This window comes from Terribacillus sp. AE2B 122 (assembly GCF_902497585.1).
In the GTDB taxonomy this organism is placed as follows: domain Bacteria; phylum Bacillota; class Bacilli; order Bacillales; family Amphibacillaceae; genus Terribacillus; species Terribacillus saccharophilus_A.
On the sequence record NZ_LR700942.1, the window covers coordinates 926,145 to 1,015,523 of the forward strand.

The following is an 89,379-nucleotide window of genomic DNA, read 5'->3' on the forward strand; positions in this document are numbered from 1 at the left end:
TTCAGAAAGACTCTTTGATGTAAAGGGTCTTTCTTATAATGTTATATTAATAAAAGGAAAATTAATATTGAAGGTGTCGCACCAAGCTCTAACCTCTAATATCACCTAAAGCATCTATACTCATATTTTCCTGATTTACCTCTTACCAACTAGATGCATTCCGTTCCCCTATTAGAATATAATGGGGGTTTTTATATATGTACATCAATGTTATTGCCAAAGCAGATGAAGCGTTTTCAGATGCCGAGTATCTAAGTGAATTGATATATGATGGTATACGATTAACCTTTCCAAATGGAATGGAATCGTCAAATATTATACACGCCATAATAATGAAGTAACCAGTCGTTTTAAAGAATTGTTAGATATAGATATCCCAGACGCTGCGGTTTTATCAAGACTAAAATTAGAATAAAATAGATTTATCAAAGGTTGTTACATATTATATATGGCCAATATGTAATGACCTCTAATTCAACAAAAGCCCCCAATAGTTTAAGTGTATTTCTTCATTAACTATAAGTATCAGCAGACCATTCATAACTGGAATAGCCTTGTTAGTGTCAAAAAAAAAGCATTGAACCTTTCTGGAACAATGCTCAAAGTAATAAAGTTTTCTATTTTAATATTTGTTGTGCTTTTTATAAGTTAGTGCCAAATAATAAAACTATATCAACTTAAGAATGTTTTTGCCATTTCGACAAAATCGTCTGGATATTGAAATAAGGAACCGTGTCCTGCATGGTCAAATATTTCCAACTTACTATCAGCAATTCTATTTGCCAAATCATTTGAGTTTTCTGTAGGAACCATGCGATCATGATCTCCATTTATTATTAGTGTTGGCTGAACAATTTTAGATAGATCCGCAGGTCTATCTTTGCCCCACTTATTGATTGCATCTAATTGTGATCTATACGCTCTCAAACTGATTGTTTTATCTCGATGGTTTTTCCTTTTCTTTATTTGAATTAGAAATTCTTTAGCCTTTTTCTTGCCATTCTTTGTGTTTGGGAAAAAGAGATAGGTCTTTACGTCTTTGAAAGTCAATATTGCACGGACAAATTCTAGATTAGTAACACGTGTGACATTGGAAATACCTTTTCCTCCTCGAGGGCCCGTACCAACTAATACCAGCTTTCTAACCAAGCTTGGTTCCTTTAAGATTAGCTCTTGAGCAATCATTCCTCCCATTGACAGACCTATCAAATCTATCTTTGAAAATCCTAGTAGTTTGATAAATGTGATGGCGTCGTTTGCCATTTGAGAAATGTTGTTTGGTACTTTCCCATTGGATAGTCCTACTCCAGTGTTATCGAATGCGATGACCCAACGACTTTTAGCAAGACCATTAATAATCCTTGGATCCCAATTATCAAGATTAGCTGAAAGATGAGTCAATAATATAATCGGTGTTCCTTTTTTTTCTCCTAATTCTCTATAAGCATACCGTTTACCATTCTGGTGCTGAATAAATAAGTTAGGTGCGTCAATATAAGAATAATGAATCGACATTGACATTGCTACTTCTACTCCTACTCATCTTCAAAATTTAATAACTACTTTTCCTTTTGTCTTTCCTTTTGCTACTAAATGTAATGCATCATTAATATCATCAATTGTAAAATTGGTAGGATCAATGGCTGGAACAATATTGTTTTCTTCAATGATTTTTGTGATTTTTTCCAATTGTGTTCCGTCAGCTCTTACGAAAATGAAGCGATATTGAACACCTTTTTTTTGTGCTTTCTTATCAAATTTCGAGCCAACTAATCCAAAAATAAGTTGTTTCCATTTAGGCAGACCTTTATCTATTGCAAACTGTTTATTTGGTGCAGTACGAAGACTTAGTAACCGACCACCTGGTTTGATAATGGATAACTCGCGTTCGAATTCATCAGCACCTAAAGTATCGATTACAAAATCAACTTCGTCTAATATTTCCCCGTAATTTTCCTTTGTATAATCAATATATTGATCTGCACCAGCATTCAACGTTCTCTCTTTAGCGGAAGGACTACCAGATACAATCACCTTTAATCCCATTGCTTTAGCTATAGGAACAGCCATTTGTCCAAAACTTCCTGATCCTCCTGGTATAAACACTGTTTGTCCCTTCTTTGCTTCTAACTCTTCAACTAAGCCTTGATATGCCGTCAAACCAGTCAAAGGTGCAGCAGCTCCAGTAACGAAATCTAAATTTTTCGGCAAATGCCATATGGATTTAGCATCAACTGCAACATATTCTGCAAATGCCCCGATTTTTTCAATAGGGAGTCTTGTATAAATAGGATCTCCAATCTTAAACCCATAGTCTTGTTTACCCACTTTTTCAACAATTCCTGTTAGTTCATTTCCTATTATAAGAGGCATATCATAGTCTTGTATTAATTTTACACTTCCTGTGATATTTAATATTTCAAGTGGATTTACTGCAGCAACTTTTACCTTTATCAGTACTTCATTATCTTTAATACTTGGTATAGGGATATCAACAATTTGTGCTTCAATGTTTTTTGAGTATTTTGTGATTTGAGCAGCTTTCATATACTTAATCTCCTTTTAAAAAACCATCAACTCTTACATTGATGGTTTTTCTCATTCGTTTATCTCGTCATTCATAGTCTAGCCTGTTTTATTCTTTTAAGAACGGATAATCTGTATACCCTTCCGCTCCTCCTGCATAAATGGTATTTCTATCAGGCGTATTTAGTGGGGCATCCAATTTCAATCGCTCGTCAAAATCCGGGTTGGCTATCATCCAAGTCCCTACAGTTATAACGTCTGCAAGTTCATTATCCAAGTCTACTGTAAGTTGGTCTAAAGTACGTCCTGCTCGGTTAACAAGAAGTGCTTGTGACCAAAGTTGACGTATATCTTGTAATAATGATTCGTTTCCGAAGTGCATGATGTGTAGATATGCAAGGTTGAGCTTATCTAACTCGCTGATTAAATAACGATACATCTCACTACTTGTTTCGCCCTCTTCTATACCATTTAGTGTTCCTTGAGGAGAGAAGCGTATGCCCGTTCGTTCTGGACCAATCTCATCCACAACTGCTTTTGCTATTTCAATGGCAAATCGCGAGCGATTTTCAATCGTTCCACCGTACGCATCCTGACGGTGATTTGCATTTTCACTTAAGAACTGTTGAATAATGTAACCATTTGCTCCGTGGATCTCAACCCCATCTGCACCAGCTTCTACCGCTGCTCGTGCTGCTAAGCGAAACTCATTTATAACATCCTTTATTTCTTCTTCACTCAACGCTCTAGGTGTAGGAATCTCCTTCATCCCTTGTGCTGTAAATATTTCTGTATTAGGCGCAATAGCAGAAGGCGCCACAGCTTGACGGTGATGAGGCGTATTGTCGGGATGTGATACACGGCCTACATGCATAAGTTGAATAAAGATTCGTCCTCCTTCGTTGTGCACTTTTGATGTTACCTTTTTCCATCCCTCAATGTGTGATTCTGTATAAATACCAGGTGTATTAGAATATCCCTGACCATCATCTGAGGGTTGAGTGCCTTCACTTATTATTAAACCAACAGATGCACGTTGGCCGTAATACTCTGCTGCCAAATCACTTGTTGTGCCATCTGGAAGTGCTCTACTCCTTGTCATTGGTGCCATACCCAAACGGTTTTTTAGTTCTATGTTTCCAATTTTGACTGATTCAAATAACTTGCTCATATAACTTCCTCCTTGTTCATAGGTATATTGATATTAGTGGAATGGTTGCACAAGAATTGGCTAAGAAAAAAGGAATTTGCTTTTTTGATTGATAATCCTTTGTAAAGATGCCATTTCCGCAGATTTATTTGTTTCAGTTGAACGGTAGAAGAAAAACACGAAGTTCTCCAAAGCAATCTCTGCATTCCAACCGTGTCGATTCATTCTTTCACCTTTCAAATAAAAAACTACATAAATTAACCTTCTATTATTGGATAAATTTGATTTCTTATCTTGAATTCATAATTTTGATCTACAATACCCACGGCCGCATTACTATCATATATTTCCATCATAAATCCAGCTACTTGCTTAGCTGTGTGGTACATAGGTAAATTTTCTTTATAATTGAAACTATCCAAATCAGTTGCATTTTTAGCGAATTCTGTTTCCGTCATTGCTGGTGCTAACACTTTTGCTTTTAATTTTGCACCTTTTAATTCTAGTTCTTTTGCAAGACCTTCAGTGAATGCACTAACATAATATTTAGACGCAGAATAAGTGACAGTTCCAACAGCAATTGCATATCCAAGTGCTGATGATACGTTAATTAACTGCGTTCCCTCTTTCTCTGCATAATCTCGAACAAATAATGTCGAAAGGATTGTTAAAGATTCTATGTTAAGCCGTAACATCGTTTCAACTTTATTTAAGTTATGTTCCGCTACAAATGCGGAGTCACCAAGACCAGCATTATTAATCCAAGTCTCAATTTCATATCCTTTTAAATTGTTATACAGGTTATATGCCTGTTCTGTGACAGACAAGTCAGCTGTGCGAATGATAACATCTAATTGAGGATTTATATTATGAATTGCGGTTTTTAGTTCTTCTAATTTATCTAATCTTCTTGCAACTATAATTAAATTTTTCCCCCGAACAGCAAATTCTAACGCTGTCTCATACCCTATACCTGAGCTTGCTCCTGTAATAACTGTGTATTTCATATTAACTCTCCTTAAATTTAAATAATTTAAATCATCATTTATTCATTATTTGTTTATTAAAAAGATATCAAGGCAAACTTTTGCTTGAACAAGTTATGTTCAGCTAGATTGATCATCAAAACCTTTTGGGAATGAACGTTCTCGAAAGAGCAAAAAAAATTAATCTAATACCGAGAGCGTAATATCAATTACGTTATTTAATTTATCTATGTCATCGGTAGTTTTGGTCATAACGCGTAGCCCTACTAAGGAATTATGAAGAAATTCCGATGTTTTTTTTGCATCAAGATGGTTAGATATTTCTCCAGATTGTTGACCTCTTAGCACTAGCTTGTTTAGCAGTAATTCAGTCTCAGAAAAGCTCTCCAGTACCTTTTCTGCTGCTTGATCATCATGTAAAGACAACTCAACTGCTGTGTTTACCGTCAAGCAACCAATAATTTGTTGTTTATCTCTGACAATTACCATTTCAAATAATTGCCTGATTGCTTCCTTTACCGATTCCAGTTGGTTTACTTTATTCTCTGTTCTACTTCTTATTGTTTCATTATAGTGCTCTAACGCTTTTATAAATAAAGTATGTTTGTCCCCAAACGTGTCATATAAGCTACGACGATGGATACCCATATTCTTCACTAAATCTTGCATGGAGGTTTTTTCATAGCCCTGTATCCAAAAAAGTTCCATAGCTTTTCGTAATACTTCATTTTCATCAAACTCTTTATTTCTAGCCATACTATCATTTCCTTTGAGTTAATCTTAGAGTAACCAGAAAATAAATAACATTTGACTTTCTCGTCCTCTCGCCAATAATATCATTTTGAGAATGAACAGTAAAGTTAGGTTTGGAGAGATGAACATGAATCATTTAGTTATTAGCTTCACCTCCATTTATAATTGCAAAGCAACATTTTGAGAATGATCATTCTAATTTAATCAAAGTAATACATATTCGTCTTACACATTCATAGTATCATTTCGAGAACGATTGGTAAAGAATTAGTTTTATGCTCAGTTTGTGATACAGGACGGGTTACCAAGCGCTTGAAGAAATTGTCTTGAAGTAGTTTGATTCTGTATATTAGCCAGCACAAGATCTCCTAACAGGTTAAAAGTGATAATTTATCGATTAGAAGAGGTTTATTTTACAGGACTTGGAAAAGATAAATTGGGGCTCCTGATTAGAATATTACTAGAGTTAGTAATGAACGTGAAAAGGTTGCACCCATTGGTACAACACTTTTATATCTATATTAAGGGTTATATATGTTATCTAATTTATTTAAGAGTTGATTAAGTTCTTGTCTCAAGCGAACTACCTCCTGGACGCTCTAGCGTTCGGGTGTATATATATATGAGCTAAAAGTCGTCCATACTTATCGTAAGGGTGGCCGGATCTAACTTTAATAGAACCTGGTTAACACTTAGAGCAGCTGCTACCAAGTCCCCTGCGTCTTTTCCGTATTTCTGCCTTTCTTTTGTACACGCTGGGGTGTCAAAGGCTAGGAACCTTACTGAATATTCTTTATTAGCATCTATGAGATATGGTTAAGACTTTCTTTATTGAGTAAGGATAAAAAAAATCCGAACCTATAATGGTCCGGATTTTTTCCTTCAATAAAATTGTATCCAAATCAATAACAATATCAAGGAAATCAAACTAATTACTAATGAACGGACTGCTGATCGGCAACAATATGAATATCAATATTGTACGTCTGCCGCATAATCGTATTTACTATAGATCCTTTCCAAACCTCTTCCCAACGTGTCCTGGCTGACTGCCCTAGTAAGATTTGGGTGATAAAGTGCTTCTTTGCTTCTAATACGATGGCATTTGCCACTCGCTTTTTCGATTTATGCAACAGGAAATGGGCATAGAATGTGGTGCAAAGCTGCCGAATGTAATCTACCTTCTCCTTGTCAGTAAACTCGTCACGAATCACATGTAAAATATAAAGCTCCGCATTCAGGCGATTTGCCATGCGATAACCTCGGCGTATCAGCCTTTCTGCCGTATCAACATGCTGCACACAAATGAGTATCTTTTCATGTACACCCAAAGGTCCTCGATAATCTGCTCCATTTTGGCGCTCTAGTTTCTCGTCCACCTCATCCGCAATCTCCCGAAGTGCCAGTTCACGCAGAGCAGCGAGATTGGTGAGTTGAAAATAATTCTGTAAGCTCTTTTGAATCCTATGCGAGGGATAGATTCTCCCTTCTCTTAATCGCTTTTGCAAGGTTTCAGGTGTTGCATCAATCAGCTGTATTTCATCTGCCTGCTGAACAAACAAGTCTGGCACACGCTCATTCACTCGAACTCCCGTAATCGTCTGAACGATATCATGCACACTTTCTAAATGTTGAATATTGACGGCCGAAAGCACATCAATCCCTACATCCAGCAGTTCCATGACGTCTTGGTACCGTTTTACGTGCTTGGAGCCAGGTATATTTGTATGCGCCAATTCATCCACTACAACCACTTTCGGTGCCCGCTGCAAAATTCCTTCTACATTGAGCTCGTGAAATGGACGATCTTTATAGTTGATTTCCAGCAGAGGAACTTGTTCCAAGTTTCCGATCTGCGCCGCTGTTTCCGACCTCCCATGCGTTTCAATTACACCGATAACAACGTCTATATCTTCTTTTTTCATCTGTTGTGCATCCGTCAGCATCTTATAAGTTTTACCTACACCAGGAGCAGCGCCAATATATAGCTTCAGACGCCCTCTTCCGTTTGAAGCTGCAGCTGCTAAAAATGCAGCTGCTTTACCGTTTGTTTCCATTACCTCAACGCCTGCAAATCAACGTTCATCTTTAAAACATTTACCGCAGGGGCCCCGAGCATTTCTTCAAGGTGAGAAGTTCGATGTCTTTCAATTAGATTATATAGCTCCTCTTCCGGTATGCCTCTGACTTCAGCTATTCTTGGTACCTGAAATTCTGCTGCTTCGACCGAAATGTGTGGATCAAGACCAGAACCGGAATTCGTCACTAAATCCAGGGGAACAGGACCTCCATCCGGGTTAGCCAATTGCTGGGCTTCTATTGCATCTTTTGTCCTTGAAATCAATTCAGGATTGGAAGGCGCATAGTTTGGTGTTCCGGAACCAGCTGCATCGTTTTCTATACTTGAAACCCTGCCCTGGAAGAGCGCTGGATCAGTAAATGTCTGTCCTATCAGCTCTGAACCAATCACATTATCGTTCTCATCTTCTGTTAGACTTCCATTAGCCTGATAAGAGAAAAATAATTGACCAATCCCTGTTACAGCCAATGGATACATCACACTGCATAAAACCAAGCATACTAGTCCCAGTCGAAGCGCCGGAATTAAATTAGATTCTTGCTTATTCATGCTATTTTCCCTCCTATAGAAACAGACTTAGCAGCATATCGATGATTTTTATTCCGATAAACGGGACGATAACTCCGCCCAGCCCATAGACGAATAGATTTTTCCGCAACAGTTTATCAGCTGAAACAGGCTTATACGTAACACCCTTCACTGCCAGTGGTACTAGTGCAGGGATGATTAACCCATTGAATAGAAGTGCTGACAGGATTGCAGTTGTTGGTGACTCCAGTCCCATAATGTTCAGGACATTCATCTCCGGGATACCAAGCATGAACAATGCCGGGATAATCGCAAAGTATTTGGCTACATCATTGGCAATGCTGAAAGTCGTCAGTGCGCCTCTTGTCATTAGCAGTTGTTTACCGATTGCTACAACCTCAATGATCTTCGTTGGATCAGAATCCAAGTCGATCATATTGGCAGCTTCCTTGGCTGCCGTTGTGCCGCTATTCATCGCAAGCCCGACGTCTGCTTGTGCCAGTGCAGGGGCGTCGTTTGTCCCATCACCTGTCATCGCCACGAGTTTACCTTGCGCTTGCTCCCGTTTGATAACTTCAATCTTATCCTCCGGTGTACTTTCTGCAATAAAATCATCAACACCGGCTTCTTTCGCAATGGTCGCGGCTGTAAGAGGGTTATCACCAGTACACATAATCGTTTTTATCCCCATCTTCCGCAACTCGTCAAAACGTTCCCGCATACCTGGTTTGACAGTATCTTTTAAATAAATCAACCCGAGTAATTCCTTATCTACCGAGACAGCTAGAGGTGTGCCCCCCATCTTCGCAATTTCCTCAGCTTTTTCCTGGATATCAGCCGGGACCTTCCCGCCACGTTCCAGCACCCAGGCTTTAACTGCTTCCACTGCACCTTTCCGATAGCTGCCTCCGTCTGCCAAGTCCATGCCGCTCATTCTTGTCTGTGCCTGAAATGGTACAAATGTTGCTTCCTCCCATCTGTCCTGTTCCATTACAATACCTTGATCCTTAGCCAAGCTGAGGACAGAACGTCCTTCTGGCGTCTCGTCCTTCCAGGATGTAATGAGCGCGGCCTGCATCAAAGTAGTCTTAGAGGCAGTTTCAACTGGTATGAAATCGGCGGCCATCCGATTTCCGAAAGTAATGGTCCCGGTTTTATCCAAGATGATTGTATCAATGTCACCTGCTGCCTCAACGGCCCGACCAGACATTGCCAAAACATTGAATCGTGTAACCCGGTCCATGCCAGCGATACCGATTGCACTGAGCAGACCGCCAATCGTAGTAGGAATCAGACAGACAAGCAGTGCAACAAGCATTCCTGTATCGAGCGAGAAGCCGATATAATTTGTAAAAAAAGGTAATGTGATCACTACAAGCATAAAAATAATCGTTAAACTAATAAGCATAGTGTTCAGTGCTATTTCATTCGGTGTTTTCTTGCGGTCTGCACCTTCTACGAGCGCAATCATTCGATCTAGGAAGCTTTCTCCTGGTTGACTGGTAATTTCAATGGTAAGCTCATCACTAACAACAGTTGTACCGCCCGTTACCGAGCTAAAATCTCCTCCTGCTTCCTTTAACACAGGAGCTGATTCCCCAGTGATTGCTGATTCATCCACACTTGCCATACCAGAAATGATCGTTCCGTCACCAGGGATGACTTCTCCTTCCTTAACGAGGATAATGTCACCTTTACGCAATTCAGCCGAGGATATTTTTTCTTCTTTTCCCCGGCGGAGACGTCTGGCAGCGGTATCCTGCTTGGTTTGTTTCAGCGTATTCGCCTGGGCCTTCCCTCTTCCTTCGGCCACCGCCTCCGCCATATTCGCGCAAAGAACTGTCAGCAGCAGTATCACTGAAACGCTCCAGTAAAATCCGCTCCCCATTGTCCGGGAATGGGCGCCAGGAAAAACCGCGAGCAAAAATGTGACCAAAAATCCGAGTTCAACAATGAATAGAATCGGATTCCGGACCATATACACTGGATGTAGTTTTACAACTGCATTCACACAAGCATCTTTTAAGATCTTTTTTGTGAATAATCTAGTGGATGAAACTTCTTCTTTCCCTACGGAATGTGTCACCATAACAAATCACTCTCCTATAAAGTTACATATTCTGCAATCGGGCCTAATACTAAGGCAGGCAAGAAGGTCAATGCCCCTACCAGGAAGAATGTACCTACTAATAAACTTGCAAATAACGGACTATCTATCCGGAGGCTTCCTTTACTCTCCTGAACTGCCGTTTTCCTTGCCAATGAAGCTGCCACAGCAATCAATGTGATAATAGAAATATAGCGTCCTAGAAACATGATGATACCAGTCAGGATATTCCAAAAGACTGTCGCATCCCCAAGCCCCTCAAACCCTGATCCATTATTAGCTGCCGATGAAGTGATTTCGTATAATACTTGAGTCAAACCATGGTAGCCTGGATTTGATATCGCTCCATTGCCTGCAGGAATATACATGGCAATAGCTGTGCCAACTAGGATGAGAATTGGCTGAACGAGCAGTGTGAATGCCAGTAGCTTCATTTCTGTCCCCTCGAGCTTTTTACCAAGGAATGCTGGTGTTCTTCCAACCATCAAGCCAGCTATAAAGACAGCAATCATTACGTAAAGCATCACGTTCATGAATCCAGCCCCTACACCACCGAAAACGGTATTCAGCAGCATATTTCCAAGTGCTAGCATTCCTGTTAGCGGACTGAGTGTATCGTGCATCGTATTGACCGCTCCAGTTTCTGTGGCGGTTGTCACAATGGCATAGAAAACACTACCGATGACACCAAAGCGGGTTTCCTTTCCTTCCATCATGGTACCTTGCAGTACTGGATTACCTTGTACTTCTGCAGCAACACCAGCCACAAGCATGACAAGGAATACAACAACCATTGCACCGAAAAGCATAAGACCCTGTTTTGGTTTCCCTATTATTTTTCCGTACGCAAACGGTAAGGATGCTGGAAGTAAAAACATAAGCCATAGTTGTAACACATTCGTATAAGCGTTCGGATTTTCAAAAGGATGGGCAGAGTTGACCCCAAAGAATCCTCCCCCGTTATTACCTAGCTCCTTTATTGCCAAGAACGATCCAACTGGACCTCGCAGAATAGTTTGCTCCAAACCTGATAACGTTGTCACATGTGCTACAGCTGAAAATGTTTGCGGTACACCAAGGGCAATGAATACAATTGCCATTACCAATGAAACAGGAAGTAAGATGCGTACAATGGAACGAACAAATGTTTCAAAGAAATTACCTAATGGTTTGCTGCCAAGCAACCGAATGAATCCAATCGCAGCTGCCAGTGCAGTACCAGGGGCTACAAACATCATGAATAAAATTGCAGCCGTCTGCGAGAACAGTGTCAAGCCAGATTCTCCGCTGTAATGTTGCAGATTCGTATTGGTCATGAAGCTGACTGCAGTGTTAAATGCCAGAGCTGGATCCATTCCCGTTATATGTAAAGGATTCAGCGGCAGAACACCTTGCAGACGAAAAATCAAGTACACAAAGAGCAAGATAACCATATTGAAAAGCAGCATAGAAATTAAAAATTGCTTCCAAGTTTGTTGTTGTCTCTTAATTCCAGCCAAACGATATACTATATTTTCAATTGGAAAGAATGCACGATCCAAACGTGATTCTGAAAATACAGCGGCCATGTATAAGCCCATCGGCTTTAAAGATAACCCAATTAAAACAAGAATCAGAACCATGGCAATAAGTGAAATCAACATCCTGAGAACCCTCTTTCCTTAAAATTTTTCCGGATTAAATAAGGCGTAGACAAGATAGCCAATGATGCCCGTACCTAGTAAAAGTAAAAGAACCTGCATTATCATCGTGTTTCCTCCTTCTCAACCATCCCAGTTACAGCAGACAGTACGGCTGCAGAACCGCCAAACAATATAAGAATCAATCCAATGTAAATAAATTCCATGTCTTTACCCCTTCTTCTTAACTTTATTTACACCCTAAAAAAGTGCATAAAAAAGAAGCCACAGAAGAGGGCCCTCTTCTGTGACTTCTGGGCATAACGAAATAAACGTGCGCCTATCACATTTTTTGGCTTCCTCTCGAACGCTTACGAAGTTAGCTGACGGATTCGGGCCAGAGAGTAGCCCTACTCTTTTCAGAGATTCACCCCATGTAACAATAGTTACGGTTGGTTCCCCCGCTTCCTGAATCAGGAATTAAGCGATTACGAATTATATGCTATTTTGTTTGGTTACACTTGGAAGATGAACCTTATTCTACGCTCGTTATCACAGATAGTAAAACAACTAAAAAACTGAATATGCACTATTTCCATATCAAAATCGGCCAAACAATCTAAAAAACATGATTAAATTGTATGTTATCTTCTAAATTCGTTTATTTTCTTATGATTACATCGTTTATCTCTTTGTAATTAAAGTTTTAATATTCAGTATATTTTTTTCTGGAAGTATTATATTCCTTCATAACAAATGACATCTATGCTTTCAATTCTTGGATACTTCAGCGTTAGAGAAGTGTTCGGTTAACTTTCTTGCTAAGAAGTTCTGATGTGCCTAAGTACTATCTACAAAAGTGTACTTAAATGAACGTAATCACAAGGTATATAACATATAGCTTATCTCAAGAAGTCAGAAATTCTTCCAACACTTTTTTGCAATTATAGTAACTATATAAATTAGAATTGAGGACGGTCTAACTAAAAAAGACTGATATCATGATCGATATCAGTCAAATTAATGCGAAGTTACCTTTTTTCAGTAATGACCAACAAAACTCCAGCTAGAATTAGTGCTGATCCAATCCAAAATGTTACTCCTATACGTTCACCAAGTAATAGCCATCCCAGAAAAGCACCTACCATTGGTTGAAAGAAAAAGAATAACCCTCCCCCAGATGCATTGAGAAGCTGCAGCCCTCTACTCCAAAGGTAGAAAGCCCCTGCAGTTGAGATAATCCCTAAATATAACAACCCTCCCCATATTGTAGGATGTGAGAGTTCCGCAATATTTAACTCATTCAATCTAGGGAGAACGAAAGGGGTTAAGATAATAACAGCTATTACACTAGCGTACGTTGTCACTGCTATTTGAGAATAGCTGTCTGGCAATAGTTTTATAAGCACAGACATAAGTGCCCATGTTAAAGCTGCAATCAAAAGTGAGATGCCGCCTAGTTTACTATTAAAATCCAAGTTTCCTACACCTATAATCAGGAGAACACCTATTGTTGCTAATATTATTATTATCTTCTTCGGTCAAGGTAATGTACTGGCAATACTAGATCGAAGCGATCGAGAAACGCGCGCAAGCAATGGCGAAGCACCAAGATGTCATCCTAAGAGAGAAACTAATCGACATCATGCCGGATTATGCAAGAGCCATCAGTCAGTCATTCAGCAATGTCGAGTCCATCCGTATTTTGGATAATGGCTCAGGCGGTGGAATCAATTCCCTTCCCAACACCGTGACAAACACAATGGCAAACTTGCAAGAAAGTCTTGGCCAAATGACAGGTTTCGATTTGGAAGGTTTCTTGCAAAATATCAGCATAGCAAAAACAACTAATGATGAGGAAGGAGATACCGAAAAATCAGGTCTTCAGCAAATCAGAGTGAATGACTCTATTAAACAACTTGAAGACGAAAACACAAATCAATAAGAAAAACCAAGACACCTGTGCTAAAGTACGAGTGTCTTGGTTTTTTATTGTCGTTTAATTAAAGCAGTAAAGAAAAAGAACACGCAAGGCGAATTTTTGATTCACTTACAATGAAGCCCCGCCATTCTCATCCAGAAACTATAACTCTATCTCACCAATCTTCAGCCATCCGTTGTCTTCCTGCTCCTCATTAGCGAAATGGAATTTCTTGGCGTTAGAGTTTATTTCCGATAGAGGATTAACAACTCTGACTAACATATCATAACTGCCTTCACTTAGTTCAGAAGTGTCAGTGGACCATTCCAAAAGAGCCCCTTTATTATCTTCTGTTTCTTCGTCATCTGGTAAGACGTTTGATACATCCCAATCGGTTGCCCATTCTTTTATGTTGCCGTTCTTATCTCTTGCTGCGATTTCGACTTTCCAATCATAGTAAAAAGGAGCCACACTTGTATTCTGAATTTCAATCGCCGCTTGTAAACGGCCGTTGGCAGCATGCACATAGCCAGTCGGTACAAAATACTCATACCCTAAACTGCGTGAACCTTCACGTGCTCGTTTCAAGGCCTCTCCTTCAAGAGACGTTTGGAAGACTTCTTGTATTTTCAGCCAAGATGCGTGAGTTAATTCCAGGCTCTTGTAGTAGTCTTCGCCTTGCGCTCCTTCTATTGGTTCTCCTATATACTGGGGCGGATCGTTATCCCACATATCTATTTGAATTTCGGGACGCATTTCTCCTCCAATCGGTTCAACTTTCCATTTATCCATCACTTGGTTGTCTTGCAGACGGCCGACAAAATGCCAGTCCTCTCCGCCCAAACTAGCAGGCAAAGTCTGAAAAGCAAAAGAATCATCGTGATAACCGATATTCAAATCACGATTAAATTCGGACGGATAGCGTGCAAGTATTTTTGTTTCATCAAACGAATCGTCGAATTCTTGAACAATAGCTGCTTGGTTGGCCAAGTTTGGCATCCAATCTGTTGCACGACCGTCTTCTTGTTCCGCCAATTTACCATCCCAATCTCCAGCTGGAGTCGATCCATCCTGCGGATAAGTATGCCATTCACCCCAAAATCCTACTAATCCAGCTTGAATAAAACCAATTCTTGGGTCGCCGTCGTACCTATCTCCAAGAGCTTCAATAAATTGATGTAATGCTGTATTTAGATTTTCATCATCATAGTCGGGTGAAACACTCGTTCCTTCAGGTCCCCCGTTGCTATTATAGGAGTAATCTTTCGTTTCCAATCCCAGATCCAGCAGAAACTGCGGAATTCCGGATGACCTATTTGGATAATCGAGATACACTCTAAAAATGGCCTGATTCCCTCTTGAAGCTACATCATCTATATTAGATTCCAGCTTGCTCCAGTCAAATTCGTTAAAATTTGTCATAATTTCATTTAGAGGGATATAGAAGTACTCCATACTATATGGCATCTGATTATCTATACGCCATTCTGCCGATTCACTGAAGGGTAAAAATCCTTTTAACGGATTATCGATTGGTGCTGCTGTATAATTAAGATTAAATGTGTTAGAAGGAGTTGCCCACTCAGGAGCCAAAGTTCCTAACTCAGTGTCTTCCGAAACACCCCATAGACTGATAGAATCTATAAAAATTTCATTCGTCGAATTTTCTTGGGGATTATAGCCAAATTCGAACCCATCTACTAAGGTTAGATCAAGATCATTGTCACAGCCTTGCGGACATTGCCATGCCTTCTCTGTAAATTGATTCCAAGCAATACGGATATGGCCAGTAAAATCCGCTGGAACAGTCAGCATGCTTTCAAAAGAATTCTCTTCCCATAAAGAACTGCCATCCTCTTTCAATGATGCCGTAAAAGTTCCTTCTTGGCCAAACGCTTTTGATTCAGATTTAATATCAAAGTTAAATTCTAACGGTTCATCTGCATCGTTATGTATCCAAAATGAAATGCCAGCAGAATTTGTCCAGTCACGCAAAGAAGAATTGTGAGATACGGATACCCAAGAATCTAGGGGCTCATTCGGAACGATCTGCATAGAATTTTCACCGTCATTAGTGTGCTCTTGACTTAAGGACCAATCTACACCATTCCCATCAGATGACCAAAGCTCATATGCACTTTTCATTTGATCATCTGAGGTATAGTTTTCAAAGTCATCAATCATAGTAATAGTTTCTGAGGACGCTGCATCAGCTTTTAGATTTGTAGGTGTGACTGCTAAAGTTGTAATTAAAACTAAAACGAAGAAGTATTGTACAAATTTAGTTTTTTGTTTCATATTAACCTCCATTTAGTATTATTCAACATACATATTAAAAGTCTCATCTCATGTGAAATCAGGCATATAAATACCAGAATACTGCTGACTTTTGTTTAGAACTTCATAATCCTCCCTTCGCAAACCTCCTTGCTTATGACAGTTACCTTGTGCTTCTACTTACATTTCACAAGAAACTAGCCTTTCTTATTTTATCGGGTATTTTTTAACTTTAATAAGGACTGTTCTATCTTTTTGCGTAATAAGAGCCCATCAGAGGTTACTCTGATGGGCTCTTAAATGATTAAGATTATAATTTATGATACGATTCGGCCTCTACACCTAAAAAAACGCATCTCAACATCCTTTTACAATGTATTACGCCAGTCCAATAGTTCTTGTTTCTCCTGAGAAGTTATCGTCTCTTTCTCTACAAGAATATCAACTAAAGAATCAAAATTTGTCAGCGTCTCAAATGGAACATCAATAGCTGCAAAGTTATCATCCGCTTTTTTCAGATTGTAGCTGAAGATTGCCAGTACCTTTGTCACAATCGCTCCTGCTTCCTGCAGTGCTTGGACTGTGTTAATAACCGAGCCGCCAGTTGAAATGAGATCTTCGATGACAACCACATGTTTACCAGATACGTCGGCCCCTTCGATTTGGTTGCCTTTTCCGTGTCCTTTTTTGCTGGATCTGACATAGATCATAGGCAGATCTGCTTTATCGGCGAGCCATGCTGCATGTGGGATGCCTCCGGTAGCACAGCCTGCGATGATGTCCGTTTCCGGCAACTCGGCTAACTTCTTCTGAAACTGCCGTGCTATAGCCGTACGCACTTCGGGATGACCAAGCGTGAGGCGATTATCACAGTAAATCGGCGAGTGGATGCCAGATGCCCATACAAAAGATTTTGCTGGATCAATCTGTATCGCATCGATTGAAAGCAATGCTTCGGCTATATTAGTTGTAGTTGTCATAGTTTTTCCACTCCTCGATTACTTGTTCGTATGCTTGTTTTGGATTGGATGCTGCTGTGACACTTCTGCCAATCACAAGATAGTCCGCCTGCATTCTTCTAGCACCAGCAGGTGTTGCGATACGTTGTTGATCATTTCGGTCGGATCCTGCCAGCCGTATTCCTGGTGTGACAGTAAGAAAGTCTGATCCGCAAGCTGCTTTGATACTAGATGCCTCATGAGGAGAACAAACTACCCCATCAGCACCTGCTGTTTTGGACAATTCTGCCAGATGCAATGCATATGCAGCAAGCTCCATCGGCTGTTTGAGATCGGTCTGGACCGTGTCTTCATCCATTGATGTCAGCATGGTAACAGCTATCAGTTTAGGAACAGCATTTCTGGCGCCTTGCAGGACACCCTCTTTTGCTGCATCGATCATTTTTGCTCCGCCTAGCGCGTGAACATTCAATATATCTACATCAAGCCCAGCTAGATTACGCATAGCGCTTTTGACTGTATTCGGAATGTCATGCAGCTTAAGGTCGAGGAATATTGGATGGTTATTCTCTTTCAGCTGGTGGATGATTGACGGTCCTTCTCGGTAAAATAGCTCCATTCCGACTTTTACTGGAATCTCGGTAAGCTCATGCTGATCGAGGAAATGCAGCGCTTCTTCCCCGGTCGGGAAATCAAGCGCGAGATAGATTGGTGTCTGCATGTTCATGCCCCTTTCCGATTGCGTCCTCGACACTGGAGAAACCATATTTACTCAGAACATCAGGTAGATTCTGTATGATTTCAGAGCAGACGAATGGATGCTGGAAATTAGCGGTACCTACCGCTACAGCTGATGCACCGGCCAGAAGGAATTCCAGCACATCCTCAGCTGTTGTTACGCCTCCCATGCCGATGATTGGCAAGTTAGTCATCTGGCGTATTTGGTAAACCATGCGAATCGCTACCGGTTTTACAGCAGGACCAGATAAGCCGCCTATTTTGTTGGCAAGCAACGGTTTTCTTCCCGCTAAGTTAATTTGCATACCTGTTAGTGTATTGATTAAAGACAAACCATCTGCCCCGCCTTCTTCGACTGCGCGGGCGATGACTGTGATATCGGTGACGTTCGGCGAGAGTTTTACATAGACTGGTACATCGCTTACTTCTTTCACGGCAGCTGTAACCATTTTAGCAAGTTCCGGATCGGTGCCAAATTGGACACCGCCTTCTTTCACATTCGGACAAGAGATGTTCAGCTCTATCGCTTTTATTACTGGGTGCTTGCTTATTTTCCGTGCTACTTCTACATACTCTTCGACAGTGCTGCCTGCTACATTGGCGATAATCGGCGTGTCATAACCCGCTAAAAACGGGAGCTCATTCTCTATTATCTGATCAACACCTGGGTTTTGTAAGCCGATTGCATTGAGCATACCCGCAGAGGTTTCGGCAACGCGCGGCGTAGCATTGCCATAGCGTGCGGAACCAGTTGCCGCTTTGATCGTAATCGCTCCGAGAAGGTTCAAGTCATAGAGCTCTGCATATTCCTTGCCGAATCCGAAACAGCCGGAAGCTGGTAAAATAGGATTCTTCATATCCAAGCCTGGAAGTTTGATGTTTAAGTTCATGCCAATACAACCTCCTTCGCTCGAAAGACAGGTCCGTCTTTGCATATTTTCTTATAGCCGCTTTCACTGTCGGGCGCTGGTACGACACATGCGAAGCAGGCACCAATGCCGCAGCCCATTCGCTGTTCTATTGAAATAAAACCTTCCTCATCTTCAAGCTGGTTGGATACGGCTTTGAGCATGCCAGTAGGACCGCAGGTGAAAAACTGATCAAAATCGAAACCTTCCTTTTTGATAATATCAGTCACAAACCCTTTTTCCCCAGCACTTCCATCATCTGTTGCCAGATAATAGTCTCCCAGGCTGCGAAATGCTCCTTCATAGAAAACTTGCTCTTTGTTTTGGAATCCTGCTACCATCGTTACCTGGATGCCTTTTTCATGCAGTCGCTGTGCCAGATAATAAAGTGGAGGTACGCCGATTCCGCCGCCTACTAGCAATGCATGCTCCATTTGGAGTTCATCGACTGGATAACCTTGTCCGCACGGTCCAAGTGCATCAAGCTGATCTCCTGGCTCTGCTTTGGCCAGTGTGTTTGTTCCTTCTCCAAGCAGCTTGAAGATGATCGTGATCGTGGACTTCTGTTTATCCACACCAGCGATACTGATAGGACGGCGCAGCATATGATGGCTGCCTTCTCCTACAAGTAAATGGAGGAATTGACCGGGCAGGATGTTCTCCTGCGCCATCTTTCCCTTGAAGGTCATTTCCACTGTATCCTTAGCAATTGTTTCCCTGCTGATAATCTCGAGATGTTCATGAATCAAGATGGCATACCTCCTGCGACTACAGGCTTTGCAGTGAATGTCATAGATTCAATGATGGTTGCAATCGCTTTGGCTGTATCTAGACTAGTCAGGCAGGCGATACCATGCTCCACTGCTTCACGACGGATAAGGAAGCCGTCTGATCTAGGCTGTTTGCCGGAAGTTAATGTGTTCACAACGAATTGTACTTCACCATTTTCAATGATGCTGATCACATTCTGTTCAGAAGCTCCGACTTTTCCTACTGTTGTAACCGGAAGTCCTGCTTCCTCTACTGCTGCACTCGTTCCTTCGGTAGCGTATAGCTGGAAGCCAAGCGCATAAAACAGTTTAGCGATCTCCATCGCTTCTTCTTTATCCTTATCAGCTACTGTGAGCAGAATCGCGCCTTCCTGCGGTACAGATAGACCAGAAGCAAGCAGTCCTTTGTACAGTGCTTTTTCAAGTGTGCGATCATGTCCGATTGCTTCGCCTGTCGATTTCATTTCTGGTCCGAGCAACGTATCGACACTGCGCAGCTTCTCAAAGCTAAATACCGGTACTTTGACATACACGTCTTCTGGTTCCGGCAGGAGGCCGGAAACATACCCCATGTCAGCAAGCTTTTCACCTAATATTGCTTTTGTAGCGATATTTGCCATCGTTACATGTGTGATTTTGGACAGGAACGGAATGGTACGGCTGGCACGCGGGTTCACTTCCAACACATAAGCTTTGTTTTGGTGGATGACGAATTGGATGTTGATCAAGCCTTTAACTCCAAGAGCCTTCGCGATTTGCATTGTCGCATCGATGCATTGCTGGCGGCAATCCTCGGTTATCGTCTGTGTCGGATACACTGCAATTGAATCTCCGGAATGGACGCCGGCGCGTTCGATATGCTCCATGATTCCCGGGATGATTGTTGTTTCTCCATCACTAATGGCATCCACTTCCACCTCGATACCAGTCAAGTATTGATCGATCAAAACTGGATGATCATGTCTGACATGCACCCGTTTCTCCATGTAAGTCTCTAATTCCTCATCATTGTAGACGATCTCCATATTACTTCCGCCAATCACATAGGAAGGACGGACTAGTACAGGATAACCGATCTTTTCTGCTGTTGCTGCTGCATCCGCAAGTTTCGTGATGGAAGCCCCGTCTGGTTTCGCAATCTTCAATTCATCAAGCAGCCTTTCGAATTTATCCCGGTCTTCAGCTGCATCAATAGCCTGTAAAGAAGTTCCGAGAACCTTCACACCGCGGCGTTCCAATCCTTCTGCCAGGTTGATAGCAGTCTGACCGCCAAATTGTACGATCACACCTAGCGGATTTTCCAGGTTGACGACATGCATCACATCTTCAAGTGTTAGCGGTTCGAAATAAAGCTTATCGGATACACTGAAATCCGTCGAAACTGTTTCTGGATTGCTGTTGATGATGATTGCTTCATAGCCTGCTTCCCGTATAGCTAGAACGCTATGGACTGTTGCATAGTCGAATTCAATTCCCTGTCCAATACGGATCGGTCCGGAACCGAGCACAATCACTTTTTCTTTATCAGACGCTATTGATTCATTTTCTTCTTCATAGGTGCTGTAGAAATAAGGTGTTTGCGATTCGAATTCTGCTGCGCATGTATCTACCATCTTATATACAGGTACGAGGTTGTTTTCTGTACGGAACTCGTATACTTTATCCTCAGTTGTGTTCCACCAATGAGCTATTTCCCGGTCAGAGAATCCTTTTTGTTTCACTTCCTCTAACAATTCCAGTTCCCAAGGCTGTTCTTGCAAAGCTGTTTCCATTTTGATCAAAGCTTCAATTTTCCAAAGGAAGAACCGATCGATCATAGTTAGTTCATGCAGCTGTTCAATAGTGTACCCGCGGCGAAAAGCCTCAGCCAGGACAAACAGACGTTCATCATCTGCTTTGATAAGTCGATGTTCCATCTCCTCATCGCTCATTGCATCAAGACTGATGGATGCAAGACCGTTCGCTTTATTATCAAGGGAGCGTACTCCTTTCAGTAAAGCTTCCTCCACATTGCGGCCGATGGCCATTACTTCTCCAGTAGCTTTCATTTGCGTACCTAGTTTGCGGTTGCCGCTGACAAATTTATCAAACGGGAATCGTGGTAGCTTGGCAACAACGTAGTCTAGTGCTGGTTCAAAGTAAGCATACGTTGTACCTGTTACAGGATTTTTAATTTCATCCAGTGTCAAACCTACTGCAATTTTAGCTGCCATCTTGGCGATTGGATAACCTGTTGCCTTGGAAGCAAGTGCGCTTGATCGGCTGACACGAGGGTTCACCTCAATGATGTAATAGTTGAAGCTGTGCGCATCCAAAGCCAGCTGTACATTACAGCCTCCTTCGATCTGCAGTGCTTTGATGATTTTTATGGAAGCGTTGCGCAGCAGCTGGTATTCCCGGTCACTTAGTGTCTGGGACGGTGCTACGACAATGCTGTCACCTGTATGGATGCCGACTGGATCGACGTTTTCCATATTACAGACGACGATTGCCTGATCATTTTTATCTCGCATTACTTCATATTCGATTTCTTTGAATCCGGCAATATTCCGTTCAATTAGACATTGTGTTACTGGGGAGAGCGCTAATCCATTCTTTGTGATTTGTTTTAGCTCCTCCAAGTTATAGCACATTCCACCGCCCGTTCCGCCAAGCGTGTAAGCTGGACGTACGATAAGGGGGAAACCGATCTCTTCTGAAAAAGCTACTGCTCCTTCTACTGTTGTGACAATCTGACTCTCTGGAACTGGTTCTCCAAGACGATGCATCAAATCTCGGAACTGCTCTCGGTCCTCTGCCTGCTGGATTGCTTCAAGGGATGTGCCAAGCAGCTCAACACCGAATTCCTTTAAAATACCTGAGTTGTCTAGCGCCACAGCCAAGTTCAAACCAGTCTGACCGCCAAGTGTCGGCAGCAAGGCATCCGGCTGTTCTTTACGGATAATCTTGCTCAGGAATTCCACCGTGAGCGGCTCCATGTAAACAGTATCCGCAACGGTGTGATCCGTCATGATTGTAGCAGGATTTGAGTTGGCAAGAATGACGGTGTATCCTTCTTCACGCAAAGCCTGGCATGCCTGTGTGCCGGAATAATCGAATTCTGCCGCTTGGCCGATTACAATCGGGCCGGAGCCGATGACAAGTATTTTTTGGATATCAGTGCGTTTAGGCATAAGTTGCTTCCCCCTTGGATGAATGCTTGCTTTGTGCTGTCATGTTTAAGAAGTTATCGAATAGATGACGGGTATCTTCCGGACCAGGTGCTGCTTCCGGATGGTATTGGACACACATGACCGGATATTGACGGTGTTTAAGCCCTTCAACAGTTCCGTCATTCAAAGCTACCTGCGTCAGAATGAGATCTGTTGCAGCCAATGATTCCTTGGTGACCGTATAGCCATGATTTTGTGAAGTTAGGTAGGTTTTTCCCGTCTCCAAGTCTTTGACAGGGTGATTGGAGCCCCGATGTCCGAATTTCAGTTTTTCTGTATTTGCACCTGCTGCCAGTGCAATCAGCTGGTGACCGAGACAGATACCGAAAATAGGTACTTGGCTTATAAGCTCACGAATGGTCTGTATGGCTGGGTCCACGTCTTTCGGATCTCCAGGTCCATTCGTCAGCATGATACCATCAGGGTTTAAATGGAGGATTTGTTCGGCTGTGTAATGCCAAGGTACAACTGTAATATGACAGTCACGGGCTGCCAATTCACGAAGGATGCCGTGCTTCATGCCAAAATCCATGACGACGATGCGTTTACCGCGTCCCGGTACGACATAAGGTTTGGCTGTACTCATACGTTGTACTTGATCGTTCGGAAGTGTGATAGATTCCCAAGAAGCATGTTTTTCAAGTGTATCGACTGCTTCTGTTAATCTAGCTTTCATTGCTCCTTGTTTCCGGATGATTTTTGTCAGTTTACGAGTATCGATACCTTCAATGCCAGGAATCTGATGAAACTTAAGGAAAGCATCAATTGTATACTGTTTCCGGAAGTTAGAAGGTGCTGCAGCAGCTTCTTTCACAACTAGCGCTTGAATGGATGGCTGGATGCTTTCGAAGTCATCGCTGTTAATACCATAGTTGCCGATCAGCGGATACGTCAGTGTAACGATCTGACCGCAGTAGGAAGGGTCAGATATAATCTCTTGATAGCCTGTCATTCCAGTGTTGAAGACGATCTCTCCAGTTGTTGCAGCATCGCTGCCAAACGCTTTGCCAGTAAATACTGTACCGTCTTCTAGGATAAGTTGTCGTTTCTTCATTTTACCGCTTCCTTTCTGTAGACGATTTCTCCGCCAAAGATTGTCATCGTCGGCTCTCCTTTATAGCGCCAGCCGATAAATGGTGTGTTTGTTCCTTTTGATTGGAACTGAGCTGGATTTACTTCTCCATCAGCATCGAGGTCCAATACAGCTATGTCTGCTGCTGCACCGATTTCGAAGCGGCCAAATGGAAGTCCAAATGCCTGTGATGGCTTGATCGTAAGCCAATCAATCAACTGATTGAGCGCAAAGATATCTGTCTCAACAAAGTGTGTATAAAGCAGGCTGAAAGCAGTTTCTGATCCGACGATACCGAATGAAGCATCCAGCATGCTGACGTTCTTCTCTTCTGCTGTATGTGGTGCATGATCCGTCGCGATCATATCTATCGTTCCATCAAGCAGTCCTTCAATTAGCGCCTGACGATCAGCTTCAGATCTGAGCGGCGGATTCATCTTGAAGTTTCCATCATCTGTTTTGATATCTTCATCAACAAGAAGCAAGTGATGTGGTGTTACTTCTGCAGTCACACGAATACCGGCGCGTTTTGCATCTCGGATTACCCGGACTGATTCCTTTGTGCTCACATGGCAGATATGATAATGACAGCCAGCAGCTTCGGCCAGCAGAATATCGCGCGCTATATGTACCGACTCGGAAACACTATTGATGCCTGGCAGACCTAGCCGCTCACTAGCTGTACCTTCGTGCATGACTCCTCCTGGAACAAGGCTGTCATCTTCGCAGTGTGCCACAACAGGAATTCCGAGCTTAGCTGCTCGCTGCATCGTTTCCAGCATCATTCCGGCTGACTGGATGCCAAGACCATCATCGGTGAAGGCAAAAGCTTCTTGCATGTTTTCCATGTCCACTATTTCACGGCCTAATTGCTTTTTAGTGATAGCAGCATACTGCAGTACGCGGATTACGCCGCTTTCTTCGTTGCGAGCCATGATGGATTGGAGCGTTTCTGGACAGTCTGGTGCAGGTCGGAGATTTGGCATAGCAGCTACTGTCGTGAACCCGCCTCGAGCAGCTGCTTTTGTACCTGTTTCAATCGTTTCCTTCTTTTCTGCTCCCGGTTCACGCAAATGCACATGCACATCCACAAAACCAGCTGTGACAAGCTGACCTTCCAAATCTTCCACATGGTCTTCGGCTGTAATTTCGATTTGATTAGCAATATCTGTGATAATGCCATCCTCGATTTTCACCATTACTTCTTCTAGTTTCTGATCAGCTGTTAACTGTTTCGCGTTTGCTAAGATTGTAGCCATGCTTGATTCCCCATCCTTCCAATAGTGTAATGATAACTGCCATTCGTGCTGCTACGCCGTTTTCCATCTGACGAAAGATCCTCGAGCGTGGTGCTTCAACGAGACTGTCGTCGATTTCGATGCCTCTATTGACCGGTGCCGGGTGCACAATGATCGCATGCTGCTGCATCCTTTGTTCCCTTGCTTTAGTCAGACCGTATTGTTCCAAATAACCTGCTTCTTCCTCTTTTGTTTCATGACGCTCAAACTGGATGCGAAGCAGCATCATGACATCACATTGTTCCACTGCATCATCCATACTCAACACCGGGATACCAAGTGTCTCATCCATCCATTCCGGCTTGCCCGCCGCAAAGACTTGCGCCCCCAATTTGCGCAGTGCCATTGCATTGCTTCTGGCAACCCGGCTGTGACGTATATCACCGGCAATAACGATTTTCAGTCCTTCGAAACGTCCATACTCCTGGTAAATCGTCATTAAATCAAGCAAGCATTGTGTCGGGTGCTCTCCTTTTCCGTCACCGGCATTAATAACCGGAATATCCAGCCTCTCAGCAAGCCTTGCAGCTGTATGTTCCTCTGGATGACGGATAACGAGGACCGAAGCGCCGATCGATTGAAGGGTCTTTGCGGTGTCATAGACGGTCTCGCCTTTTGTCACACTGGATGCCTCTGCGGCGAAGTCCAGTACCTCCAGGCCGAGTTTTCGTTCTGCTACGGTAAAGCTCATCTTCGTCCGTGTGCTCGGCTCGAAGAAAAGATTGGCTGCGAACAGCTGCTCCCTGTATCCTGATACCCCCTGTACCTGTATGTCTGTAGCGAGCTGTACGAGCTGTAGCAGTTCCCCTGCGGTAAGATGCTTCATCGATACGAAATGCTTCATGTCCTTCTCCTCCTTATTTGGATGCTGTTTGTTTCTGATCCTCGACTGTGAACAGACTGCCATTTCCAAGGCCGGATTCTTTGCCCGGCAATACAAGGTTCAAGACGACACCAACTAGCGCTGCTAATGCCATGCTGTTGATCTCCAAGTCTAAATCGGCGATCTGGAAGCGAAGGAAAGCTCCGCCAATTCCGATGACCAAGATAATCGAGCTGATGATTAAGTTACGTTTGTCCCCAAGATCAAGCTGGCTGTCTATCATCGTTCGAAGACCGCTTGCAGCGATTATCCCAAAGAGCATGATGCTCACCCCACCCATGACTGCGGATGGTACTGAGCTGATCAAGGCCGTGATCAACCCGGTAAACCCGAACAGAATAGCAAGTACTGCTGTACCTCCGATGACGAATACACTGAACACTCTTGTGATCGCCAACACCCCGATGTTTTCCCCGTAAGTCGTGTTTGGTGGTCCGCCAAGCATGGATGCGATTATTGTCGCGACTCCATCACCTGCCAAGGAAGTATGCAGCCCTGGCTTGACGAGCATGTTTTGATCGACAATTTTGGATAGTGCCAGCTGGTGTCCGATATGTTCGGATACTGTTACCACAGCGATAGGCACCATCGTGAAGAACAGCTGCCAGCTGAATACATCGGCGACGTTATAATCGACAAACGGTATGGTAAAGTTCGGTACAGTGAAGATTCCGCTAAAGAAAGCACCAATGCTATCTGCTGTAACGATCTGGTTCCAAGCCGCCTGTACGCCGCTTGTGTCAACAATTCCTTGTGTGAGGGCGAAGACGTACCCACCGATGATTCCGATCAAGACCGGAATCAATCCAAGGAACCCTTTGAGAAAGATGGACGCCACTACTGTTATTGCTAATGTGACCAGTGCGATTGTGAAGTATTTTGTACTGTATTCCCCAGTATCAGGTGCATTCATTGCCATATCCACCGCAGTCGGTGCCAGTGCCAGACCGATGACGATGATGACTGGCCCAACAACAATCGGCGGAAGCAGTTTGATAATACTTTTCATTCCGCCGAGACGGATGGCGATTGCTACTATGCCGTAGGCAAGACCTGCGAAAAAGCTGCCAATCATGGCTCCTCCGATTCCAGCAGCTTCAATCGATTGCGTTATCGGATAGATGAAGGCGAAACTCGAGCCTAGATAAGCTGGTACTGACCCTCTTGTTATCAAGATGAATGCGAGTGTGCCGACGCCGCTTGAAACAAGCGCTACAGCTGGATCAAGTCCGGTTAGCGCCGGCACCAGGATAGTGGCACCGAACATTGCGAATAAATGCTGTAAGCTGAATATGATCCATTGATTCCATTTTGGGATGTCGTGTATGTTTAGTGCTGGCTTCATCTGTTTCTCTCCTCTTTTTCCTTATAAAAAAAGCCTCTTCGCGATTATGGTCGCAAAGAGGCACACGTCTGCCACTTCCGTGACGACGTTGTAGCTTGCGACCTTGTAAGCCTCTCTGGACTTCCATTAAAGGTCCTTATTCATTTTCGTAAATATCGACGCTCTCGTAATCATCTGTCTCTTCCAACTCGACGACAATAACTTCCGATTGCGAGGTCGGGATGTTCTTCCCGATATAATCGGCCCGAATCGGTAGTTCCCGATGTCCTCTGTCGATCAAAACTGCTAGTTGGATCTGCGCTGGACGTCCCGCGTCCATGATCGCATCCATTGCAGCTCTCACCGTTCTTCCTGTGTATAATACATCATCAATCAAGATGACATTCTTATTCGTTAAATCAGTTCCGAGCTTTACTGGCTGCACCATCGGCTCCTGATTATCAGAGGCATGTGCCAAATCGTCTCGGTATAACGTGATATCCACTTCTTCAAGCGGTACAGTCACTTGTTCGATTCCTTCTATCTTCTGCTGCAGGCGTTTCGCGATGGGAACACCTCTGGTCTGGATACCGACAAGAACCAAATCTTCCGGTCCTTTATTACGTTCTAGGATTTCATGTGCAATCCGTGTGAGCGCACGTCCAATTGCAGCCTGATCCAGCAGGGTTGCTTTCTTATTCATTTTCTTCCCACCTTCCTTTGAAGCTATGAAAAAACCCCTTATCACCATGAGGTAATAAGGGGCTTGGATACATACGTATCCCGTTCATCTCCGCTTCCTTATCAGCCTCTCTGGACTGTCTTAAAGGTTCTTATTCAACTTTATTCAGTATCGCATGTCAGGGAATGACTGTCAAGCATTGAACTTCAACTTGTCCAATTCCTCTTGGAACACGTCTGGAACTGGTGCTTCGAATTGCATCCATTCACCTGAAATTGGATGATTGAAGCCAAGAACTGCAGCATGCAGCGCTTGACCATCGATATCCAACGTTCTGCGCGGACCGTATTTCGGATCTCCAGCAAGCGGATAGCCGATATATTGCATATGCACACGAATCTGGTGTGTTCTGCCTGTCTCAAGCTTACATTCTATATACGTGAATTCTTCAAAGCGCTCCAGCACTTCGAAATGCGTCACAGCAGGCTTTCCGTTTTCAACGACTGCCATTTTCTGACGGTCATTCGTATCACGTCCAATTGGTGCTTCAATTGTACCAAATTCATGGTCAATCACACCATGGACAATTGCCCGGTACTTCCGTTCAATGTCATGTTCCTTCAGCATATCAGTCAATTTTTGATGCGCCTTATCATGCTTAGCGACTACTAAAAGGCCGCTTGTATCCTTATCGATACGGTGTACAATCCCAGGACGCATTGTACCATTGATACCAGAAAGATCTTTTAGATGGTAAAGCAGCGCGTGAACCATTGTACCAGACTGATGACCGTTGGATGGATGTACTACCATTCCGCGCGGCTTGTTCACTACTGCGATATCAGCATCTTCATAGATGATCTCAAGCGGGATATTCTCCGCTTCAATTTTCATTTCCTCAGGTTCCGGAATCGACCACTCGATCACGTCTCCCTCTTGCACAGTATACTTATTCTTAACCTTGGTGCCGTTCACAGTAACTAGATCTTCTTTGATCCAGCTCTGAGCCTGACTCCGGGAAACATCCTCCTGGATATCAGATAACAGCTTATCGATGCGCAAGCCCGCCTGCTCGGCTGCGACTGTATGTTCCAACTTACTCATGCTTCTTTTCTTCCTTTCTTTCGTTCATCAAGCAGCATAGCAATAATGATGAGGATTACACCTACAACTAGACATGAATCCGCCACGTTGAAGATTGGATAATGATAGTCACCGAATCGTGTATCGACAAAGTCGACAACTTCCTTGCGAAACAGCCTATCAATAAAGTTACCAATAGCTCCTCCAAGTACAAGCGAAAGTCCGGTACCCATCAATTTGCTTTCCTTGCTATATTTCACAATATAATAGCTGACTATGACAATAACAATCGCTGTTACAAGATAAAAGAACCAAAAATGACCTTCCAATATCCCCCACGCTGCTCCTCTGTTCCGATGGGAAGACAGGTACAAGAAATTATCGATGACCGGAATTGATTCTCCTTCTGTCATATTTTTCACTACTGCCAATTTCGTTAGCTGATCAATGATGATCAGAATGATCGCGATCACAAAATACATGGACTCCATTTCCTCCGTTCAATACAATCTATCTTGCATTTTACCATAGATACGATGAAAAAGATTGTCCAGATAAAAAGAAAGCTCCGCTTAAAAGCGAAGCTTTCTCTTCTTACGCGTGATAGTGTGCTTCTACGATGCTTGCGCAGCGTGAACATAGTTCAGGATGCAACTCATCCTGCCCTACTGTGTCGGAAGCAACCCAGCAGCGTTCGCATCGGTCTGCCGGATGTTTTTCGACACGGACAGCCACATGCTCATAATCAGCAGCATCAGCATCTGAATCCACCACGTTAGCTTCAGATACAATAAGCAATTGATGCAAATTATCAATTCCTTGAAGAAGCTGTTTCGTTTCATCATCTTTGGCAACAATCGTAAGTTTGGATTCTAATGACTTACCAATGACTTTCTCACTGCGGGCAATTTCCAATGCTTTCAGAACATCATCACGTACTTTGATGAAATGATCCCATTTTGTTAGCAGTTCCTCATGATCTGAAATTGCTACAGCTTCTGGGAAGTCTGACAGCTGGATGCTCTCTGCTTTCTCACCAGGGACGTAACTCCATGCTTCCTCCGTTGTATGAGCAAGAATCGGTGCAAGCATTTGCAGAAGCGATTTTACAATTTCGTAATACGCAGTCTGAATGCTGCGGCGTGCTGGATGATCAGCAGCCTCGATATAAAGGATATCTTTACCGAAATCAAGGTAGAACGCACTAAGTTCTACAGAACAGAAGCTTAGGATTGCAGAATATACATCCGCAAATTCGTAATTGTCATAGCTCTCGCGTACGTGCTTAGTCAAATCAGAAAGCTTCGCAAGCATATAACGATCTACTTCGACCATGTCTGCATGCGCTACGCTGTCCTTAGCAGGATCGAAATCATGCAAGTTAGCTAGCAAGAAGCGGAAAGTATTTCGGATTTTGCGGTAGCCCTCGGATGTCTGTTTGATGATCTCATCGGAGATACGCACATCGGATTGATAATCAACAGAAGCAACCCATAGACGAAGAATATCCGCACCATACTGCTTCATGATTTTCGCTGGAACAACGATGTTGCCAAGCGATTTACTCATCTTTTTACCTTTACCGTCTAATGCGAATCCGTGGCTGAGGACTGCTTTGTACGGTGCTTTGCCTGTTACAGCGACAGCAGTTGTCAAAGAAGAGTTGAACCAGCCGCGATACTGGTCAGAGCCTTCCAAGTAAAGGTCAGCTGGACGCTGCAATTCCGGTCGGTTTACTAACACACCTTGGTGAGAAGAACCAGAATCGAACCATACGTCCATGATATCTGTTTCTTTCGTGAAGATGCCGTTCGGGCTATGCTCGGAAGTGAAGCCTTCCGGTAATAGATCTTTCGCTTCTCTTTCGAACCAGATATTTGAGCCATGCTCAAGGAACAGGTCAGAAACATGCTGGATCGTTTCTTCTGTAATGATTGGTTCTCCATTTTCCCCATAAAATACAGGAATCGGAACACCCCATGCACGCTGACGGGAAATACACCAGTCTTCGCGATCACGGAACATGTTATAAAGACGTGTTTCGCCCCATTTCGGGAACCATTCCACTTCTTTGATTTGTTCGATGATTTGCTCGCGGAATGCTTTGATGGAAGCAAACCATTGAGCCGTTGCACGATAGATAACTGGCTTCTTCGTACGCCAGTCATGCGGGTAAGAATGCGTGAAGAATTCAAGTTTTAGTAATGCACCTTTTTCTTCAAGCAGTTCTGTGATCTCTTTATTCGCCTTATCATAGAATACACCTTCAAAACCAGGAGCTTCACTAGTGAAGACACCTTTGTCATCCAAAGGACTAATGATCGGCAATTTGTATTTCTGGCTGGCAAAGAAATCTTCTTCCCCGTGTCCTGGAGCTGTGTGTACACAGCCTGTACCGCTGTCTGTTGTAACGTGTTCACCAAGGATGATCAAAGATTCACGGTCATAGAAAGGATGCTGTGTTGTTACATACTCCGCTTCTTTTCCTTTGAATGTTTTCAGTACTTCAGGACTGCTCCATTCAAGTGTTTCTGTAACGTTGCCAAGCAAATCTTCTGCTACGACATATTTCTCGCTGCCAACTTGTGCTACCACATATGTCACTTCTGGATGAAGCGAGATTGCGACGTTCGCAGGCAATGTCCAAGGAGTTGTCGTCCAGATGATGAATTTCTCGTCACCTTGGAACAAGTTTTTACCGTCTTTCACTTGGAACGCTACATAAATGGATGCAGAACGTTTGTCTTGGTACTCGATTTCCGCTTCTGCCAAAGCAGATTCAGAAGATGGAGACCAGTATACCGGCTTCATACCTTTGTAGATGTAGCCGCGTTCTGCCATTTCACCGAACACTTTAATCTGTGCTGCTTCATAATCCTTTGTCAACGTAATATAAGGATTATCCCAATCACCACGAACACCTAGCTGCTTGAACTGGGTACGCTGGTTGTCGATTTGCTGCATTGCGTATTCCGCGCAAAGTCGGCGGAATTCTGCAACCGTCATTTTCTTGCGGTCAACCTTTTTCTTCGTTAGGGCTTGTTCAATCGGTAGTCCGTGTGTATCCCAGCCTGGAACATAGGGTGCATGGAAGCCGGACATTGATTTATAGCGAACGATAAAGTCCTTCAGTACTTTGTTAAGTGCATGGCCCATATGAAGGTCACCATTGGCATATGGAGGTCCGTCATGCAAGACGAAGAGCGGACGCCCTTCCGTTCTTTCCTGCACTTTTTTGTAGATGTTTTGTTCTTCCCATTCCTGCTGCATTTTCGGTTCTTTGTTCGGCAGGTTGCCGCGCATCGGGAAAGCCGTTTCCGGCATCAGCAATGTTTCTTTGTAATCCAATGTATTTTCCTCCTTATATGACCGATAATTTTGGGCAAAAAAAGGAGTCTCTCATCATCCCAGAAGGGACGAGAGAGACTCGCGGTACCACCCTTATAGACAGACTAGTATCATCTATCCACTCGAATTCGTAACGTGAATGAGACGTCCATTTCTACTGCTTGCGGTTCGAATGGAAACTAGCGGGTGATGTTCGAAAGAAATACCGTACCAGGCTCTCACCTTCCCTGGCTCGCTTTGAAAGCGGTATGGACTTCCTACTGTCCCGATCACAGTCTTTATATCCTGGTCATGTTGTTAACTAATTAATAGTAAAATTATATGTAAGTTTGCGAAAAACGTCAAGCGGACTTTATTCCGCCGTCTCTTCCTCTGGCTCATACGCTACTTCTGTTGCGAATAAACCATCCCAATCGTCCGTTTCAATCATCTCGAGCTGCGCTTCTACAAGCATTTTCAATCGTGTACGGAATACTTTTGCTTGTTTTTTAAGATCCTCGACTTCCAATGCAATCTGGCGTGACTTCGTGAGGGACTCATTGATGATACGGTCTGCATTCTTTTCAGCTTCCTTGATGATCAGCTTGGACTCTTTCATTGCATTGCCTTTCACTTCTTCAGCAGTTTCCTGCGCCACAAGGATTGACTTATTTAGTGTCATTTCAATATTGTTGAAATGACCAAGTCGTTCTTCGAGCTGCTGCATGCGCTCTTCCAAATCCTTCTTCTCACGAATGATAATCTCATAATCCTTGATTACCCTATCGAGGAAGTCGTTTACATCATCTTCATCATAACCGCGGAATCCGCGGGCGAACTCCTTATTGTGAATATCCAAAGGTGTTAATGGCACGACGGCCACCTCCTGTTAAAGAATCTTTAATAGCTGTTATTCGACAAAGATAGCATAAATTAACCGTTACGGCTACTTTAATTTTTCCAATGTAATGCGCCGCTTGTCTTTCTTTGTTGTACCTTTCACTTCTGCAAGCTTGCCTCTGCCCATGCCTCGCAGGGACAAGAGATCTCCCTCAGCAAGCTGAAAGCTGACATCCTCGACCGTCTTGAAATTGACTTTGACAAGTCCTTTCTGGATACGCTCAGCTGCCTGCTGGCGAGACATACGATATAGCTCCTTTATGATAGCATCCAGCCTAAGAGAGGAAACAGTTGTTTCGCTAGTAACCCATTCCACCTCTTCTGGCCTGAACCGATTTGGATCCACTGATTCCCATGTTACCTTGGCTCTTTTGACTTCAACTAAATTCGCACGTATGTAGGGAGCAATGTCTGATGTAGTGAAAAGTTGGATTACGCCTTCACCCACACTGATATCGCCCAATTTTTTACGATCAATTCCAAGGGAAAGGAAGGATCCCATTACATCACGGTGTTCAAGTGTGACAAACTTATCGGGATAAGTAGCCTCAAGCAGCTCGATACTAAAATCCTCTGGTGTAATTGAATCATAAAGCGGTGCAATGATTCCCCGATTTCTTTCCGCTTTCTCCGTTCCGCCTGACAAAGCCCACTGCAGCTCAGTTTGGCCGCCTAACAGCTGTCGGAAGATAAGCTGTTCCCGGGGATCCAGGAAATCAGTCACCCGGGGCTGATATTGACGTTCCACTTGTTCCATCCAGGAAAGAATCTGGTCGATAAAAGGACGTTCCTCTTCCCGGTAATGCTGATAGATACTCACGTTACGTTGTACTCCTCATCATTAGAAAATCATAAAGTATATAGTTCTTACTCCACTCTCCGCTAAGCGCAAAACAATGATCCCAACGATTGGGGACAAATCGATCATTCCTAGCGGCGGAATGAACCGTCGAAATACATCCAGATATGGTTCACAGATCCGACCTAGCATTTCGCCGAACGCTGATTGCCTGGCTCCCGGGAACCATGACATGAGGATATAAATGATCAATGCAAAGGAATATACTGTGAAAGCCGTACTAATTATGCTCAAAAGCATTTGCTTCTACCACCTCTTATTATAATCATCCTGCTCCTCTATCATATCGGATATGCTGCCGGCAAGTTCAATATTGTCCGGAGCACACAGGAAGGTTTGACTGCCCAGTTTCTGGATATCTCCATTAAGGGCGTAGACTGTACCGCTAAGAAAATCGACGATTCGTTTTGCCTGATGATGGTCAACACGCTGCAAATTGAGCACGACAGCTCTCCTGTTCACAACATGATCAGCGATTTCCTGCGCTTCGTTATATGTCCTTGGCTCACAAAGAACGACTTTAGAGGACGATTGTACACTTTTCAGGCTGACAACGTTCTGATTCTGATTACGCTCTCGCCCGCTCTGTGGATACGGCTCGATTTCCTCTTGTTCGTTCGACTGTTCTTCGACGTATTCATATTCTTCATCATCTACAGTAAAGAAATTTCTCATCTTATTTTTGAAACTCATTTTCTTCACCTCGCTTATTTATATGGACCTACAAGAGCAGAACCGACCCGGATATGAGTCGCTCCTTCTTCTATCGCGATTGTGTAATCATTACTCATTCCCATGGATAAGAATGTACAAGGTGCATGCAGCATACCTGCAGCTTTCACTTCATCTCGAAGCTGCCTCAAGCCGCTGAACACACTGCGAAGTACATCTTCCTTCTCTGTATTCGGTGCCATTGTCATCAAACCGACAATTTCAATTGCCGGAAATTCTGCAAGCTGCTGGATGAAAGCTAGCGTTTCATCAGGTGACACGCCTGATTTGGTAACTTCTCCGCTCACATTGATTTGTACAAAACATTTGATTTTCTTTGCTGCCCGCTTTTGAATTTCCTTCGCAAGTGACAATCTGTCTAATGCATGCAGATAGTCCACCTGATTGATGACATCTTTTACTTTCCTTGTTTGCAGGCTGCCGATGAAATGCCATACAGCTTTTTCTCCGATAACTGCCTGCTTCTCAAGGAAACCCTCGATCCGATTCTCACCCAAATCGACAATACCGGCATCGACAGCTTCTTCTGTTCGTTCAATTGTAACATATTTCGTAACGGCAAGGAGTGTTATATCCTCGGAATTTCGGCCGGTTTTAGCCGCTGCTGCATTAATATCCTGCTGGATCTGTTTCAAGTTCTCTTGTACTGTATTCATGCCTGCTCCTCTTTCATCCCGATAAAACCGATCATCCTGCCGGTTTTTCCTTGGTCTTCCCGATGTGAATAAAATTCTGGGGAATCGTATGTACAATATGCTGCTGTAAGTATATTTTCATCCAGAATGCCTGCTTGCAGCAGGTACAACCGATTAAGCATCTGCAGATCCAGATAGTATCGGTTAGTTCCGCTTGGTGCTAGCACTTTAGCCCGGAACTCCTCAGGTATCTGCTGTACAATATGATCGTCCACTTCATATCTGTTCTTCGATATACATGGTCCGATCATCGCTTGTATACTTTCCTTGTTTGCTCCATTTGCACAAAGAGCTTCAACCATTTTCCCTGCCATATTAGCGACAGTTCCGCGCCAGCCAGCGTGTGCCATTCCAATCCACTCACTTGTGCTATCGAAAAAATAAAGAGGTACGCAGTCAGCAAAGAAAGCAGCTAGAAGCATACCTTTTTCATTAGTGATAAGGCCATCCACTGATGGAAGACTGTCAGATAATTCCCGACTTCCACGACCAGCTTCACTTTTGGTGACGACTGCAATTTGCGTCCCATGGACTTGCTCACCTAATACCCATGTATCCAAAGGAAACTGAATAGCTTCGGCGAGAAGTTGACGGTTTCGGACAACATCTTCTGGCGCGTCTCCAACATGCAGCCCCATATTCAGACTATCAAAAGGTGCTTTGCTAACACCATAATATTTTGTTGTAATACCGCTAACGATGTTAGTGGGAACTGACCATCCGCCAAGCTCCATATACATCCCCTTTAGGTTGGAAGCTGTTTCTTTCATATGGTACTCACTCCTCTGATTGCTTTTATAGTACCATATTTCTGCTGTATTCTGTACAAGATTACTTGCTCGCCACTTCCGTAACAGGAGCTTGCTCAGGACTTTTGATTAGGATGACATCTGTCCCGATCGTGATGATCTGATTCCATGGAACGACTAATTCTTCTTCCTTTCCGAAGAGCCCCATCATCTTCCCGCGAAGTGTCACGATAATTGCTGATATATGACCATTTTGTTCATTGATCTCTAAATCAGACACATTCCCTACTTTTTTCCCATTCTCCATTAGAACAATATCCTTCATTTGCAATTCGGTTAGAGTCATCAATACTTGGCCCCTTTTCTTTTTTCTTCTAGTCTATGCGGCCAAGCCCCAGAAATAGCATTCAAATATAAAATAGATTGAGTAAAAAGAATTATGGCAAAACAAAAATCCGAACGGTGCAAATCTCTCAATGAATTTGCAACGTTCGGATTTTATTCAGATTAGATTATTAGTCCCGCTCCAGCACAATACTTCGCTTTCCGCGGTCCTAGGTGAGACCCCGAAGTGCGCCAGCACGGGGAGGCTCACCAGCCGCCACGGAAAGCGCAATGTATTTCCGGAGCGGCGATTTGAACTTCCAATCACGTTACTCTTAAAGCATTATTTAACTAATTAGTTATTTCCCAGACTCACTCGAACATTTGTTTATTCATCTCTTCGATTGCTGCTTTTTCCAAACGGGATACTTGTGCTTGAGATATACCGATTTCATCTGCGACTTCCATCTGTGTCTTGCCTTGGAAGAAACGCTTATTCAATATCATTTTCTCCCTTTCATTCAGACGATGCATTCCCTCTTTTAACGACAGGTTATCCAGCCAGTTAGCATCATTTTCCGACTCACTACGAAGCTGATCCAAAACGAATATCGGGTCACCACCATCGTTATATATCGGTTCGAACAAGGAAACCGGATCTTGGATGGCATCCATTGCAAATGTTATATCAGAAGGCTGCACACCAAGCTCTGCAGCGATCTCTGCTGTTGTTGGATCTTTAGAAGTTTTCGCAATTAGCTGCTCACGTACTTGCAAAGCTTTGTATGCTGTATCACGCAAGGAACGTGACACACGAATCGGATTGTTGTCTCTTAAGTAGCGGCGAATTTCTCCAATGATCATCGGCACTGCGTATGTAGAAAAACGCACATTATGCTTCAAATCGAAATTATCAATGGATTTCATTAGTCCAATACAGCCTACTTGAAAAAGATCGTCGACATATTCACCTCGGTTATTGAAGCGCTGAATAACACTGAGCACGAGGCGGAGATTTCCATTGACGAGTTCTTCACGGGCTGAAATGTCGTCTTTTTGCTGCATGCGGATGAATAGCTTTTTCATTTCCTCATTTTTGAGTACTGGCAGTTTTGAAGTATCTACTCCACATATTTCTACTTTCTGTCTCGACATGTTACTTGACCTCCCGAATGAAGATACGATGCAAGCACAGTATCTCCCCGCGGGAATTTTTTTATGCAAAGACAAAAAGTACCTGACATTGTCCGACTTAGGACAAATACAGGCACCAGTAGGGCTTAGATCATTTTATTAAATTCTTTTTGCAGTCGGCGGATAATTTTTTTCTCCAGACGCGAAATGTAGGATTGAGAGATACCAAGCATATCAGCTACATCTTTTTGCGTTTTCTCTTCCTGACCGATAAGTCCAAAGCGAAGTTCCATGATTTGCTTTTCTCTGTCATTAAGCTGTTCTAATGCTCTTTTTAATAAATTCTTATCTACATTTTTCTCGATATCCTTCGTAATGATATCATCATCTGTTCCTAAAACATCTGATAAAAGCAGTTCATTGCCATCCCAATCAATATTGAGCGGTTCATCAAAACTTATTTCTGACTTTAGTTTGCTATTACGGCGTAAATACATGAGAATTTCATTTTCGATACAGCGGGAAGCATAAGTTGCAAGCTTGATTTTTTTCTCTGGATTGAAAGTATTCACTGCTTTGATCAAACCGATTGTCCCAATACTAATCAAATCTTCAATATTGATACCTGTGTTTTCGAACTTCCTCGCGATATACACCACTAGACGAAGATTGCGCTCAATGAGCATCGCCCTTGCAGATTTATCGCCTGTAGGCAGAAGTTGGAGCAATTTGAACTCCTCTTCTTTCGATAATGGGGGAGGCAGGGCCTCGCTACCGCCGATATAGTAGATTTCCTTTTGCTTGATTTTAAGCTTGACGAGAATCTTGTACCACCATATTTTTAGCTTCCATGCTTTCATTCCCATGTTTATCTCCCTTCTCCTTAGCCCGCTTGTGTGCTGGCATCGTGTACAAGTGATGGATGAAGCAGACAATGATAACGGCGATCTGCGGTAAGATTGCCGAATTGAATTCCAATCCAGACCCGGTCTGTTTCGATCGGGCTTTGATCCATTTCAATCAGGATGCTATCCGGCTTTAAAACCAACATAAGAGCGCCTTCTCCATTCACACCCTGATACGGAACGACAGAAAATTCATATGGCCAATCCTCCGGCAGCAAACCCAAATCCAAATTGTCGTTTGCTTGAGCTAACAGCTGCCAATCTTCTTCATTGAACCAGTTTCGTAAAAAAAGCTGATCACAGATTACGACAGGCCGCTTCGTCAACGGATCAGACAGATGATTCCCGCTATCGATGAAGCCGTCTGTTTTATGTGCAATGCCATTGATGCTAACTTGAACGGTGTAAAGCTGATCGTAACGGAATTGTTCAAAGCGCTGCTTGTCCATTCTGCTTTTAGTAAAGTACAAAGCAACCGGAAACATAATGGCTACGAAAAGCCAGCTGACGTGATCTCCGTATCCTGTGCTTACAGTCAAAAAGGAAGCAGGAGTGAATGCAGCTTGAGTCTGCAGCATATAATGGATGGCGAATAGGCTGCCGCCTGCTGCAAACGTAATAAAATAAAAAAGCAGCAGCATTTTAAGAATACGGGTGACAGACCGGAAGCCGAAAGCAGTCCAGATGATTAGCATGGAGAAAAGTAACTTTCCCACTGGGTGGGCCAGAAAGCTATCCGGAAAATAGACTGTTACTGGAACAATAAGTGAAGCAACAACGGCGCCGGCAAATATACGAAGCTTTGGTACTTGCAACCTTGCAATTGCTTGCGTGCATAATAGCAGCAGCCAGTCCAAAAAAAGATTGAGTGTCCAGACTGCATCCAGATAGATTGTCACGTCAGCTATCCCCTTCTCCTTTAATAGATGAAGCTAGTATAACGGAGAGCCGATTCAAATGCTGTCAGTTTATGCACTCAGCACCGCACTATTTTTATGTATTTTCCTTGCTTTTTGTCTAACATTTCTTGGCATAAAAAAAAGGATAGCATCATAGGATGCTATCCTTTGAACTTATTTTCTGCGGTTGCGGTTGCGAAGGAATGTCGGGATATCCAATGTATCCTCTTCCTGCTTGCGCGGTTGCTGCTGCTGTGGAGATGGTGTTTCTCGACGCAGTTCTTCCCGCTCTCTTCTTCTTTCCGAAGTTGCCGGCTGTTGCGTGCTTTGTGTTTCTTTCTCTACCGGACGCGCTTTCGGACGAGGAGCATTCATAGCTTGCTGGATTTGAGCTTCATCAAAGCCTGTCGCAATAACAGTCACAACGATTTCATCTTTCAAATCTTCATTGATAACGGAACCGAAGATTACGTTCACTTCCTGGTCAGCTGCACTCGTTACGATATCAGCTGCTTCCTGCACTTCATACAGGCTTAGGTTCGTGCCGCCTGAGATATTCATAAGAACACCGTGTGCTCCGTCAATTGAAGTCTCTAGCAACGGAGAGCTGATAGCTTTCTTCGCAGCCTCAGTCGCGCGGTTTTCACCAGTTGCAATACCGATACCCATAAGTGCTGATCCTTTATCTGCCATGATCGTCTTCACGTCAGCAAAGTCGACGTTGATCAGACCTGGAACGGCAATTAATTCAGAAATACCTTGTACACCCTGACGAAGGACATTATCCGCTTCACGGAATGCCTCAAGCATCGGTGTGTTTTTATCAACGATTTCAAGCAAGCGGTCATTCGGGATAACGATAAGTGTATCTACGCTGCCCTTTAGTGCATCTGTTCCAGCTAGAGCCTGTGTCTGACGTTTACGTCCTTCAAATGAGAAAGGACGTGTAACGATTCCGACTGTTAGAGCGCCAAGCTCTTTAGCAATCTGTGCGATAACTGGTGCAGCACCTGTACCAGTTCCGCCTCCCATACCAGCTGTAACAAATACCATGTCAGCTCCTTGAAGAACTTCCTGGATCTGTTCTTTGCTTTCTTCTGCTGCTTTGCGACCTACTTCCGGGTTGGCACCAGCACCAAGACCACGAGTCAGTTTCGCACCAATTTGCATTTTGACATCTGCTTTAGATAGATTCAATGCCTGTGAATCAGTGTTCACTGCAATAAAATCCACACCTTGGACGCCATGTTCGATCATTCGGTTGACGGCGTTGCTTCCGCCTCCGCCGACGCCGATGACTTTTATTGTCGCTAATGTTTCCATATTTGTGTCAAACTCTAACATCTTAACGTCCTCCTATTTACAAACCGTCGTCTCCATCAATTGGTCTGACGTGTCTGTCTTAATCGAAAAAGTACTTGAACAGGTTGGCAATACCTGATTCTTTCTTTTTTTCTTCGCCTTTTTTCTTTTCTGATTTAGCAGGTTTCGCCGGTCTTCTTTCCGGCTCATCGAAGTCTCCCTCTGTTACAGCAGAGAAGATTTCCTTCCCTTGTATTCTCGCATTCCGATAGGCAAATTGCAAGATTCCGACGGCGCTTGTAAACTGCGGTTCCCGCACTCCTAGATAATCCGGGATCGCAAGTCTTACATTCGCTTGGAAGCAATCCTGTGCCAGTTCAAGCATACCTGGCATCATGGATGTTCCTCCGGTGAGGACATAGCCACCCGGGAGTTCCGGGAAGCCCATACGCTTAATTTCACTATCAGCGTATGCAAATATCTCCTCAACGCGGGCTTCTACGATATCCGCGACATCAAGCTGGGAGAAGTTTTGTTTCTTATTGCTGCCGATAATCGAAGCTTCGAATGTCTCTTCCTCCCTGGCATCATCGTAGAAAGCATGTCCATATCCAATTTTGATTTCTTCTGCTTGTTCAGAGGAAGTCTTCAGCCCGATAGATATATCCTTGCTAATATTCTCGCCGCCAAGAGGAACGACGCTAGTCGCCATAAGCTGGTCATTGCCGAACACAGAGACAGTTGTATTGCCTCCGCCGATGTCGATTAATCCGACACCAAGGTTCTTTTCATCCTCTGAAAGGGCGACAGCCCCTGCAGCCAATGGCTGCAGACATATATCCATCACTTCTAAGTTGGCTTTCTCGACGCATTTCAATAGATTATGTAAGACTGTGCGGGAACAGGTAATAATTGTACCTTCCATTTCTAATCGTACACCGATCATGCCACGCGGGTCATTGATACCGTCCAATCCATCTACGATGAACTGTTTTGGAATCACATCGACTATCTCACGTTCTGGCGGAATGGACACAACCTGCGCTGCGTCAAGTACACGTGCAATATCCTCATCGTCTATCTCTCTGGTTTCACTGGATACAGCCACCACACCATGACATGGATGCAGTTGAATCTGATTACCATTGACACCGACGACTACACGTTCAATTTGCATACCGACCATCCGCTCTGCTTGTTCAACAGCAGTACGAATCGATTGGACTGTTTGATCGATATCGACGATGGCGCCTTTTTTCAGGCCTTTAGATTTTGCCGTACCGACACCGATTATGTTAAGGGAATCCTGAAATACTTCCCCGATAATCACTTTAATATTTGATGTTCCTACATCTAAGCTGACTAAAATTTCACTGTTGTTCACGTAAGGCACCTCCTAATCCTAGAGACATGTCGCCCAGCATTGTTTTTACAATTTTGTTTCATAAATTAACATTTGTATTGAGACACGCATAATTATAACAAATTTCACGAGAAATTTTGCCTAAAAAGCGACATTCTGTAAGAATTTAGCCTAATATACTCGTATTTGATTCGACTATACCGCATATAGCCCGTTTATTCTACATAAACTGACAAAATACCATGAATTTCTGTTTATTGGCCTTCTTCTTGCTCGTTATCTTCTTTTTCCTTCTCGGCAGGCTCGAAATAGGTGCCCACTCCCATATGGAGTACACCATCGACGTCTGGATCAAGCTGTGCCGCAATACTAGGATACGCCTCCATGTTCGTGGCGAAAGTGCGGATTGTTCCTTGCACTTCCCTGCCGTCGTTCATGAATAGCTGAATGACGAATTGATTGTCTTCTGTCGGCTTGTAATGTATCTCAGATATGAGACCGGTTATAGAAGCTGGTAGCTGGCCAAGCTCTTCTGCCAGCTCTTTAAGATACTTATCATCAGAAAAACCATAGAGTGTCGGGGCATCCGAATTTGGCTGATCCCATTTCTTCTCGGAGATACTGCCATTGGTAAGCAGCGCGCGATAACTGTTATCCTGCTGCAGATACCCTACCCTCCCAAGCTCCGTCACTTTGATCGTGACAGTGGCAGGAAAGCCTCGGCTTATTGATACCTTTTCGACTTCTTCATTTTCTTCTATCCGTTTGATTGCTTCATCCTTATCAATACGCCACATATTATCTGAAGTAGTCAGTCCGCTGCTTTGAATAATAGTTTCTTTAGGCAGAAATTCATTCCCTTCCACTTCAAGACGGTGAATATTGCTTAATGGCGATTGCAGATACACAATGATGAAGATTAGTACGAAGAAAATAGACAAGTAGAATATAAGTCGTCTATTCGCCTTTTTCTTTCTCGCTTGTTTTAATTTCGGGATACGGTCTTCGATGGAAACAATTTTCTTTTTTTCGCTCATTTCCTCTTCTTCCTATGCTGTACAGTCAAAAAACTGCTTGTATTGTAATTATAAAATTATAACACATTCATATAGCGGAAAGAGTCAGTAACCAACAAATTGTAAATAATCCGCCTTTTAAAAAGGTTTCTTTACCTAATTACATAAGAAGCCGCCAATCTCCTTCTTCAATGGGGCAAAGAAATGAAAACTTCTATCCATTCTTTTACTCTTTAATTTCGTCTCCACTACTATTATTCTTTCCCATTCTACCATTACATTCGTTCCAACGTATGTTGTTTTGTCGGTCAAGCCTCGTTTTTTTCATGCGGAAAAACTATCCATTTCATATTTAAAAGGAGTTTAGCTATGTAAATAATCGTGTTGCAGAAAAAAGAAACCTCTTATTAAGAGGTTTCTCCCCACAAATCATCTGAAATACCAATAAGCTGGTTTGCAAGAATTTCACGAGCAAGATTGTTGGAAGGCCCCATTACAATACCCGCTCTGGCATCACGGTAAAACCTCTCCAGCTTACCGATTTTATACCCATAACCTCCGGTAATGTCCATGGCAATCTGTGCAATCTCATTTACCGTATCTGAAGCATATATTTTAAATGACAGTAAATCCTGCTGTGTAGCGATACTTAACTTTCCAGATCCATTTTTAAACTGTTGATCAATTTTGTCTCGAAGCTGATTTAACCAGGCAGTGAGCCCTTTGTGTTTAATTACTGCTTTAGCAAGCAGACTGCGGATAACCTGATAGTCTCCAAGGCTTTTTCCAACATCATGGTGATGATTCCGCTTTACGTATTCTGTAACTATATCAATAATTCCACCAGCCAGTCCTGTCCAGACAGAGCCCAGGCCAAGCAAATATGCAATACTTGTTTCCACGATTGCACGACCAGACCCTTCACTCCCGAGCAGATTTTCTTTCGGCACTTGCACGCTGTTGAGCGTGAGCGAAGAGCTATGGTTCCCTCTCACCCCGAGTGCATCCCAGCTCCCATAGCTTAAACCAGGGTTCGTTCCTTCAATGATAAAATAACTTATATCATCAGTTGTAGAAGCATCTGGTGAACCAGTTTGGACAATATAGAAATCGGCAAAACCGCTGCTTGTCGTAAAAGATTTTTCTAGATTCAGCTCATATCCATCCGGCGTGCGTTTTGCTCGGCTCGTGTTAATCCAGTATCTGCCTCCAGAAGTTCTTTCACTTGTCGAGGTTGTCCCAAAGTACCCTTCTTGTACCGGTTTCAGCCACTTCTCCTGCTGCTCCTTTGTTCCGAACCGGTAAATCGCATCGGCAGCTTCCACATGCATCGTGTAAACAAGACCAGTGGAGGGACAATGGCTCGCGATTTTTTCTGCTACTATTGAAAATGCTTTAAATCCTGCATGAAGACCGCCTAAATGTTCAGGCAGCAAAATACCGTTTAATCCTTTTACCGCCAGCTCCTGCATGTTTGCTTTAGGATATATTTTCTCCCGGTCGAGCCGATCTGCAGAGGGGGCAATTGTCTGGTCAACTATTTCATCTAGCAATGCATAAATGGTTTCTAATTTCGGTTCTGTTTTATTTATCACGTCATTACACCGTTTGCTTTCCTTGTTCCTGGACTGTTTTTCCGATCTGACGCGCTGGATGATGATCTGGCAGTCTCTTATTTCCGCTCAAATTTTCGCGGAATGTAGCACCTTCATAATTCTTTCTGATTCTGCCACGCCTCTGTAAAATCGGCACTACATAATCAGCTAGATCTTTAAACGTTCCAGGAGTCACCGCGTACGCTATATTAAACCCATCAACGCCAGTCTTTTCAACCCAATCCTCCATTGCATCAGCAACTTGTACCGGTGTGCCAGCGACTACAGGACCAATTCCTCCTATACCTACAAATTCAGCCACTTCGCGGACAGTCCATTTCTTATTCGGATCAATCTTCGTGAACGTCTCCACCGCTGAATGAATTGCCTCATTCTCAACAAAACGAAGCTCTTCGTCTGGGTCATATTCGGAAAAATCAATGCCGGTCCAGCCACCGAGTAATACCAGACCTCCTTCATAGCTTGCATGACTGCGATACTCTGCCAGTTTTTCCTGTGCAGACTCCTCTGTCTCAGCCACAATTGGAGTAAATAGACTCATCACTTTTATCTCTTCTGGATCACGCCCTTGACGTTTTGTCTCCTCGCGCAGCTTGTCTACATAGCTCTTTGTAACAGTAACCGTCGGCGTACTTATAAAGACACACTCCGCATGCTTGGCGGCAAATGCCCTGCCTTTTGAAGATGATCCCGCCTGAAATAGCACTGGTGTCCGTTGCGGAGAAGGTTCAGACAGATGCGCTCCTGGAACAGTGTAATACGTGCCATTGTGGTGAATATCATGCACCTTTTCTGGATTAGTGTAAACTTTCCTATCTGTATCTCGAACTACTGCATCGTCTTCCCAACTGCCTTCCCAAAGCTTATAGCATACTTCTACGTATTCCTCAGCAATAGTATAGCGCTCGTCATGTTTAATTTGCGTATCCAAACCTAGGTTTCTAGCTGCACTTTCTAAATAGGATGTAACAATATTCCAGCCTACACGGCCTTTCGTTAAATGATCCAACGTAGAGACGCGACGCGCAAAGCTGTATGGATGCTCATACGTAACAGACGCTGTAACACCAAAACCTAGATGCTTTGTGACTTGAGCCATCGCCGGCACAACGAGCAGCGGATCATTTACCGGCACCTGGGCTGCCTGACGGACTGCTCCCTCCCGGGAGTTCTGATAAACGTCGTATGTTCCAAGTACGTCCGCCAAAAATAATGCATCAAACTGGCCACGCTCCAATATTTGCGCAAGATCTGTCCAATACTCCAAATCTTTGTAGCGATGTGCCTGATCGTCAGGATGTGTCCATAACCCCGGTGATTGATGTCCAACGCAATTCATATCAAAAGCATTCAAATAGATCCGTTTGTTCGTCATTTAGAAAATCCTCCTTTAGTTATCTAACAGCAAGTTCTTCTGTAGCATGTACTTGTGCTTTCGAAGCAGGGGCAAGAAATGGCGTTAACAGAAAACTAAGTGCATACAAAATGGCAAATCCCCAGACCACACCAACAATTCCTAAGTAATTGTTCAGTACCCCGACAAGCACCGGACCAAGAAACTGACTGGCTCCTGCACCTAAATTAAGTACAGAGATCGCTGCCCCGCGGTTGGCAGGAGCAAGCGTCGGTAATATAGCAGACAGCGGAACAAAAGCTGCAATTGCGGCACCGAAAAGAATTGCGTTCAGTACAAGCAGCGGAATGTTTGCTCCGAATGCTGCCGGAATGTAGTAGTAAAGCAAAGAACAAACAGCTGCTCCCACACAGCCAAACCAACGGACTACCTTAACCCAGCCAATTCGGTCACCTATCATCCCAAATAACACACCAGCTGCCATATTGCTGACGGACTGAATCGCCCAAAGCTGAAGCCACTGACTCGTTGAAATATTTAGGAAACTCGTAAAAAAACCTGGCATTACAACTACGAAACCATACCATCCTGCTGTATTAATTGTACGAAGGAGACCGCCAGCAGCAACGCGCGGACTCTCCCAAAGAATCGTGATTCCTTTTAGCGCCTCCGCCCACTTATTTTCTGAAGTTTGATCTTGAATCCTGACTCCCTGGCGATCTTTGTCGTCTACTAATGCAACACCTAGAATTCCACCTAAGATAATCCAAATAAGTGAACTCCAAAGCGTTGCCATTTCACCAATGTACGGAAGCAGAATACTCGGATAATACGAGCCAAGAAAACCGATACCGCCAGCAAACATAAAGAAGAACCATCCCATTGCTGTTGCAAGCTTTTGCTTTTCTGTACGGTAAGCAATCCACACAATAAAAGCGAAAGCAAACAGCGGGTAGCCAAAACCGCGCAAACCGTACATGATCACCATCATAGAAAAGCTTTCCAAGTAAAGACCCAGATAAAGAAAGCCGATTTCAAAAACAACCCATGTCACCAGCCCGATCAGCATCGTCCTTCGCGGTCCTATGACTTCCCCAAGCACACCAGCAAGCCAAGAAGCCAGTGTGAGTACGATTCCGTAAGCACTGAACATAATTGCTGACTGATTGGTAGTGAATCCTATGTCGACAACATACTTAGACAGAAATGCCTGTTCAATGCCGTCCCCAGTCATGAACAACAAAATTGCCAGCAGCCCGCCAATGACTTGAATCGGAATACCAAATAATGTTTTCTTTGCTCCCATCACTTTCCTCCTTTACTTCACGGCACTGGCAGCATGATTACGGCGAATAGATTCAACAAGCTGATTCGCCTGCCTGTTAATTCTTACACCGGTTTCTTCGTCCGCCACTGGCTGATTTGGGTTCTCTTTATTGATATGGTGATCGCATAAATATACTCCCTGTAAAGGCTCTCCTTTTAGATTCGCGATTAGCGGCTTTAATGCATAATCTATCGCAAGCAAATGTGCCGGGCTGCCGCCTGTCATGATCGGAAGTACCGGCTTATTCTTAAACGCGTCCTGAGGCAGTAGATCAAGTAAAGCTTTTAATACGCCGGTATAAGCTGCTTTGTATACAGGTGAAGCAATAATTAATCCTTTGGCACTGCTGACGGTTTGACCTGCTTCCACAATAGCCGGACTGTCGAATCTTGCATAAATCAGATCCTCCGCAGCAAAATCGGTAACGCTGATCTCCTTCACAGAATAGCCTTGGGCTTCCGCCAGTTTCCCTGCATAATTTGCTGCCAGCTGCGATCTTGAATGTTTGGATGGACTGCCTGTTAGAATGATAATGTCTGTCATTTGTCAATTCTCCTTTTTTTGTAGTAGAGTGACTAAACGAAAAAAAGCTCTCTTTTCCGAAGAAAAGAGAGCTTGAGATAATCGCCCGCACTCTTATCTTCCAAGAAATTAATCTTGCTGGATTTAGCACCTTTCTGACATAATCAGAGGTTGCTGAAGCTTCATCGGGCCAGTCCCTCGGCTTCTCTTGATAAGAACTATATGAAATTGTTTACAATGATACGTGCGTTACTAATAAATGTCAACAGGAATTGTCTGAATTTTTTAACACAGTACTTTTTTCTTACAGATTATTTTTAACTTAAACTGTTCCGTTTGCTTCTCATGTGATCATAGTCCCTGCATGGCATACATTTCATTCTGTTTTAGCTACATATCTAGGTGAACCTCTCCAAAGCTCTGTCGGAAGTTAACTTTACTCAAGAATTCAGCATCAACGAAGCATATGTTTTCAGAGTTTACTATACCTGCTGACATTCAATAGGATACCGACAGAGCTAAGCGTAAGCGTAAGTGAAGATCCACCGTAGCTTAAAAACGGCAACGTAATACCAGTAACTGGAATCAAGCCTATAACAACACTGATATTGATCATGCACTGGATAGCAATCATACCAGTGATACCTAATGCCAGCAGACTACTGAAGCCATCAGGCGCCCGAAGCGCAACTTGTATGCCTCGCCACAGAAACAACAGGAAGAGAAGCATAACACCTGCGCCGCCGATGAACCCGAGCTCCTCTGCTAGAATGGCAAAGATGAAATCCGTCTGCGGCTCTGGCAGGTAGAAGAATTTTTGCAGACTATTGCCTAACCCCAGCCCCATTAACCCGCCAGGTCCAATCGCATATAGGGATTGGATGATCTGGAATCCTTCCCCTAACGGATCTTCCCAAGGATCCAGAAAAGCTGTGATACGCTGAATTCGATATGGCGCAGACAAGATGAGCGCCGCGAAAGCACCTAGCCCTAAAATACCTAGACCAACGAAGTGTGAGATTCTGGCTCCGCTCACTAAAATCATCACCATACAGGTAAGTACAAGTACTACACCAGTTCCCAGATCCGGCTGGAGCATGATCATACCGAAAGCTGTAAAAACGAGTAAGAGCGAGGGCAGGAATCCTTGTCTCAAGGAAGTTATATATTTCTGCTTAGCCGAAAGATAGACAGCTAAATAGATGATCAAGCCCAGCTTCGTAAATTCAGAAGGCTGGATACTGAAGGCCCCTACCCCTATCCAGCTCCTTGCACCACCACGGACCAATCCGACACCCGGAATCAAGACGGCAATGAGCAAAACAAAGCAAATCAAAAGTAAAACCTTCGCATATTTCCGCCAAATCTCATAATGCAACCTGGAAATGACCAGCATAGCTCCTAAACCAACACCGGCGAACAATAGCTGCCGCTTGGCAAAAAAGAAGCTATCGTCAAATTTATATTCCGCCCATACAGCAGAAGCACTATACACCATGATGATACCGATTGTCAGTAGGCCTCCGATAGAGAAGAGCAATAGCCAGTCCGTCTTCGGAAGATTAGATTTACGCAAAGAAAAACCCCATTTCCTTGGATTGGAATTGGGGGTCCGCATGCAGCGAAGCGGCTGAGCAGGACAAGCCCCTACTCTAAGGTATGCACCGCTTCAACAAACATGTCTCCTCTTTCTTCAAATGTACGGTACTGATCCCAGCTTGCACAAGCTGGAGACAGCATAATCACATCGCCGCTTTCAGAGATGCGATAAGCAATTTCAGCTGCCTCTTTGACATCCTTCGCATGTTCGATAAGCTCGATTCCAGCCATATAAGCAGTCTCTCGCAATTTTTCAGCTGTTTCACCAAAGACGATCAATGCTTTCACATGTTCCATGAACGGAACAAGTGTTTCAAACGTATTTCCGCGATCTAAACCGCCTGCAAGCAGAATGATCGGCTGATCGAACGATGATAATGCCTTGGAAGTTGCCAATATATTAGTAGCTTTTGAATCGTTATAGAATGCCCGGCCATTGATGTGCTTGATATACTGCAGCCGATGCTCAACGCCTGAAAAAGTCTTCAATACTTGCTGAATACCTTCATTAGTTGCTCCGGCTAGCTTAGCAGCAGCTAAGGCAGCGAGTATATTCTCCAGCTGGTGGCCACCGACAAGCAAGATATCTTTCATTTCAGCTATCGGTTCATCTTTGAAATACACATGTGTATCATCATACCATGCACCATCTTCCAGCTTTCTTGAACCAGAAAAAGGAACAAGTGTTGCTTTTGCTGCTTTGACAATGTCACGAAGGCGCTCATCTTCCGCATTATAAACAAGATAGTCGCCTGCATCTTGATTACGGAAAATATTCGCTTTCGCTTGTTCATAGTTTTCAAGAGAATGGTGATAATCCAAATGTGCTTCAAAAATGTTAAGCATAACGCTTATGTTCGGACGGAACTGATCAATACCTTGGAGCTGGAAAGATGAAAGCTCCAAAACAAGCCGGTCATCTTCTGTTGTCCTGTCGGCAACTTCGGATGCGGCTGTACCGATATTCCCAGCTACGTACGTACTTACTTGACTTTCTTTAAGCATCTCATAAGCAAGCGTTGTCGTCGTAGTCTTACCATTTGATCCGGTAATACCGATCAAAGTGCCCTTATGAAGCAATCCAGCAAGTTCAACTTCTGTCAGCACTGGAATATTTCTTTCCATTGCTGTTTGAACGATCACATTTTCATAACGAATACCTGGGTTCTTGATCAAGACATCAATATCTTCCAGGAGTTCTACTTCTTGCACACCAAGTTTCACTTGAGCACCTTTTTGCTCTAAAATTTGGACCAGTTCTTCTTGATTGGATGCATTCAGGTCACTAACCCGAACATTGCGTCCGTGGGCAAGCAATGTGCTGGCAGCAGCAAATCCACTCTTGGCCAAACCTAGTACAAGCACGTTCTGATATGGGAATTTGGTTTCAAAATCACTCATCATAATCCCACCTTCATGTAAACACCGATGACAGCGAATAATAGTCCTACAGCCCAGAATGTCGTTACAACACGCCATTCTGACCAACCGGACAGTTCATAGTGATGGTGAAGCGGGCTCATTTTGAAGACCCGTTTTCCGGTCGTTTTGAAGGAAATGACCTGTATCATTACTGAAAGTGTCTCGATAACGAAAACACCGCCGATGACAATCAGCAGGATTTCCATTTTAGTGAGGATAGCCACTGCTGCAATGGCGCCGCCGAGTCCCAGTGATCCGGTGTCTCCCATAAATACCTTTGCAGGATGCGCATTGAATACAAGGAATCCAAGCAAAGCTCCGACTACCGCCAATGAGAATACAGTAATTTGTGTCTGCTGTACATCATAGTACGCTACTACAGCGAAAGCTCCGAATGCAATCGCAGCAGTACCTGCCAAGAGACCGTCCAGTCCATCTGTCAAATTGACAGCATTGGATGCGCCGACAAGCATAACAAGAATCAAGAAGAAATAACCCCATCCGAGGTCCCACTGAATCGATGTTCCCGGAATCTGTATGTAAGTACCGAAATCATTGTATCGAAGCAGTGCATAAAAAACGATCGCAATAATGATCTGGCCGATCATTTTTTGCTTGGACGTTAATCCAAGATTACGTTTCATTGCCACTTTGATATAGTCATCCAGGAATCCTAGCAAACCGTATCCGATTAATACGAATAATAGCAGCCACGTTTCCAAGCTAATATGGATATTGCCTATTGCATGCATGATCCATGTAGATACGACAATGCTGATCATGATCATCACGCCGCCCATCGTCGGTGTACCCGACTTTTTCATATGGGATTTTGGTCCTTCCTCACGAATACTCTGACCGAATTTCAACCTGCGCAGAAATGGTATGATTATTGGAGAAATAAGGACGGTGACGATGAATGCTACTGCAATTGTCACAAGTAATAATGCCACGTTCATTGATGTTTTCCTCCTTTAAAAAGCACCCGTCCAGTGTATTACTGGCGCCAGTGGCGCCATGTTTCTAATTACCAGCTATTAATTCTCTTCCATAACAGCGATTGTGTCAAGTATGGATTCAAGCTTCATGCCGCGTGATGCTTTCAGCAGAACGATTGTATCCTGCTGCAGCAATGGCAGCACTGCCTCAGCCAAGGATTCCTTGTCGCCGAAGTGAACGGCTGTAATTGGTGTATCTTTTAATGCATCGGTAATTTCATCCGCATCCTCACCAATCGTAAATACATGCGTAGTATCCGCGGTGATAGCTTCTGCAATGTCCCGATGATAGCGTTTGGATTCGGTCCCTATTTCATAGATATCCCCAAGCACGAGAATACGTCTGGCAAACGGCAGACCCTGTACTGTCCCAATGGCTGCTTTCATGGAAGTTGGAGAAGCGTTATATGCATCATTGATAATTTTACTTCCATTCTTACCCGCAAGCTGTTCCATACGCATTCCTGTCATTGACGGAGTAAGCAATGCATGCTGGATTAGCTGCTGATCGACACCCAGCTCTTTTCCGAGCACGATTGCATAGCCTGCATTCCGTACATTATGCGCACCAAGCAAAGAAAATGTGTAATTTTCACCGTTCACTGAAAAAGCAGTCGCTGCATCAAGTGTCTGCTCAATCTTGAGCTGCTGTTTATTATGCTCTTCAAAGCCGCACGTGATTGTTGTCTCTTTTTCGTGATGGAACGCAAGCAGAGGCTCATCTCCATCAATAATCAACACGCCATCTTCAGCTAAGCCAGCTGTAATCTCACTCTTTGCTTTGGCAATGCCTTCTCTTGAACCGAGAAATTCGATATGCGACTCCCCGATATTTGTAATGATTGCATAGTCCGGCTGCGCAATTTGCGACAATAGCTCGATTTCACCGAAGTTACTCATACCCATTTCTAAAACAAGCACTTCACAGGAAGGCTGCATAGATAATACAGTGAGTGGCAAACCGATATGATTATTAAGATTACCTTTGGTCGCCAGCACTTCATATTTTTCTTTCAAAACGCTAGTAACTAGATCTTTTGTAGTCGTTTTACCGTTCGAACCGGTGATGCCGACAACAATTGGATCAATTGCTTCGCGATGGGCTTTAGCTAGTCTTTGTAATGCTTCCAGCGTATCATCTACCAAGAACAGCACAATACTCGAAGCAGCTTCTGGAATCGGTAATGTTCTGTCCCACAAGGAAGCAACTGCCCCCTGTGCTACTGCCTGTTCAATGAAAGCATGTGCATCGAATCGTTCTCCCCTGATTGGGACAAATAAACTGTCTGTGGCTTCTTTTCTGCTATCGGTATTCACTTCTGCAATGATGAATTCCTGCTGCTTCGTCGCATCTGGGAACACTTCATATAGGAAATCACTTGAAAATAGCATGGTCATTCTCCTAATCCCAATCTTTTGATGGCTTCTGCTGCGACAAGACGATCATCGAAATCAAGTACTTGATTTCCTACGATTTGATATGTCTCATGCCCTTTACCCGCTATCAAGACGATATCACCATCTCCGGCGATTTCGATGGCATGCTGAATTGCTTCCGTCCGGTCTGGGACAATTACATACTGATTGGATTCCAATCCTTGGACCATATCCTCAAGGATATCTTGCGGATCCTCAGAACGCGGATTATCTGCAGTGAAGATAGATGTATCAGAATACTGGACAGCTTTTCCTGCCATAAGCGGGCGTTTTGTCTTATCGCGGTCACCGCCACAACCTACTACAGTTATTATACTGCCCTTCACGATTGATTTTATCGTCGTTAGGACATTCTCCAACGAATCCGGTGTATGTGCATAGTCAACAATTACCCCAAATGACTGTCCAGCCATGACAGGCTCAAATCGACCCGCTACGCCAGTCGTCTCTTGTAATGTGCTGCAAATGGTCTCAAACGGAATACCGCTGCACATAGCTGCTCCTACGGCAGCAAGCATATTATATACATTAAATTTACCCATCAGCTTACTCGTAATTCTTGCTTCACCCTTTGGTGTTTGAAGTAAGAAAGTCGTACCATTGGAAGCCAACTGTATATCCTTGGCCATAATGTCTGCTTCCTTTTCAATCCCGTATGTGCAAATTGGTTGTGCAGTTGATTTAGTCAATGCTTCTGCATAACGATCATCTGAATTGATTACTGCGTATTTAGGGTGCTCTGGGTCAAAGGTATTACCTAGCTGCGAGAATAAAAGACTTTTTGCATGGAAATAATCCTCAAAGCTTTCATGATAATCAAGATGATCCTGAGAGAGATTCGTAAATACAGCGATATCAAAATCAGTGCCATGCACTCTACCCATGTCCAAAGCGTGAGAAGATACTTCAATGACAGCTGTATCGACTCCTTGATCGACCATCTTGCGGAATCCTTTTTGCAGGAACAGCGCATCCGGTGTTGTATTTTTCACTGGAAACGTCTCGTCCTTGATCTTCATTTGAATCGTACCAATCACACCAGTAGCTTCCTCGTTAGCACGGAATATACTTTCCAGCAAATACGTCATGCTCGTCTTGCCATTGGTACCAGTGATACCGATTACCCGCATATCTTTCGATGGGTAAGCATAAAAAGCATTTGCTAATGGAGCCAAAGCGCGAAGTGTGTCTTTTACTAGAATGACTGGAATAGAAACATCCAGTGGACGTTCGGCTAAAATAGCCGCTGCCCCTTGCTCCTCGGCCTGTCTGGCAAACGTATGTCCGTCGACTACGGCTCCGTCTATGCATATGAATAGATTGCCAGATTTAATTTCCCGGGAATCGATTGTTAATCCGGTAATGTCGATTTCTTTATGAGCCGCCTGCTGTTCATAGAAAGGCAGTGCGGATAAAAGTACTGCTAGTTTCAAAGTTGCCACGTCCTTCATTTATCCTTACAAAATGCAAAGTAATATTATTTTGATTGATTGAGGCGTAAAAACCTTTCCCCATTATACCAGAATTTATGTCCGCAGGAATGGTTCATCCGATTTATTCAGTCGGGTTTTCGGATAAATACAGCCGGATAGTCGATCCTGCCTCCACCTTTGTTCCAGCTTTTGGTTCCTGATCAATAATATACTCGCCATTTCCGCTCAATTCCAGATTCAGCGTTGTATAGTATTCTGTCAGTTCTCGCTTTTTCATACCGACGAAATCAGGTGCTTCTGTAGGCGGCTCTTCCGGCCAGCTGTATGATTTCTCTAAACCGTCCGTCTGCGGTTCTACTCCCATCGAACGAAGACTGTCCTCGAGAATAGTACCTACGATTGGTGCAACAACTTTACCACCGAACTGAATCGTGTTTTTAGGATTATCAATTGCAACATAGACGACGATTTCTGGGTCATTTGCAGGTGCAAATCCGACAAAGGAAAGAATATAGTTATTTTCCATATACGTTCCGTTGGCCCCCACTTTCTGGGCTGTTCCCGTTTTGCCGCCAATTCGAAATCCTTCGCGATAGGCCCCTCGACCTGTACCTTTTGCTACAACATTTTCTAGTGCATAACGGACTTGTTCTGATGTATCCTCCGACACTACTCGTCGTTTCATGACTGTCTCGGTGGCTGTCTCCGTGTCACCGGTAACTGAATCCTTCCAGGACTTTGCGATATGGGGCTGATACAGGTATCCTCCGTTGATGGCAGCTGACACACCCATTACTTGCTGAATCGGCGTCACGGAAACACCTTGTCCGAAAGCAGTAGTGGCTGTCTCCACCTGCCCAATTTTCGTGGGGTCGAAAAGAATGCCTTTCCCTTCTCCTTGCAAATCGATACCAGTTTTCTCACCGAACCCAAAATCCTTAATATATGAGAATAGACGTTCCGTTCCGAGTTTCTGTCCCAGTGACACAAAACCCGGGTTACAGGAATTCTGTACAACTTCTAAATATGTTTGATCACCATGCCCGCCGCGTTTCCAGCAATGCAGTGTGGCACCGTCCACTTTTATTGCACCGCTATCATGAAAATGATCGTTCTCAAGATCAACTACCTTCTCTTCCAATGCAGCAGCGAGTGTAATAATCTTGAAAGTACTACCTGGCTCATAGGAACTCCAAATCGGCAAGTTCCTATTATACGTATCAGGATCGGCTTCATTATAATTTTCCGGTTCAAATGACGGTCTCGAGGACATTCCCAGAATTTCACCTGTATCTGGATCTACAGCCAGTGCCATCGCACCGTCCGGATTGTATTTTGCTTCTGCATTATCCAGTTCCCGCTCTATAATTGTCTGGATATCAGAATCGATCGTCAACTGAAGGTCCAGACCATCCGTCGGCGGCGAATAGACATCAGCCATATCTTCCAAACGATGTCCTTTTGCATCAGAGAAAAACGACAGGCTGCCCGATTCTCCGCTTAGTTCTTCATCATAGTATGCCTCCAGACCCATTAATCCCTGGTTGTCTATACCACTGAAGCCAAGTACATGAGACAGATAATCCCCATTTGGATAGTGCCGTTTCGAATCTTTGGCAATATAGACGCCTTCCATGTTCAGCGCCTGGATTGCTTCTGCCTGTTCCTCAGAAATTTTTCGTCCTTCTGGGTGAATCCTTTCGATAGATGCTTTCTTCGTAACATGCTGTAATGCCTTGTCCTTTTCCATCCCTAGAATTTCAGCTAACTTCTCTGCTGTATTGTCAGGATCCTTGATCTGACGTGGGACGACCATGACAGTCGGTGCAGACACATTTTCTGCCAGCACATCCCCATTACGGTCGAGTATCTTCCCTCTTTCGGGCTCAAACGTGATATTTCTGCTCCAGGAATCCTCAGCCTTGTCCACCAAGTCCTTACCTAAGACGAACTGGACGTATGCTAATCGGATTCCGATAACCAGGAACACGATAAAAGCCAAAACAAAAACAGTGACTAACCGCTTGCGCATCGTAACATTGGATACTCTCTTCAAACAAATCTCTCCCTCGTGTACAAAGGTAGGCTTGTATCCATGTTATGACGGTTGGCAAGCTGATAGACCACTGTCCTGTTTTCTTATGTCGAGAATTCGACAGCAAGATAGTCGTTCTTATTCAGTTTCGTTCCTTTTTTGATACTTTGTGTCTTGGCATAGCCGCTGTTGATTGTTTCAACATCCAGCTGCAGGAGTTCTCCCAATTCAAGCACTTCACGCATGGACCACCCTTTAATATCAGGCATCGTTGGTTCATCCGTGACGATGATGGCGCGTTTACCCTCAAGAACGGTTTGACCGCTTTCAACACTCGTTGTAGCAACTTTATTACCTTCACCGACAACCACTACATCCATGCCAGTATCTTCTAGGGCTTTCTTTGTTGCGTTAGAAGACATACCTTCAATATCAGGTACTCGTTTTTCAGAGACTTCATTTTTATCGTCGGCTTGGTCCGGACTAATATCCATGTAATGCAGCGCGTTCTCCATTACATTTTTGAAGATGAAGGCAGATGGCTCACTGCCAGTCTCCGTTTCTTTCAATTCAGGCTGTAACACGGAAACATACATGATCAATTCTGGATCATCAGCAGGCGCCATGCCAAGGAAGGAGAATAGATAATTGTTCTTGCCCTCCATATAGCCGCCACCGTTTGGATTAGGAATTTGTGCCGTACCTGTTTTGCCAGAAACGCTATAATCATCCAATTTATACGGTTTACCAGTACCATGTTCAGAGGTCACAACCGACTCAAGGATTTTCAAAGTCTCATCTGCTGTTTCTTTCGATATTGGTTCTGCTTGTACTTTAGTCTCATTCTGTTCTACTACTTTTTTCGTGTCAGGATTGACGATTTTATCAATGATATGAGGCGTCACCATTTTACCATCATTTGCAATGGCACTCGCAGCGGTAATCATTTGGATCGGTGTTGCTGTCGTTCCTTGGCCATAAGATGCACTTATTTTCTCGGATTGATAGTTATAAAGAATGGTACCAGGTATCTCACCAGGAAGGTCGATTCCGGCCTTTTGGTCAAAGTGGAATTTCTTTAAGTAATTAAGAAACTTGTCCTCACCAATTTTATTTGCAACCAAATTTGCAACCATGACATTGGATGAACGTTGTATACCTTCGAGGTTGGTAATCGATCCCCAGCCTTCCTTCTTCCAATCATAGATTGTCGTTTCCTTATCCACTTTAAAGGATCCGGATTTATATTCCTCATCCGGATTCCATTTTCCCTCTTCAATAGCAGACGCGACTGTGAACATCTTCATAGTCGATCCTGGTTCCATCGGATTGGAAATGGCGTCATTATACCAGTTCTCCACGTTCTCCGGATCATTCGGATCATAGCTTGGCCGGTTGCTCATCGCTACAATCTCACCTGTTTTCGGATTCATGACGACTGCACTGATTTTCTTTGGATTCCACTTTTCATCCACTTGGGTGAGTGTATCCTCAAGTAAAGTCTGTATCTTCTGATCAATAGTCAGATAGACATTATCCCCATCTTGGGCTGCTTGCACTTCTTCACTTGGGTTCAGCAGTTTGTATCCATATCCATCTCTTTCATAGGATATATTACCATTTTTACCTGCAAGTTGATCATTAAGCTGCTGCTCAATACCTGTCATCCCCGTAATGAGTCCATCTTTTCGCTGGGCAAGACCGATGATCTGAGAGGCAAAAGTTCCATTTGGATAAAAGCGCTCTGCTTCTTCTGTGAACTGGATGCCCGGCAAATCGAGCTCTTCAATTTTTTTCTTTTGATCCTGTGTAAGACCTTTTCCTGCAGAGCCGAACTCCACTTGCCATAGACCTTCATCGATACCTTTTTGCAAACGTTCCTTTAAGTCGGCTGCATCAGCGTCAATGATATCCGCTATTTCTTCCGCAGTCTTGTCCACTTCCGTCACATGGATCGGATGGTCCTTATCCGCGGAGTACTTTTCACTAACAATCGCATAAATAGAATAAGTTGGCTGATCATACGCCAACTCCATTCCATTGCGATCCAGTATCTTCCCTCTCGTCGCTTCGAGCGTATACGAGTCGGTCCGCTTACTTTCCGCGAATTCTTTTAAATTGACCCCGGCAACTTCACCGGATGCCTGGATGAACAAGAAACGTCCAGCTAAGACAAGAAAGAGCAAGGCAAAGGCAGATAACAGAAACATCGCCATTCTTTGTGTCGTCTTGTTCTTTTTCATATTGACAGTACCTTTCTTATTCAGAGACTTTGTTTGCTTCTTTTACTTTAGCACTTTGTACCTTCAAACCTGCATCTCGCGCGATATCGATGATTCGCTCGGGTTTGCTTAATTCTTTCACTTCATAAGTCAGATCTTTATTTGCAACCTGCTGGTGGCTGATCTCGGAATCCAGTGCTTCCAAGTCACGATTGACGTTATACGTGGAAGCTGCGAAGGTGACGAAATAAGCTGCTGCTGCCAAGATAACTAAGCTGAATACGGCATATAGAACCTTTTCTCCCGGCGTAATCCACGTTTTCTTATTAACTTTTACTTTTACCTGTCGTTTAGGCTGCTGCTGCGGTCTTTGTGCCGGACTGCTCTGCTGCCAGCTTCTTGCACGTTCTGCGCTCAAGCTTATTCCTCCCCTGTATTAGAATTCGAATTTAGGACTCCACGGTTTTATTTTCTCTGCTACGCGGAGTTTTGCGGAACGGGATCTTCTGTTATCTTCCAGTTCCTCAACACTAGCCAATATCGGCTTTCTCGTAACAAGAGCAAACGGTGCCTTACTATCTTCCGGCAAAATCGGGATATTGCGCGGAACCGGCAGCGGTGTGCTCCATGATTTGAATGCCTGCTTACACATTCTGTCTTCCAGCGAGTGGAAGGTAATGACTGAAACTCTTCCTCCGACTGCAACTATCTCTGCTGTCTGCTGCAGGGCGTCCCGGAAAGCTTGTAATTCATCATTCACCGCAATCCGGATTGCCTGGAAAATTCGTTTAGCCGGATGGCCGCCTTTTCTTCTTGCTGGTGCAGGAATCGCTTCCTTGATCACTTCCACAAGTTCAAATGTTGTTTCAATCGGTTTCATTTCTCGTCTTTTCTCTATTTTTCTTGCAACTTGCTTGGAAAAATTCTCTTCTCCATATTGGAAGAAAATCCGTACAAGCTGCTCGTAAGACCACGTATTAACCACCTCGTAGGCAGAAAGCGCCTGGTGCTGGTTCATGCGCATATCAAGCGGCGCATCGTGCTGATAGCTGAATCCTCGTTCTGCCTGATCGAGCTGCGGTGAGGATACACCAAGGTCGAATACAACTCCATCGACTTCCGTGACACCTCTTTCCTCTAATTCGCTTTTCAGATCTCGGAAATTTGCCTGGATGTATTCGATTCGATCGCCATACTCCGCTAATCTTGCCGCTGTTGCCTCGATCGCTTGCTTGTCCTGATCAAACGCATACAGTTTACCTTTATCAGATAACTGCTTCAAAATCACTTCGGAGTGACCGCCTCCACCTAGGGTGCAATCCACATATGTACCTTCTGGCTTCACAGCGAGTCCTTCAATCGTCTCTCTGTTCAGCACACTATAATGTTCAAACAAGCTCTTACATCCTTTCGACTGCCATCAAATATCGAAATCAAGCATATTTTCAGCGATTTCAGCAAAAGATTCCTCAGATTCATCAAAATAGGAATTCCATTCGCTCTCCGCCCAGAATTCGATCCGGCCAGACACACCAATAATGGCAACGTCTTTTTCCAGCTTCGCATATTTCCGGAGCGGTGCAGGGATATTGATTCTCCCTTGCTTATCAAGCTCACATTCGACTGCTCCTGAAAAGAAGAAGCGAGTGAATGCACGGGCATCCTTCTTGGTCAATGGCAGCTTTTTTAGTTTTTCTTCTAGGAGTCTCCATTCCTCCATAGGGTATCCAAACAGACATTGGTCCAATCCACGGGTCAGTACAAAACGTTCCCCCAAGTCTTCTCGGAACTTGGCAGGTACGATAATACGTCCTTTTGTATCGACCGTATGCTGAAATTCCCCCATGAACATAGACTCCGCCCCCACTTTCCATTTTCATAGTACCACATCGCCCCACATTTCACCACCTCAATATTCACACTTTTTAATAGCATTTTCTCCCTTGCCTAGCGCTTTTTCGGAGTTTTGTGCACAAAAAAACGTGCATGGTCGTCGACCAGACACGCTTTCTGTTTCATTATAACGTTACGATATGGTGGGGGGTGGTGAAATCATAGCTTTTCTGCGCTAATTCGTGCCAAATCTCCACTCCATGCGTATTCCATAGTGAAAATATACTCCATGTCCGCTCCTGCAGTCCATTTTCTGGGTGAAGCGTACATTGGATATGGTCAAAGTGGGATAATGCCACACCATGCTGTTCTTTTATTCTAGCTTCCATTCGCTTGACCAGAAAATCAATATCCTCCTCTAAATGACGAAGATTCTTTTCTGCTAAGCTACCAAGATCATCAGCTATAGATGCGGCACTATGCCGCAATGGGGCGTGCAAATCAGCCATGGCTCGTTTCACTTGCTCGGATACAACTGCAATTGGAGGCTGCTGCTGTGCAGCAAGATAATGGATCTTTTCTGTTTCAACACCGAAAGCAATAGCTTTTTCAGGGCTAAGACGATAACGCTCGAGCAGTTTCTCTGTCTTGCTGTCCAGCATCGTGAAGGACAGACGCGGCATGACAGGCGGCATGTTAAAGCCAACTGCCTGGAAGCCTGGTTTAAGATTTGCCCAATAAGCGATTTCTCCAGGGCCGGCAATGAAACCAAGCACCGGCAGGAGATAGTCCTGCATGAGCGGACGCGTAACGACATTATTGCTGAGTCTTTCCGGCGCTGTTTCCGCTATAAGTAACAGTTCTTCTTCTGTAAAGACTGCTTCATCAGCCTTGCCTCGCCACTTGCCTTCGCTGTCACGCATAAGCAGTGTTCTTTCACCGTCAATATAACAGAACAGGTTAGCATCTTCAGATTCTGCGCCTAACACATCTGCGTAGCCCATCTGCTGAAGTTCCTGAGACGCTCCATAAACGCCTTGACTTATCTCCTGTTGCTTGCTGATCAGCTCCCGGAAAAATGGGCGTTCTATTTTCCGCAGTTGCGGATCACCGGAATCCAAAAGAACCAAACCTGTATTCTTGTATAGAAAATGTATGAATTTCGCGAAGAAATCGACGAAAGTCTCCGATTGGTCCATTATATTACTGACCGTGGAGTGAATATCCTTTGTGTATGCTGTCTCTGGCAGAGCAGCTATTACGTCCTGCAAGAAATCATGCATCAATCCGTTGTCCAGCACAATATCAGAAGCTGCTATCTTTTCAGCCTGATGCTGTTTCCACTTGAATTTCTTCAGTTTGTTACGATTTGGAAGGAAGATATGGTTAATCTCTTCGACGTCATGATCCTCACCTGCTATCCAGAAAACTGGTATGACCGTTGTGCCCAGTTTTCTACTTTGCTCGGAAGCAAGGGAAATGATGGAGGTGATCTTATGCAATGTCAATAAAGGACCCGTGAAAAGGCCTGCCTGCTGACCGCCGACAACAGCCACTGTTTTAGAATCAGCTAATTTATCGATATTATGGATTGTTGCTTGATCCGCTCCCCACTCTCTATTACATTTGTGAAGAAGTTCAACTAGCGCCTCTCTCGGGAATTTACGAGCTTCCAGCTCCTCCAGTCTAGTCGCATAGCTTTCTTGGCGGAATGGAGAAAAATTGAATTTCCCCATAATAGAAGGAAGCTCTGCCCGATAATCGGTCACCAATTTGTTCGGACTTTCCAGTCTCATTGGTTGTATTACCATATTAAGTACTCCTTTATATAACGTCTGATATGTATTACTGTCTGATAAATGTAACGATAACACCTGCCACAAGCAGCAGGATGTAAAGCGGACCGAACAAGAGGAAGCAGATACGCAGAAAGATGCGCCACACATGCTTAAAGACGATCTCACCGCGGTACTTGTAATGCATAAGCACTACCATAATGAACAATACCGCAAGGAATCCTATCATATAACCGATCACTGTATGCTGTAAAATGATTTGCAACATAATCATAACAGAAAAGATATAGAATACGGCAGTAGTTTGCACGCTATGGAGAAAAGCATTCCGTCTTTTATGGATGATCCGTCTGACGATCAAATAATAAATCCAAGTAGCAAGCGGCGGTACGGTAATTGCTGCCGCTAAAAGGTAAGCAAATAAGTGGGTCATTAATTAGTCCTCTCCTGCTGTTTGGTAAGTCCAAGTATACTATAGTAGACAAAATCCGTATAAGGAACGGCTTCTTTTGCATGATTTCGGATGTATCCGGATATAGATTCGATCTCCGTCTGTCTGCCAGCTTGTATATCTCTGTGCATAGAGGACAGATTAGCTTTCGTAGCATATATGATTCGGCGAACATTTGCCCATTGCTGTTCTTCCTCTAAACCTAGCGCATCTGCAGCTTCTTTGCATAACACCTCTGCTATCTTCTCAAAGGCAGAGTGTTCCAGCAGCTCACCATTCTTCACCTGATAAATTGCAGTCAACGGATTGATCACAGCATTCGCAATCAGTTTTGTGCCTAACATTACATGCCAATCCCGCTCAAATAAAATCGGGAAATCTGGTTTATGCAGCTGATTCACAAGTACTTCAGCGTAATTATCAGTCAGATCTGCAAGGCGAATTGCCGCTTCTCCTGTATGCTCTACGGTATGAGAGTCTATCCTTATAGCTCCATGTTCAACAGACCCGACGATAATCGGATAATCGAAATCTTCCTCCTGCAAAAAGTCAGTATGACTCATACCGTTTTGGAGGAAAACGACTGCAGCTTTAGCATGCAGCTTCAACTTTTTCCAAATTGGCGGCAAATCGTATTGTTTTACACAGACAATACATACATCCGCTTGTCCTAAAGCCCGCCAATCCGTAGAAGGCAATGTCTCCACGACTATCACTTCATCCCCGATATGAAGACCTTTCGCTGCAATCTCTTCGGACTGTTCTCGCGTTCTTGCCAAAAGCCGCACATCATGAAACCTGCCGAGTTTGGCGGCTGCAAGTAACCCGATCGCTCCTCCGCCGATCACATTGATTTTCATGTCCGTTCCCCCATTCGTACTATACCTAATTGTTTATTTTAGCAAAAGAAGAGACAGTATGGATATAAGAAATATAACGCTTGAATTTGTAAACGTTTTCATATATATTGAAAGCATAAGGCACACAGTGAAATTTTTTAATACGGAGAGGGGAATCTGTATGACATTTGCTAAAGTGGAAAAATTGCCAGTGAATTATAAGACAGCTGAGGATTTCGAACGCTTTGCCGCACAGGGGAACGCAGAGCTTTCGATGTTGGATGAGTTCCAGCTCAGTCTCATCGAAAGTGACGACGATACGCTTTTCTACGGAATTTACATGGATAAAGAACTTGCAGCGAGAATGGCGCTCACCTTTGTGAACGAACAGCGTGACAATACATTCTATCCGCCAAAAGGCTATGTGGAAATCTCCAAACTAGAAGTGCTGCCTGCATACCAAGGAAATAGACTTGGGTCATCTCTTGTTGAATTCGTGCAGTCCTTCGCCAAACCAGTTCGTACAAAAGCAAGGGTAAATTCGGAAGCTTTCTGGACCAGACTGAATTTTAAGGACAGCAGTAAAAAGGAAGATAGCTTGTCTGTTATGACATGGCAGCCGACAAAATAAAAAAAGCCCAACTGGGCTTTTTTATTTTGTTTCAGCTTCCTCGATTACCCAACGGCATAGCTTCTCCATTTCTATGCATGCATCCTGATACCGTTTAAGCTGATCCTTCAGCTTTGCATTCTCTTCTTTCAATGTCCGAAGTTCTTCCTGTGGTTCTTTTCTCGGCACTTGAAAATTCTGTTTCACTTTCTCAAGCAAGTCAATTGCTGCTTCCAAACTGATGGATTCTTTGTCATCCTTCACCGGAGCAGTTTCTTTATTTGACACTGGAAGCTGCTGTTTCCGCTGTTGCTTCGCGATTTCGATATCCGTTTGATAATATTGTCGGAGCGACGCATTCCAACGAAACCCACAAGCTGCCGCTGTACGGTTGAGCTTAACTGCGACATCACGAAAGGCATCCAGCTGCGTCTTCCCTTCCTGTATAAAATCCAGTACAGTATTTGCCAGTAAAACATCCTCTTTATCCGACCATGCATCTTGTCTCGTACTCTTCAAAACGCTTCCCCCCTCTTCTATTCTGCTATCAATGTATGCGAGAGGGAAAAATGCTAGACTAGAAAACGGACGATAGAATATAAAAAAACACCTATCGGCAATATTGCCGACAGATGTCGTCTTTGTTTCTTACGCTTCAACCACTGCTTTTCCATCGTAATGTCCGCAAGATCTGCAAACGTGGTGTGGTTTTGCAAGTTCTCCACAGTTAGAGCATTCTACCATTCCAGGTACATGCAATTTTTTGTGTGTACGGCGTTGGTTTTTTACTTTTTTAGAAGTTCTTCTTTTAGGTACTGCCACGGTCCTACACCTCCTTCAATCGTTACAATGCTTATTCGTCGTCCTTTTTCAAGAGAGCTTGCAGTTTCTCGAGCCTCGGGTCGATCTTGTCCTGCTGTGCTTTCTCACTGGCAAGCTGCCAGCCTTCTCCTTCTTTCGCAGCATTATCCAATGCCTGCGGATCGTCGGAGAAAACACGGAAAGGAACATCCAATAGGATATTTTCCTCTATATACGGTTTCAAGTCAAGCAGTTCTCCCTCAACAGGATGAATCTCTGACTCGTCATCCGCGCTTGCATATGGAGACAAAGTAAACAGTTCAGTCGTTTCAACATGGAATTCATACGGTACATCTACCAGAGTACGCGCACACGGAAGAATCATCTTACCATCTATTGCGAACTTGACAGTTATATCGTTTCCATACGATGTCGCCTGACCGCTGACCTTCACTGGATCAATCCGACGAATATCATTTTTGCCCTGGATGTCTGACACATCCACTTGCTCTGTAAATTCGAAAGGTTCAAGACCTTTAGCTTTAAGCTTTTGAACCGGAATTTTCACGTTAATTCACCTCATGGCAACAAAAGTAATTGTAAAAAAAAACAGGAGCTTTGTCAATATATTTTCTTTACACCAAGGCAATAATTAGCCTATATTCTTACTAAAGAACATTATTTCTATTATAACACGTAAGAAAAGCGGAGAAAACCGTTTAGGAGCGGAGAAGGAAACGAGAAAGCCCGGAAGGAGGCGTCCTTCCTTCTGTAGGGATTTATCGATTCCGGCGCAGCTCCTGGTTTTCGCAGCTAGACACCCTAAGAAAAGCGAAAGAAACCGTTTAGAAACGGAGCAATAAGCAAGGGAGCCCGGAGTGGGTGCTCTCCCCACGCAGGGATCAATTGCTTTTAGCGCAGTTTCTGGTTTCTGGAGCTAGACACCACCCGAAAAGAGGAAGAAACCGTTTAGAAACGTAGGAATAAGTAATTAAGCCCGTGACAGACCTAAAAAATACAGAAAGGAGTCTTCTTATGAAGGCAAATGGCCTCATCGTCGAATACAACCCTTTACATAACGGTCATGTTTATCATATACAGCAGGCACAAAAATTAACCGGGAGCGATTGCACAATTGCCGTAATGAGTGGTAATTTCACACAGCGGGGTGAACCGGCCATTTTGGATAAGTTCAGTCGTACAAGAGCGGCACTTTCTGCTGGTGTCGATTTGGTTGTCGAATTGCCCTTCCTTTATGCGGTGCAGCATGCTGATTTGTTTGCTAAAGGAGCAGTTTCCATCCTTGATGCACTGAAAGTAGAGCATCTTGTATTCGGTTCTGAAAACGGAACTATCGAATCGTTCCATGAGGCACTAAAAGAACGGATAAAGAATCAGGCAGCATTTAAGAGTATCTTGAAACAACAACTGGATAAAGGCTTATCATATCCGGAAGCAAATCGTACAGCGTATGAATTAGCTGGAATCAGCTCCACACTCGATCTTAGCAGCCCCAATAATATTTTAGGATTTGCATATCTTCAGGCAGCAGAGGCGCTTTATACACCAATGCAGGTGGATACAATCCGCCGTATACAAGCAGATTATCATGAACAGTCTATTACCGGCCCGATTGCAAGTGCCACATCAATCCGCTCTGCTTGGCAGGACGAGAAGACACAAGAAGTGAAAGCAGCAGTGCCAATAAAGACATTTGAATTATTGGAAACGGAAGAACTTCACAGCTGGGAAGCCTATTTCCCGCTTTTACGCTATCTTATCTTAACTCGACCTGCTGAAACACTGCGCCAAATTCATGGGATGGATGAGGGATTGGAATACCGCTTCAAAAAATATATTCACCAGTCGTTGAATTTCCAGCAGTTTTTATCTCTGATTAAAACAAAACGCTATACATGGACAAGGCTGCAGCGCGTTTGTGTTCACATATTATCTAATACTCAAAAGCACATAATTAACGAACATCTAAATGGAGCAGCATGCCCTTATATCCGTATTCTCGGCATGACTAAAACTGGACAGGCATTTCTCTCTTCAAGGAAAAAGCAGCTTGACGTTCCCCTATATACTCAATTGAAGGACGGCATGCATCCAGTTGCTGATTTAGAACTGCAAGCAGCAGATGCCTATTACAGTATTTTATCTCCCGAAATTGCTGCCGCTTCACGCAGACAAGAGATATCTCCGCCTATATTCGAATAATAAAAAGGATGCATCAACGCGATGCATCCTTTTTATTATTTTGCAGGCATTTCTTCTAAGTATTTTTTCGCATCATCAAAGGTATTGACTGGTACAACCTTCATATCTGTATCGATATCTTCTGCTGTTTGTTTCGCAACCTGATAATTTGAATCTTCGGCATCTTGTTCATTTGGAGCAAAGAAGACATCACAGCCTTCTTTATCCGCTGCTACAACCTTCTTGTCGATTCCACCGATACGGCCGACATTTCCTTCATAATCTACTTCGCCCGTTCCGCAAATCTGAAAGCCCTTCGTCATATCTTCCTCTTCCAGCTGATCATAAATTTCCAAGCTGAACATAAGTCCCGCACTCGGTCCGCCGATTTGTCCGCTTGAGAAGGTCACTTCAGGATCTTCCGTGACATCACGATCGGTTACGAGCGTAATACCAATACCAGGTATCTGGGTATCTGGCAGTGCTTGAAGCTTTAATTTCTTCTCCAGCTGTTTGTCATCTCGTTCTATTCTCAGGGTAATGGTATCACCCACATGTTTGGACGTGACATAACTTGTCAGATCTGTTGCTTCCTTTACTTGCTGGTCATCTACAGCCGTGATGTGATCACCTTGCTTGAGCTGGCCATCAGCTGGCAAATCTTTAACGACTGACACAACATATACACCTTTGTAATCAATTTGCAGTTCAGCACCCGCCGCCTCATAGGCAACGACGGTAGAAGCTTCTTGGGAGCTCTCCATCTGCATCAGCTGCGCTTGGGTGTATTCTTCCTCAGAAACACCCTCTGGTATAACATCTTCAAGTTTTTCGATTTGATGATATGGCAGTATTTTAGCCATCACATATTGGAATGGCGTTGCTTGTCCGCCCCGTACGGTGACGAGGTGCATATCACCTTCGCTCTTCTCACTGCCATCTACAGAGACTATTGGATCAAGAGCATCTGCTGCACCCGGCTTGTATACATAATATGGCATTCTGTAAATTCCGGAAAAACAGAAGACGATGATCAGCAGCAGAATAACGAACAAGATATAACGTGCATTCTGTTTCATCTACAAGTTCCCCTTCTGTGCCCGCTTTCTCTACTTATTCAGAAGAAGAAGCATATTTACCTTTTGAGCACGCGTATAGTTAAGATAGCCTGTACAAACTGGCTGAATTTAAGTTTACTACTTCGAATTCAAGAAGTACAGCTGTCACAAATCGGAGGGATTTTCTGTGCAAAAAATGAAATCAGTTCTGCTGGCTGGGTCTGCACTGCTACTGGCCGTAAGTTTAATAATGTATCCAGACCCATCATTACAGGCCAGTATACGTGGATTGAATATGTGGTGGGAAGTTGTTTTTCCATCCCTCCTGCCTTTCTTTATCACTGCAGAACTGCTAATTGCGTTTGGAATGGTCCGTTTTATAGGAGTTTTCTGTGAGCCGATCATGCGGCCTTTGTTCAATGTTCCGGGTGTCGGAAGTTTTGTGCTAGCAATGGGCATGGCCAGCGGATATCCATCAGGCGCTAAATTGACAAGCCGGCTGCGTCAAGAAAAACAGCTGACAAAGATTGAAGCCGAGCGTCTTGTTTCTTTTACGAATGCTAGCAACCCTCTTTTTATAGTTGGAGTGATTGCCGTAAGCTTTTTTGGGGAAGCAGAGCTTGGCATCCTATTAGCCGCAGCGCATTATGGAGGTAATATACTTGTAGGTATCTGCATGCGTTTCTACGGCCGATCCCAACCTCGCTCGTCTTACGTTAGGGAAAAAGGACTGGTCAAACGCGCCTTTAGGGAATTGCATGAAACACGTATGGCTGATAAAAGACCATTCGGAAAGATTTTTGGAGATGCCGTCGTAAATTCTATTCAGACATTACTTATGATTGGCGGATTCATTATTATGTTTTCCGTTTTTAATAAGCTATTATTCATCTTAGGCATAACGGATTCCCTGGCATATGGTTTAAAGCTGCTAACTAGTATTTTTGGTATTCCTGCTGAATTAGTTGTCCCAATGTTCTCTGGATTATTCGAAATAACAATGGGTGGTCAAATGATCGCTCAAGCATCAGGATCTAACTTTTTCTTCCCTATCATTATCGTCAGCTTCATTCTTGCATTCAATGGTTTTTCTGTCCAAGCCCAAGTAGCAAGTATTCTCGCTGAAACAGATATTCGATTTGCTCCGTACTTTTTCGCCCGCCTGCTGCATGGGTTCATTGCTGCTGGCTTAGCAGCTATTCTTTATGGACCGCTTTACGCCAAGCATCAGGAAACAAGCATTCTTACCTTCTTACAAGAAAAAACAGCTCCCGATACTTCCTTGGAGCTGCTTCGTTTTCTTTCGTCTTTCGGTCCTGCATTCACGCTCATCATGCTTGCAGTCGGCACACTAATCCTGCTAAAACGCCGATTAAATTAGAATTTTTGCTTGATGGCTTCTTGTACCGGGGGAGGCACGAGCTTACTTATGTCAGCTCTAAAACTTGCTGCCTCCTTCACGATACTGGAGCTCAAGAAATTATAAGCTGAATCTGCTGTTATGAAGATAGTTTCTATTCCTGGCTCTAGATGCCTATTAATACCGCTAATCTGCATCTCATTTTCAAAATCACTCACAGCCCGCAGTCCGCGGACCAGAACTTTCGCATCATGTTTTCTGGCAAAATCAACGGTGAGACCTTCCGATTTAACAACTGATACGTTTGAAATATGTCTTACCGATTGCCGCAAAAGCTCCATTCGCTCTTCTTCGTTGAACAGCGGCTTTTTCTTACTGTTCACTGCAACAGCCACAATTACTTTATCAAATATTGCTGCGGCTCTCTGGATAATGTCTACATGGCCATTTGTGACTGGATCGAACGAACCTGGATACATAGCAATCGTCATCACTCATCCTCCCGAGCAGCTTGATAGATGGTAATAGCGGTAGTATTTCCATAAACGTCTTGTTTTACAGCTTGCAGTCCAGCGATGAACTCTGGTAGTTCCTTCTTCGCATCGTGCTCGCAAACAATTCGTCCGTTCGCTCTCAAAATACCTGCTTCACTAATTTGCTCCAGAAGACCTTCGTATGACATCTTATGATACGGCGGATCCAGAAAAATAAGATCAAACTGTTTCTCCCTTTTTACGACTGCCTTCAGCGCACGCAGCGCATCATTCCGGTATACTTCCGAATAATCTGTCAGCCTCAAGGTTGTCAGGTTCTGTTTGATTGTCTCGACAGCTTTCCCTTGCTTATCTACAAAGATACAGTGTGTCATTCCTCTACTCAAAGCTTCTATCCCAAGTCCGCCGCTTCCTGCGAACAAATCCAGGCATTCTCCGCCTTCAAAAAAAGGTCCTAGCACCGAGAACAAGCTCTCCTTCACTTTATCCGTCGTTGGTCTTGTCAATTGGTTCGGGACAGCCTTTAACGCCCTGCCTTTATGCTCTCCAGCAATCACTCGCATTTCATTCCACTCCTTCAAAAAAACGATGTATATTCCCGCCTAAGCCGGTCCATACTGTACTATTGAAGCGGCTATCACGCTAATAGCTGCTTCATGAACACGGAGAAGACTTACGTTTCCCCATAAGTTCTTCCTCCGGTTTCTCCTCTCCCTTTGCCTGTTTGTTTTCATTGGAAACAAAAGGCGCCTGCAGGGCTCTTCCTGCAGGCTTTTTTTATATCCCAATCTTATAATCGTATTCTTTCGCTTTATCCTGTTTCGCATTCTCGAAATCGGTACGGATGAAGGGACGATAAGATAACGCCGTCTTAGAGACGAATGGCAGCTTATTCAATACTGCTTCCCTCTCTTCTGCTTCTTCCAGGTTCACGTATATCATCGCATATTTAAGCTTCTTGGATACGAAAACCAGGTGTCCGTGCCGCTTCAGCTGCTTGATATTCTTCATATGCTGGAACCATACGACGATTCCTTGCCGTTTTGTCAACATAATTGATGTTCCTCGCTTTACAGCTTTTTTCTTAGTGTAGCAAAGCCTGACCCCTTGGGGCAACACAAAAAAACCGGCAAGCCTAAGCTTACCGGAATATTGTCAGGAAGCACACCCGCAGGCGCCGCCACTTCCACAGCCGCAGCCAGAGTCTTTCAAAGCTGCACCAGAGCGCGGAGCTTTGACATTCTCGCTCACAGTTGAGGCGAGTTTGGCACTTATATCATCAAGCAGTTTTTGCAGATTACGCTCTGCTATTTTAAATGCCGCAACGTTGGCATCCATATCCATCTCACGCTTCTTGCTGCGGATTTCCTTCATGATGAAGCTGTAATCAGGGTGGTATCTGCCGAATCGCTGCACTTCTTCATACTGTTCCTTTATAGCTGTGAATGCGTCGATTTTCGCTTTCGTTTCGCTATTCTGGTAGAGTGCGGATTGCGCGGAGCTATACGCCGCCATCACTTCCGAGTCACGGATCATTACACCCAATTGCTCGGACTTCTCCAGAAGCTCAACGAATTCCGTAGTTGCAAACATAGAACCACCTCCCCTATTATCATACCAAATAATAGGGAAATGAAAAGTGTTTAATCCCGCATTGCTCTTGCCATCTGTATCAGCATGTTCACCATGCTCAGCTGATCCCCAAACTGACCAATACGCTGCGGAACAGTTTTACCGTAAAAATAATTCGCCTGCTTTTCCAAATCAGTGAATGTGCTCGGGTCACGCGCGAGTGTGCGGTACCATACCGGGTGAAGTCTGACAAAACGGAGCAGTTCTTCCCGGTGCTGCAACCTTTGATAGATTTCCTGCCGCATCACCCTACCTCCTTTTAGTCCTTATGAAAGAATGTTGGCGTCTTCTTCTTTGAAGGAAACTGCTGTTTCACACCTTGATATTGTCCAATTAATTGCTTTATATTTTCAAGCGCTCCATTCAAATGATGGATATGGCCCTGCAGTTTTTGCAAATCTAACTGATTTGCCATTCCCATCACCTTGTTAAACATTTCTTTTCCTGTCTCTTCTGATTCCTTTTCTGTTTGCTCTGCCTCTGCTTTTTCCTCTGTTTCTGCTTTTGCATTCTCTCCATTTTTATATGCTTGCCAGCTCGGATCCTCTTCACCCAGCAGCACCCACTTTTCATAGTATGGCTGCCACCCTGCCTGATTCTGCCTAACTTCTTGAATCAGCTTAGGATGCTGCTGAACGAATTGTCTGAATTCCTGAATAGAAGGATGCAAATTCGTATCGGACATTACATTCATCTCCTAACCAGATAAATACCCTCTCTGACCAATGTATGAAAGACTCCGGTAAATGACACAAAAAAAACGGGATTCCTCAGCGGAAACCCCGTTATTGTAAAAGAAAATTCTGGGTATAGTAGTAACGATACACGCCTACACCAAGCTCTTCATATGATGCGTCAAGCATTGTCTTACGATGCCCTTCACTATTCAGCCAACCAATCATTGCTGCAGGAGCATCTGTATAGCCAGCAGCGATGTTCTCTCCTGCACTTTGGAATCTGACCCGACCGTCTGCCAGCCGATCTCCAAGTTCCTCACCACTTGGCGTCACATGAGAGAAATACTGCTGCTTCTGCATGTCTTCACTATGACCAAGCGCAACAGCGGCTACCTGATCATTCCATTCGAGCGGCGGAACATCAAAATGTGAACGCATAACATTCGTTATTTCAATGACTTGCTGTTCCATTCCTCCCTGTACCTGCTGCCATTCTTCATTCGATAGCTGAGGCTGCTCAGGCAGCTGACCAGTATATGTTACGTCATAAGGACGCTCCATTACGAGCTGTTCATCAGTCAGCACTCGTACAGCAGTCAGTTCATCCTCAAATGTATCGAAATAGAACTGAGCGAACAAACCATCACCAATCTGGGCAAGGGGCTGTATCTGCTGATCCTTTTCCTTCAGCTTGAACGTATATCGATCGCTATCATATCGAAATGAAACTTCTTCTTGAAGCGGGTAATCCTGTTCTACTTCCTCCCGGCTCTCACCAAGCTTTGCTTTTGCAAGGGATGCTTCACCGACAGCAAAGGCAGTGATAACACGACCATCTTTTACACCATACTGTGCATAAGCATCACCTTTATCATATATATACCACTCATAACCATAAGAAGACTGATCAATTCGATTTGGTTCACCTTGATCCTCTTCTAATGTTTCAGGCGCTTGATTGATCCACCGCTCTATATCCCCATTCGGCTTCTGGGCAGCTTCCGCCTTTGGTGTTTGCTCTGTATCCCCCGACTTTGCATCCTGGGCAGGAGCCAGATATTCATCCTTGTTCCAAAAGAACAACACGCCTGCTCCCACTACGAGTAACAATAATACGATTCGTAAGCTCTTCATGCATCCTGCCCCCTTTCCATAAGTTGCACCTATTATAATACAAAATCCATTTCGGAGATAGTCGACTCCTTCGACAAGCTTCACATACCATCTGCAGGAAGCAGCTGTCGATAAGTTCGGAACTGAATCAATCCTTCTATCTGACCAAGCTTTTTGAAGCCGCATCTTGTCAGGACTTCTTGCTTTTCTTCCTCCTCTGGCTTACAGAATGCATGTATTGTCTCGATGCCATGCTTCAGCAGCCAATCGCAAATGCTGATTATTGCTTCATCTTCGTATCTTTTCCCCTGCATCTCCTCGCGAATATCAAAATATAACTCAGCTTGAGCAGCATCTTGAGAAGGCTGTTTAATAAAAATATCTCCGACCATATCCTTTTGATATTTTGTATGTAAGATCCATGGTCCAAAACCGTAGCTTGTCTGTCCAGTTTCAAATTCCTCCAGATATAGAGGCAGCTCTGCCTTCAAGGCATTTGTCGGCCAATCCGTCACATACGAAATTTCCTGTTCATAAAAGAAGGTAACAGGAAATCGAACGAGCTGCTTTCCCATCTCCATTGTTATAGCTTTCATAATTAAACGCGGTGTTTCCATATCCATTTACTTTCCCTCTCTCCGGTGCACATTTATGGTTCTTATTCCCGATACTTCCTACTGCATAAACACAAAAAAACACCTCCATATGGAGGTGTTTTTTATTAGAAGATCGCAGGAGTTGTGAAAACCACAAGTGCGATAAAGAAAATCATCAAGTAATTCAGGCTAAAGACGAACATCCATGTCGCCCACTTCAAATCATTTTTCATAAAGAACCCAGCGATACCGATTGCAAGCCAGCCAACGTTTAATACACTAGCGATGACAACAAATACAGTTCCCAGAGAAGTTAGGTAGAATGGAAGCGGAAGCAAACATGCTGTATAAACGACAATCTGGCGCTTCGTAATTCCAAAGCCGTATACAGAAGGCAGCATCGGGATATTAGCAGCTTTATAATCATCTGCTTTTTTCATAGCTAATGCTAAGAAATGCGGTGTCTGCCAGATAAACATGATAGCGAAAACAATCCAAGCCTCTGTGCTTAAACCGCCATCAATAGCAGCGTACCCGATTAGCGGAGGAACCGCACCAGAGAAACTTCCAATTGCTGTATTGATTGTATAACGACGCTTAGACCACATCGTATAAAGTACAACATAAGCAAACCAGCCGAAAATACCAATTGCTGCAGCTTGCCAAGTTGTCAGGAATAGAAATCCGACGCCGAGGACTGTGAATCCAATTCCCATTGTAAGAACGACAGAAAGCGGAATCGTACCTGTTACCGTCGGACGTTTTTTCGTCCGTTTCATCACGTGGTCGATATCACGATCGTAATAGTTATTGATCACACATCCGCCAGCTATGACCAATCCGCTTCCGAGCATCATGTAAATGAATGTCGGGATATGGTCGACGAATTGTTGGTTCGTCATATAAAGTGCGAGCCAGAAACCGCCGAAAGCAGTCAACAGATTTGAATTTATAATACCAGTTTTTATAAGCGCCTTGAAGTCTGTCCACAGACTAGTAGTAGAATCGGCTTGTTCAGCACCGTTCAATACTTGTGAAGAAGTTGTTTCGATCTTTTCCACACCAGCACATCCTTTCTGCTTGGTTAAACATAATTCTTGTATTCTATCACACTTTTAACATTGTAACACGTCCAGCTGCGTCAATTGAAACGTGTTTTTGACAATTTGCTGAACTAATACTTTATCTTCTCACTCCATTCATTGAAGCACGGAAAAGCACAGGTCATAAAATTGACAAGAAATGTGTCCTTCTATAAATAGATTTCATGTTACGATAGGCTTAATGTTTTTATCCTAGCTATAAGTTTGTATATAAGAGGTGTTTATACATGAAATTATTGAAAACCTTATCTGTGATCAGCACGATAGGTATGCTGTTCATCTTGCTTGGCGGCGCCCTTGTTACCAAGACGGGCTCAGCTGATGGCTGCGGACAAAGCTGGCCGTTGTGCGAAGGGGCTTTAACCAACATTACGCCCGAGCTTATTATAGAAGTCGCCCACCGATTTGTTTCTTCAACAATGGGGATCGTCATTCTGTTACTGGCAATCCTCGCTTGGCGCAAAATCGGTCATATTCGAGAAGTTAAGTTCTTGTCCATCGTGGCAGTAGCCTTTCTTGTAATACAAGCATTAATTGGAGCAGCTGCTGTTGTTTGGCAGCAATCCGATACTGTATTGGCGCTGCATTTCGGAATCTCACTTATTTCCTTCGCTTCTGTGCTTCTGCTTACTCTCATAGTATTTGAAGTGGACAAGAAGTTCGATGCACGCGCACTTGTTATCAGAAAAGGTATGCGAATTCAATTTTATCTGCATACAATTTTCATTTATTTGGTTGTTTATACCGGAGCGCTTGTACGTCATATGAATGCAAGCCTTGTTTGCGGAGATTTCCCTCTATGCTCGAATGCAGATCCAGGTCTTTTCGGATTGAGCACAGCGCAAATGGTACAGATGCTTCACCGCGGTGCAGCTATGCTAGCGCTTGTCTGGTCCTTCATCATCATGATTCAGGTGCTTCGTCGTTACAAAGGGCACGCCGTGATGACTAAAGGCTGGATCATCAGCTTTTGTCTCCTAGCCGCACAAGCAGTCGTCGGTATGCTTGTCATTTTCACTGGAATGAATCTATTCGTGGCTCTCATGCATTCGTTGATTATCAGCGTCTATTTCGGCATCATGACTTACTATATCATGCTGTCCTTCCGAAGCGCGAAATACGAAAAAGAACTATAAAAAAATCCACTGCCATCTTAGCGGCAGTGGATTTTTTTTTATTCAAATTCTACAAGCAGATCTCCAACCTGGATTGGTTCTCCATCTTTAACGTATACTTCTTTGATCGTACCATCAAATGGCGCTTGTACTGTTGTCTCCATCTTCATCGCTTCTGTAATTAGGAGCTGTTGACCCTTTTGTACTTGCGCACCGCCAGCAACTAATGATCTAATAACTGTTCCAGGCATTGTTGCACCAATATGCTTCTTGTTCTGTTTATCAGCTTTTGGTGTCGTCTTTACTGTGGCCTGAACTTGTTCATCACGCACTAGAACCTCGCGAGGCTGTCCATTAAATTCGAAGTAAATCGTCCGCATTGCATCTGAACCCGCTTCGCCAATTGCGACAAGCTTTACGATCAAGGTTTTTCCTGGTTCGATTTCTACTTCGATTTCTTCATCCAGCTTCATACCATAGAAGAATGTTGGTGTTGTCAGTACAGACAAGTCACCATAAGCTTCTTTGAAGGCTGCGTATGTTTCAAATACTTTCGGATACAGTGAGTAAGCAACAACATCCTGTTCCGTAATGTCAGCTTCCACTTTCTCGTCCAATTCACTTCGCAGCTGATCAAAATCGACAGGAGGCAACAATTCGCCAGGTCGATTCGTAATTATTTCACGATCTTTCACAATCACCTTCTGCAATTCTTTCGGGAAGCCGCCATATGGCTGCCCGAGGTAGCCTTGTGCGAATTCTATTACAGAATCCGGGAAGTCAAGAGCTGCACCTCTTTCAATGACACTAGTTTCATCCAAGTCGTTTTGAACCATGAATAACGCCATGTCACCTACAACCTTAGAAGAAGGCGTTACCTTAATGACATCTCCGAAAAGGTCGTTTACCCTTCTGTACATAACCTTCACTTCATCCCAGCGATCGCCTAACCCAACTGCATTAGCCTGCTGCAGCAGGTTGCTGTATTGTCCGCCCGGCATTTCGTGCAGATACACTTCTGCGTGCGGAGCTTTCATACCGCTCTCGAAGTCACTGTAGCGGTTGCGGACATCTTCCCAATAAGAACCGAGCTCGTCATAATTTTCGACATTAATGGATGGTCTGCGTTCCATCCCTTGCATCGCGTGATAAAAAGAGCTGGCGCTAGGCTGAGAGGTAAGACCAGCCATAGAACCTGCAGCAACATCGACGACATCGACACCAGCTTCAACAGCCTTCATGTATGTTAGAACACCGTTGCCACTCGTATCATGCGTATGCAAATGAATTGGAAGTGATACAGTATCCTTCAAAGCGCTGACCAGATCATATGCAGCCTGCGGTTTTAACAGTCCTGCCATATCCTTGATGCCAATAATGTGAGCACCTGCTGATTCAAGTTCTTTTGCCATCTTCGTATAATATGCTAGATCGTATTTCGTCCGGCTCGGATCCAGGATATCCCCGCTGTAACAAAGTGCAGCTTCTGCCACCTTATTTTGCAGTCGTACAGCCTCAATAGCGGGCTTCATATTTTCAATCCAGTTTAAGCTATCGAAGATACGGTATACGTCAATGCCAGCTTCAGCACTCTCTTTGACGAATTTTTCAACTACATTGTCCGGATAGTTTTTGTAACCGACAGCATTGCTTGCACGAAGCAGCATCTGGAATAACACATTCGGCATTTTCTCCCGTAGTTTAGTCAAGCGCTCCCAAGGATCTTCCTTTAAGAACCGATAAGCTACGTCGAAGGTAGCACCGCCCCACATCTCGACTGAAAATAGGTTAGGCAATAGTTTCGCAGTTGGCTCAGCGATTGTTAATAGATCCTTCGTTCTAACACGTGTAGCAAGAAGTGATTGGTGAGCATCACGGAAGGTTGTATCCGTTAGCAAGACTTCTTCCTGCTCTCTCAGCCAGTCGGAAAGCCCTTCAGGACCATGCGCGTCCAGAATTTGCTTTGTTCCGTTTTGATAATCAAGCCCTTTTGAAAGCTTCGGAATTCTTGGATACGGAAACTCAGGTTTTTCGACCTTTCCACTGCCATCAAATCCATTAACAGTTGTATAGCCGATATATTGGAGCATTTTTGTTCCTCTATCCTGACGTTTCGGGAAGGTAAACAATTCCGGTGTTTCATCGATAAAGCCAGTCGTATAGTCAGCAGACAAAAACTTGTCATGCAGGATGACGTTTTCCAAGAATGGGATGTTTGTCTTGATGCCTCGAATACGGAACTCTCGAAGGTTCCTTTCCATCTTATAAGCAGCTTGTTTGTAATCCGCTGCCCACGTCGATACTTTTACAAGCAAGGAATCATAGTAAGAGCTGATGACGGAACCTTGGAACGCATTCCCACCATCCAAACGAACACCAAATCCACCACTGGAACGATAAGCCATAATTTTCCCGGTATCTGGCATAAAGTTATTAAGCGGATCCTCGGTTGTCACACGTGCTTGAATCGCATAGCCGTTTGTTCTTATCTCTGACTGTGCAGGGATATGAAGGCGTTCATCTGAAAGGCTGTACCCTTGAGCAAGCAAAAGCTGTGTTTGGACGATATCCACTCCTGTAACCAGCTCGGTAATCGTATGCTCTACTTGAACACGAGGATTAACCTCGATGAAATAGAAGTTGTTATCCGCCACAAGAAATTCAACTGTTCCGGCATTCAAATAAGAAACATTTTTCATTAATTTAACAGCCGCATCACAAATAGCAATTCGAAGTGTTTCCGGCAGGCCGACACTTGGAGCTACTTCAATAACTTTTTGATGCCTTCTCTGTATGGAACAGTCACGTTCGTATAAATGTATAATGTTTCCGGCACTATCCCCAAGGATCTGTACCTCAATATGTTTTGGATTTTCAATTAGCTTCTCAACGTACACTTCATCACTGCCGAATGCAGCTTTAGCCTCTGATTTTGCTCGCTCATAAGCCTCGGCAAGTTCATCCGCCGAGCGTACGACACGCATACCTCGCCCGCCGCCGCCCAAAGAAGCTTTGATGATGATTGGATAGTTATGAGTATCGACGAAAGCTCTCACTTCGTCCAGCTCTTGGACTGGTCCATCACTTCCTGGGATAACTGGTATTTCTGCAAGCAACGCCTGCTGTCTCGCCTTCACTTTATCCCCAAACATGTCCAACTGTTCGCTGCGCGGGCCGATAAAGATGATTCCTTCTTCTTCACAGCGTCTTGCAAAGTGGATGTTCTCAGAAAGAAATCCATAGCCTGGGTGAATAGCGTCTGCACCGGAAGTTTTTGCAATTTCAAGAATATTTTCGATGTCAAGATAGGCATCAATCGGCTTTTTCCCTTCGCCGACTAAATATGCCTCATCCGCTTTGAAGCGGTGACTGGAGGATTTGTCCTCTTTTGAATAGATTGCGACTGTATGTATTCCAAGCTCGACACAAGCCCGGAATACACGTATCGCAATTTCACCTCTATTTGCTACTAGAACTTTGTTGATTCCCCTTAGTTCGTCCATCGTTCTCCTCCTCTAGTCTTTTCCCTAGTTTGTGTAGTAGTACTAGTGGTGCGGATCCTCTGTCGATTGGAGGGACGTCTTCCCCGCTTATCCTGCGTGAAGGTGCTTTCTGACACGATCAGCTCTTGCGAACGTACATGCTTGGCAATGTTATTCAATATACCCATAGAAGCGAATAGAATCATCAAGGATGTACCACCGTAACTGACAAATGGCAGTGTAACACCTGTGATTGGCAATAGACCGGTGATTGCGCCCAGGTTGATGAAGGTCTGGATCCCCACCATCGACGAAATGCCTATTGCCAATAAAGAACCGAAACTGTCTCGACATTGTCTGGCGATATAAAAACCGCGCAGCACAATGATCGCAAGCATCGCCAATACGGCAGCGACTCCGATAAATCCGAGTTCCTCCGCTATGACAGCCATAATGAAGTCTGTGTGCGGTTCCGGCAGATAACCTAACTTTTGGATGCCTTGTCCCAATCCATCTCCTAATATACCACCATTTCCGATAGCTAGATAGGATTGTACAAGCTGGAAACCTCCGTCTTGAACGTTGTCTTCACTGAATGGCTGATAAGCTCCGGTGAATCGCGAGATACGTTCTTCGTTAATCATGTGCGGCATTACAGCGAGTATAAGTCCGACACCTGCAGCAATCAGAAGGCTCAAATGCCTCAAACGTATACCTGCACTGACTATGATCGAGCAGGAAATCAGGAATACGATAGAAGCTGAACCAACATCCGGCTGAATAACGATCAAGCCAAGTATAAGCCCTAATGCAATAAGAGGCGGTAAAACACCTTTTGAGAAACTATCCAGGTATTTCTGTTTCTTCGCATAAACTGCAGATAGATAGATGATCATACCCACTTTAGCCAGCTCTGCCGGCTGCAGGCTGAAGAAACCAAGATTAAACCAAGATCTGGATCCGTTCACTTTACCAGTGAACAAAACCAATACGAGCATAACAATGATAACCAGCATGATCGGTTTAATCCATTTCTGGAACTTCTGATATGGAACAAAACAGAAAAACGCAAAGACTGGCATCGCTAAAGCGATCCAAATCAACGTTCTGATAAAGAAGGAAGTGGCTGGCTGATCAAACTTGACAACCGCTACCGTATAGCTTGCACTATAAACCATTACTGCGCCAAATGCAGTCAGCAGCAGCGGAGTAAATAGCAAAGTAAAATCGAAATTACGCAATCTTTTTTTCATCTTAAAGCTCCCATAGTATGTATTTTACAATCGTTACAAATCGCCAGATTCATAGAATAATAAAAAAACCCCGCCAAATTAAAGGGCAATGGGGTTTCATCTTTCGTATGGGATGCCCGTACAAGCAATTGCAGGCGGCCTTCAGCTGTTAAGGACGCATAGACCGCTGTGCTGCCTCATGCAGCACATTCAACTGCCTTTCCAAGTTTTCAAGAAGCTCTTTTCCATCTTCTTCTTTCACGAGATTCAATCGAATTGCAAAATCTATCTCACGTGACAAACCAAACATTTGTGTATCGAGTACTTCTTCATAAAGCGGACATTGCGGCATCGTCAAATTGTCCATCTGTACTTTAATTAGTTTAAGTATTTTATCAGCATCCGCCAAAAGAAGGGCATATGCTTTCTCTTGATTACTAACGGTGATCTCAGATATCAATATTATCCCTCCGTTAAACAGACTTCTTCTATACAATTCTAGCGGTAGTCCTGCTAAATTGCAAGACACGTCCTGGTAATATTTTTGTCGAATCGTTGTCAATTGTCACAATCTTTATGTTAAGCTATATCTATAGATACTCTGGAAAAGGAAGTGTCGCTTTATGGTAATCACCCTGACAGGCAGAGTGGATTTTCCACTCACACTTGATCCATCCGTCTGGATTTTTGACGATCGCAAAATCCTTTTTGAAAACGCTTTTAAAGAGGTTGAGACAATTCCTGCTGCGGAAGAAAAGCACTGGGATCGCTCTATTTATCAGCAAAAGATGAAGCCGCCTATTAATAAGAGTCTTACAAAGGCTGAAAGAAAACTGGCACTCGAGAACAGTTATGTAATGCCCATTTCCGATTTTCTCAAAACAGCCAGTATACAAGAAGATGCCACGCATGCGGTATTTATGACAGACTCTGGTGAAGAAATCGTACCTTTGGACGAGCTTAAAGCAAGCATGTTCCTATTCGCAGTAGATGGCCGCAGCATCAAAGATTCCGGACCTGCTCACTGCTATCTGCCCAGCAGGAAGGAAGATCCGATCAAAGCAATTCGTCAGATAAAGATCTGCTGAGGTTCCTGTTTAGAATCTACTATGATCGGATATGAATGATAGAGACTTTCTGTAAGATACACATAATGGCTTATCGTATGGTAAACTGAAAAAGTATTATACTCTCCTGAGGTGATAGCATGCGTGTAAAATGTGTACTTTGCGATAAAGTCGAAGAAATAGATGATGGAAGTCCGCATGCGAAGAAACTGCGGAATCGGCGCAATAGCATGCATATATGCAACGATTGCTCAGACCGTATCTCATTGCGGACAAAGGAACGAAAAGCGACCGGGAATTTTAATTTATACCGGGAAAAGAAGACAGATGAACCTTTAATTTAATAAATGAGGTGAAACGATGTCAAAGGGATTAGCTTTACTGACAGCAATATTAGTTATTGCTTGCTTCGTAGCAGCAGGCGTGACGATCAGCTACCAAAACTATGGCTTAATGACAGTCGCGATCATCGCCGGTTTCTTCATTATGGGTGCCGGTATCTTCGCTAAACGAAAAGGACAGTGAAAAAGACGGGCTAGCCCGTCTTTTTTTATTTCAATTCGATATAATCCTTGATTAATTCTTCGTGAATGCTGCTATTTGCTGCGACTACTGTCGTCTTATTCAGGAAATTGACGGACTCGCCTGTTGCATCAGTCAGTTTTCCTCCTACTTCCTGCAGTATTACAAAGCCCCCAGCATAATCCCATGGCTGCAGACTGAAGGTTAAGTAAGCATCCGTAATCCCCTCAGCCAGAAAAGCAAGCTCCAACGCTGCTGATCCATATGCTCGAGTTCCCATTGCGCGATAGACGAGCTGCTGCAGCTTTTCTTCATTCACCCGACGGTTTGGGCAGAGCCAGAAATGATTCAGCTCGATGATCGATTGATCAAGCGTCTTTTCGGGAAGCTTTGGCAGCTGAAAGTCACCCTTGAACGCCCCTTCGCCACGCATTGCATGATAAAGCGTATCCTCCATTACATTATAAATTACCCCGATTTCCGCAATACCGTCATGTATAATTCCTATTGAAATAGCGAAATTCGACTTCTGATGGACAAAATTCATCGTACCGTCTATCGGATCGATTATCCAGACTGTACCTTTCGTTTCGGAAACAGCTTCTCCGATACCTTCCTCCCCTAACACTTTATGCGATGGGTAGTTTTCACGTATTCTTTCCAAAAAGAAAGACTCAACTGCTTTATCCATCTTTGTTACAAGATCTTTCGGGCTTGACTTTGTCATGATCTCCAATGGTTCATCCATCTTCTCTTTGATAAGCTGTCCTGCTTCTAGCACCCACTGTTGCGCTTGCTTATGCAATGTATGTTTTATTGATTGCTCCATCATGTGCCCCCCATTCTTTCCACTAGCTTATCACAAATAGTTCACGATTCGAACCGATTCAATTGCTCGCTGAGTACACGAAGCTTCGCTTTTGCTTCCTTCACTGCAATCTCATCTTCCTCCTGCATAGCATCAGACAAAGTAACTAGAAAATAATCGATCTCAAGACGTATAGCAGGCACCTTCTCTTGTGCTTCCCTTTTACGTAAGGCTTCCATTACATCACGCATCTTGATCTCCTCCTATTCTATTTATACCATCTATCAAGTTGTTTCTTTTTTACCACTGCTATGCGGTTTGTAAACCTTTCCTCGCTTGCATTTTAACTATTGGACGGGTATGATGAAGGAAGATTTCAGCAAGGAGTGACACGAATGACCGCATTATTCACAAAAGAAGATTTCGATGTTTTTACAATAGATGGTTTAGATGAAAGAATGGAAGTGCTGCGCAGTCGTCTTTCTCCAAAATTGGAGATGCTTGCAACAGAACTAGCTCCATATGCAGAGCAAGTAACCGATCATGATATGTATGTCCATGTAGCCAAGCATGCTCGCCGCACGAAGAACGCACCGAACGACACATGGTCCGCTCTTGCTTCCAGCAAACGCGGATATAAGAAACTGCCTCATTTCCAAATCGGACTTTGGGGTACACATGTATTCGTGCAATTTGCACTTATTTATGAAAGTCCATTGAAGGAAACAGTCGGCTATAAAATGGCAGAGGCAAAAACACAGATTCTAAATTCCATCCCGTCCCGCTACGTGTGGTCAATGGATCATATGAAACCGGATGCTTCTCCGATTACTGATGAGCTTTACGACAAAATTGCAGACCGGCTGCAGCATGTCAAAAAAGCAGAACTTGTCTGCGGTGTCCATTTACAGCCCGATGACCCTGCACTTGCTTCCAAAGAAGCATTCCTTAAAGTATGTCAGGATGTACTGAAACATACAGCCATTCTTTATGAACAGGCAGCTTTTGAACCTACTTAATATAAAAAATCCCCTTCCTGAATCAGGATGGGGATTTTTTTACATTCTAATTTTTTCTCCAGGTGAAGCAGCCTTGGCTTTCTTTACTGCTCTATAGCTGGAATAACCGGAATCCTTCTGGAATTTAGCGTCCATCTGCTTTTCTTCCGACTTGGAAGGTATGATCTGCTTAAAGCGATCATAGGCCAGCAGCAAGTCTTCACGCAAGATTCCATCCTCATATGTCCGCTCTACTAATGAGAAGAAATTCACTACATCAATGATTTCCTCTTTTGTCCAAGTTTCATCAATCGGATAGCTGTAACTCATTCTACCCCTCCTTTTCTCTGGATAATAGTGTAACACGAAAATAACTTTCCATGCGATTTGAACCTGTATGTGAATGAATCGGTATATCGACTATCTTATCTTGATCTTATTATTCAAACGATCGGAAGAAATACTACATAATGATAAAAGCCCCTGGCAGATCACTTATTTAAAGTATCTGCCAGGGGCTTTGTTTAAAGCATTGAGTAGCCTTCTTGATTATTCTTCCTTTTCATCTAACTCTTCATTTTTATCTAATTCTTCATTATCATAGTTATATTTCGTACGATCCACAGGAGTAAAATTTTCCGGTGTATAGAAACGTAATAAATCACCATTTACAACCTTATCTGATAAATATAACTCATGTTCAACAGATTCTTGATATTCCTCAGCTTTTTGTATTTGGTTTTCATCTTCCAGTAATAAACCTGTAGCAGTATCGTAGTATTTACCATCTGTATAGGTGATATCAGGACTTACATATCCACCGTTACGGAAAGGAACAACTTGATCGTGCTGTTCTGACAATAAATCTGTCCCTAATTGAATTTTATCCTTTGTCTCAACTCCTAATAAATGGAGCAGTGTTGGAAGCAAATCAATCTGTCCGCCATACGTATGATTCACACCGCCTTCTAAACCGGGTGCATGTATAAATAACGGTACTTCTTGTAAAGTTGCATTATCAGTTGGCGTAATTTCTTCTTTATCTAGGACTGTTTCCATTGCTTTATTATGGTTTTCTGAAATACCGTAATGATCACCATACATAACGATTATAGAATCTTCATATAATCCTGATTCTTTCAAATATGCAAAGAACTGCTCCAATGCTTCGTCCGCATAACGTGCTGTTTGGAAGTAATTATCTACTGATTTATCACCAGTCGTATGTGGTGCAATCGTGGCATCCTCTTCATCAATAGGATACGGATAATGGTGTGTTACTGTAATGAACTTCGCGTAAAATGGTTGAGGTAATGTTTCTAAGAGCTGTTCCGACTGCTCAAAAAACGGTTTGTCCATTAGTCCATAATCCGCTAAGTCTTCCGGATTCATATCGTAAAACGAAGAATCAAAGAAATTGTTAAACCCAAAGGATTTATAGATTTCGTTTCGATTCCAAAAGCTTCCTGTATTCCCGTGGAAGACAGCTGATGAATACCCCTGCTGGTCTAAAATAGCAGGCGCAGCCTGGTAGGTGTTTAATCCCTTTGTTGTAAATGCTGAACCCTGAGGTAGTCCATATAATGAATTTTCCAGCATAAACTCAGCATCAGCCGTTTTACCTTGAGCTGTTTGATGGTAAAAATTATCAAAGTAAAGTGTATTTTCGTTTTGCGTCAGTGAGTTTAAAAATGGTGTTACTTCTTCTCCGTGTAACTTGTAATCAATCAAGAAATTCTGAATAGATTCAAGATGGAGGTAAATGACGTTTTTCCCTTGAGCTGCGCCAAAGTAATTTGGATTTGGTTCCGCGTAGTTAGCTTGCGTAAAATTTATCACTTCCGTCATATCATTGCTCTCCGCTAAAACGCTTTGAGCAGATGCTTTTGTACTTTGAACCGCATCATAAATAGTATAGTTGTACATCCCTAAATACTTAACAATATAGTTACGGTCGAACCCACGAGTTAATAATTCTGGTCGATCTGTTTCAGCTAAAGCAAGGTTCAAACAAGAAACTCCTAATGCCAAAGAGAATAAAACAGCTACTTGGCGGCGTTTCATATCGTAATATTCAATTTTAATAACCTTAAAAACTAGTAATCCAATCAACACCAGGAAATCGATAAAGATCAAGAAGTCATAGCCTCTCAACAATGAGCCTACACTACCGCTGACATCCCCGAAGTTTTGAGTCTGGAACATAGTTGGCGCCGTAATAAAGTCATTAAAGAAGCGGTAATATAACACATTTGCATATAGAAGAAACGTCATTATAAAATAAATAACCATAAGCATTATATATTTTTTGCGACCTTTAAATAACAAAGCTAATCCCAAAAATAACAATGACGATCCCAAAGGGTTAAGGAATAATAGAAATTCCTGCAGCGTATTTTCTATTCCTAATTCAAATTGTGTTAATTGAACAATATAGGTTTTCATCCACAATAAAACTACTGCGATTGAAAAAAAAACTGAATACTTATTTTGTAATAAGTTGGTCTTCATTATCGCGTTGTACCCACTTTCTAACATTCTATTCTACTAATATTTGTTTTTGAGTTTGACATAGCATCTTTAAACATATTTCAGGAAAGTATATATAGAATCACGGGATATGTCAAAAGTTAAGCGATAAGGAAGGCAAGAAATAAGAGACAATAAACGATTGAAGGGCAAAAACAAACTGTCTGCAAACCAGAATGGATGCAAGGTTATCAGCCAGACCTTGTCTTTATATTTATTAGATTTTGTTCTAAAGACGAGTTACATAGATTCTAACTTCCAAATACGCTTTAAATTAAATAAAAAACATAGCCACAATACACAATCAAACAGTCCTATCTTGTAAAAAAAGAGTATTAATTGACACTTCTGAATCAAAACCAAATTAAAGTACCAAGTTTTACTTAGCTAATATATACCTAAGTACAAAAATCGCTAGTAATCGCCATACAGTTTTGCTATAATTCTTTTGTTTTTAACATATAAAGAGGTGTCAGCTAAGATGTTTTCACAAGAACAAGCACCACTATTCGAGGGTGTGCGTAAGCATGCGGCGAATAAACCATTGCAGTTTCATATACCAGGACATAAAACCGGAAAAGGCATGGATAAGGAATTCTCGGAATATATAGGTGAGAATGCCCTTTCCATCGATTTGATAAATATAGAACCTCTGGACGACTTGCATCACCCACACGGGATGATCCAAGAAGCACAGCAGCTTGCGGCCAAAGCCTTTGGAGCAGACTATACATTCTTTTCCGTCCAGGGAACAAGTACTCCGATCATGGCAATGGTCATGAGTGTATGTAAACCAGGGGACAAGATTATCGTACCCCGGAACGTCCATAAATCTGTAACCAGCGCACTAATCTTTTCTGGAGCGATACCTGTCTTCGTGCATCCTCAGCTGGATCACACACTTGGTATATCACACGGTATCACTCCGGAAGCTGTTGAAAAAGCACTGGAAGCAAATCCGGATGCAAAAGCTGTACTCGTCATCAATCCGACTTACTTTGGTGTGGCTGCCGATTTAGCACATATCGTAGAAATATCCCACCGTTACGAAGTCCCTGTTCTTGTTGACGAAGCACATGGTGTTCACATTCACTTTCACGATGAAATGCCTGTTTCAGCCATGGCTGCAGGAGCAGACCTCGCCGCTACCAGTGTCCACAAGCTTGGAGGCTCACTAACACAAAGCTCCATCTTGAATCTGCGTGAGGGATTGGTACGTCATGAACAGGTTCAGACGGTTCTTTCTATGCTCACATCAACGAGTACATCTTATATTCTGCTAGCATCATTGGATGCAGCGCGCCGCCAGCTTGCTACCAAAGGCCAGGATATGAACTCGCATAGTATACAGCTGGCAAATGATGCACGGCAAGGCATTAACAGCATAGAGGGCCTATATTGTGCTGGTAAGGAGATTCTTGGTTCAGAGGCAGCTTTTGCTATGGATCCGACTAAGCTGCTTGTGTCTGTAAAACAGCTCGGTATATCGGGTAGCGAAGCAGAACGCTGGCTGCGAAAAGAAAAAAATATCGAGGTTGAACTTTCTGACTTGTATAACTTGCTGTTTCTGATTACACCGGCTGATACAGTTGAAGAAATCCAGCAGCTTATCGATGCTTTGACAGATTTGGCAGACCTTCATCAAGCAGAAATTTCAGCTACCGAGATAGAGGTATCTGTACCAGATATACCTGTCTTATCCTTAAGTCCCCGTGATGCTTTTTATGCAGATACAGAAGCAATCCCTCTAGCAGAAGCAGAAGGTCGTATCAGCGCTGAATCCATCATGGTCTATCCGCCAGGAATCCCGATTTTCATTCCAGGTGAAATCATTAGCGCCGAAAATATCAGCTATATTAAACGAAATCTGGAAGCAGGTTTGCCGGTGCAAGGTTTAATGGATGAATCAATTGAATACATCCGAGTTATTAAAGAACACCGTGCCTTCCGATAAAAGAGGCTGGGACATAACTAAATTCCCATTACTTAAAACCGAATGTTATTCTTGAGCGCCG

The 89,379-nt window shown here is 43.5% G+C and carries 84 protein-coding genes, 2 pseudogenes, 2 riboswitches and 1 other annotated feature; of the genes and pseudogenes, 11 read left to right on the forward strand and 75 right to left on the reverse strand.

Annotation, left to right across the window (positions count from 1 at the left end; all coding sequences use genetic code 11):
- Nucleotides 1-197 precede the first annotated feature (197 nt).
- Nucleotides 198-394, forward strand: a pseudogene (locus tag AE2B122_RS19480) (ATP-dependent DNA ligase); the annotation flags it as partial.
- A 278-nt stretch (nucleotides 395-672) separates the two neighbouring features.
- Here the strand turns inward: AE2B122_RS19480 and AE2B122_RS04735 are convergent.
- The 11 genes and pseudogenes from AE2B122_RS04735 to AE2B122_RS04785 all read right to left on the reverse strand — a co-directional run.
- Nucleotides 673-1,521: an alpha/beta fold hydrolase gene (locus AE2B122_RS04735; RefSeq protein WP_254593410.1), complete on the reverse strand. Its 849-nt coding sequence runs from the start codon at nucleotides 1,519-1,521 to the stop codon at nucleotides 673-675.
- Nucleotides 1,522-1,545: 24 nt separating this feature from the next.
- Complete coding sequence (locus AE2B122_RS04740; RefSeq protein WP_175073213.1) at nucleotides 1,546-2,547, reverse strand: NADP-dependent oxidoreductase; 1,002 nt, start codon at nucleotides 2,545-2,547, stop codon at nucleotides 1,546-1,548.
- An 88-nt stretch (nucleotides 2,548-2,635) separates the two neighbouring features.
- On the reverse strand, nucleotides 2,636-3,697 hold the full coding sequence (locus AE2B122_RS04745; RefSeq protein ID WP_175073214.1) for an alkene reductase: 1,062 nt from the start codon (nucleotides 3,695-3,697) through the stop codon (nucleotides 2,636-2,638).
- Nucleotides 3,698-3,933: 236 nt separating this feature from the next.
- Nucleotides 3,934-4,683, reverse strand: a complete 750-nt coding sequence (locus tag AE2B122_RS04750; RefSeq protein WP_175073215.1) for an SDR family oxidoreductase — start codon at nucleotides 4,681-4,683, stop codon at nucleotides 3,934-3,936.
- 159 nt (nucleotides 4,684-4,842) lie between these two features.
- The gene (locus AE2B122_RS04755) at nucleotides 4,843-5,418 is read right to left on the reverse strand and encodes a TetR/AcrR family transcriptional regulator (RefSeq protein WP_095217558.1); all 576 of its coding nucleotides are present in this window, start codon (nucleotides 5,416-5,418) and stop codon (nucleotides 4,843-4,845) included.
- A gap of 932 nt (nucleotides 5,419-6,350) precedes the next feature.
- Nucleotides 6,351-7,472 carry a KdpD-like non-kinase potassium sensor gene (kdpDN, locus tag AE2B122_RS04760; protein WP_175073216.1) on the reverse strand — a complete coding sequence of 374 codons (1,122 nt, stop codon included), beginning with the start codon at nucleotides 7,470-7,472 and terminating at the stop codon, nucleotides 6,351-6,353.
- On the reverse strand, nucleotides 7,472-8,044 hold the full coding sequence (gene kdpC, locus AE2B122_RS04765) for a potassium-transporting ATPase subunit KdpC (RefSeq protein WP_175073217.1): 573 nt from the start codon (nucleotides 8,042-8,044) through the stop codon (nucleotides 7,472-7,474). Before kdpC ends, kdpDN begins: the two co-directional genes overlap by 1 nt.
- Nucleotides 8,045-8,057: 13 nt before the next feature.
- Complete coding sequence (gene kdpB, locus AE2B122_RS04770; RefSeq protein WP_175073218.1) at nucleotides 8,058-10,112, reverse strand: potassium-transporting ATPase subunit KdpB; 2,055 nt, start codon at nucleotides 10,110-10,112, stop codon at nucleotides 8,058-8,060.
- 14 nt (nucleotides 10,113-10,126) lie between these two features.
- Nucleotides 10,127-11,767 (reverse strand): potassium-transporting ATPase subunit KdpA, encoded by a 1,641-nt coding sequence (kdpA, locus tag AE2B122_RS04775; protein ID WP_175073300.1) that lies wholly within the window; start codon nucleotides 11,765-11,767, stop codon nucleotides 10,127-10,129.
- Nucleotides 11,768-11,791: 24 nt separating this feature from the next.
- A complete protein-coding gene (gene kdpF / locus AE2B122_RS19485) occupies nucleotides 11,792-11,878 on the reverse strand; it encodes a K(+)-transporting ATPase subunit F (protein ID WP_095217554.1) in 87 nt (28 codons plus the stop codon).
- Between the two features lie 224 nt (nucleotides 11,879-12,102).
- A riboswitch (cyclic di-AMP (ydaO/yuaA leader) is annotated at nucleotides 12,103-12,246 on the reverse strand.
- A gap of 534 nt (nucleotides 12,247-12,780) precedes the next feature.
- Nucleotides 12,781-13,287: pseudogene (locus AE2B122_RS04785) on the reverse strand (DMT family transporter); the annotation flags it as partial.
- Between the two features lie 59 nt (nucleotides 13,288-13,346).
- Between AE2B122_RS04785 and AE2B122_RS04790 the strand changes: the two are divergent.
- Nucleotides 13,347-13,694 carry a hypothetical protein gene (locus tag AE2B122_RS04790; protein WP_175073219.1) on the forward strand — a complete coding sequence of 116 codons (348 nt, stop codon included), beginning with the start codon at nucleotides 13,347-13,349 and terminating at the stop codon, nucleotides 13,692-13,694.
- Nucleotides 13,695-13,832: 138 nt separating this feature from the next.
- Here AE2B122_RS04790 and AE2B122_RS04795 read toward each other — a convergent pair whose 3' ends face one another.
- The 44 genes from AE2B122_RS04795 to AE2B122_RS05010 all read right to left on the reverse strand — a co-directional run bounded on the left by AE2B122_RS04795 (nucleotide 13,833) and on the right by AE2B122_RS05010 (nucleotide 63,986).
- Nucleotides 13,833-15,968, reverse strand: coding sequence for a DUF4832 domain-containing protein (locus AE2B122_RS04795; RefSeq protein WP_175073220.1), 2,136 nt, complete (start codon nucleotides 15,966-15,968; stop codon nucleotides 13,833-13,835).
- 347 nt (nucleotides 15,969-16,315) lie between these two features.
- Nucleotides 16,316-16,927: an orotate phosphoribosyltransferase gene (gene pyrE / locus AE2B122_RS04800; RefSeq protein ID WP_095270473.1), complete on the reverse strand. Its 612-nt coding sequence runs from the start codon at nucleotides 16,925-16,927 to the stop codon at nucleotides 16,316-16,318.
- Nucleotides 16,911-17,627, reverse strand: coding sequence for an orotidine-5'-phosphate decarboxylase (gene pyrF, locus AE2B122_RS04805; protein WP_175073221.1), 717 nt, complete (start codon nucleotides 17,625-17,627; stop codon nucleotides 16,911-16,913). Before pyrF ends, pyrE begins: the two co-directional genes overlap by 17 nt.
- Nucleotides 17,599-18,534, reverse strand: coding sequence for a dihydroorotate dehydrogenase (locus tag AE2B122_RS04810; RefSeq protein WP_095217548.1), 936 nt, complete (start codon nucleotides 18,532-18,534; stop codon nucleotides 17,599-17,601). Before AE2B122_RS04810 ends, pyrF begins: the two co-directional genes overlap by 29 nt.
- A complete protein-coding gene (locus AE2B122_RS04815) occupies nucleotides 18,531-19,301 on the reverse strand; it encodes a dihydroorotate dehydrogenase electron transfer subunit (protein ID WP_305852004.1) in 771 nt (256 codons plus the stop codon). The genes AE2B122_RS04810 and AE2B122_RS04815 overlap by 4 nt, the downstream gene beginning before the upstream one ends.
- Nucleotides 19,298-22,495 (reverse strand): carbamoyl-phosphate synthase large subunit, encoded by a 3,198-nt coding sequence (carB, locus tag AE2B122_RS04820; protein WP_175073222.1) that lies wholly within the window; start codon nucleotides 22,493-22,495, stop codon nucleotides 19,298-19,300. The genes AE2B122_RS04815 and carB overlap by 4 nt, the downstream gene beginning before the upstream one ends.
- A complete protein-coding gene (locus AE2B122_RS04825; protein WP_175073223.1) occupies nucleotides 22,488-23,588 on the reverse strand; it encodes a carbamoyl phosphate synthase small subunit in 1,101 nt (366 codons plus the stop codon). The genes carB and AE2B122_RS04825 overlap by 8 nt, the downstream gene beginning before the upstream one ends.
- Nucleotides 23,585-24,865 carry a dihydroorotase gene (locus AE2B122_RS04830; protein ID WP_175073224.1) on the reverse strand — a complete coding sequence of 427 codons (1,281 nt, stop codon included), beginning with the start codon at nucleotides 24,863-24,865 and terminating at the stop codon, nucleotides 23,585-23,587. Before AE2B122_RS04830 ends, AE2B122_RS04825 begins: the two co-directional genes overlap by 4 nt.
- A complete protein-coding gene (locus tag AE2B122_RS04835; protein WP_175073225.1) occupies nucleotides 24,825-25,748 on the reverse strand; it encodes an aspartate carbamoyltransferase catalytic subunit in 924 nt (307 codons plus the stop codon). Before AE2B122_RS04835 ends, AE2B122_RS04830 begins: the two co-directional genes overlap by 41 nt.
- 13 nt (nucleotides 25,749-25,761) lie before the next feature.
- Nucleotides 25,762-27,132 (reverse strand): solute carrier family 23 protein, encoded by a 1,371-nt coding sequence (locus AE2B122_RS04840; protein WP_175073226.1) that lies wholly within the window; start codon nucleotides 27,130-27,132, stop codon nucleotides 25,762-25,764.
- A gap of 136 nt (nucleotides 27,133-27,268) precedes the next feature.
- A complete protein-coding gene (gene pyrR, locus AE2B122_RS04845) occupies nucleotides 27,269-27,814 on the reverse strand; it encodes a bifunctional pyr operon transcriptional regulator/uracil phosphoribosyltransferase PyrR (protein ID WP_095230955.1) in 546 nt (181 codons plus the stop codon).
- A 171-nt stretch (nucleotides 27,815-27,985) separates the two neighbouring features.
- A complete protein-coding gene (locus tag AE2B122_RS04850; protein WP_095217540.1) occupies nucleotides 27,986-28,897 on the reverse strand; it encodes an RluA family pseudouridine synthase in 912 nt (303 codons plus the stop codon).
- The gene (gene lspA / locus AE2B122_RS04855; protein ID WP_095217539.1) at nucleotides 28,894-29,358 is read right to left on the reverse strand and encodes a signal peptidase II; all 465 of its coding nucleotides are present in this window, start codon (nucleotides 29,356-29,358) and stop codon (nucleotides 28,894-28,896) included. The genes AE2B122_RS04850 and lspA overlap by 4 nt, the downstream gene beginning before the upstream one ends.
- A gap of 112 nt (nucleotides 29,359-29,470) precedes the next feature.
- Entirely contained in the window at nucleotides 29,471-32,224 is a 2,754-nt protein-coding gene (gene ileS / locus AE2B122_RS04860) for an isoleucine--tRNA ligase (RefSeq protein ID WP_175073227.1), read from the reverse strand.
- 61 nt (nucleotides 32,225-32,285) lie between these two features.
- Nucleotides 32,286-32,506: a binding site (T-box leader), on the reverse strand.
- Nucleotides 32,507-32,576: 70 nt separating this feature from the next.
- The gene (locus AE2B122_RS04865; RefSeq protein WP_175073228.1) at nucleotides 32,577-33,077 is read right to left on the reverse strand and encodes a DivIVA domain-containing protein; all 501 of its coding nucleotides are present in this window, start codon (nucleotides 33,075-33,077) and stop codon (nucleotides 32,577-32,579) included.
- A 72-nt stretch (nucleotides 33,078-33,149) separates the two neighbouring features.
- Nucleotides 33,150-33,923: an RNA-binding protein gene (locus AE2B122_RS04870; protein ID WP_175073229.1), complete on the reverse strand. Its 774-nt coding sequence runs from the start codon at nucleotides 33,921-33,923 to the stop codon at nucleotides 33,150-33,152.
- A 21-nt stretch (nucleotides 33,924-33,944) separates the two neighbouring features.
- Entirely contained in the window at nucleotides 33,945-34,202 is a 258-nt protein-coding gene (locus AE2B122_RS04875) for a YggT family protein (protein WP_095217536.1), read from the reverse strand.
- Nucleotides 34,203-34,208: 6 nt separating this feature from the next.
- Nucleotides 34,209-34,655 carry a cell division protein SepF gene (locus AE2B122_RS04880; protein ID WP_095217535.1) on the reverse strand — a complete coding sequence of 149 codons (447 nt, stop codon included), beginning with the start codon at nucleotides 34,653-34,655 and terminating at the stop codon, nucleotides 34,209-34,211.
- Between the two features lie 14 nt (nucleotides 34,656-34,669).
- Nucleotides 34,670-35,350, reverse strand: a complete 681-nt coding sequence (locus tag AE2B122_RS04885; RefSeq protein WP_175073230.1) for a YggS family pyridoxal phosphate-dependent enzyme — start codon at nucleotides 35,348-35,350, stop codon at nucleotides 34,670-34,672.
- The gene (gene pgeF / locus AE2B122_RS04890) at nucleotides 35,347-36,159 is read right to left on the reverse strand and encodes a peptidoglycan editing factor PgeF (protein WP_254593411.1); all 813 of its coding nucleotides are present in this window, start codon (nucleotides 36,157-36,159) and stop codon (nucleotides 35,347-35,349) included. Before pgeF ends, AE2B122_RS04885 begins: the two co-directional genes overlap by 4 nt.
- A gap of 61 nt (nucleotides 36,160-36,220) precedes the next feature.
- Nucleotides 36,221-36,484, reverse strand: coding sequence for a YlmC/YmxH family sporulation protein (locus tag AE2B122_RS04895; RefSeq protein WP_095217533.1), 264 nt, complete (start codon nucleotides 36,482-36,484; stop codon nucleotides 36,221-36,223).
- Between the two features lie 350 nt (nucleotides 36,485-36,834).
- Complete coding sequence (gene sigG / locus AE2B122_RS04900; protein WP_095217532.1) at nucleotides 36,835-37,617, reverse strand: RNA polymerase sporulation sigma factor SigG; 783 nt, start codon at nucleotides 37,615-37,617, stop codon at nucleotides 36,835-36,837.
- A 125-nt stretch (nucleotides 37,618-37,742) separates the two neighbouring features.
- Nucleotides 37,743-38,456 (reverse strand): RNA polymerase sporulation sigma factor SigE, encoded by a 714-nt coding sequence (sigE, locus tag AE2B122_RS04905; protein ID WP_095218062.1) that lies wholly within the window; start codon nucleotides 38,454-38,456, stop codon nucleotides 37,743-37,745.
- 23 nt (nucleotides 38,457-38,479) lie between these two features.
- Nucleotides 38,480-39,400 carry a sigma-E processing peptidase SpoIIGA gene (gene spoIIGA, locus AE2B122_RS04910; RefSeq protein WP_175073232.1) on the reverse strand — a complete coding sequence of 307 codons (921 nt, stop codon included), beginning with the start codon at nucleotides 39,398-39,400 and terminating at the stop codon, nucleotides 38,480-38,482.
- A gap of 174 nt (nucleotides 39,401-39,574) precedes the next feature.
- Nucleotides 39,575-40,744 (reverse strand): cell division protein FtsZ, encoded by a 1,170-nt coding sequence (gene ftsZ / locus AE2B122_RS04915; protein ID WP_095217530.1) that lies wholly within the window; start codon nucleotides 40,742-40,744, stop codon nucleotides 39,575-39,577.
- Nucleotides 40,745-40,802: 58 nt separating this feature from the next.
- Complete coding sequence (gene ftsA / locus AE2B122_RS04920) at nucleotides 40,803-42,086, reverse strand: cell division protein FtsA (RefSeq protein WP_095217529.1); 1,284 nt, start codon at nucleotides 42,084-42,086, stop codon at nucleotides 40,803-40,805.
- Between the two features lie 233 nt (nucleotides 42,087-42,319).
- A complete protein-coding gene (locus AE2B122_RS04925; RefSeq protein WP_175073233.1) occupies nucleotides 42,320-43,102 on the reverse strand; it encodes a cell division protein FtsQ/DivIB in 783 nt (260 codons plus the stop codon).
- 386 nt (nucleotides 43,103-43,488) lie between these two features.
- On the reverse strand, nucleotides 43,489-44,676 hold the full coding sequence (locus tag AE2B122_RS04930; RefSeq protein WP_175073234.1) for an acyl-CoA dehydrogenase family protein: 1,188 nt from the start codon (nucleotides 44,674-44,676) through the stop codon (nucleotides 43,489-43,491).
- Nucleotides 44,677-44,680: 4 nt separating this feature from the next.
- Nucleotides 44,681-46,072, reverse strand: coding sequence for an LLM class flavin-dependent oxidoreductase (locus AE2B122_RS04935; RefSeq protein ID WP_175073235.1), 1,392 nt, complete (start codon nucleotides 46,070-46,072; stop codon nucleotides 44,681-44,683).
- Between the two features lie 19 nt (nucleotides 46,073-46,091).
- Nucleotides 46,092-47,357 carry an MFS transporter gene (locus AE2B122_RS04940; protein ID WP_217468069.1) on the reverse strand — a complete coding sequence of 422 codons (1,266 nt, stop codon included), beginning with the start codon at nucleotides 47,355-47,357 and terminating at the stop codon, nucleotides 46,092-46,094.
- 12 nt (nucleotides 47,358-47,369) lie between these two features.
- Nucleotides 47,370-47,921 carry an NADPH-dependent FMN reductase gene (ssuE, locus tag AE2B122_RS04945; protein WP_095217525.1) on the reverse strand — a complete coding sequence of 184 codons (552 nt, stop codon included), beginning with the start codon at nucleotides 47,919-47,921 and terminating at the stop codon, nucleotides 47,370-47,372.
- 90 nt (nucleotides 47,922-48,011) lie between these two features.
- Nucleotides 48,012-48,118, reverse strand: a riboswitch (SAM riboswitch).
- A gap of 254 nt (nucleotides 48,119-48,372) precedes the next feature.
- Nucleotides 48,373-49,476 carry a stage V sporulation protein E gene (spoVE, locus tag AE2B122_RS04950; RefSeq protein ID WP_255212156.1) on the reverse strand — a complete coding sequence of 368 codons (1,104 nt, stop codon included), beginning with the start codon at nucleotides 49,474-49,476 and terminating at the stop codon, nucleotides 48,373-48,375.
- A gap of 71 nt (nucleotides 49,477-49,547) precedes the next feature.
- The gene (gene murD, locus AE2B122_RS04955) at nucleotides 49,548-50,900 is read right to left on the reverse strand and encodes a UDP-N-acetylmuramoyl-L-alanine--D-glutamate ligase (protein ID WP_095270516.1); all 1,353 of its coding nucleotides are present in this window, start codon (nucleotides 50,898-50,900) and stop codon (nucleotides 49,548-49,550) included.
- Nucleotides 50,900-51,880, reverse strand: coding sequence for a phospho-N-acetylmuramoyl-pentapeptide-transferase (gene mraY, locus AE2B122_RS04960; RefSeq protein ID WP_038559955.1), 981 nt, complete (start codon nucleotides 51,878-51,880; stop codon nucleotides 50,900-50,902). The genes murD and mraY overlap by 1 nt, the downstream gene beginning before the upstream one ends.
- A 78-nt stretch (nucleotides 51,881-51,958) precedes the next feature.
- The gene (gene murF / locus AE2B122_RS04965) at nucleotides 51,959-53,311 is read right to left on the reverse strand and encodes a UDP-N-acetylmuramoyl-tripeptide--D-alanyl-D-alanine ligase (RefSeq protein WP_175073236.1); all 1,353 of its coding nucleotides are present in this window, start codon (nucleotides 53,309-53,311) and stop codon (nucleotides 51,959-51,961) included.
- A gap of 2 nt (nucleotides 53,312-53,313) precedes the next feature.
- Complete coding sequence (locus tag AE2B122_RS04970) at nucleotides 53,314-54,789, reverse strand: UDP-N-acetylmuramoyl-L-alanyl-D-glutamate--2,6-diaminopimelate ligase (RefSeq protein WP_175073237.1); 1,476 nt, start codon at nucleotides 54,787-54,789, stop codon at nucleotides 53,314-53,316.
- A gap of 121 nt (nucleotides 54,790-54,910) precedes the next feature.
- A complete protein-coding gene (locus AE2B122_RS04975; RefSeq protein ID WP_095217521.1) occupies nucleotides 54,911-56,845 on the reverse strand; it encodes a stage V sporulation protein D in 1,935 nt (644 codons plus the stop codon).
- A gap of 83 nt (nucleotides 56,846-56,928) precedes the next feature.
- Entirely contained in the window at nucleotides 56,929-59,067 is a 2,139-nt protein-coding gene (locus AE2B122_RS04980; protein WP_175073238.1) for a penicillin-binding protein, read from the reverse strand.
- A gap of 16 nt (nucleotides 59,068-59,083) precedes the next feature.
- Nucleotides 59,084-59,464: a cell division protein FtsL gene (gene ftsL, locus AE2B122_RS04985; protein WP_038559938.1), complete on the reverse strand. Its 381-nt coding sequence runs from the start codon at nucleotides 59,462-59,464 to the stop codon at nucleotides 59,084-59,086.
- Nucleotides 59,465-59,482: 18 nt separating this feature from the next.
- Nucleotides 59,483-60,442 carry a 16S rRNA (cytosine(1402)-N(4))-methyltransferase RsmH gene (rsmH, locus tag AE2B122_RS04990; protein WP_095217519.1) on the reverse strand — a complete coding sequence of 320 codons (960 nt, stop codon included), beginning with the start codon at nucleotides 60,440-60,442 and terminating at the stop codon, nucleotides 59,483-59,485.
- Nucleotides 60,443-60,466: 24 nt separating this feature from the next.
- Nucleotides 60,467-60,898: a division/cell wall cluster transcriptional repressor MraZ gene (gene mraZ / locus AE2B122_RS04995; RefSeq protein ID WP_038559932.1), complete on the reverse strand. Its 432-nt coding sequence runs from the start codon at nucleotides 60,896-60,898 to the stop codon at nucleotides 60,467-60,469.
- 166 nt (nucleotides 60,899-61,064) lie between these two features.
- Nucleotides 61,065-62,690, reverse strand: a complete 1,626-nt coding sequence (gene bshC / locus AE2B122_RS05000; protein WP_175073239.1) for a bacillithiol biosynthesis cysteine-adding enzyme BshC — start codon at nucleotides 62,688-62,690, stop codon at nucleotides 61,065-61,067.
- A 34-nt stretch (nucleotides 62,691-62,724) separates the two neighbouring features.
- A complete protein-coding gene (locus tag AE2B122_RS05005; RefSeq protein WP_175073240.1) occupies nucleotides 62,725-63,108 on the reverse strand; it encodes a DUF3397 domain-containing protein in 384 nt (127 codons plus the stop codon).
- Nucleotides 63,108-63,986 carry a 2-dehydropantoate 2-reductase gene (locus tag AE2B122_RS05010; RefSeq protein ID WP_175073241.1) on the reverse strand — a complete coding sequence of 293 codons (879 nt, stop codon included), beginning with the start codon at nucleotides 63,984-63,986 and terminating at the stop codon, nucleotides 63,108-63,110. Before AE2B122_RS05010 ends, AE2B122_RS05005 begins: the two co-directional genes overlap by 1 nt.
- 160 nt (nucleotides 63,987-64,146) lie before the next feature.
- Between AE2B122_RS05010 and AE2B122_RS05015 the strand changes: the two genes are divergently transcribed.
- A complete protein-coding gene (locus AE2B122_RS05015; protein WP_175073242.1) occupies nucleotides 64,147-64,596 on the forward strand; it encodes a GNAT family N-acetyltransferase in 450 nt (149 codons plus the stop codon).
- 21 nt (nucleotides 64,597-64,617) lie between these two features.
- On the opposite strand, the gene AE2B122_RS05020 is transcribed toward AE2B122_RS05015, so the two are convergent.
- From AE2B122_RS05020 to AE2B122_RS05030, 3 genes are all read right to left on the reverse strand, one after another.
- The gene (locus tag AE2B122_RS05020) at nucleotides 64,618-65,094 is read right to left on the reverse strand and encodes an RsfA family transcriptional regulator (protein ID WP_175073243.1); all 477 of its coding nucleotides are present in this window, start codon (nucleotides 65,092-65,094) and stop codon (nucleotides 64,618-64,620) included.
- Between the two features lie 129 nt (nucleotides 65,095-65,223).
- The gene (gene rpmF / locus AE2B122_RS05025) at nucleotides 65,224-65,397 is read right to left on the reverse strand and encodes a 50S ribosomal protein L32 (protein WP_077309792.1); all 174 of its coding nucleotides are present in this window, start codon (nucleotides 65,395-65,397) and stop codon (nucleotides 65,224-65,226) included.
- Nucleotides 65,398-65,428: 31 nt separating this feature from the next.
- On the reverse strand, nucleotides 65,429-65,944 hold the full coding sequence (locus AE2B122_RS05030; RefSeq protein WP_095217513.1) for a DUF177 domain-containing protein: 516 nt from the start codon (nucleotides 65,942-65,944) through the stop codon (nucleotides 65,429-65,431).
- A 467-nt stretch (nucleotides 65,945-66,411) separates the two neighbouring features.
- On the opposite strand from AE2B122_RS05030, the gene AE2B122_RS05035 reads away from it, so the two are divergent.
- Nucleotides 66,412-67,599, forward strand: a complete 1,188-nt coding sequence (locus AE2B122_RS05035) for a nucleotidyltransferase (protein ID WP_175073244.1) — start codon at nucleotides 66,412-66,414, stop codon at nucleotides 67,597-67,599.
- 35 nt (nucleotides 67,600-67,634) lie between these two features.
- Here the strand turns inward: AE2B122_RS05035 and AE2B122_RS05040 are convergent, their stop codons facing one another.
- The gene (locus AE2B122_RS05040) at nucleotides 67,635-68,657 is read right to left on the reverse strand and encodes a SepM family pheromone-processing serine protease (RefSeq protein WP_175073245.1); all 1,023 of its coding nucleotides are present in this window, start codon (nucleotides 68,655-68,657) and stop codon (nucleotides 67,635-67,637) included.
- A gap of 175 nt (nucleotides 68,658-68,832) precedes the next feature.
- On the opposite strand from AE2B122_RS05040, the gene ylbJ reads away from it, so the two are divergent.
- Nucleotides 68,833-70,017 carry a sporulation integral membrane protein YlbJ gene (ylbJ, locus tag AE2B122_RS05045; protein ID WP_175073305.1) on the forward strand — a complete coding sequence of 395 codons (1,185 nt, stop codon included), beginning with the start codon at nucleotides 68,833-68,835 and terminating at the stop codon, nucleotides 70,015-70,017.
- Here the strand turns inward: ylbJ and coaD are convergent.
- The 9 genes from coaD to cyoE form a co-directional block, all read right to left on the reverse strand.
- A complete protein-coding gene (gene coaD, locus AE2B122_RS05050; protein WP_095217510.1) occupies nucleotides 70,014-70,490 on the reverse strand; it encodes a pantetheine-phosphate adenylyltransferase in 477 nt (158 codons plus the stop codon). The two genes, ylbJ and coaD, sit on opposite strands and share 4 nt — an antisense overlap.
- Nucleotides 70,487-71,053, reverse strand: coding sequence for a 16S rRNA (guanine(966)-N(2))-methyltransferase RsmD (gene rsmD / locus AE2B122_RS05055; RefSeq protein WP_095217509.1), 567 nt, complete (start codon nucleotides 71,051-71,053; stop codon nucleotides 70,487-70,489). Before rsmD ends, coaD begins: the two co-directional genes overlap by 4 nt.
- 214 nt (nucleotides 71,054-71,267) lie before the next feature.
- Nucleotides 71,268-71,543, reverse strand: coding sequence for a YlbG family protein (locus AE2B122_RS05060; RefSeq protein WP_095217508.1), 276 nt, complete (start codon nucleotides 71,541-71,543; stop codon nucleotides 71,268-71,270).
- Nucleotides 71,544-71,645: 102 nt separating this feature from the next.
- Nucleotides 71,646-72,083 carry a YlbF family regulator gene (locus tag AE2B122_RS05065; RefSeq protein ID WP_175073246.1) on the reverse strand — a complete coding sequence of 146 codons (438 nt, stop codon included), beginning with the start codon at nucleotides 72,081-72,083 and terminating at the stop codon, nucleotides 71,646-71,648.
- Between the two features lie 50 nt (nucleotides 72,084-72,133).
- Nucleotides 72,134-72,367, reverse strand: a complete 234-nt coding sequence (locus tag AE2B122_RS05070; protein ID WP_038559896.1) for a YlbE-like family protein — start codon at nucleotides 72,365-72,367, stop codon at nucleotides 72,134-72,136.
- Between the two features lie 14 nt (nucleotides 72,368-72,381).
- Nucleotides 72,382-72,807: a YlbD family protein gene (locus tag AE2B122_RS05075; RefSeq protein ID WP_175073247.1), complete on the reverse strand. Its 426-nt coding sequence runs from the start codon at nucleotides 72,805-72,807 to the stop codon at nucleotides 72,382-72,384.
- A 100-nt stretch (nucleotides 72,808-72,907) separates the two neighbouring features.
- Entirely contained in the window at nucleotides 72,908-73,933 is a 1,026-nt protein-coding gene (locus AE2B122_RS05080; RefSeq protein WP_175073248.1) for a CAP domain-containing protein, read from the reverse strand.
- 80 nt (nucleotides 73,934-74,013) lie between these two features.
- A complete protein-coding gene (locus AE2B122_RS05085) occupies nucleotides 74,014-74,535 on the reverse strand; it encodes a GNAT family N-acetyltransferase (protein ID WP_095217504.1) in 522 nt (173 codons plus the stop codon).
- Between the two features lie 98 nt (nucleotides 74,536-74,633).
- Complete coding sequence (gene cyoE, locus AE2B122_RS05090; protein ID WP_095217503.1) at nucleotides 74,634-75,569, reverse strand: heme o synthase; 936 nt, start codon at nucleotides 75,567-75,569, stop codon at nucleotides 74,634-74,636.
- 269 nt (nucleotides 75,570-75,838) lie between these two features.
- Here cyoE and AE2B122_RS05095 point away from each other — a divergent pair, with 269 nt between their 5' ends.
- Complete coding sequence (locus tag AE2B122_RS05095; protein ID WP_175073249.1) at nucleotides 75,839-76,747, forward strand: heme A synthase; 909 nt, start codon at nucleotides 75,839-75,841, stop codon at nucleotides 76,745-76,747.
- A 38-nt stretch (nucleotides 76,748-76,785) separates the two neighbouring features.
- Here AE2B122_RS05095 and pyc read toward each other — a convergent pair whose 3' ends face one another.
- From pyc to AE2B122_RS05110, 3 genes are all read right to left on the reverse strand, one after another.
- Nucleotides 76,786-80,229, reverse strand: a complete 3,444-nt coding sequence (gene pyc / locus AE2B122_RS05100) for a pyruvate carboxylase (protein ID WP_175073250.1) — start codon at nucleotides 80,227-80,229, stop codon at nucleotides 76,786-76,788.
- On the reverse strand, nucleotides 80,217-81,461 hold the full coding sequence (ftsW, locus tag AE2B122_RS05105) for a putative lipid II flippase FtsW (protein ID WP_095217501.1): 1,245 nt from the start codon (nucleotides 81,459-81,461) through the stop codon (nucleotides 80,217-80,219). Before ftsW ends, pyc begins: the two co-directional genes overlap by 13 nt.
- Nucleotides 81,462-81,609: 148 nt before the next feature.
- A complete protein-coding gene (locus tag AE2B122_RS05110; protein WP_038559874.1) occupies nucleotides 81,610-81,900 on the reverse strand; it encodes a YlaN family protein in 291 nt (96 codons plus the stop codon).
- Between the two features lie 163 nt (nucleotides 81,901-82,063).
- Between AE2B122_RS05110 and AE2B122_RS05115 the strand changes: the two genes are divergently transcribed.
- The 3 genes from AE2B122_RS05115 to AE2B122_RS05125 all read left to right on the forward strand — a co-directional run bounded on the left by AE2B122_RS05115 (nucleotide 82,064) and on the right by AE2B122_RS05125 (nucleotide 83,032).
- Entirely contained in the window at nucleotides 82,064-82,528 is a 465-nt protein-coding gene (locus AE2B122_RS05115) for a hypothetical protein (RefSeq protein ID WP_095217500.1), read from the forward strand.
- 119 nt (nucleotides 82,529-82,647) lie between these two features.
- Nucleotides 82,648-82,851: a YlaI family protein gene (locus AE2B122_RS05120; protein WP_095217499.1), complete on the forward strand. Its 204-nt coding sequence runs from the start codon at nucleotides 82,648-82,650 to the stop codon at nucleotides 82,849-82,851.
- Nucleotides 82,852-82,867: 16 nt separating this feature from the next.
- Nucleotides 82,868-83,032: a DUF5325 family protein gene (locus tag AE2B122_RS05125; RefSeq protein WP_164072046.1), complete on the forward strand. Its 165-nt coding sequence runs from the start codon at nucleotides 82,868-82,870 to the stop codon at nucleotides 83,030-83,032.
- A gap of 25 nt (nucleotides 83,033-83,057) precedes the next feature.
- Here AE2B122_RS05125 and AE2B122_RS05130 read toward each other — a convergent pair whose 3' ends face one another.
- Complete coding sequence (locus AE2B122_RS05130) at nucleotides 83,058-83,858, reverse strand: inositol monophosphatase family protein (protein ID WP_175073251.1); 801 nt, start codon at nucleotides 83,856-83,858, stop codon at nucleotides 83,058-83,060.
- Nucleotides 83,859-83,899: 41 nt separating this feature from the next.
- Nucleotides 83,900-84,088, reverse strand: coding sequence for a hypothetical protein (locus tag AE2B122_RS05135; protein WP_095217497.1), 189 nt, complete (start codon nucleotides 84,086-84,088; stop codon nucleotides 83,900-83,902).
- 144 nt (nucleotides 84,089-84,232) lie between these two features.
- Between AE2B122_RS05135 and AE2B122_RS05140 the strand changes: the two genes are divergently transcribed.
- The gene (locus tag AE2B122_RS05140) at nucleotides 84,233-84,856 is read left to right on the forward strand and encodes a YktB family protein (RefSeq protein WP_175073252.1); all 624 of its coding nucleotides are present in this window, start codon (nucleotides 84,233-84,235) and stop codon (nucleotides 84,854-84,856) included.
- A 39-nt stretch (nucleotides 84,857-84,895) separates the two neighbouring features.
- Here the strand turns inward: AE2B122_RS05140 and AE2B122_RS05145 are convergent, their stop codons facing one another.
- The gene (locus AE2B122_RS05145) at nucleotides 84,896-85,165 is read right to left on the reverse strand and encodes a UPF0223 family protein (RefSeq protein WP_095217495.1); all 270 of its coding nucleotides are present in this window, start codon (nucleotides 85,163-85,165) and stop codon (nucleotides 84,896-84,898) included.
- 219 nt (nucleotides 85,166-85,384) lie between these two features.
- Complete coding sequence (locus tag AE2B122_RS05150) at nucleotides 85,385-87,346, reverse strand: LTA synthase family protein (RefSeq protein ID WP_175073253.1); 1,962 nt, start codon at nucleotides 87,344-87,346, stop codon at nucleotides 85,385-85,387.
- Nucleotides 87,347-87,845: 499 nt separating this feature from the next.
- On the opposite strand from AE2B122_RS05150, the gene AE2B122_RS05155 reads away from it, so the two are divergent.
- Nucleotides 87,846-89,318, forward strand: coding sequence for an aminotransferase class I/II-fold pyridoxal phosphate-dependent enzyme (locus AE2B122_RS05155; protein WP_095217493.1), 1,473 nt, complete (start codon nucleotides 87,846-87,848; stop codon nucleotides 89,316-89,318).
- Nucleotides 89,319-89,379: the final 61 nt, after the last annotated feature.

Coding starts and splice junctions, on each gene's coding strand:
- kdpC (WP_175073217.1), bottom strand. CDS start 8,044: ATGAATAAGCAAGAATCTAATTTAATTCCGGCGCTTCGACTGGGACTA.
- rsmD (WP_095217509.1), bottom strand. CDS start 71,053: ATGCGAGTGATTGCTGGAGAGCATAAAGGCAGGGCGTTAAAGGCTGTC.
- AE2B122_RS04940 (WP_217468069.1), bottom strand. CDS start 47,357: ATGGGAGCAAAGAAAACATTATTTGGTATTCCGATTCAAGTCATTGGC.
- pyc (WP_175073250.1), bottom strand. CDS start 80,229: ATGGACGAACTAAGGGGAATCAACAAAGTTCTAGTAGCAAATAGAGGT.
- pyrE (WP_095270473.1), bottom strand. CDS start 16,927: ATGACAACTACAACTAATATAGCCGAAGCATTGCTTTCAATCGATGCG.
- AE2B122_RS04790 (WP_175073219.1), top strand. CDS start 13,347: ATGGCGAAGCACCAAGATGTCATCCTAAGAGAGAAACTAATCGACATC.
- AE2B122_RS04750 (WP_175073215.1), bottom strand. CDS start 4,683: ATGAAATACACAGTTATTACAGGAGCAAGCTCAGGTATAGGGTATGAG.
- sigE (WP_095218062.1), bottom strand. CDS start 38,456: ATGAAAGCATGGAAGCTAAAAATATGGTGGTACAAGATTCTCGTCAAG.
- AE2B122_RS05145 (WP_095217495.1), bottom strand. CDS start 85,165: ATGAGTTACAGCTATCCGATTGATGAAACTTGGACAAAAGAGGAAATC.
- AE2B122_RS04840 (WP_175073226.1), bottom strand. CDS start 27,132: ATGAAGCCAGCACTAAACATACACGACATCCCAAAATGGAATCAATGG.
- AE2B122_RS04875 (WP_095217536.1), bottom strand. CDS start 34,202: ATGCTTTTGAGCATAATTAGTACGGCTTTCACAGTATATTCCTTTGCA.
- AE2B122_RS04755 (WP_095217558.1), bottom strand. CDS start 5,418: ATGGCTAGAAATAAAGAGTTTGATGAAAATGAAGTATTACGAAAAGCT.
- AE2B122_RS05010 (WP_175073241.1), bottom strand. CDS start 63,986: ATGAAAATCAATGTGATCGGCGGAGGAGCGATCGGGTTACTTGCAGCC.
- ftsW (WP_095217501.1), bottom strand. CDS start 81,461: ATGAAAAAAAGATTGCGTAATTTCGATTTTACTTTGCTATTTACTCCG.
- AE2B122_RS04885 (WP_175073230.1), bottom strand. CDS start 35,350: ATGAATACAGTACAAGAGAACTTGAAACAGATCCAGCAGGATATTAAT.
- AE2B122_RS04925 (WP_175073233.1), bottom strand. CDS start 43,102: ATGAGCGAAAAAAAGAAAATTGTTTCCATCGAAGACCGTATCCCGAAA.
- AE2B122_RS05130 (WP_175073251.1), bottom strand. CDS start 83,858: ATGGAGCAATCAATAAAACATACATTGCATAAGCAAGCGCAACAGTGG.
- AE2B122_RS05035 (WP_175073244.1), top strand. CDS start 66,412: ATGAAGGCAAATGGCCTCATCGTCGAATACAACCCTTTACATAACGGT.
- AE2B122_RS05120 (WP_095217499.1), top strand. CDS start 82,648: ATGCGTGTAAAATGTGTACTTTGCGATAAAGTCGAAGAAATAGATGAT.
- AE2B122_RS05085 (WP_095217504.1), bottom strand. CDS start 74,535: ATGGATATGGAAACACCGCGTTTAATTATGAAAGCTATAACAATGGAG.
- AE2B122_RS05115 (WP_095217500.1), top strand. CDS start 82,064: ATGGTAATCACCCTGACAGGCAGAGTGGATTTTCCACTCACACTTGAT.
- AE2B122_RS04850 (WP_095217540.1), bottom strand. CDS start 28,897: ATGAGTAAGTTGGAACATACAGTCGCAGCCGAGCAGGCGGGCTTGCGC.
- AE2B122_RS05070 (WP_038559896.1), bottom strand. CDS start 72,367: ATGCGGCAGGAAATCTATCAAAGGTTGCAGCACCGGGAAGAACTGCTC.
- sigG (WP_095217532.1), bottom strand. CDS start 37,617: ATGTCGAGACAGAAAGTAGAAATATGTGGAGTAGATACTTCAAAACTG.
- pyrR (WP_095230955.1), bottom strand. CDS start 27,814: ATGAATAAGAAAGCAACCCTGCTGGATCAGGCTGCAATTGGACGTGCG.
- AE2B122_RS04935 (WP_175073235.1), bottom strand. CDS start 46,072: ATGACGAACAAACGGATCTATTTGAATGCTTTTGATATGAATTGCGTT.
- AE2B122_RS04795 (WP_175073220.1), bottom strand. CDS start 15,968: ATGAAACAAAAAACTAAATTTGTACAATACTTCTTCGTTTTAGTTTTA.
- AE2B122_RS05005 (WP_175073240.1), bottom strand. CDS start 63,108: ATGACCCACTTATTTGCTTACCTTTTAGCGGCAGCAATTACCGTACCG.
- AE2B122_RS05095 (WP_175073249.1), top strand. CDS start 75,839: ATGAAATTATTGAAAACCTTATCTGTGATCAGCACGATAGGTATGCTG.
- mraZ (WP_038559932.1), bottom strand. CDS start 60,898: ATGTTCATGGGGGAATTTCAGCATACGGTCGATACAAAAGGACGTATT.
- ssuE (WP_095217525.1), bottom strand. CDS start 47,921: ATGACAGACATTATCATTCTAACAGGCAGTCCATCCAAACATTCAAGA.
- AE2B122_RS04810 (WP_095217548.1), bottom strand. CDS start 18,534: ATGAACTTAAACATCAAACTTCCAGGCTTGGATATGAAGAATCCTATT.
- AE2B122_RS04825 (WP_175073223.1), bottom strand. CDS start 23,588: ATGAAGAAACGACAACTTATCCTAGAAGACGGTACAGTATTTACTGGC.
- AE2B122_RS05080 (WP_175073248.1), bottom strand. CDS start 73,933: ATGAAGAGCTTACGAATCGTATTATTGTTACTCGTAGTGGGAGCAGGC.
- kdpDN (WP_175073216.1), bottom strand. CDS start 7,472: ATGGAAACAAACGGTAAAGCAGCTGCATTTTTAGCAGCTGCAGCTTCA.
- AE2B122_RS05040 (WP_175073245.1), bottom strand. CDS start 68,657: ATGAAACAGAATGCACGTTATATCTTGTTCGTTATTCTGCTGCTGATC.
- murD (WP_095270516.1), bottom strand. CDS start 50,900: ATGAGTGATTTTGAAACCAAATTCCCATATCAGAACGTGCTTGTACTA.
- AE2B122_RS05075 (WP_175073247.1), bottom strand. CDS start 72,807: ATGTCCGATACGAATTTGCATCCTTCTATTCAGGAATTCAGACAATTC.
- AE2B122_RS04830 (WP_175073224.1), bottom strand. CDS start 24,865: ATGGCTACAATCTTAGCAAACGCGAAACAGTTAACAGCTGATCAGAAA.
- pgeF (WP_254593411.1), bottom strand. CDS start 36,159: ATGAAAGAAACAGCTTCCAACCTAAAGGGGATGTATATGGAGCTTGGC.
- murF (WP_175073236.1), bottom strand. CDS start 53,311: ATGCTATTTTCAAGTGATTTCCTATATGAAGTGTTCCCAGATGCGACG.
- kdpF (WP_095217554.1), bottom strand. CDS start 11,878: ATGATAATGCAGGTTCTTTTACTTTTACTAGGTACGGGCATCATTGGC.
- pyrF (WP_175073221.1), bottom strand. CDS start 17,627: ATGCAGACACCAATCTATCTCGCGCTTGATTTCCCGACCGGGGAAGAA.
- AE2B122_RS04980 (WP_175073238.1), bottom strand. CDS start 59,067: ATGAAAAAGAACAAGACGACACAAAGAATGGCGATGTTTCTGTTATCT.
- AE2B122_RS05065 (WP_175073246.1), bottom strand. CDS start 72,083: ATGTTTGCAACTACGGAATTCGTTGAGCTTCTGGAGAAGTCCGAGCAA.
- AE2B122_RS05135 (WP_095217497.1), bottom strand. CDS start 84,088: ATGCGTGATGTAATGGAAGCCTTACGTAAAAGGGAAGCACAAGAGAAG.
- AE2B122_RS04735 (WP_254593410.1), bottom strand. CDS start 1,521: ATGTCAATGTCGATTCATTATTCTTATATTGACGCACCTAACTTATTT.
- AE2B122_RS05155 (WP_095217493.1), top strand. CDS start 87,846: ATGTTTTCACAAGAACAAGCACCACTATTCGAGGGTGTGCGTAAGCAT.
- carB (WP_175073222.1), bottom strand. CDS start 22,495: ATGCCTAAACGCACTGATATCCAAAAAATACTTGTCATCGGCTCCGGC.
- AE2B122_RS04835 (WP_175073225.1), bottom strand. CDS start 25,748: ATGAAGCATTTCGTATCGATGAAGCATCTTACCGCAGGGGAACTGCTA.
- AE2B122_RS04880 (WP_095217535.1), bottom strand. CDS start 34,655: ATGAGTTTCAAAAATAAGATGAGAAATTTCTTTACTGTAGATGATGAA.
- AE2B122_RS04895 (WP_095217533.1), bottom strand. CDS start 36,484: ATGACTCTAACCGAATTGCAAATGAAGGATATTGTTCTAATGGAGAAT.
- AE2B122_RS05015 (WP_175073242.1), top strand. CDS start 64,147: ATGACATTTGCTAAAGTGGAAAAATTGCCAGTGAATTATAAGACAGCT.
- mraY (WP_038559955.1), bottom strand. CDS start 51,880: ATGAACGTGGCATTATTACTTGTGACAATTGCAGTAGCATTCATCGTC.
- AE2B122_RS04740 (WP_175073213.1), bottom strand. CDS start 2,547: ATGAAAGCTGCTCAAATCACAAAATACTCAAAAAACATTGAAGCACAA.
- kdpB (WP_175073218.1), bottom strand. CDS start 10,112: ATGGTGACACATTCCGTAGGGAAAGAAGAAGTTTCATCCACTAGATTA.
- AE2B122_RS04745 (WP_175073214.1), bottom strand. CDS start 3,697: ATGAGCAAGTTATTTGAATCAGTCAAAATTGGAAACATAGAACTAAAA.
- AE2B122_RS05060 (WP_095217508.1), bottom strand. CDS start 71,543: ATGTTGACAAAACGGCAAGGAATCGTCGTATGGTTCCAGCATATGAAG.
- AE2B122_RS05125 (WP_164072046.1), top strand. CDS start 82,868: ATGTCAAAGGGATTAGCTTTACTGACAGCAATATTAGTTATTGCTTGC.
- AE2B122_RS05150 (WP_175073253.1), bottom strand. CDS start 87,346: ATGAAGACCAACTTATTACAAAATAAGTATTCAGTTTTTTTTTCAATC.
- lspA (WP_095217539.1), bottom strand. CDS start 29,358: ATGTATTTTGTGATCGCGATCATTCTGATCATCATTGATCAGCTAACG.
- ftsZ (WP_095217530.1), bottom strand. CDS start 40,744: ATGTTAGAGTTTGACACAAATATGGAAACATTAGCGACAATAAAAGTC.
- ylbJ (WP_175073305.1), top strand. CDS start 68,833: ATGAAATCAGTTCTGCTGGCTGGGTCTGCACTGCTACTGGCCGTAAGT.
- bshC (WP_175073239.1), bottom strand. CDS start 62,690: ATGGTAATACAACCAATGAGACTGGAAAGTCCGAACAAATTGGTGACC.
- AE2B122_RS05140 (WP_175073252.1), top strand. CDS start 84,233: ATGACCGCATTATTCACAAAAGAAGATTTCGATGTTTTTACAATAGAT.